Annotated in this window: 118 protein-coding genes and 1 tRNA gene (2 of these 119 cut by a window edge); 68 read left to right on the forward strand and 51 right to left on the reverse strand. The window is 54.4% G+C overall.

All coding sequences use genetic code 11. From position 1 onward, the window contains the following. From ABWQ00_RS02465 to ABWQ00_RS02490, 6 genes are all read left to right on the forward strand, one after another. Window positions 1-1219: the 3' portion of an acetolactate synthase 3 catalytic subunit gene (locus ABWQ00_RS02465; protein WP_353237078.1), read on the forward strand. Its footprint begins 554 nt before the window's first position; only the last 1219 of its 1773 coding nucleotides appear in the window; its start codon lies off the left edge, out of view; the stop codon is at window positions 1217-1219. 84 nt (window positions 1220-1303) lie between these two features. Then, on the forward strand, window positions 1304-1795 hold the full coding sequence (gene ilvN, locus ABWQ00_RS02470) for an acetolactate synthase small subunit (protein WP_353237079.1): 492 nt from the start codon (window positions 1304-1306) through the stop codon (window positions 1793-1795). A 40-nt stretch (window positions 1796-1835) separates the two neighbouring features. Next, the gene (ilvC, locus tag ABWQ00_RS02475; protein ID WP_353237080.1) at window positions 1836-2852 is read left to right on the forward strand and encodes a ketol-acid reductoisomerase; all 1017 of its coding nucleotides are present in this window, start codon (window positions 1836-1838) and stop codon (window positions 2850-2852) included. 117 nt (window positions 2853-2969) lie between these two features. Then, the gene (pssA, locus tag ABWQ00_RS02480) at window positions 2970-3791 is read left to right on the forward strand and encodes a CDP-diacylglycerol--serine O-phosphatidyltransferase (protein WP_353237081.1); all 822 of its coding nucleotides are present in this window, start codon (window positions 2970-2972) and stop codon (window positions 3789-3791) included. A 197-nt stretch (window positions 3792-3988) separates the two neighbouring features. Further along, the gene (locus tag ABWQ00_RS02485; protein WP_353237082.1) at window positions 3989-5527 is read left to right on the forward strand and encodes a 2-isopropylmalate synthase; all 1539 of its coding nucleotides are present in this window, start codon (window positions 3989-3991) and stop codon (window positions 5525-5527) included. Window positions 5528-5683: 156 nt separating this feature from the next. After that, on the forward strand, window positions 5684-6862 hold the full coding sequence (locus ABWQ00_RS02490) for a serine hydrolase (RefSeq protein WP_353237083.1): 1179 nt from the start codon (window positions 5684-5686) through the stop codon (window positions 6860-6862). A gap of 38 nt (window positions 6863-6900) precedes the next feature. On the opposite strand, the gene ABWQ00_RS02495 is transcribed toward ABWQ00_RS02490, so the two are convergent. The 3 genes from ABWQ00_RS02495 to aat form a co-directional block, all read right to left on the reverse strand. Further along, on the reverse strand, window positions 6901-7680 hold the full coding sequence (locus ABWQ00_RS02495) for an IclR family transcriptional regulator (RefSeq protein ID WP_353237084.1): 780 nt from the start codon (window positions 7678-7680) through the stop codon (window positions 6901-6903). Window positions 7681-7750: 70 nt separating this feature from the next. Beyond that, a complete protein-coding gene (locus ABWQ00_RS02500) occupies window positions 7751-8488 on the reverse strand; it encodes an arginyltransferase (protein ID WP_353237085.1) in 738 nt (245 codons plus the stop codon). After that, window positions 8485-9258, reverse strand: a complete 774-nt coding sequence (aat, locus tag ABWQ00_RS02505; protein ID WP_353237086.1) for a leucyl/phenylalanyl-tRNA--protein transferase — start codon at window positions 9256-9258, stop codon at window positions 8485-8487. Before aat ends, ABWQ00_RS02500 begins: the two co-directional genes overlap by 4 nt. Before the next feature lie 57 nt (window positions 9259-9315). On the opposite strand from aat, the gene pgeF reads away from it, so the two are divergent. After that, entirely contained in the window at window positions 9316-10104 is a 789-nt protein-coding gene (gene pgeF, locus ABWQ00_RS02510; protein WP_353237087.1) for a peptidoglycan editing factor PgeF, read from the forward strand. Here the strand turns inward: pgeF and ABWQ00_RS02515 are convergent. Next, window positions 10012-10335, reverse strand: a complete 324-nt coding sequence (locus ABWQ00_RS02515; protein WP_353237088.1) for a hypothetical protein — start codon at window positions 10333-10335, stop codon at window positions 10012-10014. The two genes, pgeF and ABWQ00_RS02515, sit on opposite strands and share 93 nt — an antisense overlap. 90 nt (window positions 10336-10425) lie before the next feature. Here ABWQ00_RS02515 and phaC point away from each other — a divergent pair, with 90 nt between their 5' ends. From phaC to phbB, 3 genes are all read left to right on the forward strand, one after another. Then, on the forward strand, window positions 10426-12141 hold the full coding sequence (gene phaC, locus ABWQ00_RS02520) for a class I poly(R)-hydroxyalkanoic acid synthase (RefSeq protein WP_353237089.1): 1716 nt from the start codon (window positions 10426-10428) through the stop codon (window positions 12139-12141). Between the two features lie 23 nt (window positions 12142-12164). Beyond that, window positions 12165-13346 (forward strand): acetyl-CoA C-acetyltransferase, encoded by a 1182-nt coding sequence (locus ABWQ00_RS02525; protein ID WP_353237090.1) that lies wholly within the window; start codon window positions 12165-12167, stop codon window positions 13344-13346. A gap of 120 nt (window positions 13347-13466) precedes the next feature. Beyond that, a complete protein-coding gene (gene phbB, locus ABWQ00_RS02530; protein WP_353237091.1) occupies window positions 13467-14204 on the forward strand; it encodes an acetoacetyl-CoA reductase in 738 nt (245 codons plus the stop codon). A gap of 104 nt (window positions 14205-14308) precedes the next feature. Here the strand turns inward: phbB and ABWQ00_RS02535 are convergent, their stop codons facing one another. Together ABWQ00_RS02535 and ABWQ00_RS02540 are read right to left on the reverse strand one after the other, a co-directional pair. Next, window positions 14309-15226: an SPFH domain-containing protein gene (locus ABWQ00_RS02535; RefSeq protein ID WP_353237092.1), complete on the reverse strand. Its 918-nt coding sequence runs from the start codon at window positions 15224-15226 to the stop codon at window positions 14309-14311. A gap of 36 nt (window positions 15227-15262) precedes the next feature. Further along, window positions 15263-15682: an NfeD family protein gene (locus tag ABWQ00_RS02540; RefSeq protein WP_353237093.1), complete on the reverse strand. Its 420-nt coding sequence runs from the start codon at window positions 15680-15682 to the stop codon at window positions 15263-15265. 125 nt (window positions 15683-15807) lie between these two features. Between ABWQ00_RS02540 and dusA the strand changes: the two genes are divergently transcribed. After that, window positions 15808-16809, forward strand: a complete 1002-nt coding sequence (gene dusA / locus ABWQ00_RS02545) for a tRNA dihydrouridine(20/20a) synthase DusA (protein WP_353237094.1) — start codon at window positions 15808-15810, stop codon at window positions 16807-16809. Window positions 16810-16861: 52 nt separating this feature from the next. Then, window positions 16862-17485: an FMN-binding negative transcriptional regulator gene (locus ABWQ00_RS02550; protein WP_353237095.1), complete on the forward strand. Its 624-nt coding sequence runs from the start codon at window positions 16862-16864 to the stop codon at window positions 17483-17485. Window positions 17486-17533: 48 nt separating this feature from the next. Here ABWQ00_RS02550 and ABWQ00_RS02555 read toward each other — a convergent pair whose 3' ends face one another. Continuing rightward, on the reverse strand, window positions 17534-18169 hold the full coding sequence (locus tag ABWQ00_RS02555) for a GntR family transcriptional regulator (RefSeq protein WP_353237096.1): 636 nt from the start codon (window positions 18167-18169) through the stop codon (window positions 17534-17536). Between the two features lie 183 nt (window positions 18170-18352). On the opposite strand from ABWQ00_RS02555, the gene scpA reads away from it, so the two are divergent. Genes scpA through ABWQ00_RS02580 form a run of 5 tightly spaced genes read left to right on the forward strand, consistent with a single transcriptional unit; the run spans window position 18353 to window position 25660 of the window. Continuing rightward, window positions 18353-20530 carry a methylmalonyl-CoA mutase gene (gene scpA / locus ABWQ00_RS02560; protein ID WP_353237097.1) on the forward strand — a complete coding sequence of 726 codons (2178 nt, stop codon included), beginning with the start codon at window positions 18353-18355 and terminating at the stop codon, window positions 20528-20530. After that, entirely contained in the window at window positions 20527-21540 is a 1014-nt protein-coding gene (gene meaB / locus ABWQ00_RS02565; RefSeq protein WP_353237098.1) for a methylmalonyl Co-A mutase-associated GTPase MeaB, read from the forward strand. The genes scpA and meaB overlap by 4 nt, the downstream gene beginning before the upstream one ends. A gap of 35 nt (window positions 21541-21575) precedes the next feature. After that, window positions 21576-23108 carry an acyl-CoA carboxylase subunit beta gene (locus ABWQ00_RS02570; protein ID WP_353237099.1) on the forward strand — a complete coding sequence of 511 codons (1533 nt, stop codon included), beginning with the start codon at window positions 21576-21578 and terminating at the stop codon, window positions 23106-23108. A gap of 20 nt (window positions 23109-23128) precedes the next feature. Continuing rightward, a complete protein-coding gene (locus ABWQ00_RS02575; RefSeq protein WP_353237100.1) occupies window positions 23129-25177 on the forward strand; it encodes an acetyl-CoA carboxylase biotin carboxylase subunit in 2049 nt (682 codons plus the stop codon). Then, window positions 25178-25660 carry a VOC family protein gene (locus ABWQ00_RS02580; protein ID WP_353237101.1) on the forward strand — a complete coding sequence of 161 codons (483 nt, stop codon included), beginning with the start codon at window positions 25178-25180 and terminating at the stop codon, window positions 25658-25660. Window positions 25661-25741: 81 nt separating this feature from the next. Here ABWQ00_RS02580 and rsxB read toward each other — a convergent pair whose 3' ends face one another. The 3 genes from rsxB to ABWQ00_RS02595 all read right to left on the reverse strand — a co-directional run bounded on the left by rsxB (window position 25742) and on the right by ABWQ00_RS02595 (window position 29276). After that, on the reverse strand, window positions 25742-26431 hold the full coding sequence (rsxB, locus tag ABWQ00_RS02585) for an electron transport complex subunit RsxB (protein ID WP_353237102.1): 690 nt from the start codon (window positions 26429-26431) through the stop codon (window positions 25742-25744). 5 nt (window positions 26432-26436) lie between these two features. After that, window positions 26437-27909, reverse strand: a complete 1473-nt coding sequence (gene phaZ, locus ABWQ00_RS02590; RefSeq protein WP_353237103.1) for a polyhydroxyalkanoate depolymerase — start codon at window positions 27907-27909, stop codon at window positions 26437-26439. A 170-nt stretch (window positions 27910-28079) separates the two neighbouring features. Then, window positions 28080-29276 (reverse strand): amino acid aminotransferase, encoded by a 1197-nt coding sequence (locus ABWQ00_RS02595; protein ID WP_353237104.1) that lies wholly within the window; start codon window positions 29274-29276, stop codon window positions 28080-28082. Between the two features lie 120 nt (window positions 29277-29396). Between ABWQ00_RS02595 and uvrB the strand changes: the two genes are divergently transcribed. The 10 genes from uvrB (at window position 29397) to ABWQ00_RS02645 (ending at window position 37882) form a co-directional block, all read left to right on the forward strand. Next, window positions 29397-31523, forward strand: coding sequence for an excinuclease ABC subunit UvrB (uvrB, locus tag ABWQ00_RS02600; protein ID WP_353237105.1), 2127 nt, complete (start codon window positions 29397-29399; stop codon window positions 31521-31523). A gap of 140 nt (window positions 31524-31663) precedes the next feature. Then, a complete protein-coding gene (gene iscR / locus ABWQ00_RS02605) occupies window positions 31664-32200 on the forward strand; it encodes a Fe-S cluster assembly transcriptional regulator IscR (protein WP_089953845.1) in 537 nt (178 codons plus the stop codon). A gap of 19 nt (window positions 32201-32219) precedes the next feature. Then, window positions 32220-33437, forward strand: a complete 1218-nt coding sequence (locus ABWQ00_RS02610; protein ID WP_353237106.1) for an IscS subfamily cysteine desulfurase — start codon at window positions 32220-32222, stop codon at window positions 33435-33437. Between the two features lie 32 nt (window positions 33438-33469). Beyond that, window positions 33470-33856 carry a Fe-S cluster assembly scaffold IscU gene (gene iscU, locus ABWQ00_RS02615; protein ID WP_062405706.1) on the forward strand — a complete coding sequence of 129 codons (387 nt, stop codon included), beginning with the start codon at window positions 33470-33472 and terminating at the stop codon, window positions 33854-33856. Between the two features lies 1 nt (window position 33857). Continuing rightward, entirely contained in the window at window positions 33858-34181 is a 324-nt protein-coding gene (iscA, locus tag ABWQ00_RS02620) for an iron-sulfur cluster assembly protein IscA (protein WP_353237107.1), read from the forward strand. A 24-nt stretch (window positions 34182-34205) separates the two neighbouring features. Further along, window positions 34206-34721 (forward strand): Fe-S protein assembly co-chaperone HscB, encoded by a 516-nt coding sequence (hscB, locus tag ABWQ00_RS02625; protein WP_353237217.1) that lies wholly within the window; start codon window positions 34206-34208, stop codon window positions 34719-34721. Between the two features lie 16 nt (window positions 34722-34737). Beyond that, window positions 34738-36615, forward strand: coding sequence for a Fe-S protein assembly chaperone HscA (gene hscA, locus ABWQ00_RS02630; protein ID WP_353237108.1), 1878 nt, complete (start codon window positions 34738-34740; stop codon window positions 36613-36615). Window positions 36616-36644: 29 nt separating this feature from the next. Next, complete coding sequence (gene fdx, locus ABWQ00_RS02635) at window positions 36645-36983, forward strand: ISC system 2Fe-2S type ferredoxin (protein WP_353237109.1); 339 nt, start codon at window positions 36645-36647, stop codon at window positions 36981-36983. An 18-nt stretch (window positions 36984-37001) separates the two neighbouring features. Continuing rightward, window positions 37002-37712, forward strand: a complete 711-nt coding sequence (dnaQ, locus tag ABWQ00_RS02640; protein ID WP_353237110.1) for a DNA polymerase III subunit epsilon — start codon at window positions 37002-37004, stop codon at window positions 37710-37712. Between the two features lie 95 nt (window positions 37713-37807). Next, window positions 37808-37882, forward strand: a tRNA-Val gene (locus ABWQ00_RS02645). Between the two features lie 516 nt (window positions 37883-38398). On the opposite strand, the gene ABWQ00_RS02650 is transcribed toward ABWQ00_RS02645, so the two are convergent. The 3 genes from ABWQ00_RS02650 to ABWQ00_RS02660 are packed head-to-tail and all read right to left on the reverse strand — an operon-like array spanning window position 38399 to window position 41547. After that, window positions 38399-39772 (reverse strand): hypothetical protein, encoded by a 1374-nt coding sequence (locus ABWQ00_RS02650; protein WP_353237111.1) that lies wholly within the window; start codon window positions 39770-39772, stop codon window positions 38399-38401. A gap of 24 nt (window positions 39773-39796) precedes the next feature. Continuing rightward, window positions 39797-40909 (reverse strand): ImmA/IrrE family metallo-endopeptidase, encoded by a 1113-nt coding sequence (locus ABWQ00_RS02655; RefSeq protein ID WP_353237112.1) that lies wholly within the window; start codon window positions 40907-40909, stop codon window positions 39797-39799. After that, a complete protein-coding gene (locus ABWQ00_RS02660) occupies window positions 40906-41547 on the reverse strand; it encodes a hypothetical protein (protein ID WP_353237113.1) in 642 nt (213 codons plus the stop codon). The genes ABWQ00_RS02655 and ABWQ00_RS02660 overlap by 4 nt, the downstream gene beginning before the upstream one ends. Before the next feature lie 176 nt (window positions 41548-41723). Between ABWQ00_RS02660 and ABWQ00_RS02665 the strand changes: the two genes are divergently transcribed. Further along, window positions 41724-41900, forward strand: coding sequence for a macro domain-containing protein (locus ABWQ00_RS02665; RefSeq protein ID WP_353237114.1), 177 nt, complete (start codon window positions 41724-41726; stop codon window positions 41898-41900). 69 nt (window positions 41901-41969) lie between these two features. Here the strand turns inward: ABWQ00_RS02665 and ABWQ00_RS02670 are convergent, their stop codons facing one another. The 3 genes from ABWQ00_RS02670 to ABWQ00_RS02680 form a co-directional block, all read right to left on the reverse strand. Then, a complete protein-coding gene (locus ABWQ00_RS02670) occupies window positions 41970-42578 on the reverse strand; it encodes a helix-turn-helix transcriptional regulator (protein ID WP_353237220.1) in 609 nt (202 codons plus the stop codon). A 56-nt stretch (window positions 42579-42634) separates the two neighbouring features. Then, entirely contained in the window at window positions 42635-42817 is a 183-nt protein-coding gene (locus ABWQ00_RS02675; protein WP_353237115.1) for a hypothetical protein, read from the reverse strand. Between the two features lie 106 nt (window positions 42818-42923). Beyond that, on the reverse strand, window positions 42924-43535 hold the full coding sequence (locus ABWQ00_RS02680) for a tyrosine-type recombinase/integrase (RefSeq protein WP_353237116.1): 612 nt from the start codon (window positions 43533-43535) through the stop codon (window positions 42924-42926). 506 nt (window positions 43536-44041) lie between these two features. Here ABWQ00_RS02680 and ABWQ00_RS02685 point away from each other — a divergent pair. From ABWQ00_RS02685 to ABWQ00_RS02705, 5 genes are all read left to right on the forward strand, one after another. Continuing rightward, window positions 44042-44398 carry a DUF6876 family protein gene (locus ABWQ00_RS02685; protein WP_353237117.1) on the forward strand — a complete coding sequence of 119 codons (357 nt, stop codon included), beginning with the start codon at window positions 44042-44044 and terminating at the stop codon, window positions 44396-44398. A 43-nt stretch (window positions 44399-44441) separates the two neighbouring features. Next, window positions 44442-44720, forward strand: coding sequence for a BrnT family toxin (locus ABWQ00_RS02690; RefSeq protein ID WP_353237118.1), 279 nt, complete (start codon window positions 44442-44444; stop codon window positions 44718-44720). Window positions 44721-44730: 10 nt separating this feature from the next. Then, on the forward strand, window positions 44731-44940 hold the full coding sequence (locus ABWQ00_RS02695) for a BrnA antitoxin family protein (RefSeq protein WP_353237119.1): 210 nt from the start codon (window positions 44731-44733) through the stop codon (window positions 44938-44940). A 473-nt stretch (window positions 44941-45413) separates the two neighbouring features. Next, window positions 45414-45476 (forward strand): DUF4113 domain-containing protein, encoded by a 63-nt coding sequence (locus ABWQ00_RS02700; RefSeq protein WP_353237218.1) that lies wholly within the window; start codon window positions 45414-45416, stop codon window positions 45474-45476. A 254-nt stretch (window positions 45477-45730) separates the two neighbouring features. Then, window positions 45731-46597: a DUF2971 domain-containing protein gene (locus ABWQ00_RS02705; protein WP_353237120.1), complete on the forward strand. Its 867-nt coding sequence runs from the start codon at window positions 45731-45733 to the stop codon at window positions 46595-46597. A gap of 155 nt (window positions 46598-46752) precedes the next feature. On the opposite strand, the gene ABWQ00_RS02710 is transcribed toward ABWQ00_RS02705, so the two are convergent. From ABWQ00_RS02710 to ABWQ00_RS02725, 4 genes are all read right to left on the reverse strand, one after another. Beyond that, window positions 46753-47427, reverse strand: coding sequence for a hypothetical protein (locus tag ABWQ00_RS02710; protein ID WP_353237121.1), 675 nt, complete (start codon window positions 47425-47427; stop codon window positions 46753-46755). A 134-nt stretch (window positions 47428-47561) separates the two neighbouring features. After that, window positions 47562-47909, reverse strand: coding sequence for a DUF3024 domain-containing protein (locus ABWQ00_RS02715; protein ID WP_353237122.1), 348 nt, complete (start codon window positions 47907-47909; stop codon window positions 47562-47564). Window positions 47910-47927: 18 nt separating this feature from the next. Then, window positions 47928-48140: a hypothetical protein gene (locus ABWQ00_RS02720; RefSeq protein ID WP_353237123.1), complete on the reverse strand. Its 213-nt coding sequence runs from the start codon at window positions 48138-48140 to the stop codon at window positions 47928-47930. 46 nt (window positions 48141-48186) lie between these two features. After that, window positions 48187-48477 carry a nucleotidyltransferase family protein gene (locus tag ABWQ00_RS02725; protein WP_353237124.1) on the reverse strand — a complete coding sequence of 97 codons (291 nt, stop codon included), beginning with the start codon at window positions 48475-48477 and terminating at the stop codon, window positions 48187-48189. A 601-nt stretch (window positions 48478-49078) separates the two neighbouring features. Here ABWQ00_RS02725 and ABWQ00_RS02730 point away from each other — a divergent pair. Together ABWQ00_RS02730 and ABWQ00_RS02735 are read left to right on the forward strand one after the other, a co-directional pair. Next, window positions 49079-50551 carry a hypothetical protein gene (locus tag ABWQ00_RS02730; protein ID WP_353237125.1) on the forward strand — a complete coding sequence of 491 codons (1473 nt, stop codon included), beginning with the start codon at window positions 49079-49081 and terminating at the stop codon, window positions 50549-50551. Window positions 50552-50661: 110 nt separating this feature from the next. Continuing rightward, window positions 50662-51156, forward strand: coding sequence for a DUF6641 family protein (locus ABWQ00_RS02735; protein WP_353237126.1), 495 nt, complete (start codon window positions 50662-50664; stop codon window positions 51154-51156). Between the two features lie 70 nt (window positions 51157-51226). On the opposite strand, the gene ABWQ00_RS02740 is transcribed toward ABWQ00_RS02735, so the two are convergent. Continuing rightward, window positions 51227-51457: a hypothetical protein gene (locus ABWQ00_RS02740; RefSeq protein ID WP_353237127.1), complete on the reverse strand. Its 231-nt coding sequence runs from the start codon at window positions 51455-51457 to the stop codon at window positions 51227-51229. 82 nt (window positions 51458-51539) lie between these two features. On the opposite strand from ABWQ00_RS02740, the gene ABWQ00_RS02745 reads away from it, so the two are divergent. Continuing rightward, a complete protein-coding gene (locus ABWQ00_RS02745) occupies window positions 51540-52751 on the forward strand; it encodes a tyrosine-type recombinase/integrase (RefSeq protein WP_353237128.1) in 1212 nt (403 codons plus the stop codon). Here ABWQ00_RS02745 and ABWQ00_RS02750 read toward each other — a convergent pair. From ABWQ00_RS02750 to ABWQ00_RS02780, 7 genes are all read right to left on the reverse strand, one after another. Beyond that, window positions 52748-53701, reverse strand: a complete 954-nt coding sequence (locus ABWQ00_RS02750; RefSeq protein ID WP_353237129.1) for a Fic family protein — start codon at window positions 53699-53701, stop codon at window positions 52748-52750. The two genes, ABWQ00_RS02745 and ABWQ00_RS02750, sit on opposite strands and share 4 nt — an antisense overlap. Further along, the gene (locus tag ABWQ00_RS02755; RefSeq protein ID WP_322991896.1) at window positions 53595-53891 is read right to left on the reverse strand and encodes a hypothetical protein; all 297 of its coding nucleotides are present in this window, start codon (window positions 53889-53891) and stop codon (window positions 53595-53597) included. The genes ABWQ00_RS02750 and ABWQ00_RS02755 overlap by 107 nt, the downstream gene beginning before the upstream one ends. A gap of 1374 nt (window positions 53892-55265) precedes the next feature. Next, complete coding sequence (locus ABWQ00_RS02760; RefSeq protein WP_353237130.1) at window positions 55266-55784, reverse strand: hypothetical protein; 519 nt, start codon at window positions 55782-55784, stop codon at window positions 55266-55268. Continuing rightward, window positions 55781-55987: a hypothetical protein gene (locus ABWQ00_RS02765; RefSeq protein WP_353237131.1), complete on the reverse strand. Its 207-nt coding sequence runs from the start codon at window positions 55985-55987 to the stop codon at window positions 55781-55783. Before ABWQ00_RS02765 ends, ABWQ00_RS02760 begins: the two co-directional genes overlap by 4 nt. Window positions 55988-56001: 14 nt before the next feature. Further along, entirely contained in the window at window positions 56002-57081 is a 1080-nt protein-coding gene (locus ABWQ00_RS02770) for a S1 family peptidase (protein ID WP_353237132.1), read from the reverse strand. A gap of 411 nt (window positions 57082-57492) precedes the next feature. Further along, entirely contained in the window at window positions 57493-57933 is a 441-nt protein-coding gene (locus tag ABWQ00_RS02775) for a GNAT family N-acetyltransferase (protein WP_353237133.1), read from the reverse strand. Between the two features lie 39 nt (window positions 57934-57972). After that, window positions 57973-58368: a phosphopantetheine adenylyltransferase gene (locus ABWQ00_RS02780; RefSeq protein ID WP_353237134.1), complete on the reverse strand. Its 396-nt coding sequence runs from the start codon at window positions 58366-58368 to the stop codon at window positions 57973-57975. Here ABWQ00_RS02780 and ABWQ00_RS02785 point away from each other — a divergent pair. Next, on the forward strand, window positions 58367-59026 hold the full coding sequence (locus tag ABWQ00_RS02785; RefSeq protein WP_353237135.1) for a helix-turn-helix domain-containing protein: 660 nt from the start codon (window positions 58367-58369) through the stop codon (window positions 59024-59026). The two genes, ABWQ00_RS02780 and ABWQ00_RS02785, sit on opposite strands and share 2 nt — an antisense overlap. 298 nt (window positions 59027-59324) lie before the next feature. On the opposite strand, the gene ABWQ00_RS02790 is transcribed toward ABWQ00_RS02785, so the two are convergent. Next, entirely contained in the window at window positions 59325-59546 is a 222-nt protein-coding gene (locus tag ABWQ00_RS02790) for a helix-turn-helix domain-containing protein (protein ID WP_353237136.1), read from the reverse strand. A gap of 1108 nt (window positions 59547-60654) precedes the next feature. On the opposite strand from ABWQ00_RS02790, the gene ABWQ00_RS02795 reads away from it, so the two are divergent. Further along, entirely contained in the window at window positions 60655-61680 is a 1026-nt protein-coding gene (locus tag ABWQ00_RS02795; protein ID WP_353237137.1) for a tyrosine-type recombinase/integrase, read from the forward strand. An 11-nt stretch (window positions 61681-61691) separates the two neighbouring features. Here the strand turns inward: ABWQ00_RS02795 and ABWQ00_RS02800 are convergent, their stop codons facing one another. Next, a complete protein-coding gene (locus ABWQ00_RS02800; protein WP_353237138.1) occupies window positions 61692-64121 on the reverse strand; it encodes a VIT and vWA domain-containing protein in 2430 nt (809 codons plus the stop codon). Beyond that, on the reverse strand, window positions 64108-64506 hold the full coding sequence (locus tag ABWQ00_RS02805) for a helix-turn-helix domain-containing protein (RefSeq protein WP_353237139.1): 399 nt from the start codon (window positions 64504-64506) through the stop codon (window positions 64108-64110). The genes ABWQ00_RS02800 and ABWQ00_RS02805 overlap by 14 nt, the downstream gene beginning before the upstream one ends. A gap of 219 nt (window positions 64507-64725) precedes the next feature. On the opposite strand from ABWQ00_RS02805, the gene ABWQ00_RS02810 reads away from it, so the two are divergent. Both ABWQ00_RS02810 and ABWQ00_RS02815 read left to right on the forward strand, forming a co-directional pair. Next, entirely contained in the window at window positions 64726-65358 is a 633-nt protein-coding gene (locus ABWQ00_RS02810) for a hypothetical protein (RefSeq protein ID WP_353237140.1), read from the forward strand. Window positions 65359-65469: 111 nt separating this feature from the next. Continuing rightward, window positions 65470-65853: a hypothetical protein gene (locus ABWQ00_RS02815; RefSeq protein ID WP_353237141.1), complete on the forward strand. Its 384-nt coding sequence runs from the start codon at window positions 65470-65472 to the stop codon at window positions 65851-65853. Between the two features lie 1073 nt (window positions 65854-66926). Here the strand turns inward: ABWQ00_RS02815 and ABWQ00_RS02820 are convergent. Next, on the reverse strand, window positions 66927-67655 hold the full coding sequence (locus tag ABWQ00_RS02820; RefSeq protein WP_353237142.1) for an LrgB family protein: 729 nt from the start codon (window positions 67653-67655) through the stop codon (window positions 66927-66929). Then, window positions 67652-67999, reverse strand: a complete 348-nt coding sequence (locus ABWQ00_RS02825; protein WP_089957336.1) for a CidA/LrgA family protein — start codon at window positions 67997-67999, stop codon at window positions 67652-67654. The genes ABWQ00_RS02820 and ABWQ00_RS02825 overlap by 4 nt, the downstream gene beginning before the upstream one ends. 285 nt (window positions 68000-68284) lie before the next feature. Between ABWQ00_RS02825 and ABWQ00_RS02830 the strand changes: the two genes are divergently transcribed. From ABWQ00_RS02830 to eno, 16 genes are all read left to right on the forward strand, one after another. Continuing rightward, entirely contained in the window at window positions 68285-69529 is a 1245-nt protein-coding gene (locus ABWQ00_RS02830) for a GTP-binding protein (protein ID WP_353237143.1), read from the forward strand. A 93-nt stretch (window positions 69530-69622) separates the two neighbouring features. After that, window positions 69623-70612 (forward strand): CobW family GTP-binding protein, encoded by a 990-nt coding sequence (locus tag ABWQ00_RS02835; RefSeq protein ID WP_353237144.1) that lies wholly within the window; start codon window positions 69623-69625, stop codon window positions 70610-70612. Then, the gene (locus ABWQ00_RS02840) at window positions 70609-71748 is read left to right on the forward strand and encodes a hypothetical protein (RefSeq protein WP_353237145.1); all 1140 of its coding nucleotides are present in this window, start codon (window positions 70609-70611) and stop codon (window positions 71746-71748) included. Before ABWQ00_RS02835 ends, ABWQ00_RS02840 begins: the two co-directional genes overlap by 4 nt. 182 nt (window positions 71749-71930) lie before the next feature. After that, entirely contained in the window at window positions 71931-72677 is a 747-nt protein-coding gene (locus ABWQ00_RS02845) for a DUF1826 domain-containing protein (protein WP_353237146.1), read from the forward strand. Continuing rightward, complete coding sequence (locus ABWQ00_RS02850) at window positions 72674-73051, forward strand: DUF1636 family protein (protein ID WP_353237147.1); 378 nt, start codon at window positions 72674-72676, stop codon at window positions 73049-73051. Before ABWQ00_RS02845 ends, ABWQ00_RS02850 begins: the two co-directional genes overlap by 4 nt. Window positions 73052-73073: 22 nt before the next feature. Further along, a complete protein-coding gene (folE2, locus tag ABWQ00_RS02855) occupies window positions 73074-74003 on the forward strand; it encodes a GTP cyclohydrolase FolE2 (protein ID WP_353237148.1) in 930 nt (309 codons plus the stop codon). Further along, a complete protein-coding gene (gene hisI, locus ABWQ00_RS02860) occupies window positions 74000-74509 on the forward strand; it encodes a phosphoribosyl-AMP cyclohydrolase (protein WP_353237149.1) in 510 nt (169 codons plus the stop codon). Before folE2 ends, hisI begins: the two co-directional genes overlap by 4 nt. 12 nt (window positions 74510-74521) lie before the next feature. Next, the gene (locus tag ABWQ00_RS02865) at window positions 74522-75484 is read left to right on the forward strand and encodes a M14 family metallopeptidase (RefSeq protein ID WP_353237150.1); all 963 of its coding nucleotides are present in this window, start codon (window positions 74522-74524) and stop codon (window positions 75482-75484) included. Between the two features lie 35 nt (window positions 75485-75519). Further along, complete coding sequence (locus ABWQ00_RS02870) at window positions 75520-76281, forward strand: ZIP family metal transporter (protein ID WP_353237151.1); 762 nt, start codon at window positions 75520-75522, stop codon at window positions 76279-76281. 26 nt (window positions 76282-76307) lie between these two features. After that, window positions 76308-76802 carry a DUF2796 domain-containing protein gene (locus ABWQ00_RS02875; protein ID WP_353237152.1) on the forward strand — a complete coding sequence of 165 codons (495 nt, stop codon included), beginning with the start codon at window positions 76308-76310 and terminating at the stop codon, window positions 76800-76802. 561 nt (window positions 76803-77363) lie between these two features. Then, entirely contained in the window at window positions 77364-77552 is a 189-nt protein-coding gene (locus ABWQ00_RS02880) for a transposase (protein ID WP_353237153.1), read from the forward strand. Window positions 77553-77687: 135 nt separating this feature from the next. Continuing rightward, window positions 77688-80399: a DUF4062 domain-containing protein gene (locus ABWQ00_RS02885; protein ID WP_353237154.1), complete on the forward strand. Its 2712-nt coding sequence runs from the start codon at window positions 77688-77690 to the stop codon at window positions 80397-80399. A gap of 305 nt (window positions 80400-80704) precedes the next feature. Then, window positions 80705-81004, forward strand: coding sequence for a hypothetical protein (locus ABWQ00_RS02890; protein ID WP_353237155.1), 300 nt, complete (start codon window positions 80705-80707; stop codon window positions 81002-81004). Between the two features lie 102 nt (window positions 81005-81106). Continuing rightward, entirely contained in the window at window positions 81107-82063 is a 957-nt protein-coding gene (locus tag ABWQ00_RS02895) for a ketopantoate reductase family protein (RefSeq protein ID WP_353237156.1), read from the forward strand. Beyond that, on the forward strand, window positions 82056-83063 hold the full coding sequence (locus tag ABWQ00_RS02900; RefSeq protein ID WP_353237157.1) for a phosphotransferase: 1008 nt from the start codon (window positions 82056-82058) through the stop codon (window positions 83061-83063). The genes ABWQ00_RS02895 and ABWQ00_RS02900 overlap by 8 nt, the downstream gene beginning before the upstream one ends. Then, window positions 83060-84346, forward strand: a complete 1287-nt coding sequence (gene eno, locus ABWQ00_RS02905) for a phosphopyruvate hydratase (protein ID WP_353237158.1) — start codon at window positions 83060-83062, stop codon at window positions 84344-84346. Before ABWQ00_RS02900 ends, eno begins: the two co-directional genes overlap by 4 nt. Before the next feature lie 36 nt (window positions 84347-84382). Here eno and ABWQ00_RS02910 read toward each other — a convergent pair whose 3' ends face one another. Together ABWQ00_RS02910 and ABWQ00_RS02915 are read right to left on the reverse strand one after the other, a co-directional pair. Beyond that, complete coding sequence (locus tag ABWQ00_RS02910) at window positions 84383-85252, reverse strand: SAM-dependent methyltransferase (RefSeq protein ID WP_353237159.1); 870 nt, start codon at window positions 85250-85252, stop codon at window positions 84383-84385. 106 nt (window positions 85253-85358) lie between these two features. Next, entirely contained in the window at window positions 85359-85601 is a 243-nt protein-coding gene (locus ABWQ00_RS02915; protein WP_353237160.1) for a hypothetical protein, read from the reverse strand. Window positions 85602-85697: 96 nt separating this feature from the next. Here ABWQ00_RS02915 and ABWQ00_RS02920 point away from each other — a divergent pair, with 96 nt between their 5' ends. Then, window positions 85698-86156, forward strand: coding sequence for a hypothetical protein (locus tag ABWQ00_RS02920; RefSeq protein ID WP_353237161.1), 459 nt, complete (start codon window positions 85698-85700; stop codon window positions 86154-86156). A 78-nt stretch (window positions 86157-86234) separates the two neighbouring features. Here ABWQ00_RS02920 and ABWQ00_RS02925 read toward each other — a convergent pair whose 3' ends face one another. Genes ABWQ00_RS02925 through ABWQ00_RS02945 form a run of 5 tightly spaced genes read right to left on the reverse strand, consistent with a single transcriptional unit; the run spans window position 86235 to window position 91378 of the window. After that, window positions 86235-87464 (reverse strand): MFS transporter, encoded by a 1230-nt coding sequence (locus ABWQ00_RS02925; protein ID WP_353237162.1) that lies wholly within the window; start codon window positions 87462-87464, stop codon window positions 86235-86237. Window positions 87465-87507: 43 nt separating this feature from the next. Beyond that, window positions 87508-88509, reverse strand: a complete 1002-nt coding sequence (locus ABWQ00_RS02930; RefSeq protein WP_353237163.1) for a VWA domain-containing protein — start codon at window positions 88507-88509, stop codon at window positions 87508-87510. Continuing rightward, on the reverse strand, window positions 88502-89395 hold the full coding sequence (locus ABWQ00_RS02935; protein ID WP_353237164.1) for a DUF58 domain-containing protein: 894 nt from the start codon (window positions 89393-89395) through the stop codon (window positions 88502-88504). Before ABWQ00_RS02935 ends, ABWQ00_RS02930 begins: the two co-directional genes overlap by 8 nt. Then, window positions 89385-90422 carry an AAA family ATPase gene (locus ABWQ00_RS02940; RefSeq protein WP_502908059.1) on the reverse strand — a complete coding sequence of 346 codons (1038 nt, stop codon included), beginning with the start codon at window positions 90420-90422 and terminating at the stop codon, window positions 89385-89387. Before ABWQ00_RS02940 ends, ABWQ00_RS02935 begins: the two co-directional genes overlap by 11 nt. Window positions 90423-90439: 17 nt before the next feature. Further along, on the reverse strand, window positions 90440-91378 hold the full coding sequence (locus ABWQ00_RS02945; RefSeq protein WP_353237165.1) for a S1C family serine protease: 939 nt from the start codon (window positions 91376-91378) through the stop codon (window positions 90440-90442). Between the two features lie 62 nt (window positions 91379-91440). Here ABWQ00_RS02945 and ABWQ00_RS02950 point away from each other — a divergent pair, with 62 nt between their 5' ends. The 4 genes from ABWQ00_RS02950 (at window position 91441) to ABWQ00_RS02965 (ending at window position 94271) form a co-directional block, all read left to right on the forward strand. After that, window positions 91441-92562 carry a VWA domain-containing protein gene (locus ABWQ00_RS02950; RefSeq protein ID WP_353237166.1) on the forward strand — a complete coding sequence of 374 codons (1122 nt, stop codon included), beginning with the start codon at window positions 91441-91443 and terminating at the stop codon, window positions 92560-92562. Window positions 92563-92813: 251 nt separating this feature from the next. Next, window positions 92814-93110, forward strand: coding sequence for an alpha/beta fold hydrolase (locus ABWQ00_RS02955; RefSeq protein ID WP_353237167.1), 297 nt, complete (start codon window positions 92814-92816; stop codon window positions 93108-93110). Window positions 93111-93134: 24 nt separating this feature from the next. Further along, window positions 93135-93755, forward strand: coding sequence for a histidine phosphatase family protein (locus tag ABWQ00_RS02960; RefSeq protein ID WP_353237168.1), 621 nt, complete (start codon window positions 93135-93137; stop codon window positions 93753-93755). An 81-nt stretch (window positions 93756-93836) separates the two neighbouring features. Next, window positions 93837-94271: a hypothetical protein gene (locus ABWQ00_RS02965; RefSeq protein WP_353237169.1), complete on the forward strand. Its 435-nt coding sequence runs from the start codon at window positions 93837-93839 to the stop codon at window positions 94269-94271. Between the two features lie 73 nt (window positions 94272-94344). Here the strand turns inward: ABWQ00_RS02965 and ABWQ00_RS02970 are convergent, their stop codons facing one another. The 3 genes from ABWQ00_RS02970 to ABWQ00_RS02980 are packed head-to-tail and all read right to left on the reverse strand — an operon-like array spanning window position 94345 to window position 97210. Beyond that, window positions 94345-95190, reverse strand: a complete 846-nt coding sequence (locus tag ABWQ00_RS02970; RefSeq protein WP_353237170.1) for an SDR family NAD(P)-dependent oxidoreductase — start codon at window positions 95188-95190, stop codon at window positions 94345-94347. A gap of 28 nt (window positions 95191-95218) precedes the next feature. After that, window positions 95219-96193 (reverse strand): D-2-hydroxyacid dehydrogenase family protein, encoded by a 975-nt coding sequence (locus ABWQ00_RS02975; RefSeq protein WP_353237171.1) that lies wholly within the window; start codon window positions 96191-96193, stop codon window positions 95219-95221. 12 nt (window positions 96194-96205) lie between these two features. After that, window positions 96206-97210 (reverse strand): Bug family tripartite tricarboxylate transporter substrate binding protein, encoded by a 1005-nt coding sequence (locus ABWQ00_RS02980; RefSeq protein WP_353237172.1) that lies wholly within the window; start codon window positions 97208-97210, stop codon window positions 96206-96208. A 221-nt stretch (window positions 97211-97431) separates the two neighbouring features. On the opposite strand from ABWQ00_RS02980, the gene ABWQ00_RS02985 reads away from it, so the two are divergent. Continuing rightward, window positions 97432-98547, forward strand: a complete 1116-nt coding sequence (locus tag ABWQ00_RS02985; protein WP_353237173.1) for an NAD(P)H-binding protein — start codon at window positions 97432-97434, stop codon at window positions 98545-98547. Here the strand turns inward: ABWQ00_RS02985 and ABWQ00_RS02990 are convergent. Next, window positions 98544-99935, reverse strand: a complete 1392-nt coding sequence (locus ABWQ00_RS02990; protein WP_353237174.1) for an MFS transporter — start codon at window positions 99933-99935, stop codon at window positions 98544-98546. The genes ABWQ00_RS02985 and ABWQ00_RS02990 overlap by 4 nt on opposite strands. 194 nt (window positions 99936-100129) lie before the next feature. Continuing rightward, window positions 100130-100552 carry a hypothetical protein gene (locus tag ABWQ00_RS02995; RefSeq protein WP_353237175.1) on the reverse strand — a complete coding sequence of 141 codons (423 nt, stop codon included), beginning with the start codon at window positions 100550-100552 and terminating at the stop codon, window positions 100130-100132. A gap of 65 nt (window positions 100553-100617) precedes the next feature. Between ABWQ00_RS02995 and ABWQ00_RS03000 the strand changes: the two genes are divergently transcribed. Beyond that, a complete protein-coding gene (locus tag ABWQ00_RS03000; protein WP_353237176.1) occupies window positions 100618-101082 on the forward strand; it encodes a thermonuclease family protein in 465 nt (154 codons plus the stop codon). A 456-nt stretch (window positions 101083-101538) separates the two neighbouring features. Here ABWQ00_RS03000 and ABWQ00_RS03005 read toward each other — a convergent pair whose 3' ends face one another. Further along, window positions 101539-102357: a metallophosphoesterase gene (locus ABWQ00_RS03005; RefSeq protein ID WP_353237177.1), complete on the reverse strand. Its 819-nt coding sequence runs from the start codon at window positions 102355-102357 to the stop codon at window positions 101539-101541. Between the two features lie 167 nt (window positions 102358-102524). On the opposite strand from ABWQ00_RS03005, the gene ABWQ00_RS03010 reads away from it, so the two are divergent. From ABWQ00_RS03010 to ABWQ00_RS03025, 4 genes are all read left to right on the forward strand, one after another. Beyond that, complete coding sequence (locus ABWQ00_RS03010) at window positions 102525-103250, forward strand: aldolase (protein ID WP_353237178.1); 726 nt, start codon at window positions 102525-102527, stop codon at window positions 103248-103250. A gap of 45 nt (window positions 103251-103295) precedes the next feature. After that, entirely contained in the window at window positions 103296-103595 is a 300-nt protein-coding gene (locus tag ABWQ00_RS03015) for a nucleotidyltransferase family protein (RefSeq protein WP_353237179.1), read from the forward strand. Window positions 103596-103769: 174 nt separating this feature from the next. Then, on the forward strand, window positions 103770-104294 hold the full coding sequence (locus tag ABWQ00_RS03020) for a macro domain-containing protein (protein ID WP_353237180.1): 525 nt from the start codon (window positions 103770-103772) through the stop codon (window positions 104292-104294). Between the two features lie 13 nt (window positions 104295-104307). After that, window positions 104308-104550: a hypothetical protein gene (locus ABWQ00_RS03025; protein ID WP_353237181.1), complete on the forward strand. Its 243-nt coding sequence runs from the start codon at window positions 104308-104310 to the stop codon at window positions 104548-104550. Between the two features lies 1 nt (window position 104551). On the opposite strand, the gene ABWQ00_RS03030 is transcribed toward ABWQ00_RS03025, so the two are convergent. Beyond that, complete coding sequence (locus tag ABWQ00_RS03030; RefSeq protein WP_353237182.1) at window positions 104552-105514, reverse strand: helix-turn-helix transcriptional regulator; 963 nt, start codon at window positions 105512-105514, stop codon at window positions 104552-104554. Between the two features lie 237 nt (window positions 105515-105751). On the opposite strand from ABWQ00_RS03030, the gene ABWQ00_RS03035 reads away from it, so the two are divergent. After that, entirely contained in the window at window positions 105752-107434 is a 1683-nt protein-coding gene (locus tag ABWQ00_RS03035; protein WP_353237183.1) for a tetratricopeptide repeat protein, read from the forward strand. A 26-nt stretch (window positions 107435-107460) separates the two neighbouring features. Here ABWQ00_RS03035 and ABWQ00_RS03040 read toward each other — a convergent pair whose 3' ends face one another. The 4 genes in view from ABWQ00_RS03040 to ABWQ00_RS03055 are tightly spaced (each overlapping or abutting the next) and all read right to left on the reverse strand, a layout consistent with a single transcriptional unit that may run on beyond the window. Continuing rightward, on the reverse strand, window positions 107461-108480 hold the full coding sequence (locus ABWQ00_RS03040; RefSeq protein ID WP_353237184.1) for a 2Fe-2S iron-sulfur cluster-binding protein: 1020 nt from the start codon (window positions 108478-108480) through the stop codon (window positions 107461-107463). Continuing rightward, complete coding sequence (locus ABWQ00_RS03045) at window positions 108477-109472, reverse strand: PdxA family dehydrogenase (protein WP_353237185.1); 996 nt, start codon at window positions 109470-109472, stop codon at window positions 108477-108479. Before ABWQ00_RS03045 ends, ABWQ00_RS03040 begins: the two co-directional genes overlap by 4 nt. Then, entirely contained in the window at window positions 109472-109936 is a 465-nt protein-coding gene (locus ABWQ00_RS03050) for an aromatic-ring-hydroxylating dioxygenase subunit beta (protein ID WP_353237186.1), read from the reverse strand. The genes ABWQ00_RS03045 and ABWQ00_RS03050 overlap by 1 nt, the downstream gene beginning before the upstream one ends. Beyond that, window positions 109933-110853, reverse strand: partial view of an aromatic ring-hydroxylating dioxygenase subunit alpha gene (locus tag ABWQ00_RS03055; protein ID WP_353237187.1) — the 3' portion only. 315 nt of this gene lie beyond the right edge of the window; only the last 921 of its 1236 coding nucleotides appear in the window; its start codon lies beyond the right edge, outside the window — the gene reads right to left on this strand; its stop codon occupies window positions 109933-109935. Before ABWQ00_RS03055 ends, ABWQ00_RS03050 begins: the two co-directional genes overlap by 4 nt.

Below are 110853 nucleotides of genomic sequence, written 5' to 3' on the forward strand. Positions count from 1 at the left end.
CAAAGTGATGTTCAACGGCTACCCCGACAAGGTGGAGATGCGCTCCTACAACCCGGTGCGCAAGGGCCACGGTGGCCAGATCCGCAAAGCCATGCAGCTGTTGATGTCGGCCAAGCGCCCTTACATCTACACCGGCGGCGGTGTGTTGCTGAGCAATGCCAGCCCCGAGTTGCGCGCACTGGTGGACATGTTGAACTTCCCGGTCACCAACACCTTGATGGGTTTGGGCGCGTTTCCGGCCAATGACCGTCGGTTCCTGGGCATGCTGGGCATGCACGGCACGCTCGAAGCCAACAACGCCATGCAAAACTGTGACGTTTTGCTGGCCGTGGGTGCTCGTTTTGACGACCGCGTGATTGGCAACCCCAAGCATTTCGCGCAAAACGAACGCAAAATCATCCACATCGATATCGATCCTTCCAGCATTTCCAAGCGGGTCAAGGTGGATGTGCCGATCGTGGGTGATGTGAAAGACGTGTTGATCGAGTTGATGGGCATGATCCGCGAGTCCGGCCTCAAGCCCGACATTCAGGCACTGGCGCAGTGGTGGCAGACAGTCGAGGGGTGGCGCAGCCGTGATTGCATGAAGTACGACAGCAACAACAGCTTGGTCATCAAGCCGCAAAAGGTCATCGAGACCTTGTGGGACATGACCAAGGACGCTGACGCTTACATCACCTCCGATGTGGGCCAACACCAGATGTGGGCTGCCCAGTATTACAAGTTCAACGAGCCTCGCCGCTGGATCAACTCCGGTGGTCTGGGAACCATGGGTGTGGGCATTCCTTACGCTATGGGCATCAAGTTGGCCAAGCCCGACAGCGAGGTGTATTGCGTGACAGGTGAAGGCTCGGTGCAAATGTGCATTCAGGAGCTCTCAACCTGCCTGCAGTACAACACGCCCATCAAAGTCGTGGCCCTGAACAACGGTTACTTGGGCATGGTGCGACAGTGGCAGGAGATTGATTATTCCGGTCGTTACAGCCACAGCTACATGGATGCTTTACCCGACTTCGTGAAGTTGGCCGAGGCCTATGGCCACGTTGGCATCTTGGTGGAAAAGCCTGAGGACGTGGAGCCTGCTTTGCGCGAAGCTCGCAGGCTCAAGGACCGCACGGTTTTCCTGGATATCCGCACGGACCCCACTGAAAACGTGTTCCCCATGGTTCAGGCTGGCAAAGGCATCACCGAGATGCTGATGGGTTCTGAAGATCTTTAAATTTTTCCCACTGGACGAATCTATTGCCCGCCAAGCCTGCGCATTACCGTGCGCAGGGGAGGGCGGCGAGAAGAGGAATCACACATGAAACACATCATCGCTGTATTGATTGAAAACGAAGCGGGCGCCTTGTCCCGCGTGGTGGGGCTGTTTTCGGCACGAGGCTACAACATCGAGTCCTTGACCGTGGCCCCGACCGAAGACCCCAGTTTGTCGCGCATGACCATCCAGACCGCGGGCTCTGACGATGTCATTGAACAAATCACCAAGCACCTGAACCGCCTGATCGAGGTGGTCAAGGTGGTCGACCTGACCGAAGGCGCTTACACCGAGCGCGAGCTGATGCTCGTCAAGGTGCGTGCGGTGGGTAAGGAACGCGAAGAAATGAAACGCATGGCCGACATCTTCCGTGGCCGTGTGATTGATGTCACCGACAAGAGCTACACGATCGAACTCACCGGTGACCAATTGAAGAACGACGCCTTTTTGGAGGCGATCGACCGCAGTGCCATCTTGGAGACCGTGCGCACGGGTGCATGCGGTATCGGGCGCGGCGAGCGCATCCTGCGCGTCTAAACTCAGCTCTTGAACCTGTTTTATTCCTAAGGAGAACCCTGTGAAAGTTTTTTACGACAAAGATTGTGATTTGAGCGTCATCAAGGGCAAGACCGTTGCCATCATTGGTTACGGTTCGCAAGGCCACGCGCACGCTCAGAACCTGAACGACAGCGGCGTCAAAGTGGTGGTCGGTCTGCGCAAAGGCGGCGCATCGTGGGACAAAGTCGGCAAAGCCGGTCTCACGGTGATGGAAGTCAACGATGCGGTCAAGACCGCAGACGTGGTCATGATCTTGTTGCCCGACGAGCAAATCGCCGAGGTTTACACCAACAACGTGGCCCCCAACATCAAGCAAGGCGCTTCGCTGGCGTTTGCCCATGGTTTCAACGTGCACTACAACCAGGTCGTTCCCCGCGAAGACTTGGATGTGTGGATGGTTGCCCCCAAGGCCCCAGGCCACACCGTGCGCAACACCTACACCCAAGGTGGCGGCGTGCCCCACCTGGTGGCGATTCACCAGGACAAGAGCGGCAAGGCCCGCGCGTTGGCCCTGAGCTACGCCATGGCCAATGGTGGCGGCAAGGCCGGCATCATCGAAACCAACTTCAAGGAAGAGACTGAGACCGACCTGTTCGGTGAGCAGGCTGTTCTTTGCGGTGGTGCCGTCGAGCTGATCAAGATGGGTTACGAGACCTTGGTGGAAGCCGGTTACGCCCCTGAAATGGCTTACTTTGAGTGCTTACACGAGTTGAAGCTGATCGTGGATCTGATCTATGAAGGCGGCATTGCCAACATGAACTACTCGATCTCGAACAACGCCGAGTACGGCGAGTACGTGACAGGTCCAGAAGTGATCAACGAGGAGTCGCGTGTCGCCATGCGCAATGCCTTGAAGCGCATCCAGACGGGTGAATACGCCAAGATGTTCATTTTGGAAGGCAAAACCAACTACCCCAGCATGACGGCCCGCCGCCGTTTGACTTCGGAGCACTCCATCGAAGTCGTTGGCGCACAGCTGCGCGCCATGATGCCTTGGATTGCCAAGAACAAGCTGGTTGACAAGACCCGCAACTGATCCTGCCATTGGGCAAAATTGGAAAAGGCCACTGCGGTGGCCTTTTTCTTGGGCGCTCGGTCTGCCTTAAACTTGACTGACAGGGATGGCGCCAACAAACTGAAACAGGAATGGACGATGAGTAAAACCAACGCAAACGAAGTCGCAGAAGACTCTGAGGTTCCGGCGCCTGTGCGCAAACCCTCAAAGGGCATCTACATGCTGCCCAATATGATCACTTTGGCGGCTCTTTTTGCTGGGTTTTATGCCATCGTCATGGCCATCAATGGCCGCTTTGACCTGGCTACTGTGGGCATCTTCAGCGCCATGGTGCTTGATAGCCTGGACGGACGCGTGGCCCGCATGACCAACACCCAAAGCGCGTTTGGCGAGCAAATGGATTCACTGTCTGACATGGTGTCTTTTGGTGCAGCGCCCGCGTTGATTGCTTATGTCTGGACCTTGAAGGAACTCGGGCGTTGGGGCTGGATCGCCGCATTCGTTTATTGCGCCTGTGCCGCATTGCGTCTGGCACGTTTTAATGTCAACACTGCTGTGGTGGACAAGCGCTACTTTCAGGGGTTGCCATCGCCCGCAGCCGCGGCCCTGGTGATGGGATTTGTTTGGATCATGTTTGACAACGCCGTCCCGGCCAAAGCCGTGTCCTGGGGTATGTTTGCTGTGTGCTTGTTCGCAGGCCTGACCATGGTGACCAATGTGCCTTTTTACAGTTTCAAGGACATGCACATGAAAAAGAGCGTGCCTTTTGCCACACTGGTTTTGGTGGCCTTGGGCATCGCAGTGGTCAATATCGACCCGCCCATTGTGCTGTTTGCCTTGTTTGTGGCCTATGGGCTGAGCGGTTATGTGATCTATGTTTGGCGAAAGGCCAAGGGACAACCTACCAGCATGATTAGCACCTCCACCGACGAACCCGATGAGCGCGGCCTGCACCAGTGATGTCCGGTGCACGACAAGGCCCGAATTGAACTGTGCTAAAGTCTTTCCATGAAATTTATTTTGTCTGCACTACTGCTAGCGCCCCACGGGCGGGATGTGTAGCGCACGCAAACATTTTCCCAAAAGGCCCGTATGCCAACCGCATCGGGCCTTTTGCATTTTTGCTTGGACTTGCGGTTTTTTGACCAGGAGTGAACATGACTGACAAACTGATTATTTTCGACACCACCTTGCGCGATGGCGAACAGTCGCCCGGTGCCTCCATGACACGTGACGAGAAGCTGCGCATTGCCCGCCAGCTGGAGCGTCTGCGCGTGGACGTGATCGAAGCCGGTTTTGCCGCAAGCTCCAATGGGGATTTCGAGGCTGTCAAAAGTATCGCCGACGTGATCAAAGATTCCACTATTTGCTCTCTTTCTCGCGCCAATGATCGCGACATCGCGCGTGCGGCCGAGGCGCTGAAAGGTGCCAACAGTGGCCGCATCCACACGTTCATTGCCACGTCGCCACTGCACATGGAAAAAAAGTTGCGCATGACGCCCGACCAAGTGTTTGAGCAGGCCAAGCAGTCGGTGCGCTTTGCCCGCAATTTGGTGGCCGATGTGGAATTCAGCCCGGAAGACGGCTACCGCAGCGACATGGACTTTTTATGCCAAATTCTGGAGGCAGTGATCGCTGAAGGCGCCACCACCATCAACGTGCCCGATACCGTGGGTTATGCCGTGCCAGAGCTGTATGGTGAGTTCATCCGCACCTTGCGTGAGCGCATTCCCAACTCGGACAAGGCGATTTGGTCCGTGCATTGCCACAACGACTTGGGCATGGCGGTGGCCAATTCTCTGGCTGGTGTGAAGATCGGCGGGGCGCGTCAGGTCGAGTGCACCATCAACGGTTTGGGCGAGCGTGCGGGCAATTGCTCGCTCGAAGAAGTGGTCATGGCCGTCAAAACGCGGCGTGACTATTTTGGCCTCGACATTGGCATTGACACCAGCCACATCGTGGCCGCCAGCCGCATGGTCAGCCAGACCACCGGTTTTGTAGTGCAGCCCAACAAGGCCGTGGTCGGCGCCAACGCCTTTGCCCATGCCTCCGGCATACACCAAGATGGCGTGCTCAAGGCGCGAGACACCTACGAGATCATGCGTGCGGAGGACGTGGGCTGGACCACCAACAAGATCGTGCTGGGCAAACTCAGCGGCCGCAACGCGTTCAAACAGCGTTTGCAGGACTTGGGCGTCACGCTCGACAGCGAAACCGAAATCAACAACGCCTTTGCCAAGTTCAAGGAATTGGCCGACCGCAAGAGCGAGATCTTTGACGAAGATATCCTGGCCTTGGTCAGCGATGAGAGTGTGACCGCTGAAAAAGAGCAGTATGGCTTTGTCTCCATGTCGCAGCACAGTGAGACCGGCGAGCGGCCACACGCTTCGGTGGTGTTCACCATTGCGGGCAAAGAGGTGCGCAGCGAATCCGATGGGAATGGGCCCGTCGATGCCTCACTCAAAGCGATTGAGTCGCAGATCAAGAGTGGTGCTGAAATGGTGCTTTATTCGGTCAATGCCATCAGTGGCTCGACGGAAAGCCAAGGGGAAGTGACGGTTCGCCTCCAAAACAGTGGCCGAGTGGTCAATGGCGTAGGCTCCGACCCGGACATTGTGGTGGCCTCTGCCAAAGCCTATTTGAGCGCCTTGAATAAACTGCAAAGCAAGGCGGATCGGGTCGCAGCACAAGGGTAAATGGGTACTTTTAAAGTGCCATCTGGCTTGAATAAAGTCACGCAAGTTATTGTTCTTGCGTGACTTTTTTATTTGTATACACTACAGGGCTTGATCAGCACAACGACCACACAGGATGCGCCATTGAACCCCGCTCTCCTTTCAAATTTTCCAAGAATGCGTCACAAGCCTCAGCTGGGCGCTTTCTTGTTGATGCTGGCCTTGTCGCTGGGTTTGACAAGCCTTCCGGCGCATGCCCAATCGGGCCAAACAGCCTCTAAAACCGCGGACAAATCGGCCAAGAAAAAAGACAAGCCGACTTCGGTGAACAAGGGTCAACCCGTCAAGGCCAAGGCGAAGGACAACCCCCAACAAAAAGTCAAGGCCAAGAACAAAGCCGCGGCGAACAACTCGGTGCAAAGAGCCAAAGCGCCAGCAGCCAACAAGTCGGCCAAGAACGCGCCATCCGCTGTCAAACAAGTGCGCATGCAAAGCAACGCCCACAGCGCACAACAGGCGCGCCCAGTTCGTGCCTCTTTCGGCCAAATGGCGGGTTTGCACGCCACATCGGACGCACTGGACCTGCATTCGAGCGTTGCATTGGTGGTGGACCAAGATACCCACGAAGTTTTGTACCGCAAAAATGACCATGCTGTTTTGCCCATTGCTTCTTTGACCAAGCTGATGACGGGTTTGGTCATTGCTGAGTCCAAACTCTCCATGGACGAGCCGATCAGGATCACACAAGACGATGTGGACACCGAAAAAGGCAGCTCATCTCGCTTGGCTGTGGGCACGGTCCTGTCGCGTGGCGATCTGATGCACCTGTCATTGATGTCCAGTGAAAATCGGGCGGCAAACGCCTTGGGGCGGACCTTCCCGGGTGGCATGGACAACTTTGTTGACAAAATGAATTCTCGTGCCAAGCAACTGGGGATGAAAGACACGCGTTATGTCGAGCCCACCGGCTTGTCCAGTCGCAACCAATCGAGTGCCGGCGATTTGGCGGTGTTGGTGGCGGTAGCCTACAAAGAGCCCATGTTGCGGGAGTTATCCACCTCCCACGGCCGTGAGGTTGAAGTTGGTCGTCGCACTTTGCAATACAACAACACCAACCGCTTGGTCAAAAATCCGGCCTGGGACATCGGCTTGCAAAAGACGGGTTACATCTCTGAGGCCGGACGGTGTTTGGTGATGCAAACCCAAGTGTCAGGCCGCAAATTGATCATGGTTTTTTTGGACTCCGCCGGCAAACTCAGCCGCTTGGGTGACGCCGAGCGTGTTCGCCAATGGTTGGAAAGCAAACCACCTCTGCATTCTGGGCAATCGTTGCCACGCACCTACTTGCCGGGCTGAAGTCTGAGGTGCCTGCCAATCATGGGCGCTAGGCCATGTCAGTCGCTGCCAGGGTGGCCCAATGTGTTGGAAATCGTTTTCGCCGTTTCCTGTAATTTGAGCAGCCAACTCTCGTCTAGCCTGTCGGCAGGAGCAGAGATCGACAATCCGGCCAAGAGCTTGCCTTGGTCGTCGTAAATGCCCGCTGCGATACACCGCACACCCAACTCCAGTTCTTCGTTGTCAAGAGCAAATCCCGATTGCTTGACGCGAGTCAACTCCCGCTCTAAGACTTGCAACTGCGTAATGCTGTTGCGAGTTTGGCCAGAAAGGCCAGTGCGGGTCGCATAGGATCGCACGCGCAGGGGGTCATCGGCGGCCAAGAAAAGCTTGCCCACAGAGGTCAGGTGCAAGGGTGCTCTTCCCCCAATGGCGCGGACCACTTGCATGCCAGAGCGTTCACTGTAGGCGCGTTCGATGTACACGATCTCGTCGCCTTGCCGCATGCTCAAGTTAACGGGCTGTTGGATCAATTTGTGCAACTCACGCATGGGCGTGAGCGCCGCATCTCTGACATTCAGACGGCCTTTGACCAAATTGCCCAATTCCAGCAACCGGATGCCCAAGCGGTAGCTGCCAGCCTCGGGGCGGTCAACAAAACGGCCAGAAGCCAAGTCGTTCAAAATGCGGTGCGCTGTTGACGGGTGAAGACCCGTCTTTTGGCTGATCTCTTTGAGTGAGATGGCCTCTTCTCTGGACGCTAGGACGTCAATCAGGGTGAACATCCGTTCAATCACCTGAATGGTGGGCGTGGGCGTGAGCGCAGGGTCTTTTTTCATCGTGGACTTCAGATGCATGATTATTTTACACTGTGAAATAACGTGCAAGCGCCGCTGAGACTGAATGGCTTCAAGCCATGGGTGACCAGACGCCTTTCACCAGAAGTTCGCAGGGTCTGAAACGGGATTTGTAATTCATCTTTGGACTGTCCTCAATCCAATAACCCAGGTAAACATAGTCCAAACCCAATTGGGCTGCTTGTTGGATCTGCCACAGCACCCCGAAAGTGCCATAGCTGGCTTTGTCATCAGGCTCGTAAAAGGTGTAGACCGCAGACAAGCCGTTGTTCAGCACATCCACAATGCTGACCATTTTGAGCGCACCCAAGTGGTCATCCTCCCCAGCCTCCCGAAATTCAACGATACGGGAGTTCACGCGGCTTTGCAGCAAAAATTGGCTGTATTGGTCAATGCTGTCTTGGTCCATGCCCCCGCCTGGATGACGCGAGTTCTGGTAGCGCAAGTACAGGGCGTAATGCTGTTCGTTGAAATGCAAGTCCAAAACCCGAACGCGCAAGTCTTGGTGTGCCGTTTGCGCCCGACGTTGACTGCGGTCAGGGACAAACTTTGCCACCGCGACGCGCAGGGGTTGGCAGGCTTGGCATCCATCGCAATAGGGTCGGTAAGTGAACAGCCCACTGCGGCGAAAACCCTGAGAGACCAAATCGGAGTAAACCTCGTTGTGGATCAGGTGGCTGGGGGTGGCCACTTGAGAGCGTGCGGAACGGTCTGGCAGGTAACTGCAGGCATAGGGTGCTGTGGCGTAAAACTGAAGCGCCTGCAGAGGTAGGTCTTTGAGATGGGTCATTGAAAACCCTCCAACGATTGCAGCGCAGGCCAATTCAAAGTCTGCGAGCCCCAGTGGATAGCCTGACCATTCAGCGCTTGTTGAACCCCTGAAAGAAAGCGGGAACGAGGGACTTCCCGAGCACCCAGCGATGCCAAATGACGGGTGTTTTGTTGACAGTCAATGGCATCGACACCTTCTTGCAAACACACGCTCACCAAATTGGCCAAGGCCATTTTGGAGCCGTCGGTGATGGTGGTGAACATGGACTCACCAAACACAGCAAGTCCTAAATTGACAAAATAAAGCCCGGCCACCAGTTGCCCCTGGTGCCAGACTTCACTGCTGTGCGCCAACCCACATCGGTGTAGTTCTTCATACGCCTCGACCATCTTGGGGACGATCCAAGTCCCTTTTTGGCCCACACGCGCAGAGGTGGCGCACTTTTTGATCACTTGCGAAAAATCCCGGTCAAAGCACAGTTCAAATCCTGGGGTCAGCGTCCAGCGATGCAAAGATTTGCGCAAGGATCGGTGCACCCTAAATTCACGGGTGATCAACACCATGCGGGGGTCCGGGCTCCACCAAAGCACGGGTTGACCTTCACTGAACCAAGGAAAAATGCCTTGGCTGTAAGCCTCGATCAGCCGAGCCGCACACAAGTCACCGCTGGCAGCCAGCAGGCCCGGCGCCGGTGCAGTAGGGCCCCATGCCGTGTCTGCGCAAGGAAAGGCATCCCCCTCGACAATCCAGGGCAGCTCCGGCGCATCGGTTTGGGCAATTTCGCTCATACATCAATTACACAATAAATACAGATTATTCGGGGGTGCTGGCATTATGATTTTCGGATGAACCACTTTCCTGCCGGTTGGCTGAGACCGAATTGGCCTGCCCCTCAACGTGTCAACGCGGTCATGACCAACCGTGAGTCTGGGGTATCCGTTGCGCCATGGGACAGCATGAACTTGGGTGACCATGTGGGTGACGCGCCAGCGGATGTTCAGGCCAACCGGGATCACTTGGCACGTTTATTGGATCGGCGACCTGTTTTTTTGAAGCAAGTGCACGGTGTGACCTCGGTCAATCTGTCTCGTGCTTGCCCTGATGGATGGGTTGCCGATGCTTGTTGGACCCAAGATGCCCAGGTGGCCTGCACCATCATGGTGGCCGATTGTCTGCCAGTGCTTTTGAGTGATGCCTCTGGTCAGTGGGTGGCCGCAGCCCATGCGGGATGGCGAGGCTTGGCGGGGACCAAGGGGCATGGTGTTCTGGAGGCTTTGATCTCCGACGTGAGGCAAGCCGGTTGCGATGCATCGAATGTCTTGGCTTGGTTAGGGCCTTGTATCGGACCTGATGCTTTCGAAGTCGGCACCGATGTCCTACACGCTTTTGATGACGGTTCGGCGGCGATTCGATCGCTGTTTGAAGTGCAGTCCAACGGCAAATTCAAGGCCAATTTGGCGGGTTTGGCACGCTTGCGTTTGCAAGCCTTGGGGCTGAACAGCATCCACGGCAATGACGGTGCACCCGTTTGGTGCACGGCATCACAGCCGCAATTCTTCTTTTCGCACCGCAGGGACAGCCGTACTCTCGGGCAAAGCGGGCGGATGGCCGCTTGCATCTGGCTGGGTGCTTGAGTCAGTTTGCAATTTGGCCGCCACGAACTCTTCGCGGGCCAATTGCTCTGATTTTCGAATGGCTTTTCGCCGCAATGGGGTTCCCATCAGGTACACCACCAAGGCCATGGGCAGCAGGCCGTAAAGCACGAAAGTGATGATGGCGCCCAGAACACTGCCCTGTGAACTGAAAGCTTCGGCCAAGGCCATCAGCAAAGTGACGTATAGCCAAGCAATGACGATCAAGTACATCTTTTTTCCAGTTGTAATTTAGGTGACATCAAATTGAAAGATACTCTGTCCCATAGATTTCATAAATAGGTGGATTCAGGAGACCCCGACATGAGCGCTGCTACCCCGGAATTTTGGTCCCAAATGGGTGAAGGTTTTCAAAACCAGCTCACGAAAAGCTGGGGTGAAGCCATGCGGCATTTTCAGACCATCGACTTAGGGGGCTTGAAATCAGGTCATGAGGCTGCGCCCATGCTCAAGTTCTCACCTCAAAAGCTGCAAGACCTGCAAGCTCAGTACTTCAAAGACGCCTCTGACTTATGGAACCAGAGCCTGCACAACAGCCTACAAGTCAAGGATCGGCGATTTTCGGGTGAGGCTTGGGCCTCCAACCCCGTGGCGGCATTTAACGCAGCCACTTACTTGCTCAATGCCCGCACCCTGATGGGCTTGGCCGATGCGGTCGATGCCGATGAAAAAACCCGCTCCCGCATCCGCTTTGCAGTTGAGCAATGGGTGGCTGCCGCTGCGCCAAGCAATTTCCTGGCCTTCAATGCTGAAGCGCAAAAGAAAGCCATCGAAACCCAGGGCGAGAGCATCGCCAAAGGCGTGCAAAACCTGATGCACGACATGCAGCAGGGCCATGTGTCCATGACTGACGAGAGCCTGTTTGAAGTGGGCAAGAACGTGGCCACCACTGAAGGCGCGGTGGTGTTCGAGAATGAATTTTTCCAGCTCATCGAATACAAGCCCCTCACGGCCAAGGTCTATGAAAAGCCGTTTTTGCTGGTTCCCCCGTGCATCAACAAGTTCTACATCCTGGACCTGCAACCTGAAAACTCGCTGATCCGTTATGCCGTGAGTCAGGGCCACCGCACCTTTGTGGTGAGCTGGCGTAACCCCGACGAGTCCATGGCGCAAAAGACCTGGGACGACTACATCGAGCATGCGGCCATCAAGGCCATCCACACGGTGCAGGCCATCACCGGCGCACCCAAGATCAATGCTTTAGGTTTTTGCGTGGGCGGCACCATTTTGTCGACCGCCTTGGCGGTGTTGGCGGCGCGTGGTGACAAGCCGGTGGCCAGTGCCACCTTCCTCACCACGCTGATCAATTTCACCGACACGGGCATTTTGGACGTGTTCATCGACGAGAACTTCGTCAAGTTCCGTGAACAGCAAATGGGCCAAGGCGGCTTGCTCAAGGGGCAGGACTTGGCCTCCACCTTCAGCTTTTTGCGCCCCAACGACTTGGTCTGGAACTATGTGGTGGGCAACTACCTCAAGGGTGAGACACCGCCGCCCTTTGACTTGCTCTACTGGAACAGCGACTCGACCAACTTGCCCGGTCCCTTCTACGCTTGGTACTTGCGCAACACCTATTTGGAAAACAATTTGGTCAAACCCCGCAAGCTCAAGGTCTGCGGCGAGGCCATTGATCTGGGCAAGGTTGACATGCCGGTCTACATCTACGGCTCTCGCGAAGACCACATCGTGCCGATTGGCGGAGCTTATGCCAGCACGCAAGTGCTGCCGGGCAAAAAGCGTTTTGTGATGGGGGCCTCGGGCCACATCGCGGGCGTGATCAACCCGCCCGCGGCCAAAAAGCGCAGCCATTGGCTGAACGAAGGCACGAAGTTCCCGGCCAATGTGAACGACTGGATCGCCAGCGCCAAAGAGGTCCACGGCAGCTGGTGGACCGATTGGTCGGATTGGCTCAAAGGCCATGCGGGCAAGCAAATTGCAGCTCCCAAGGCCTACGGCAAAACAAGTCAATTCAAAGCCATCGAAGCGGCCCCAGGTCGCTACGTCAAAGCCAAGGCCTGATCAGATTTTTATTGGAGACAAAAATGGAAGACATCGTCATCGTTGCAGCCGCACGCACCGCCGTGGGCAAATTTGGCGGCACACTCGCCAAAACCCCCGCCACCGAGCTGGGCAGCATCGTCATCAAGGGTTTGCTCGAGCGCAGCGGCTTGCCCGTAGACGCCATTGGCGAAGTCATCATGGGCCAGGTGCTGGCCGCAGGTGTGGGCCAAAACCCCGCTCGTCAAGCCATGATGAAAGCCGGTGTGGCCAAGGAAACGCCCGCCCTGACCATCAACGCCGTGTGCGGCTCGGGCCTCAAAGCCGTGATGCTGGCCGCCCAAGCGGTGGCTTGGGGCGACAGCGAAATTGTGATCGCCGGTGGCCAGGAAAACATGAGCGCCAGCCCGCATGTTTTGAATGCCAGCCGCGACGGCCAGCGCATGGGTGACTGGAAAATGACGGACACCATGATCGTGGACGGCCTGTGGGACGTGTACAACCAGTACCACATGGGCATCACAGCCGAAAACGTGGCCAAAGCATACGGCATCACCCGTGACATGCAAGACGCCCTGGCCGCTGGTAGCCAGCGCAAAGCAGCCGCTGCGCAAGAGGCGGGCAAGTTCAAGGATGAAATCGTCGACGTGCTGATTCCCCAGCGCAAAGGCGACGCACTGGTGTTCAACACCGACGAATTCATTAACAAGAAAACCAGCGTGGAAGTGCTCGCTGGCCTTCGTCCCGCCTTTGACAAGGCCGGTAGCGTGACCGCAGGCAACGCCTCGGGCATCAACGACGGCGCTGCTGCCGTGATGGTCATGAGCGCCAAGAAGGCTGCTGCCTTGGGCCTCAAGCCCCTGGCCCGCATTGCCGCTTTTGGCACCAGCGGTCTGGACCCGGCCACCATGGGCATGGGCCCCGTGCCGGCTTCGCAAAAAGCACTGGCCCGCGCCGGCTGGAAAGCCCAAGACGTGGACCTGTTTGAGCTGAACGAAGCCTTCGCTGCGCAAGCTTGTGCGGTGAACCAGGCCCTGGACATCGATCCGGCCAAGGTCAACGTTAATGGCGGCGCGATCGCGATTGGTCACCCGATTGGCGCGTCCGGTTGCCGAATCTTGGTGACTTTGTTGCACGAAATGCAGCGCACTCAAGCCAATAAAGGCTTGGCCGCGCTGTGCATTGGCGGCGGCATGGGCGTGTCGCTGGCCATCGAGCGCGTTTAAACAACACCAGCCGCTCAGGCTGTGTGAATCGGCGCACTGTCCAGTTGTATAAGGGCAGCCGATCATGCGGGTTTGGGTGGTTTTCCACCATCTCACCACACTCATCACCAGGAGATAAACATGAGTCAAAAAGTAGCGTACGTCACAGGCGGCATGGGCGGCATCGGGACCGCGATTTGCCAGCGCCTTCACCAAGAGGGCTTCAAGGTCATCGCCGGTTGCGGCCCGACCCGTGACTTCACCAAATGGCTGGACGAGCAAAAAGCCCTGGGCTATACCTTTTACGCTTCGGTGGGCAACGTGGGTGATTGGGATTCCACGGTGCAAGCCTTCACCAAGGCCAAAGCCGAGCACGGCTCCATCGACGTTTTGGTCAACAACGCAGGTATCACCAAGGACCGCATGTTCCTGAAGATGACCCGCGAAGACTGGCAAGCCGTCATGAACACCAACCTGGACTCCATGTTCAACGTGACCAAACAGGTGGTGGCCGACATGGTTGAAAAAGGCTGGGGCCGCATCATCAACATCAGTTCGGTGAACGGCGAAAAAGGCCAAGCCGGTCAAACCAACTACTCGGCTGCCAAAGCGGGTATGCACGGTTTCTCAATGGCCTTGGCACAAGAGCTGGCCACCAAGGGAGTGACCGTGAACACCGTGAGCCCTGGCTACATCGGCACCGACATGGTCAACGCCATCCGTCCCGACGTTTTGGAAAAGATCGTGGCCACCGTGCCCGTCAAGCGCTTGGGCAAGCCCAGCGAAATCGCCTCCATCATTGCCTGGATGGCCAGCGAAGACGGTAGTTACACCACCGGCGCTGACTTCGCTGTCAACGGCGGTTTGCACATGGGTTGATGTCTGTTTTTTGCCCAGTTTGGCAAGGCCAGGCTGGGCAATTCAAGTCCGCAGTTCCCACAAAAAACCCGCCACGGCGGGTTTTTTGCGTCTGCAGGGCTGCTTCAACCAGTTTGTTTGCCAGTGCTCACCATCTGCATGGCCGAAGCGATCAGGCCTGAGACTTCGCTCATGTTGCCCGGCACGATCAAGGTCGTCTTGGCATCTTGCGCCACCTTGGCGTAGGCCTGCACCGCTTGCTCGGCCACCTTGAGCTGAACGGCTTGTTCGCCCCCGGGCTGGAGGATGGCAGTGGCAATCCGCTCAATCGCTTGCGCGGTGGCATTGGCCATTTCGGTGATGGCGGCGGCGTCACCTTGGGCTTTGTTGATGGCGGCTTGCTTTTCACCCTCTGATCGGGCAATGAAAGCCTCGCGCTCGCCCGTGGCGATGTTGATCTGCTCTTGACGGCGGCCTTCGGAGGCGGCGATCAGCGCACGCTTTTCGCGCTCAGCCGTAATTTGTGATTGCATGGCCAGCAAAATTTCTTTGGGCGGTGTCAGGTCCTTGATCTCGTAACGCAGCACCTTCACGCCCCAATTGAGCGCCGCTTCGTCAATGGCGGCCACCACCTGAGCGTTGATGATGTCGCGCTCCTCAAAGGTCTTGTCCAGCTCCAATTTCCCGATCACGCTGCGCAGGCTGGTTTGAGCCAGCTGGGTCACGGCCACGATGTAGTTGGACGAGCCATAGCTGGCCAGTTTCGGATCGGTGACTTGAAAAAACAAAATACCGTCCACCTGCAGCTGCGTGTTGTCACGCGTGATGCAAATCTGGCTGGGCACATCGAGCGGGATTTCTTTCAGGCTGTGCTTTTGGATCACGTTGTCCACAAAGGGTACCACAAAGTTCAGGCCCGGGGACAGGCTGGCGTGAAATTTGCCCAGCCTTTCGACTACCCAGGCTTCTTGTTGTGGCACCACTTTGACGGTCTTGACGATGAACAGGACCGCGATGATCACGAGGACTGCTGCGATTTCCATGGTTTCTCTCCCTTTTCGGTATTGCGAGCGGTGTGCTCAGATTTTCTCGAGGACCAAGCGGTTGCCCGCCATGGCCTGAATGCGGTAAACGCCCGGTGCGGCGGTCTGGCCTGGGGCCAGCACCGCGGTCCAGGCAGCGCCCCGGTGTTTGACTTGCGCGGTGTTTTGGGCATCCCAGGCATCGACTTGTACCGTGGCGCCCAAGTCCAGATGCTGGTCATGCGCTTCTTGGCGCGTGGTGGTTTGGTGCTTGCGCCATTGGCCCAGCAGCACAGCCCCCAAGCCGCCCACAATGGCCGCAGCCACCAGTTGGGTGCTCAGGCCATGGCCCGCCATGGCCACCAAGGCTGCAGCCACGGCCCCCAGGCTCAGCATCAAGAGATAAAAAGTGCCGGTCAACAACTCCAGTGCCACCAAGACACCGGCCAAAACCCACCACATCGTTGCATCACCCATCTCGATTTCTCCTAGCTTAAGCGGTCATTGTCGGGCTCAAGACCGGCTTTCATTAAACGCCCTGTTGAAATGGGTCGTTAGGGTTTGTTTTCAAGGCCGCAGACAGGCAAGGATAATCAACCCCCATGCATTTTCCCGAACCCCAACGCTGGCGCTTGTCAGTTGCCCCCATGATGGACTGGACTGACCGGCATTGCCGATTTTTCCACCGCCTGCTGACCCGCCACACCTTGCTCTACACCGAGATGGTGACCACCGGTGCCTTGCGCCACGGCAGTGTGCAACGGCACCTGCGCTTCAACGCCGAAGAGCACCCCGTGGCCCTGCAACTCGGCGGCAGCGACGCCGCCGATTTGTCCCACGCCGCCAAGCTGGGCCAAGAGTGGGGTTATGACGAAATCAACCTCAACTGCGGCTGCCCTTCAGACCGTGTGCAGCGCGGCGCGTTTGGCGCTTGCCTGATGAACGAGCCGCGCACCGTGGCCGATGGCGTGAAAGCCATGCTCGATGTGGTGGATGTGCCGGTCACAGTGAAGCACCGCATTGGCATTGACCGCATCGAAAGCTACGACTTTGTGAGCGACTTTGTCGGCACGGTGAGCGAAGCGGGGTGTAAGGTTTTCATCGTCCACGCCCGCAATGCTTGGCTCGACGGCCTGAGCCCCAAAGAAAATCGCGAAATCCCGCCGCTGCGCTACGAGCTGGCCTACCAGCTCAAAAAAGACTTTCCGGGGCTGCTGATCGCCGTGAACGGCGGCATCAAGACCAACGAAGAGATCGCGCAGCATCTGCAGCACGCCGACGGTGTGATGGTCGGACGCGAGGCCTACTACAACCCTTGGCTGTTGGGCACTTGGGACGCCGCGTTTTTCGGTGATACCCATGACGTGCTCAGCCGCGAAGCGGTGGAAGAGGTCATGGTGACCTACATGGAGCGCGCCTTTGCCGAAGACGGCTGCCCTTGGTATGCGATCGCGCGGCACATGCTGGGCCTGTACCACGGGCAGCGCGGCGGGCGTTTGTGGCGCCAGGTCTGGAGCGATCACAAACTCAAGCCCTTGCCGCCGCGTGAGGTCTGGCAGCTGGCGCGTGCCGCTTTGGCCCGGGGTGCGGTGGTGACTGACTGAGATTCGATGGCAAGATGGTGCCCTCTGCTGATTCCCCATTTGAGCCGATCCGATGTACATCCCCGCCCATTTCCTCATCCAAAATCCGCCAGAACTCCACACGATCATCCGGGAGCATCCGCTGGGTGCCCTTGTCACGTCAGGGCCCGATGGCTTGGATGCGAACCACATTCCCTTTGAGTTTGACGCCAGTCAGGGGGCGCATGGGTTGTTGACCGCGCATGTTGCGCGGGCCAACCCGGTGTGGCAACAATGTCAGGACGGTGCTGATGTGCTGGTGATTTTTCGCGGCAACGAGAGCTACATCTCGCCCAATTGGTACCCGAGCAAGCACGAAACCCACCGGCAGGTGCCTACCTGGAACTACGAAGTTGTGCATGTCCATGGCCGACTGACGGTGATGGACGAGGAAAGGTTTGTCCGTGGCGTCGTGGCGCGGCTGACCCGTGAACATGAGGCTTCCGAGCCCCGCCCCTGGAAGATGGGCGATTCGCCGCCCGATTACATTGCCCAAATGCTCAAGGCGGTGGTCGGCATTCAGGTGGAGATTCAGCGCATCGAGGGCAAGGCCAAGCTCAGCCAGAACCGTGAGGCGCGGGATCGCTTGAACGCCGCCGACACCCTGCTGGCCAAGGGGGCGGAAGCTTTGGGCAAAGCGATGCGAGAGGCGGATTGATCTTCTGCCCTGGCCACAGGCTGTTGAGGCGTGGTGGAAGTTGATCGCTTATTGTGCGGCCTGTAAGCCGTTCATGAAGTGGGCCGACATGCACTCTGCCGCTTGTTCCGGCTGCCGTTCGGTCAGGGCCTGCACGATGGTCCGGTGCTCGGCCAAGGACTGCTCAATGCGCCCCTCTTTGAACAATGAGCTGTGTCGGTTGAGCTTCATCACCTTGCGCAGGTCGGCGACCATTTGGTCGCGCCAGCGGTTGTCTGCCAATTCGAGCAGCAGCATGTGAAAAGCTTCGTTGATCTCGAAAAAACGCTCGCGATGGCCCACGGCCTGTTCCAGATCCGCGTGCAACGCGCTGATCTGTGCCATCTGCTCGGCGCTGGCGTTTTGTGCCACCACCCGGGCCGCATCGGATTCGAGCAGGGCCAGCAGGTGGTAAACATCGCGCAGGTCTTTTTCGTTGACCTCGGTCACATAGGCGCCCCGACGCACCTTCATGGTCACCAAGCCTTCGGCGGCCAGTACCTTCAGTGCTTCGCGCAACGGTGTACGGCTGATGCCCAGCGCCTCGGCAATGCGCAACTCGTCGATCCAGCTGCCCGGCTCCAGCTCGCGCGCAAAGATGCGCTGTCGCAACAATTCGGCCACTTCTTCGTACAAGGCGCGGGGGGCAAGAGACAGGGCGGACATGGTGCTTGTGTTTCCGGAAAAACCGGTTTTTGGGGTGTCGAAAGAAAATTTTCAGTGGTGGGATTGTAAGCCGGTTAAAATATTCTGCATCAATAATTATGAATCACGGTACTTGTAAGCCGGTAGGCAGTCCCAGGCTGCCAAAATCCGTCTCAGCCATTTTTGTCCCGAAAGCACAGCGCCATGACGTCCAAATCCTTTGAATTCAAAGCTTCTAACTTGGAGGCTTGGCAAAAAGCCGCGGTCAAATCTGCTCCCGGTGGCGATGTGAACGCGTTGAACTGGAAGACGCCCGACGGCATCGTCGTCAAGCCTCTCTACACCGCCGAGGACACGGCCAAGCTGCCTTATGCCAACACGTTGCCAGGTTTTGAGCCGTTTTTGCGCGGCCCACAGGCCACCATGTACGCCGTGCGCCCTTGGACGATCCGCCAGTACGCCGGTTTCTCGACCGCCGAGGAATCCAACGCGTTTTACCGCAAGGCCTTGGCTGCTGGCGGGCAGGGCGTGTCGGTGGCTTTTGACTTGGCCACGCACCGTGGTTACGACTCCGACCATCCGCGTGTGACGGGCGATGTGGGCAAGGCCGGTGTGGCGATCGATTCTGTCGAGGACATGAAAATTTTGTTTGACCAGATCCCGCTGGACAAGGTCAGCGTGTCCATGACCATGAACGGTGCGGTGCTGCCGGTGCTGGCGGGCTATGTGGTGGCCGCAGAAGAGCAGGGCGTGTCGCAGGAGCAACTCTCCGGAACGATTCAGAACGACATTCTGAAAGAGTTCATGGTGCGCAACACCTACATTTACCCGCCCGAGCCCTCGATGAAGATCATCGGCGACATCATCGAGTACACGGCCAAGAACATGCCCAAGTTCAACTCGATCTCGATCTCGGGCTACCACATGCAGGAAGCCGGGGCCAACCAGGCGCTCGAGATGGCCTTCACCCTGGCCGACGGTAAAGAGTATGTGAAGACCGCTATCGCCAAAGGCATGGACGTGGACGAGTTCGCGGGTCGCCTGTCCTTCTTCTGGGCAGTGGGCATGAACTTCTATCTGGAGATCGCCAAGATGCGTGCCGCGCGCCTGTTGTGGTGCCGCATCATGAAGGGCTTCAACGCCCAAAACCCCAAGAGCCTCATGCTGCGCACGCACAGCCAAACTTCGGGTTGGTCACTCACCGAGCAAGACCCCTACAACAACGTGGTGCGCACCACCATTGAGGCCATGGCGGCCGTGTTTGGTGGCACCCAGTCGCTGCACACCAACTCGTTTGACGAAGCGATTGCCTTGCCCACCGAATTCAGTGCGCGCATTGCCCGAAACACGCAGCTCATCATCCAGGAAGAAACCCACATCACCAACGTGATCGACCCTTGGGCCGGTTCTTACATGATGGAGAGCCTGACGCAAGAGATGGCCGACAAGGCCTGGGCCATCATCCAAGAAGTCGAGGCCATGGGTGGCATGACCAAAGCCGTTGGCAGTGGTTGGGCCAAGCTCAAGATCGAAGCGGCCGCAGCCGAAAAGCAAGCCCGCATCGACTCTGGCAAAGACGTCATCGTGGGCGTGAACAAATACAAGTTGGCCAAAGAAGACACGATCGAGACGCTGTCGATTGACAACGTCAAGGTGCGCGACGGCCAGATCGAGCGCTTGGCCAAGATCCGCGCCAGCCGCGACAGCGCCAAGGTGCAAGCCGCTCTGGATGCCTTGACCGCTTCGGCCGAATCCGGACAGGGCAACCTGCTCGACCTGTCGATCCAGGCTGTGCGCTTGCGCGCCACGGTGGGTGAGATTTCCGATTCGCTGGAAAAAGCCTTTGGCCGCCACCGCGCCGACACCCAAAAGGTGACGGGCGTGTACGCCGCCGCCTATGACGACGGCGAAAACGTGGGAGACACCATGGAATACTGGAACCAGATCAAGGCCGACATCGCCGCCTTTGCCGAAGCGCAAGGCCGACGCCCCCGCGTGATGATCTCCAAGCTAGGTCAAGACGGCCATGACCGGGGCGCCAAAGTGGTCGCCACCGCGTTTGCCGACCTGGGCTTTGACGTGGACATGGGTCCGTTGTTCCAAACCCCCGAAGAGTGCGCCCGCCAAGCCATTGAAAACGATGTCCATGCCGTGGGCGTGAGTACCCTCGCTGCAGGCCACAAAACCCTTGTGCCCGCCATCATTGCCGAGCTCAAGAAGCAGGGCGCCGACGACATCATCGTGTTCGTGGGCGGCGTGATCCCGCGTCAGGACTACGACATGCTCTACGAAGCAGGCGTCAAAGGCATCTATGGCCCCGGCACTCCGATTCCGGTCAGCGCCAAGGATGTGCTGGAGCAGATCAAAAAGGCGATCGGGTGAATCCTGTGCAATTGCTGGACGGTTTGTTGCACGGCAACGCAGCCGTGCAGCGACGCGCCATGGCCAAAGCCATCACGCTGCTGGAGTCTACGCGTGCAGACCACCGTGTGCTGGCCGACGAGTTGCTCACGGCCATGCTGCCCCACACCGGGAAATCTTTCCGCTTGGGCATCAGCGGCGTGCCGGGCGTGGGCAAGTCCACTTTCATTGAAGCGCTGGGTTTGTATTTGATGGGCCAAGGCCACCGCGTGGCGGTGTTGGCGGTGGACCCGTCGTCCAACGTGTCGGGCGGCTCCATCTTGGGTGACAAGACCCGCATGGAGTTGCTCAGCGTGCACGAGCGGGCCTACATACGCCCCAGCCCCAGCAGCGGCACTTTGGGCGGCGTGGCCGAAAAAACCCGGGAATCGATGCTGGTTTGTGAAACGGCGGGTTACGACGTGGTGATCGTCGAGACGGTGGGTGTGGGCCAGTCAGAAACCGCTGTGGCCAACATGACTGACATGTTTGTGCTCATGCAGTTGCCGAATGCGGGCGATGATTTGCAGGCCATCAAAAAAGGCGTGATGGAAATCGCCGATCTGGTGGTCATCAACAAGGCCGACATCGACGCCATTGCAGCCACCCGCGCCGAGCTTCAAATCACCAGCGCCTTGCAACTTTTGGGCATGCACGGCGGCTCGGGCCATGCGCATGCCGACACCACCCAGTGGCATCCCAAGGTGGTCCAGCTGAGCGCTTTGCTGGGCCAGGGCGTGGACAGTTTTTGGGCTGCGGTGAGTGAATTCCGCGGCTTGCAAACAACCAACGGCCGCTTGGTGCTGCGCCGCCAACAACAAGCCTTGTCGTGGATGTGGGAGCGCATCGACGCTGGGCTCAAACACAATTTCAGGGCGCAGCCGCGTGTGCAAACACTGCTGCCCCAACTCAGCCAACAAGTTGCAGCGGGTCAGCTTGCCGCGTCAACGGCTGCCCGTCAACTGCTCAGCGCCTACCAAGCGCAGGGTTAAATCTGCCATCTTCCTGAAGAAAAGAGAGAGCCACCATGCAAGACATCATTGAACAACTGGAAAAAAAGCGCGCTGCGGCCCGCTTGGGCGGCGGGCAAAAGCGCATTGACGCGCAGCATGCCAAAGGCAAACTTACCGCGCGTGAGCGTATCGAAGTGCTGCTCGACGAGGGTACTTTTGAAGAGTGGGACATGTTTGTCGAGCACCGCTGCACCGACTTTGGCATGCAGGACAACAAGATCCCCGGCGACGGCGTGGTGACAGGCTACGGCATGATCAATGGCCGTTTGGTCTTTGTTTACAGCCAAGACTTCACCGTCTACGGTGGCGCTTTGTCTGAAACGCACGCCGAGAAAATTTGCAAGCTCATGGACCAGGCCATGAAGGTCGGCGCTCCGGTGATCGGCCTGAACGACTCGGGCGGTGCCCGTATTCAAGAGGGCGTGGCCTCGCTGGGTGGTTATGCTGATGTGTTTCAGCGCAACGTGATGGCCAGCGGCGTGGTGCCTCAGATCAGCATGATCATGGGTCCATCAGCCGGTGGAGCGGTGTACTCGCCCGCACTCACCGATTTCATCTTCATGGTCAAGGACACGTCTTACATGTTTGTGACCGGACCCGAAGTGGTCAAGACCGTCACGCACGAAGAAGTGACGGCCGAAGAATTGGGCGGCGCTTTGACGCACACCACCAAGAGCGGCGTGGCCGACATGGCCTTTGAGAACGATGTGGAAGCGCTGCTCATGCTGCGCCGCCTTTACAACTACCTGCCGCTGAACAACCGCGAAAAAGCACCGGTGCGCGCCAGTGGTGACCCCTCAGGTCGAATGGACATGAGTCTCGATACCTTGGTCCCTGAGAACCCCAACAAGGCCTATGACATGAAAGAGCTCATCGTCAAAACCGTGGACGATGGTGACTTCTTTGAGTTGCAACCCGATTACGCCAAGAACATCCTGATCGGCTTTGCCCGCATGGAAGGTCAAACCGTGGGCATCGTGGCCAACCAGCCTTTGGTTCTGGCCGGTTGCCTCGACATCAAGAGCTCCATCAAAGCGGCCCGCTTTGTGCGCTTTTGCGACGCGTTCAACATTCCCGTGGTCACCTTTGTGGACGTGCCTGGTTTCATGCCTGGCACTTCACAAGAGTACGGCGGCATCATCAAACACGGCGCGAAGCTGCTCTATGCGTACGCCGAGTGCACCGTGCCCAAAATCACCGTCATCACCCGCAAGGCTTATGGCGGCGCTTATGACGTGATGGCTTCCAAGCACCTGCGCGGTGACGTGAACTTTGCCTGGCCCAATGCCGAAATCGCCGTCATGGGTGCCAAAGGCGCGGTGGAAATCATCTTCCGTGAAGACAAGGGTAACCCTGAAAAGCTGGCTGCCAAGGAAGCCGAATACAAAGCCCGCTTTGCCAACCCTTTCGTTGCCGGTGCACGTGGGTTTATCGACGATGTGATTCAGCCGCACGAAACCCGTAAACGCATCTGCCGCTCTTTGGTCATGCTCAAAGACAAAAAGCTCGAGAACCCCTGGCGCAAGCACGGGAACATTCCGCTGTAAGCCCGAAGGAGAAGAAGAACATGTTTACCAAAATCTTGATTGCCAACCGTGGTGAAATTGCTTGCCGCGTCATCACCACTGCCCAGAAAATGGGCATCCAAACCGTGGCCGTTTATTCTGAAGCCGACAAAGAAGCGCGCCACGTACTGCTGGCCGACGAGGCTGTGTCGATTGGCCCCGCGCCATCGCGTGAGTCGTACTTGGTGGCCGACAAAATCATCGCGGCCGCCAAAGCCACTGGTGCCCAGGCCATCCATCCCGGTTACGGTTTCCTGAGCGAGAACGCCGAGTTCTCCAAGCGCTGCGAAGAAGAGGGCATTGCCTTCATTGGCCCACGCCATTTTTCGATTGCCGCCATGGGCGACAAGATCGAATCCAAAAAGCTGGCGGGTGCTGCGGGTGTGAACTGCATTCCCGGTGTGAACGATGCGATCGAAACGGCCGACAAAGCGGTCGAGATTGCCAAAGGGATCGGCTACCCCGTCATGATCAAAGCCTCAGCCGGTGGTGGTGGCAAGGGTTTGCGCGTCGCGTTCAACGACAAGGAAGCCTTTGAAGGCTTCACGTCGTGCCGCAACGAGGCGCGCAACAGCTTTGGCGATGACCGCGTGTTCATCGAGAAGTTTGTTGAAGAGCCCCGCCACATCGAAATCCAGATTTTGGGTGACAGCCATGGCAACGTGGTGTACCTGAACGAGCGCGAGTGTTCCATTCAGCGCCGCCACCAAAAAGTGATCGAAGAAGCGCCGTCACCTTTCATTTCTGAAGCTACGCGCAAAGCCATGGGCGAGCAGGCTGTGCAACTGGCCAAGGCGGTGAAATACCAATCGGCCGGTACGGTGGAGTTTGTGGTCGGCAAAGACCAGAGCTTTTATTTCCTGGAGATGAACACCCGCCTGCAGGTGGAGCACCCCGTGACCGAAGCCATCACCGGCCTCGATTTGGTGGAGCAGATGATCCGCGTCGCTGCAGGTGAAAAATTGGCTTTTGGCCAAGCCGACGTGAAACGCAACGGCTGGTCTATCGAGTGCCGCATCAACGCCGAAGACCCGTTCCGCAACTTCTTGCCCTCTACAGGACGTTTGGTGCGTTTCCAGACGCCCAAGCAAACCATGTTCCAGGGCAATACACAAGACCTCTATGGCGTGCGCGTGGACACGGGCGTGCAGGACGGTGGCGAGATCCCGATGTTCTACGACTCGATGATCGCCAAGCTGATCGTGCACGGCAAAGACCGCCATGAGGCGATTGCCAAAATGCGTGAGGCCTTGAACGGTTTTGTCATCCGCGGCATCAGCTCCAACATCCCGTTCCAAGCGGCCCTGTTGGCGCACCCCCGTTTTGTCTCGGGTGACTTCAACACCGGTTTCATCGCCGAGCAGTACAGCCAGGGTTTCCGTGCAGAGGACGTGCCGCACGACGACCACGACTTTTTGGCCGCATTGGCTGCCTTTGTACGCCGCAAGTCGCGTGAGCGTGCAGCGGGTTTGAGTGGACAATTGCCAGGCTATGACGTGCAGGTGGGCCAAGACTATGCCGTGGTGGAATTGGGCAAAGAGGGCAAGAACCGCTATGTCCAAGTGCATGTTGCTGAGTCTTCGGGCAAGCACGGCGAGGCGCAAATCACTGTGAATGGCAAAACCTATGCGATTGCCAGCAATTCCCGCTTGAACGACATCCGCATTGTGGGCACTTGCAATGGCAAGCCGTTCACCGCTCAGGTCGAACGTGGCACTTTGAAAAATCCCCTGGCTTTGCAAGTGCAGCACAACGGCACACGCATCGAAGCGTTGGTGATGTCGCCTCGCATGGCCGAGCTGCACAAACTCATGCCTTACAAGGCGCCGCCGGATTTGAGCAAATTTGTGTTGTCCCCCATGCCCGGTTTGTTGGTCGAGGTGTCTGTGACGCCGGGTCAAAAAGTGCAAGCGGGCGAGCGCCTGGCCGTGATCGAAGCCATGAAGATGGAAAACGTCTTGTTTGCCGCCGCCGATGGCGTGGTGAAAAAAGTGGTGGCCGCCAAAGGCGAGTCGCTCACGGTGGACCAGATGATTGTGGAGTTCGAATAAATGAACCGCCCCTTCAAAGTGCTGGGCGTCCAGCAAATCGCCATTGGCGGACCCGATAAGAGCCGCCTGCAAAAGCTCTGGGTCGATATGTTCGGTCTCGAGGTAACGGGCACCTTCAAGAGTGAACGCGAGAACGTGGACGAAGACATCTGCGCCATGGGTTCTGGCCCGTTCAAGGTCGAAGTCGATTTGATGCAACCGCTGGACCCCGACAAAAAGCCCGCTGTGCACACCACACCCCTTAACCACATCGGCTTGTGGATCGACGACCTACCGGTCGCGGTGGAGTGGCTCACAGCTCAGGGCGTGCGCTTTGCACCGGGTGGCATCCGCAAGGGTGCCGCCGGTTTTGACATCACGTTTTTGCACCCCAAGGCGAACGAGGAGTTCCCGATTGGCGGCGAGGGCGTGTTGATCGAGTTGGTGCAGGCACCGCCCGAGGTGGTCGGTGCATTTGCTGCTTTGGCGGCCAACGCGCATTGAGTGGTGTCGGACCTGAAGGTCCGACCTGCAGCGCTTTGTAGGTCGGTGGCTTCAGCCCCAACAAGCCTCTTCAAAAGCCCGTCAGGCTCCGGTCTGGCGGGCTTTTGCTTTGGCCAGTGCGGCTTCGATGATGGCGCGTTTGCGGTCCACTTCGAGGGGCTTGTCTGCGCCCTTGGTATGGGCGGTCAAGTCGGCCAAGGTGTGCTCGGCCTCGGAGATCAGCCGGGCTTGATGGGCAGCCTCTTCGTGTACCAAGCGTTTTTGGCGTGACGTGTAACGTGTGAGGGCCGTCTGAGCTTCTTGCGCGGACCATGCTGCCCAGCCGGTGCGCGTGTCCGTCACGTTTTCCAGAGCAATGCAGTCTACCGGGCACACCGGTATGCACAGCTCGCAGCCCGTGCACCAAGGCTCGATCACCGTGTGCATCAGTTTGTTGGCGCCCAAAATCGCATCGGTCGGGCAAGCTTTGATGCACAGCGTGCAGCCAATGCACCAAGCCTCGTCGATGATGGCCACGTGGCGCGGGCCTTCCGTGCCGTGTTCAGGGTTGAGCGCCAGCACCGGCTGACCGGTGATCGCAGCCAGACGTTCAATGCCGGCTTGACCGCCTGGCGGACATTGGTTGATGGCCGCCTGCCCCTCGGCCATGGCGCGGGCATAGGCAGCGCAATCTGGAAAGCCACAGCGTGTGCACTGCGTTTGGGGCAGCGCATCGTTCAGCAATATAAAAAGCGCCTGGGTCTCAGGCGCTGTTCTGGGCAAAGCGGGCATGGGCCTCAAGCTTTTTTGCCGGGTTGGACCCATGTGGTTTTGACCGTCGCTTTGGATTTCGCGGCGGCTTTGACCGGGGCTTGAACCGGCGTTTGGGTTTCAGTCTTGTTGGCGGCCTTCGCCACCGGCTTTGTCACGGTTTTCGGCGCGGCTTTTGCTGCAGTCTTAGGCTGAACGATCGCAGGCGCTTTGTTGGGCGCTTTGCTGGCCGTTTTGGGCGGATGGTTCAAGATGAACTTGACCAGTTGTGGGTAAACCATGTCGCGCCAGCGGCGGCCACTGAAGATGCCATAGTGACCCGCACCCTCCACCTCCAAGTGCTTGCGCTCACTGGCGGGCACACCGCTGCACAAGTCTTGTGCAGCACGGGTTTGGCCAGAGCCAGAGATATCGTCCAGCTCGCCTTCCACGGTCATCAGGGCCGTACCCTTGATGTCTTGAGGGCGCACGCGCTCGACTTTGCCGTCGACGCCTTTGACGTCCCAAGTGCCGTTGACCAGTTTGAAGTCTTGGAACACCGTCTGGATGGTCTCCAGGTAGTAATCGGCGTCCATGTCCAAAACGGCGTTGTACTCGTCGTAGAACTTGCGGTGGGCTTCGGCGCTGGCGTCGTCACCCTTGATCAGGTCTTTGAAGTAATCGTAGTGGCTGTTGGCGTGGCGGTCGGGGTTCATGGCCACGAAGCCGGTGTATTGCAAAAAGCCGGGATAAACACGTCGACCAGCACCTGGGAAGTTCGGCGGTACGCGGTAAATCACGTTGTTCTCAAACCACTCAAAACTCTTGTTGGTGGCCAGGTTGTTGACCGAGGTGGGCGACTTGCGCGCATCGATGGGGCCGCCCATCATGGTCATGGTCAGCGGGGTCTTCTCGCCACGGCTGGCCATCAGGGACACGGCGGCCAAGACCGGCACCGTGGGCTGACAAACACTGACCACATGGCAATGGCCATAGGTGGCTTGCAGGTGGCGAATGAACTCTTGCACGTAATTGATGTAGTCGTCCAGGTGGAACTCACCGTCCGACAAAGGCACCAGGCGGGCATTTTTCCAATCGGTGATGTAGACCTTGTGGTCTTGCAGCATGGTTTTGACGGTGTCGCGCAGCAAGGTGGCGTAGTGGCCCGACAAAGGCGCCACGATCAGCACCACGGGTTGCGACTTGAGCAGAGTCAATGTGGCCGCGTCGTCCGAGAAACGCTTGAAACGGCGCAGCTCGCAAAAAGGCTTGTCGATCTCGATGCGCTCATGAATGGCCACATCGACCCGATTGACCTTGACGGTCTTGATGCCAAATTCGGGCTTTTCGTAGTCTTTGCCCAAGCGGTGCATCAGGGCGTAACCCGCCGACACGCGTTGGGCCAAAGGCGTTTGCGCCATGGGGTTCAAGGGGTTGCTGTACAGCTTGGCCGCTGCTTGCGCCAGATCGGAAAAAGGTTCCATGATCGAGCGTTGCGTTTCGAAGATCTGGTAAAGCATGTGACAGTTTTCCTTGCAACAAAATGATGCGGTGCAGCAATACTACAGGAGACCCTTGGGTATTTTTTGAGTCCGTACCCTAATCAGCAGTCACATCCCGGACCGACCAAAAAGAAACCGCCCCGTCAGGGGCGGTCGCAAGCTGAAGGTCAGCCTTGATGGACATCAAATCAGACGACTTTGGCGATGGCAGCGCACACGTAGTCGATGTTTTTGCTGTTGAGCGCCGCCACGCACATGCGGCCTGTATCGGTGCCGTAAACACCAAACTCGCTGCGCAGGCGCACCATTTGGTCTTTGGTCAGGCCCGAGTAGCTGAACATGCCGATTTGGGTGGTGATGAAAGACATGTCTTGTTGCACGCCAGCGGCTTTGAGGCTGTCCACCAGTTTTTGGCGCATGGCCTTGATGCGCACGCGCATTTCGCCCAACTCTTTTTCCCACAAGGCACGCAGCTCGGGGTTGTTCAGCACGGCCGCCACCACCGCACCGCCGTGGATGGGTGGGTTGGAGTAATTGGTACGGATCGCGATTTTGAGTTGGCTCAGCACGCGGGAAGCCTCTTCCTTGTCGTTGGCCACCACCGACAAGGCGCCCACGCGCTCGCCGTACAGGCTGAAACTCTTGGAGAAAGAGGTGGACACAAAGATGTTCAGACCCGCCGCCACAAACTTGGCGATGACCGCGCCGTCTTCGGCAATGCCGTGGCCAAAGCCCTGGTAAGCCATGTCGAGGAAAGCGGTCAAGCCCTTGGCTTTCACTACGGCAATAACTTGGGCCCACTGTGCATCGGTGATGTCGTAGCCGGTCGGGTTGTGGCAGCAAGCGTGCAGCACCACGATGGTGCCAGGGGCGGCAGCGTTCAGGCTGGCCAGCATGCCTTCAAAGTTGACGCCGCGTTTTTCGGCGTCGTAATAAGCGTAAGTGCCGACTTCAAAACCGGCATTCACGAAGATGGCGCGGTGGTTTTCCCAGCTGGGGTCAGAGATCAGCACTTTGGCGTTGGGGCTGACTTTTTTCAGGAAGTCGGCGCCGATTTTCAGGCCACCCGTGCCGCCAATGGCCTGCACGGTGGACACGCGGCCCGACTTCACCACGTCCGATTCGGCACCAAACACCAGCGCTTTGACAGCGTTGTCATAGGCCACGATGCCGTCAATCGGCAGGTAGCCACGTGCAGAAGGCGTGGCCATCATGGTTTTTTCGGCCGCTTGCACGCATTGCAGCAGTGGCAGTTTGCCGTTGTCGTCGAAATACACGCCCACGCCCAGGTTGACCTTGTTGGGGTTGGTGTCGGCATTGAATTGCTCGTTCAGACCCAAAATAGGGTCGCGGGGGGCCATTTCGACGGCGGAAAACAGAGACATGGAAAGTCCTTGGATTGTGTTCATGGGTGGCAGAAAACCCGATCCTCGGTTAGGCTTTCGGGTTTCCCCTGATTTTAACGGGCCTTTGTCGCTGATTTCATCAGCGGCTGATTTGAAAAGATGTCCAACTTGTCTCCCATTTCTATCGCAGATGCGAACCCGGATGCGGATCCCTACGCTACAGGAAGTTTTGTCAGCTACCCCGGTTCGCCGTTTGAGCTTTACCAGCCTTATCCGCCCGCAGGCGACCAGCCTGTAGCGATTGAGCAGTTGGTCGAGGGTGTCAGTGACGGCGAGGTGTTTCAGACCCTGTTGGGCGTGACCGGCTCGGGCAAGACCTTCACCATGGCCAATGTGATCGCCCAGCTGGGGCGGCCCGCGATTGTGTTTGCGCCCAACAAGACGCTGGCCGCGCAGCTGTACAGCGAGTTCCGCGAGTTCTTCCCCAAGAACGCGGTCGAGTATTTCGTCAGCTACTACGACTACTACCAGCCCGAGGCCTATGTGCCCCAGCGAGATTTGTTCATTGAAAAAGACTCGGCGATCAACGAACACATCGAGCAGATGCGGCTGTCATGCACCAAAAGCATCATGGAGCGGCGCGATGTGGTGATCGTGGCCACCGTGTCGGCCATTTACGGCATCGGCGAGCCCGAGAGCTACCACCGCATGATCATGACGCTGCGCACCGGCGACAAGCTGGGCCAGCGCGATGTGATCTCCCAGCTGATCCGCATGCAGTACCAGCGCAACGACATGGAGTTTTCACGGGGTAAGTTCCGGGTTCGGGGCGACACCATCGATGTGTTCCCGGCCGAGCATTCTGAACTGGCCATCCGCATTGAGCTGTTTGACGACGAGATCGAGAGCCTGCAGCTTTTTGACCCACTCACCGGGCGCATCCGCCAGAAAATTCCGCGCTTCACGGTCTACCCATCCAGCCATTACGTCACGCCACGTGACAAGGTTTTGGCGGCGGTAGAGACCATCAAGGTGGAGCTGGCCCAGCGCTTGAAAGAACTCGTAGGCATGGGCAAGTTGGTGGAGGCGCAACGTTTGGAGCAGCGCACCCGCTTTGACCTTGAGATGCTGTCCGAAGTGGGCCATTGCAAAGGCATTGAAAACTACACCCGACATTTGTCGGGCGCAGCCCCGGGTGATGCACCCAGCACGCTGACCGACTACATGCCGCCCGACGCGATCATGTTTCTGGACGAGAGCCATCAGATGATCGGCCAGCTCAACGCCATGTACAACGGCGACAAGGCCCGCAAAACCACGCTGGTGGAATACGGCTTTCGCCTGCCCAGCGCCTTGGACAACCGGCCGCTCAAATTTGAAGAGTTTGAAAAGCGCATGCGCCAGTGCATCTTCGTCTCGGCCACGCCCGCCGATTACGAAAAAACGCATGCTGGCAAAGTTGTCGAACAGGTGGTGCGCCCCACTGGTCTGGTGGATCCGCAGGTCGAGGTGAGGCCTGCCACCCACCAAGTGGACGACGTGCTGCAAGAAATCCGCATCCGGGTGGACAAGCAAGAGCGCGTGCTGATCACCACGCTGACCAAACGAATGGCCGAGCAGCTGACCGATTATCTGAGCGACAACGGTGTGAAAGTGCGCTATTTGCACAGCGATGTGGACACGGTGGAGCGGGTGGAAATTTTGCGTGACCTGCGCCTGGGTGCATTCGACGTGCTGGTGGGCATCAACCTGTTGCGAGAGGGCTTGGACATTCCCGAGGTGTCGCTCGTGGCGATTCTGGACGCTGACAAGGAGGGCTTCTTGCGCGCTGAGCGCAGCCTGATCCAGACCATTGGCCGCGCGGCGCGCAACCTGAACGGGCGCGCCATTTTGTACGCCGACCGCATCACCGAGTCCATGAAAAAAGCCATGGGCGAGACCGAGCGCCGACGCATCAAGCAGCTCGCCCACAACGAGGCCCTGGGCATCACGCCCAAGAGCATCGTCAAAAAGGTCAAGGACCTGATTGACGGCGTGTACAGCGAAAAGTCGGGTAAAGAGGCTGAACGCTTGGAGCAGGCCGCGTTAAAGCGGGCCAAGGTGGAAGACATGAGCGAGAAAGACGTCGCCAAGGCCATCAAGCAGCTGGAAAAGCAAATGATGGAACACGCCCGCAACTTGGAGTTCGAAAAAGCCGCCCAAGTGCGTGATCAGCTGACCATCCTGAAAGAGCAGGCCTTTGGCGCCACGGGCGGAGACAACATCCTGCCTTTGATCCGTGCTTGAGTTGGGGTTCCATAGGCGCTGGCTCCATAACCCTATAACCCGAGTGATTTGATCGGGTATGTCGTATACTTGACTCGTTTAGTCGGGAACCCGCTCAGCCGATTCTCAGACCGAGCTTCCACACACTTCAGGAGTCTGCCATGCGTTTAACCACCAAAGGCCGTTTCGCCGTCACCGCCATGATCGATTTGGCTTTGCGCCAAGACGCCGGTCCTGTGACTTTGGCCGCCATCAGCCAGCGCCAACAGATTTCACTGTCTTATTTAGAGCAGTTGTTCGGCAAGCTGCGCCGCCACAACCTGGTCGAGTCCACCCGTGGCCCTGGCGGCGGTTACACCCTGGGCCGAAAATCCACTGAAATCACCGTGGCCGACATCATCTTGTCGGTGGATGAGCCCATTGACGCCACCCACTGCGGCGGCAAAGAAAACTGCAACGGTGGCGATGGTCGCTGCATGACGCACGACCTGTGGGCTTCACTCAACTCCAAAATGGTCGAGTTTCTCGATTCGGTGTCCCTGCAAAAGCTGGTGGATGACCAATTGGCCAAGGGCCTGGTGGTCGAGAACAAACCCAGCCTCAAGCGTGCGATTGCCCCCATGCCGATCAGCCAGCCGATCCGCGTGAACGTGCCCAATTCGGTGTTTGACCTCGGCAACATGTTTGCCAAATCCTGATTTTCTAGAAGACCAGACCATGACCACACCCCATTTCCCTATTTACCTTGACTACGGTGCCACCAACCCTTGCGACCCACGTGTGGTGGACGCCATCGTCCCTTGGTTGCGTGAGCACTTTGGCAACCCCGCTTCGCGCACCCACGCTTGGGGCTGGGAAGCCGAAGCCGCCGTCGAAAAAGCCCGCGAGCAAGTGGCTGACCTGATCGGCGCCGACTCCCGCGAAATCGTCTGGACCAGCGGGGCTACTGAATCGAACAACCTGGCCATCAAGGGCGCTGCGCACTTTTACAAGTCACGCGGCAAGCACCTGATCACCGTCAAGACCGAGCACAAAGCCGTGCTCGACACCATGCGCGAGCTGGAGCGCCAGGGTTTTGAGGTGACTTATTTGGATGTACAGGCCGATGGTCTATTGAACATGGACGCCTTGAAAGCCGCCATTCGACCCGACACCATCCTCATCAGCGTCATGTTCGTGAACAACGAAATCGGCGTCATTCAGGATGTGACCGCGATTGGCAATCTGTGCCGCGAAAAAGGCATCATCTTCCACGTCGATGCGGCCCAGGCCACCGGCAAGGTCGAGATCGACATGGCCCAGCTGCCCATCGACCTGATGAGCCTGGCCTCGCACAAGACCTACGGTCCCAAGGGGATTGGCGCTTTGTATGTGCGCCGCAAGCCCCGCGTGCGCCTGGAAGCGCAAATGCACGGTGGTGGTCATGAGCGCGGCATGCGCTCGGGCACTTTGCCCACCCACCAGTGCGTGGGCATGGGCGAGGCCTTCCGCATCGCCAAGTTGGAAATGGCCCAGGACAACGCCAAGGCCCGTGCTTTGCACGACCGCCTGATCAATGGTCTGAGCGACATGGAACAGGTGTTTTTGAACGGCCACGCCACCCAGCGCGTGCCGCACAACATCAACATGAGCTTCAACTTCGTCGAAGGCGAATCCCTCATCATGGGCATCAAGGGCCTGGCGGTTTCGTCTGGCTCGGCCTGCACCTCGGCCAGCCTGGAGCCCAGCTATGTGCTGCGCGCCCTGGGCCGCAGCGACGAGCTGGCCCACAGCAGCCTGCGCATGACGATTGGCCGCTGGTCCACAGAAGAGGACATCGACTACGCGATCAAAACCATCCGCGAAAACGTGGCCAAGCTGCGCGACTTGAGCCCCCTGTGGGAAATGCACAAAGATGGCATCGATCTGAGCACCATCCAGTGGGCTGCCCACTGAGCTGACATTGAACTGAATACGGAGAAAACACCATGGCATATTCTGAAAAAGTGGTTGACCACTACGAAAATCCCCGCAACGTCGGTTCCTTCGACAAGGGCGACGACAGCGTGGGCACCGGTATGGTCGGCGCACCTGCTTGCGGCGACGTGATGAAGCTGCAAATCAAGGTCAACCCGACTACCGGTGTGATCGAAGACGCACGCTTCAAGACCTACGGCTGCGGCTCGGCCATCGCATCCAGCTCACTCGTCACCGAGTGGGTCAAGGGCAAAACGCTGGACGAAGCAGCGGCCTTGAAAAACAGCCAGATTGCCGAAGAGCTGGCGCTGCCCCCCGTCAAGATCCACTGCTCCATCCTGGCCGAAGACGCCATCAAGGCAGCCGTGGACGACTACAAAAAGAAACACCTGAACTGACATGGCCATCTCACTGTCAGCCGCTGCTGCGCGGCATGTGAACCGGTACCTGGCCAAACGTGGCTCGGGTGTCGGTGTGCGCCTGGGGGTCAAGACCACGGGTTGCTCAGGCTTGGCTTACAAGCTCGAGTACGTGGACGAGATCGCCCCGGAAGACGTGGTCTTTGAAGGCCACGGTGTCAAGGTGTTGGTGGACCCGAAAAGCCTGGCCTACATCGATGGCACCGAGCTCGACTTTGTTCGCGAAGGCCTGAACGAGGGCTTTCGCTTCAACAACCCCAACGAGCGCGACCGCTGCGGTTGCGGTGAATCTTTCCGCGTGTGAGCCGAGTGTGAGTTTTCGCGTGTGATCTCACTGCAAGCCAACGACTTTGAGTTGTTTGATGTGCCCGTGCAATACGCACAGGACCGCGCTCAACTGGATGCCCGCTGGAAGACCCTGCAACGCGAAGCCCACCCTGACCGCTTTGCCGCCGAAGGTGCCGCTGCTCAGCGCGTGGCCATGCAGTGGTCGGTGCGCATCAACGAGGCCTATCAGCGGCTCAAAGACCCGCTCAAACGCGCTGCTTATTTGTGCGAGCTGCAAGGTGCACCCGTGCAGGCCGAGAACAACACCGCCATGCCCTCAGCATTCCTGATGCAGCAAATGGAATGGCGCGAAAGCCTGGAAGACACCGAGTCAGTCGACGGCCTGGAGGCCCTGGCCGACGAAGTGGCTGCAGAGCAGCGCCGTGTGCAGCAAACGCTGGGCGATTTACTGGATGTGGCCAAAGACCCCGCGCAAGCTGTGGGGCAGGTGAGGGCGCTCATGTTCATTGAGCGCTTCACACAAGAAGTGAACGCTAAACTTGACCGATTGACCTGACCTCCCCTGATTGACCATGGCGTTACTGCAGATTTCTGAACCGGGCCAGTCGCCCGACCCGCACCAACGCCGCATCGCGGTGGGCATTGATTTGGGCACCACGCATTCGCTGGTGGCCTCGGTGCGCAACGGCGTGTCCGAATGTTTGCCCGACGACGATGGCCGAGTGATCCTGCCCTCGGTCGTGCGCTTCATGCCGGGGCAGGGTCGCCAGATCGGTTTTGACGCGGTGCAGTCTGCCGCATCTGACCCAGTCAACACCATCGCCTCGGTCAAGCGCTTCATGGGGCGTGGCCTGCAAGACATCGCCGACCGCAGCAAACTGCCTTATGAGTTCGTCGCCAGCGAAGGCACAGCGAAGGGTGGCATGCTCAGCATCCAGACGGTGCAAGGCCCCAAATCGCCTGTGGAAGTGAGCGCCGAAATTCTAGCCACCCTGCGTTACCGCGCCGAAGACACTTTCAACGACGACCTGTATGGCGCCGTCATCACCGTGCCTGCTTACTTTGACGATGCCCAGCGCCAAGCCACCAAAGACGCCGCGCAATTGGCCGGCCTGAATGTCCTGCGCCTGATCAACGAACCCACCGCAGCGGCCATTGCTTATGGTTTGGACAACGCGAGCGAAGGCGTTTACGCCGTGTTCGATTTGGGTGGTGGCACTTTCGATATTTCCATCTTGCGCCTGACGCAAGGTGTGTTTGAGGTGCTGTCCACGGGTGGCGATTCGGCCTTGGGCGGCGACGATTACGACCAAGCCTTGGCCGACTTCGCCATGGCCCAGCAGCCCGGCTTGCAGGCGGCCACGGCCGAAGACAAAACCGTGCTCAAGGCAGCGGCACGTGCCGCCAAAGAAGCGCTCAGCAGCGCCGATGCAGTCACGCTCAATGCCGCCTTGTCCACCGGCAGTTTGTCGGCTCAGCTCAGCCGCGCAGATTTCGAACAAGCCACCCAGGCCCTGACAGCCCGCTGCATCACCGCCGTGCGCAAAGCGCTGCGCGATGCGCAACTGGCCAAAGACGATGTACAAGGCGTGGTCATGGTGGGCGGCTCCACCCGCATGCCGCAAATTCAGCAGGCCGTAGCCGATTTCTTTGGTCAGGCACCGCTCAACAACCTCAACCCCGACGAAGTCGTGGCTTTGGGCGCGGCCATTCAGGCCAACCAGCTGGCAGGCAACAACGCCGCAGGCGAGTTGCTGCTGCTCGACGTGATCCCGCTGTCTCTGGGCATCGAGACCATGGGGGGCTTGGTTGAGCGCATCATCCCGCGCAACCAGACCATCCCCACTGCCATGGCGCAGGACTTCACCACCTACCAAGACGGCCAAACCGCGCTGGCGCTGCATGTGGTGCAGGGCGAGCGCGACCTGGTGCAAGACTGCCGCAGCCTGGCCCGCTTTGAGTTGCGTGGCATCCCGCCCATGGCCGCTGGCGCGGCCCGCATCCGCGTGACCTTCACGGTCGATGCCGACGGCTTGCTGAACGTTGGGGCCAAAGAACAAATCAGTGGCGTCGAGGCGCGCATCGACGTCAAGCCTTCGTATGGCCTGAGCGACGACCAGATCGCCACCATGCTGCAAGAAAGCTTCACCACCGCCCAAGCCGACATGAAAGCCCGTGCTTTGGTGGAAGCGCGGGTCGACGCCGACCGCATGCTGCTGGCCACGCGCAGCGCCTTGGCGGCTGATGGTCAATTGCTGAGCGCCGCTGAGCGTGCCAGCATCGACGCCCTGATGGCCACCTTGCAAGCCGCTGTTCAAACCGAGCAAGACGCCAAAGCATTGGAAGACTGCACCCAGGCATTGGCCAAGGGCACCGAAGCCTTTGCCGCTGAGCGCATGAACCACAGCATCCAGAAAGCCCTGGCCGGTCAAAACATCCAGGCCTTGTAAAAGCCGATTGGCCCCGAAAGAAGACACCTATGCCCGTCATCAAAATACTGCCCCACCCCGAATATTGCCCCCAAGGCGCTGAGATCACTGCGCCTGCAGGCACCAGCCTTTGCGAAGCATTGCTCGACAACCACATCAACATCGAACATGCCTGCGACATGAGCGCCGCATGCACCACCTGCCATGTAGTGGTGCGCGAGGGTTTCAAGAGCCTCAATGAGATGGAAGAAACCGAGGAAGACCTGCTTGATCGAGCCTGGGGCATTGAGCCCAACTCGCGCCTGAGTTGCCAGGCTTTTGTGGCCAAGAGCGATCTGGTCATCGAGATCCCGCGCTACACCATCAACCACGCCAAAGAAAACCACTGAACAGGCAGAGCGGAAAAAATGCGCCAAATCGTTCTGGACACCGAAACCACAGGCCTGTCGGCCGAGGGCGGTGATCGCATCATCGAGCTCGGTTGTGTGGAGCTGTATGCCCGCAAGCTCACGGGCAAAAACCTGCATTTCTATTTCAACCCCGAGCGAGACAGCCACGAAGACGCGCTCAAGGTGCACGGCATCAGCAACGAATTTTTGCGCGACAAACCCAAGTTTGCGCAACTGGCCGACGAAATCCTCGAGTACCTCGCCGATGCGGAGTTGATCATCCACAACGCGGCTTTTGACGTGGGTTTTCTTAACAAAGAGCTGGAGCGTGCGGGCAAAAAGCCGCTCAAGGCCTACGTCAGCAACGTCATCGACACTCTGGCCATGGCCAAGGAAATGTTCCCCGGCAAGCGCAACAGCCTCGACTCGCTGTGTGACCGCCTTGAAGTCGACAACTCTGGCCGCACCTTGCACGGCGCTTTGCTCGATGCCGAGTTGTTGGCCGACGTTTACATCAACATGACGCGGGGCCAAGAAGCCTTGTTGATCGACGCGGGCGATGCCCCCAGCAACGCCAAGACCGTGGCCATGCCCTTGGATTTGAGTCAGTTCGCCTTGCCCGTTTTGTCAGCGAATGCACAAGAGTTGACTGCGCATGAGGAGGTTTTGCTGCAACTTGACAAATCGAGCGGCGGCAAAACCGTATGGCGTCAATTGCAATTGGCTTGAGCCATCAGCACGCACATGCCCCAGCTTTTTCGCATCTTTGGGGCCAAATCAGGCGTTTTTTCATGTCATAATCGCGGTCTTCGCTACACAGCGCAGGGCGATTAGCTCAGGGGTAGAGCACTGCATTCACACTGCAGGGGTCGCAAGTTCGAAACTTGCATCGCCCACCAAAAAATTCCCAATGAAATCAAGCACTTAGAGGAAACTCTAGGTGCTTTTTCTTTAGTTCAAAGTAGTATGGTCCGGGTTTACTACTTCTCATAGATTTTTCGAAGTCTTTTCATAGATTTCGGAGCAGTCAAACACCCCCAATTCAATCTGCTTTCAATGTCACTCGTATCGTGTCAATGCGGCATTGCTTTTTGTCTCTGCGCATACGCAGCTAGCGCTGTGGTCAGCTTGAAAAAAACGCTACGTTTGTTTTGATTAAGGTCTAGCTACTCAGCTCAGCGAGTCCAGAAAAAACGCGTTGTAGGGCTTTTTAGAGTGCCGCGCGGGTGCCAGCTGCAACAGAGCACTGCCTTACGCAGACTTTGCACGCAAACATTCGATAAAGGCTGGTTGCATCCAGTCGGCGCCGCAGTCCCCAATGACTGTATGTAGCCGTAGCGGCCGAGACATTAGGATTTTTGTGTGTGGCGCGTGGGTGAACTGGCGGTTTGCCAAGAACACGCAACGGGAATTCCCTAATCCGGCGGCGTCTTACCGTCCCAATGGACTCCGTCTCGAACTTCAACGTCTGAGGCCAGCACAAGCATTTCATCGCGAAGCGGCCGAAAGTGCCCTGGTCGTCGCCCAGCCCAATGGCAAGTCTCATCAAAGGCTTCGCTCCTGGTTGGAGAACTTTCCGGAGCGAACCAGTGGACATAAACGTACGCAAGCTCCTTGCCCTGAGAGTCAAAATTAGTGATGGTTCTGACCACCTTGTCGTATCTGAGTCGCTCGACATCATCACCATCTACTGCCTCGAGACCGATGTGAATTACACCAGGCCGGTCGGCTGGTAACTGGCGCACGCCATCAGCGAGACGCTTCAGAATGTCTCGGGCTTTTGCGTCAATTGCAGCGGGACTATGACTTTCCCAGTTGAGTACTATTGCTTGGTCGCACTCAGAGACATACAGCGGGTTTTCCGCCATCCTGGCGAGCAGAACCTGAATGACCTTCGCGTTCCGTTTGTACTCACCAGTCAGCAATTCCATCATCCGGGAACTGTGCAACGCGACGTCATCGGTCTTGAGCAGTGCCTTCAGCCGACTCATGTCCAGCTTCCCGATGGAACCGGATCCGTGCTTGTCCTCCCAACGATGAGGCCCAAAAGAGGCGGCAGACATCCATTGAGTCGTGTGGCGAGCAAGATACTCTGGAGAGATGTCATTTAGTTCAGACGCGAACTGAACGTTAGCCAGCACGTTTAGCCCTCGACGTTTCACCTCGTGCGCAGTAGGAAGCCAGAGCTCGCGCGCACGAGATCGTTCATTCTCGGTGTACTCGCCAAGCTCCATGCGCTTGCACTCGACGGCCCACTCCTGCCCTCGAATGAGAATGTCCATATCGTGCATCTTACTGACGCCAGGTTGCTCTGGCAGAAATCGTACTTCGGCGCCTTCGCGGCGATACGCAGCCGCTACAAGAAGCTCGAAGAGCCCGCCGTTTGGCTGCCCGCGCTCCGCGCCGACCATTCGCTGAACACGGTTACCGATGCCTTCGACCCCTTTCAACAAGTCGAGGCTGCGACCAATCGACCTGAGGATAGGCAACACACGGCTACCAAACATGAAGTCGTAGACGGTCGGATGATCAAGGTTCGCCTGCCCAAGAAATAGGTACCAGGCGAACTGGTCATCCGCAGAGAAGAAGCGGCCTACACCAGCGGTATCCTCGGCAAGACTGCATGTTGCTGCGTTGAGGAAACGCTCAAGCGCAGAGAAGCGCCGGGAGCGCCACTCATCAGCGGACATAAACGAAGTGAACCAGTCGACCGCACGACGCAGATCTGGGTCATCTGGCCAGCCGGGCGGCCGAAGGTCGACCTCGAAGAAGTTAGGCGAAATTTGCATCGACACGTGCCGAATGATGCATGACTAGTCGCGCCCGCCCTCGATCACTTCCAGCACTGGCCGTCTCGGGCGGCTCGGCGCATTTGCATCACCTGCCAGCGCGGTCAGTGCCAAGCCGAAGACCAATTCGTCGAGTTCATTGACGTGTACCGCGAGTTGATCGGCGATACTGGCGCGCGTCAGGCCATCCTCTCGCAGGGCGGCGAAAACCTTATGGAATATCTGTGAGGTCTCCCGGGGGGCGCCATTTGGCTCTGACTTCTGATAGCCACGTTGCGCCATCTCGATGCACAGCGTTCTGTAGTGCCAATCGTTGACAAGCTTAAGGTCTTTCAGCCTATAGGCAAGCGCTCCGACAGAGACTGTCCAGAACACCTTGTGCGAGATTAGTTGGTCGACCGTAGCCATGACTGGCGCGTTTGCCAAAACGCTTCCTTCCGGCATGAGAAACGCCGAAGCGAATTCGTTAGCCTGGCGCTCTGCGTCTTTGACCTTCGGGCCAGCGTGACGATGAAGTACCAAGTGGCCGAGTTCATGGGCTGCATCGAAGCGGCTGCGCTCGCAAGACTTCATCGTGTTGAGGAACACGAACGGCGTTGACGCATGCCACATGGAATAGGCGTCTACATGGGCCGTGTCTAGCGACAGCGAGAACACCCGCACGCCACGCGCTTCCAGTAGGTGGATCATATTCTTGATCGGCAGTTCGCCGAGACCCCAAATGCGGCGCAGTGCAGCTGCCGCCGCAGTAGGGCTGGACTCGTGGCTCAGGTCGGGCAGCTGTGCCACCGGCAACTCGAAACGCTGCTCGATCCACTCGTTCAGCATGAGGGCGACCGCTCCAGCGCCCAGCGCTGCGTCCCGTTGACCGGCGGTCATCTTTGACATCGATCGAAAACTGACTACGTCGGGAGTCAGCTCATGTACGCCCGTGCCAACAAAAAACTGCACTGGGAATTGCAGTTGCTCAGCTAACGCGAGGAGCCGTTCTCTTTCAGGCTTGTACTCCCCGCTCTCGTACGCCGTTACCGCCCGCACGTCTGCGCCAATTAGCTCTGCCAACTTCCTTTTGGTGAGACCTCGACGTCGTCGAGCAAGGCCTAGGCGCTGCGGGTTGAACTCTGCACCGTAGCTCATGCCTTACGCCGAACAGTAACATCGATGTCTGGCTGAACGGGGGGCGTGATCACCACCTGCTCTCCGTCGAGCGGCTGAGCGCGCAAGATGATCCGTTCCTTCCACACGGAAACGCGACCGTCGCTACCGACGTCCAATGGCAATGACAACTCCGCACGCAACTCGTTCTTGGCGTGGTGTGCCAGCAAGATCCAAGTCGTCACCTTCTCGTCTTCGTCTTGAAGCGGCACCGGCAGCTCCATGCCTGGCAGGTATAACTGCATGCTGCGGTTTATCTCGATTGCACCCGCGGTGTTCGGCCCCTTCGAAGATGTCGTAGCAGGTTCCTCATGGGGAATACCAGTTGCCTCATTACCTGTGGAGACGATGATCGAAATCAAGCCGTCTGGGCTCACGGTCTTTGGCGAGTTCTGATCATTAAAGCGCGTCCAGCCTTCGGGCTTGAGCACGTCACGTAGCGTACGGACAGCTTCGCTCCACGCCGCAATCGGCGGAAACAGCGGGGGGTGGTTCTCGGTGCAGTTCGTCTTGGCGATGTAGCCAGCCATAACCGCGCGCAGCAAGGCTGAATCGGTCAAGCCGAGCTGTCGCAGGCGTGAGTGGACTGAAGTGGGTTCAGTGTGGAGCATCGCAATCATTGGAAATCCCAGGAAGTTCAACTACCTGAAACTATAGCACATTTGAGTTTAAAAAACAGGAAGTTAAACTTCGGATTTTATGGATTGGTGCTGCGGGCCGAGTGATCGCTACGTGCTGCACTGCCATACAGCTTCCAGTGGCGAGCGGCCACTCCCACCGGCGAGGGAATGCCAATTTGCGTTTGGGCTCGGGCGTGGCCGGGGCTATCCACAAGGCTGCCGGTCCCAAGCTGGAAGAGTATTGCAAGCCCTTTGCGCCCATGGCTTTAGGGGCTGGATTGATCACTCCGGGATTCAAACTGCCCAACCCCTGGATCATCCATGTGCGATCGGCGCACTACATCAACCCCTGATGGCCACCCAAATTCCCCCACTTATGGCCACCTCAAACTCCCCCACCTGAATTGATCGGGGACAGGGTCTCAACGTCGACACCGTCGGCACCTGTGGGCAGGACGCATGTTCTGGCCTTCCTCGAAGGAAGGCCAAGGAGTGAATGTCTTGAAACCCAACCAACGCGCCACCGTCATCACGCTGCTGGAGCGCAACACGCCCCAGCGCGAGATTGCCCGCATCACCGGCATCGACCGCAAAACCACAGTCTCGAAACTTGTCAGGGTCAGGCGACGTTTACCTGCATGCACAGCCCGCACACGCTGGGTCAAAGTAGCTGTATCCAGCCCTTGGCTGGCCAGCATGTCGTCGAGCCGTTTTTGAAAGGGCTTGAGCTTGGGACCCAGCAGGCCGGGCTCGAGTTGCTCGATCATGCTCTGGATGGTCATGAGGGCCAGCATTTCGTCCTGGCTGAACCAAAGACCCGGCAGTTCAGTGCTGTCGGATTGCTCCAGAAGATAGCCACCCAGATCGCGGTCAAAAACGATGGGGGTGTGCAACTGGTCCCGCAACTTCGCTAGGTCACGTTTGAAGGTGGCCAGCGAGATCTCGAGTATTTGCATGATGTCTTCACGCGACATGGCCCTGCGGCCGCTAAGCAGGGTTTTGTATTGGTAGAGGCGATCGATTTCTGACATGTCTCTGGTCGTTTCTAATTTTTACCAGTTTAAACGGGTAGCCCAACTCGGCTTATTCAATGGCCTACTGTTGCCTTATAAAGTTCGGCACGACTGCGCTTGTGCAGCTTGAATGGCTGCCCGTACTCAAAGAGCATCATCTTTTGCTTTTCTAACGCCACGTACTTTTGCACCGGAGTAAACATTGCAGGGGATAGGGTGTTTGGAGCTAATAAAACCAGGTAAAAAGCCAGGACCATGATTGCTGCATCGGTTGTGTTGTAGACACACTGATACTCTTGCGGTGGAGGCTCACCCTGTGAGCTTGGTTGAGCCCCAAAGAGAAAAAATTCGAGTCCGTGAGCTTTAAGCCAATTCGACCGCAGCCTTCAACTGGCTTGGACTGCTGTACAAATATGCGGCAGTGGTTTGGATGCTGCGATGGCCAGCCAGAGTTTTAAGGATGTGAATCGCAGTCCCCTTGTTGGCCAGTGAGGTCAAAAACGTCCTTCGCCCGCTGTGACTGCTGGCACCTTGCAGTCCTGCACCCGAGTACAGCAGCGCAAAGGTCTGAGCAAGGCTGTTTGCACTGAAGCCGGTGAGGATACTTTTTTGGCTGGCAAAGAACGGATAGCTTCTGTCCACACACTTGGCCTGTGCGGCATAGGCCTGTAGTTCCTCACGCAATTTGATGTTGACGAAGACTGTGCGAGCGTGTCTGCCCTTGGTCATGTCGGGCAGCAAGCGAATTTCTTCTTTCACTGTGCCATCGATATTGATGACGTCACTCCAGCGCAAGCAAGCCACCTCACCAATGCGCAAACCTGCCAAGTGCGTTAGCAACATCATTGCCCTGTTGCGCTGCGAAAAGCGGCGCGTGTCTATGTAGTCCAGTACGCGTGCCAGTTCGTCTTTAGTCAGTGTTTTTGCCTGTGCCATTTCTGTTCTCCTGTAATCATGTGTTTGCGTTAACTGCATTGTGTTTTCACATATTTATCTGGACAACCGGAGTCCTGCCAAAGTGGCGGGTTTCAGGCTAGATCTGGCTCAGGATGAACTTCCTGTGGATAACTTTTTCATTGAAATTTTCTTCAATGATTTCAACGCTCAACCAGCGAAATCTTGTAAAAGCACACTTTTCATAGATTTCCGCCCCGTGCACGCACTCTTTCAGTGCCCAGCAGGGCAGGGCATCTAGCAAGCCCTACAAGCGCTTTTTTAGCAGTCCAGCACCCTGAGTACTCGGACGCGGGCGTTTCTGTGCTGTAGGGCGTTTTACGCGGGCGAATTTTGTGTGCGCAGCATTGCGCGTTTACGTATGTGCATCTGTTTGTGAGGTCTGAACCGCGATCTGTATCGCATCTCAATCTCCAGTGCTAAGAGTGAAATTCGCTCGGTATCCGTCCAATTTGTCGGGTCTCTGGAAATCGGTTGTCCATCTGCGTATCTGACACAAAACTGTAGTCGTACAACGAGGACTACAGATGAAAAAATTCGATGCAAGCCAGCTGTCAAACTTCACCGGGACAGAGCGCTATTACCGAATAAGCCGAAGGCACTTGCTGACCGATGGGACCAAATACTTGGCAGAAGAAGCCGAGTGCTTTTGGATGATGGACGCCGTGGCCAGTCACCTCAGCGAAATTGGTACAGCGGATTGGTTTGTGCTGATTCGCGTCGCAGTGAAAGGCACCAGAGCCACCATGGTCTACGAGGACGGCAACGGTCATGAACATGCCCGTCAAGAGATCCCGTTCACTGACTTCCCCTTGCCCGAGCAAACGCTCTATGCATGCTGGGATGGTGAACATTGGGTGATCATGCTGCCCAGTGAGTACTGATGATTGACTTGCATAACAGGTCGAAAAAAATTACAATGTAATTATGACCTTGCGATTTGAATGGGATCCTAAGAAAGCTTCCTCGAACGAGAAGAAGCACGGCGTTTCGTTTGAAGAAGCCCGAACGGTCTTTTTTGATGAGAATGCCAAACTGATCGATGATCCAGACCATTCCGAGGATGAAGACAGGTTTGTGCTTCTTGGTCTCAGCAGCACTCTTCGAGTGATCTTGGTCTGCCATTGCTACAGGGACGAGGGAGGTGTGATCCGGATCATTTCTGCCCGAAAAGCATCTTCACATGAATCCAAGCAATACCGCTAAGGAGATCCATATGCGAAAAGAATACGATTTCTCGAAGGCGCGCAAAAATCCCTATGCTGCGCAACTCAAAAAGCAAATCACCATTCGGCTAGACGAAGACTCTATCGGTTACTTCAAAGGTATTTCAGAACAGGTCGGAATTCCTTACCAGAGTCTGATCAATCTTTATCTGCGTGACTGTGCCGCGCACAACAGAAAACTTGATCTGCGGTGGAAGTGATGGGTTAGGCCAGTCGGCATCCTCATTTTTGAATTCAGTGCGTGTGCGCCAATTTCACGCCAACCAAAAGGGCGTAATGGGTTAAAGAAAACCTGGGTGTCGATATGCCCTCGGGCTACCCCGATGAAGCCTAGTGTTGCAGCACCTTTGGTCGTGAAGAGTCACCAGATAGGCCGTGTGGCATGCGGTCTGGTCAAATTCGGCCTCTTTCCCTCATGGGCCAAAGACGACAAGATCAGTCGCCACACCTACAACCCAAGAAGTTAAACAGCGGCAGAGAAGCCCAGCTATCAGCACAAAAAGTCGGAGATTAAGCTCAGTGAACTCAGTCTTGTGACAAGGCAGCAGGGCGATTTAATGGAGACTACGCCAGCAGGCAATCAAGTCTGATGCATGCTCTGGACACGCTGAACAAGCGGTAATGGCGGGGAGCAGTGAAGATTTCCACGCAAGTCGCGTACGAATGCTGGCAGATGCGGCAAGAACGAAAGTCACCGAATTATTCAGCTCGATGGGAAGACGTGCCTGTCGTCTGAGGGCTTTCGAGACAGGCTGTCGGCTTAAGGCTGGTAGGGGACATCCAGCTTAGCCTGATGACTGGCAGCGACGACCCAAAGCTGACCATCTGTGTCCTCCCCCAGAAGCGATCATGGAGCCACGTCCGCTTTGAAATCTATCCGTCAGAATGGGTGAAAGCGCAGCTGGAAGCAGCAAAAGCGGCAACAGCCCATAGTGGACAATCCTGAGAGAAATTTGCCTAAGCTTTATTCACGATTGAAATCGTTATTCCATGAGAAAAGACCACCCTCGGAAGTTATACAAATATTTTCCACCTGAACGCACTGCTTTCTTCAACGATCTCTTGGTTCGTTACAGTCAGCTTGGATCGTTCAATGATCCTTTTGAAGGGCGCCCTGAAATTTCGACTATTGTTCCAGATGGTGATTTTCTGCAAAAATATAAAAAAATTGGAAATGAAGAGTTTGAGAAAGTATTTGAAGCCCTTCCTGCACATGTGAAGCACACGATAACAATTAACCAGGTCTATTCGCTGGCTGATCACATGATGCGAAATCAAATTGATAGCGTTCATGAAGCGATTTCTTCCGTTACTCCACTCGTAGCAAATTTCTTTACAGGAAAGATCGACAATCTACTTGGTGTGTTTTGTCTTTCTGAGGTTCCTGATAGCCTGCTCATGTGGGCTCATTATGGTGCTAGCCACGAAGGTTTTGTCGTAGAGTTCGATGCCTGTCATCCATACTTTGACGAAGCAATTTCAGAGGAAGATGATCTTCGGCATATTCGAAGAGTTCAATATCGTGAGACTCGGCCCAGTGCGCAGCTATCCGAGATGAGTGCATCCGAGCTTTTTCTCGTAAAGAGTCAGCATTGGGCTTACGAAAATGAGTGGCGGATTGTTCGCCCATTAGATAGTGCAGATAAAATTCTACCTGGAGACCCTTATCCGACTAGCTTGTTTCGGATTCCAAAGGATGCTGTAACTGGAGTAATCTTTGGCGCTCGAATTAAGCAGGAAAAAATTTTCGCTATTAGGCAAGATATTGCAGAAAATTTTAAACAGAAAAATGTCTCACTAAGGCAGGCGATGCCTGATGCCTCGCATTTCCTTTTGCAGCTTAAAGAACTTGAGTAATTTGGTTGAGAAGTTAAATCCCTCTTGTGACTCATGGCACCTCCTGTTAGGCCTCAGGTTTGAGGCTCAGAGGTGTCTAGTGGATCTTGGTTGATTTAATGTTAAGCATCAGCGCTCTGTCCAAGAACGGCTGCGGATGGTGCTGGATGGCATCACTACTCGTGCTCATGTTTCAATGGATATTCAGCCCCCGTAATGTCCGTGAATATCTTGGCAACTGTTTTGTAGGCCTCCGTACGATCTGGAATCTCGTAATCAGCTGCGGGTTCGATATGGGCGATCTTGTCAAAGGCTGCAGTGATGTAGCTGAGCAAACCCATAACCGAGCGCCGAAACTTCGAGCCACCAGTTGCTTCGTCCTTCACACCATGGAATGCAAGCCTATCGCATAACGGTCGGACATTCTCATCTTCGTAACTCAAAGGCGCGGCATGGTGCGCGAACTGATTTCGGATGGCCCGAATGATATGCAAATCGCTTCGCGCATTCTTCGGAATAACCCCGAGGAGGTACGCGAAGTCAATTCGTGATGAGAATGTTCCCAAAGGGCCATTAAAGTCGAATGCTCGTCTACTGATTTTCTTATCTTGTACAAGCCTCTCCTTCAAGAGTTCTTTCAGCTGGTCATCTAGGTAGGCCGCAGACATTAGTACGGCTCCGCGGTCAGATTCACTAGTGATCGATGTCCGGAAAGCCATCACTTCCTTCATCCGAGCGCCGGACTTACCAGGCATTTGAGCCGCTAGCCCATCCACCATTGTCTGCATCTCGGCTCGCAACTTATCGTACATCTCTCGGCTGATTTCTGGCTCGGAGTCAGGGGTAGTCATCTGTGTCTTTGCTGTTCAAAATACTGAACATGGTAAGCGTACTTCCGCTTTTGGCCGTCAGCAGGCAATCTTGTTTGTGAGCTGATGTCCGCTCCCGCTGCAATTCTGACGCCGCAGTGAAAATCAGCATGCTGCTAACCAAAGAAACAGCCGTAGGTGTCAGTGTCAATGATCGTCAGTGCTTCTTCTAGGCTGCAGGCCGCTGAAGCGGGTTCGTATGAATCCCACTTTCCTGTTTGGCGCATCCAGTAGATGTGCCAAAGCTCACTGGATTTGACATACCTAAACTTGGCGAATCCACGGCGCGTAACTTCGCCTGGATGACCTCGCCATGCTGGTCGAACTTCAAATATGGTCACAGACTGGCCATCGACTTCATAGTCGTGGTCGATTTGTTTCTTGAGTTCGGGAGGAACCTTTTCAAGACACCACTGTCCAACGATGTGGTCAATGTCGCCGAGATCGTCAATGCTGAATGCCATAGACAGAGTTGCCTGCAGTTATGTAGATTTACCCGCTGGGATAGTCTCTTGCTCACGCATTTTTAGCAAGTCCTGGGCAGAAAGACGTACGTCTTTGCCATCGATAGAGACAATGATGCTGGTGTTAGTACTGATGGCCAGGTCTTCTGCTGCGCGAGAGGCGCGAAGCATTGCAGCATAAGAACCAGCCAAGTCCGGATCACTTGATGTCCGAATGTCTGCGGGATTCATTTGTCAATGTTCTAAAGATAGTCGGACAACCGAAGCGGATCACGGCTCATACGGGGCGAGCCTCAGAAATGACAATTTGGCGGAACTTGTCGGGCAGGGCACCGGGTGTCAAAACATCTACCTGAACGCCCAAGAGGTTGCGCAGCTTGTAGCGGATGGCACCCAAATCGAACAGCGTGGTGTCCGGAGTTGTGTCAACGAGGATGTCCAGATCACTTTCGTCTGTGTCAGACCCATGCACAACAGAACCAAATACGCGAGCATTGGCCGCCCTGTGTGCCAGGACTATTTCGCGAATTTCTTTGCGATGGGCTGCGAGTGCTTCTGAAGGTTTCATTTTGGGCTCGGGCCGTTGCTAACAATTTTACGTGGATGCCAGCTGATTGCCAACCGCAACGAGCAGCCCACGCCAAGGGCAGTTTCAAGCTGCTGTGGGCCCGCTTTGGATGCTCTGAAAACCGTAAACAGCCCACAACAGCCAACGAGCATCCTGGACGCTGGGTGCTCGAATTTCGGTCTTGACGACCTGGCTGCGCCCATTGACCTGAAACCTGACTGATGCCTTGTAGGTGTGCATCATGTATTTATTGGTCAAAAGACTCGTTCGGATGCAGCACGAGACCAGCCCACAAGGAAGGACCTGCTTCGCCTTCGGCATGTGGTCACACATGCCTACTGGTTTCCCATATGTCCCATTTATTTCATGAAATGGATCATCTAAATTACTATATGCGTGTGACTTTTTTCGAAAACTTCGAAACCTGTAGAAACCTGCTAAATACTCTGAAATTCATAGGTTTCAGAGAGCAGGAGATGGACGGACGATGATCAAAATCACGGTAGACCAGTCAGTCGAGGATGCCTTAGAGCGAGCATTCCCAACGCCCTATGGCGCTGCCTACCGTGCGCTCAATAAATACATCAGCGTGGTCGAGTCCATGATCAATGCAGCCTTGCTGCGTGGTCTGACCCCTGAAGAGAAGAAGCTGGGCTTCTACAGCATCTCAACCAGTGACCTTGCCAACAAGGGCGGGCAAATTGGTCCTAAAAAGGTTCGCCTCCACAAATGGCTGCGCGAACACAATCTGGAGATCGTTCAAACGGTAGTGACAGGCTCGAAATTCACAGGCAAATACTCGCAGGTCAAACTGTCCAGTCTCGCAACCTTGCAAGATGACATCAAAACAGTCTCTGGTGGACTGGTATACGCAACCACCGACGAAGAAATCGATGCCTACTTGAGCGGAGATGACTTCAGCAACACAGCCTTGTTCGACTATCTGTATCCAGAGTTCAAGCTGGAATGGCGTCCCGAAAAACTCGAGCAACTGTTTGACTGGATTCCTGTTGATCTGCCCTCGGTCAAATCGTATGTCATTTGGCTTGAAAACGAATCGAAGCACATCACCGGTGCCAAAAAAGACGCAGCGCTTAGGCAAGCGCTCACGATCATCGGCATTGCAACGCACACCAATGGGTACTTTGTACAGCGCAGGAAGCCCAGTCCGTTTGGCCGCATGTATTACGAAGGCACCAGCGTACAGAACGTCAACAAAGAGCTGCGCAGGGCGATGCTGGGTAACTGCTGGGAATACGACATCCGCAGCAGCGTCATCGCTTGGAAAATGGGTTTCGCCCGAAGCTATCTCCAGCAAAACGGTCTGGAACTGAATCTCAAGGCGCACTTCAAATGGTCACTTCTGTACCTGGAGCACAAGGCCGATTTCATGGCGACCATTCGCCACTATGTTTTCACGCCCAGTAGCCCAGTCCCCAAAGACTTCCAGCCAGCACTGCTCAAACAGGCATTCACGGCCATCAGCTTTGGCGCACACCAAGCAGGGACAGGCTGGCTTGATGCATCGGGCAATTGGAACAATCCAGCCCTGGTCGACATCATCAAAAACGCAGATGACCGAGAGCGTTTCCTGAAAGACCAATCAGTCCAAGGCTTCATCAAGGAGCAGAACACGCTGGATGACTATCTGTTTGCAGCATTCAAAAAACACCACCCATTGCTCTGCAAAGAGTCATTCCTACATACGGACAGCGGAAGACTGAGCAAGTCCAAAGTCATGGCTTACATGTACCAGCATGATGAAACTGCCGTGATGAATATCGTGAGGTTTGCTGCTCAGTCCAAAGGGCGCACACCCATTGCCAACGTGCACGACGCCATTTTCTTCAAGGCCCGCTTGGGCGTAGATTTGAAAGACAGCATCGAATGGCAGATGCGCGAGCAAACGGGCAACCCGTATTGGCATCTCACGCCTGAGCAACTTCAGCGCTACGAGCCTAAGTCCGTGAACGCTGCGCGAGAGGAAGAGGAGCACAAGAGAAGGATTGAAGCTGAAGAGGCACTTGCGAAAGGCTATGTACCTATTTGGCCGACCATCACAGGTTCTGCTTGAGTTGCCATTCCAGAGTCCGTCCAAAAGGTCGGGTAATTCATTCAAAAGGTTGCTCTGAACATAGGTCTGACAATAAATTTGTTATTCCTGCAACACACAAGGAGTAGCAAATGTCAGGTCTCAATGCATTGAAATTCATCGCCAGCAAGCGTCAGCAGGGTACAAGCCCCGCGCATGCAAGACGGCAAAAGCTCAGCGCCAAGCTGCACGAGCAAATTCAAATGGCCAAAGCCGTTCAGTCAGGTACCGAGTTTGTACCGGTGAAGATTCGAACAGTCCGGGACGAAGCTACCGGCGAAATGCGACGAGTAGAAATTCCCAAGCGGTTGAAACCATGGTGGTGGTCTGGAGATAACGGCAAGATGTGCATCACCGTCCGCTACGGCGCACGCACTCTGGATGTGGTCGAAGGTAAGAACGCCATAGAGACTGACACCATCGCAGGCGTTATCACCACGCTTGAAGTTTTGCGTGCTGCTGTGGATGCCGGAGAGCTGGATGCACGCATCGAAGCAGTCAGTGGTTTGGTCAAAGCTGCATTTGGCAAAGAGGAGGGCGTAGTGAAAAAAGGGAAGTTGAAGCTGCCGGTTAAGCCCGCCACTTAAAGCCGCCACGCAAGCGATCACTGCTTAAAGCAATGGCCGACACTGGATTCCAGTGTCGGTTTTCTTTTGACTAGATTGATTTGATTGGCGCGATTGGTTTGATGGTGCCAATGGGCTTGGTTGTTTTGGCTGTTGGGGCTTTAGGCTTGGTCAACAACTGCAGGGCTTTTTGAGCACGCTGTGTTCTCTGTCGTTCCCGTTCTTGTTGAACGGCAGTGGTGGCGCGTTCCCTCGTGGCGCGAAGTTGGTCCAGCTTCAATTGCTCTGGAGACTTAGGTTTGACGAGTTCGTTGATCCGCATATTTTTATTTATGAGCAGATCGAAATTGAGGGGACGAGATGTCGTCTTTTTGCTAAATAAATATAGAGAAAGGAGAGCAACTATGCGATTTAACGAAATAGCCAGTGCGGACGATCAACTTGCTCTTTGGCGATTGATATCAGACAACGTTTGGTCTGCCGTGATAGCTCAGGCCAAGGAGCAGGCCAGGCTCAAGGCGCAAATTGCTGCCACCCCCAAGCCTAAAAGGATCAAGCCTAAAAAGATCGTTCCGAAAAAACCACCAGCCCCCAAGCCAAAACCACCGGCCCCGAAACCACCCCCACCCAAAAGTCCAGTACCTCAGCAGGCAAGGGTAAGGGGTGTTGACTTTGATGAGTCGTTCGTTGCAGAGCTGATTGGCAACTATTTCATCCGCAAAGAAATGCATGTCGAACCCAAAATTTCGGATGCCATGGCGATTTACCTCCATGAAAGTGATGCAGGTGACGGCCGTAAATTCAAGGGCGATGTCTTGCATGTTTTCAGGCGCTTTTCGTCCTTGGTGGGTGATTTGAACCTATGTGATCTACGTTATGTGCATGCATGCATTTTTCGTGACCATTTGCTGAGTTTGGGTTTGAAACCTGTGACAGTCCGCAAGCAAACGGCGATCTTGAACGCCATGCTCAATGTGGCATTCAGATGCCTAGACATCGACAGATTGAGCCCATTTCGAGCACTGAAAATTTCCGGCGAGGACGAGCGCAGGCCAATGCCTGTCATTACCCATGACTTGTTGCTGGCAGTCAAAAAAAAGTTGATGACGCGGTTCAAGCCCTACAAATTGATTGGACTGATCCAGTTGAATACGGGCTTGCGACTGTCTGAACCTGTGTACGCCCGCGTTGAGGATTGTGTTTTTGATCACCCGATTCCGCACATTTGGATCCGTAAAAATGCACTTTCCAATCGAAAGAACAAGAGCAGCATCCGGGCGGTACCGTTGGTAGGGGTGTCGCTGTTTGCAGCCAAGCGACTGGTGGAGATGGCAAAGTGCGAAGGTAGTGAATGGCTGGTGCCGCAGTATGCCCACTACCATGGCAGCAACAGTTGCTCGGCCATCATGAGCAAATACCTGGCCGACCTAGACTTCAGAAGTCACATGTTCCGTCATGCCCTGATCGACAGGATGAAGGCCTGTAACGATATTCCCACGCGATTGGCCGAGAGCATCACAGGTCACTCCAGTGGTGGCTCTGATTTCAATAATTACGGCACTGTGGGCTATACGCTTGAACAAAAGCTAGAAGTCTTAAATCGTATTTCAATTTAAAGCAATGAATCCACTTGCGGATTGTTTTGTTGAATGGTGATGGCATCTGGATGACAGCTAACTAAAAATTCCATCATTTCAGTTGCGTCTTTAGTCAAGTAGAAACGGACCATTTTTTCGTTAAAGTCTTGCGCCTTTGCCGCTGGAATGCTGATGGCATCCATACCGGAGGACATTAAAATTCCATTCATCATGAAGCGTGATGTGCGTTTGTTGCCGTCAAAAAAGAACTGCTGCAAGGCTCCGAACAGAAAAAATGCAGCAGCTCTTTCAAATGGACTTTCGACTGTATTGGTTAACGCTTGCAGGCCTGCGGAAAAAACACGGTTGAGCTCCGGGGCTCCGGGCACAGTGGGTAGTGGTGTGTAGCGACCTTCAGGACCTAGGCCAACATCTGGTGTGTAGTTAGTCTCTAGACCTTCTCCTCGAAAATGTCCCCATTCCAGCGCTTCATTTTTTGCTACCAGTCCATGTAGCTGGGTGAATGTGATTTTGTCCAGCTCGAACTTTCCAGCTTTGACCAGTGACAGTAGGTATTTGGAGCTTTCGGCCAAGTTCAGTACTTGCTCTTGATCGGAAATTTTCCGGCCACCGACCGTCACGCCTTCTAGCAAAGTTTTGACTTCAGGAAACGTAAAGGGATTGCCTTCAAGCACAGATGCGTCCCAAACATACGTAGTGAGCATTCGATGGAAATGAAAAGTTACTCGATCAATCGAGTGGGTAGGAATCTGCTGAGGAATCTTTTCGCGGTTCCAGCGAAAGCCTAAAGCGGCGAACAGGTCAATCATTTTTATCTTGCTCCATGGACAAATGTCATTTTTGTAAAAACCTTGGATGCCCTCAGGCCTGAGATTTTTTTCGTGACGTTTGATCGGGTGATGGTGTCTTGCCGGTACGGCCTTTTTTGAGTCCAGTTTGAGCCTTTTCTTCTTCAGGCCAAGGCTCATGATCGGGGGTTATGGTGGCAGTCCGAATGATCCATACACCTTTAGCTGGCGACTCAATCAGGACTTGTCTTCCCGCGAACTCTTTGCCTAAAGAGATTTGTCCACTTGCGCCGATGGATTTGACCATCTTGCTGTCAGTTGCTGTGTTGGACATTGCGGTTTCCTTAAGGTTCATGCGTTCATGCTGCATGATATGTTCTGAAAAACTCGTCGTCAACCTGGATGTAGGGCTGCATGTGGGCCAGTGGTGCAGTTTAGAAGTTCGATACTCTCCGGGTTCGATGAACAAAACTTTATATACATTGGGCCTTTTCAAGGCCAAACTTAGCGTATGAAAGGCACACCTGCATCGCACGTGACTTCATGAAAAGTAGTGATCACGCGGGCAGTCGATCAAACGCTTGGTTTAAGCTGACATGGTTGTTGGGCGAGGCGTGTAGTTCTGACTTTTAGAGTAGGGCGGTGGTGGTCTGCAAAACTCCATATACATTGGCGGTCTGCGGCGCGAAACTTTATATACATTGAGCCTGCCCGAGCAAAAACTCTATATACATTGAGCCATTTCTGAGCCACAATGACACCGTGATAGGTGCTTAAAAAAACAGCACCGTAAAAAGAAATGACACTGGTTTACAGCTGGCGTCACAGAATTAATATTTATATATCACTTTATAATTACATGGGTATGCTACAAGTATACTACTTTGACCTAGTTGAAAACAGCTAAGTTGTTGTTTTTAAAGGGAAAAAAAGTGAAATGTAGGGGTTTTCACACTGCAGGGGTCAGAAGTTCGAAACTTCTATCGCCCACCAAAAATTCCCAATGAAATCAAGCACTTAGAGGAGACTCTAAGTGCTTTTTCTTATGTTTAAAGTAGTATGGTCCGGGTTTACTACTTCTCATAGATTTTTCAACGTCTTTTCATAGATTTTGGAACAGTCAAACATCCGCATTTCAATCTGTTGTCAGTGACGCCCACATGGTGTCAATGCGGCCTTGCTTTTTGCCTCTTCGCTGACACTATTAGCGCTGTGCTCAGCTTGAAAAAAACGCTACGTTTGTTTTGAAACGGGTTCTGCTACTCGGCCCAGCGAACCCAAGAAAAAACTCGCTGTAGGGCTTTTTTGATGCCCGCACGGGTGCCTTATTCAAAGGAGCACTGCATTACGCAGGCTTTGCGCGCAAACAGTCGCTAAAGGCTGATAAAAGTCATTCGCGGGTGACTTGGAATGACCGAAGCCCTCGACCCGGACTTTCAGCAGGCTGGGGTGCGGATGCATGTTGCTGCTCGGAGTCCGGATAGTTAGAACTGATAGAAGTAAGTGGTGCCGTAGATTATGCGATTGCCCATCTCAGTCCATACGCTTCGATGCCAACAGGCGGCACCCGTGTTTGAGTCCTTCTTGACTTCATCGTTGATCACGTCGTGAACTTCCTTTGTGATCCAAATTGGGTATCCATGCTTTCCAGCGAGCTTTGCTGCATGATTTGCCGCGCGGCCAATCCAAACGAGATCGTTGTCACCACGAACGCCGATACTTGCAGCTTGAATTGGACTTACGTCTAAATGTTGGGTGAATAGGGCAACTTGTCAGCCGCAGCCAGATCATTCTTTTTAGCCCAAGTGTGTGCCGTCACTAGGCATATGGCCAAAACACTGCCGGCAAGCCACATTGCAAACAAGCGCAGATTCAGCCCAACCCGGCTTGCCAAGTGAATGTGAATCAATGCGGTCAGCGTTATTAGTACAGCATTTGGAATGTTGTGTATGTCAGTGGGCCATGGCCAGCCCAAGTTAAAGAACATCCACGGCAAGGCGTAGTTGAGAACCGCTGCATCTATGAAGGACGCACCAGCTGCAATGATGGTGTGTTCAGCAAGCATTGTTCGACCTTGTTCTTGCCAAGTTACCCAAGACCAGGCACTGATCCAACAAGCCAAGATGGCGATTTCCTCTACCATCAGCTTAGTGATGAATGCTGTATCGGCGGCGCTGCTGTAGATTGGCAAATAGACCCATAGTTGAGCTGCCAGCCAAGCCAGGATGAAAGCGGGTGCGGCTATGAGAGGTCTTGACATCATGGTTTAGCCTTCGGGGTAAAGCTCAGGCTGTCCATACTTTTCAGCAAGATGGCGCGTGCGCTTTGATCATCAAAGCCAGACATGCCGATGGCCACCAGCAATGCATCTTGGCCTGAAACCAAGGGCGTATATCGAAATCGATAGTCAAACAAGCCCGGGAGTTTTTCGACTGCACGTCTGCATGCATGCAGTTGAATTGGCAAATCAAAACGCCCCCTTAGGCGTTGCTCCGTGCAATTCCAAGAGGCAGTAGGACCATCGTATCTTTGACGTTGCGCAGGCGGGTTAATTGATCTTCAACCAATCGTGCCAGGCCGTGTGAGCTCATTTTTTCGCTGTTGAACCAAAAACTGCCCATAACGATGTGGCCCGCGTTCTGTTGGTCCGAGATGTATAAACTTGATGAGGAGTCGCACCGCTGATCAACTCTTTTGTAGTGGTCATTCGGTGTGTCTTTACGAGCGGCAGAGCAGGGTTGATCTCTAGAAATATCGCCTCTCACCTGAAAAGGACCAAGTCGCCGAACGCTGTGTGTCGGAAGATCAAACCGCATCACGATTTGTTGATTGAATGCGCTGACTTGGCGTGCAATGTCCTTGCGTAGGTCATCTAAACTGGGTGACTTTTGAGGAGTGTTTCTGCGGATCAGTTGACCCACAGCCTCTGCAGGGACTGCCAGTCCCACTAACTGGTATTTAGTACTGGTGGCCACATTCACACCAATGACCCGACCATCTGCGTCTAAGGTCGGCCCACCACTCATACCGCCATTGATAGCACCGCTGAAAATGATCAATGGCGTTGAGGTTTTGTCTGTGACGCCGTTAAACGTACCCGTCACGATGCTGTGTTGATAACCGCCTGGCTTGCCCATGGAATAGCCCGATTCACCACGGTCGGGCAAAGTCTCACGCAATTCCAACAAGGGGACCCGCAGGGCTTGTTCAACCTTCAAAATGGCCAAATCATTTTGAATGTCGACAGCCAGGATTTCGGCCTTGAGATCGCCTTGATCCATCGACACAATTTGCAGTGTGTGATCGTCCGGCTCAAAAATGGAATCTGAGATGGCGTGGTAGTTGGTGATGACCCAATCTTTTCGGTGGGTCACAAACCCACTGGCCACGGAAGAAACGCCCAAGTTGGTCCGATTTTTCGTTACCACTTCAACGACAGACGGACGGATGCGCTCGTAGAGTTGGCGAGAATTGGGTGGCGCTGCGAATGCAGTGATCGAAATTGTGCACAGAAGCAATATGGCCAAAAAGGGAGAAACAAGCCTGTTCGGCAAATGCATGGCCAAAACTCACAAAATTATCAATACTGGGATGGTAGTGGATGTGTGGGCTCACGGGATGAGCCAGGAGCGATTTTTCCCTTGTCTGAGCAATCGCTTTACGCCTGCTGGGACGGGGAGCATTGGGTGATCATGCGCCGAGTCAATATTGAAGAATGGCATTTCCCCAAATTCCTAGACACTTTTCACAGCGCAGTGTGACTCTCCCCCTCGAACTCATGAGATCAGATTTAGGGGATGACTGCAATGCACCGAAAGCAGCAGCTCGCTTCTTGTTGGAAAGTCTGGCGGTGCCAAATAACGGTCTTTGCCCATTAAGCCTTCGTGATCGTGCGGGATCTGAAACAACTTTTGCTTTCGTTGATTCTCAAGTCCGGTCCCAAGACCACTAATCAAGATGCCTACGGTGGTTCAAGTCATCAATTTTCTGTATTGAATAAAGCCACTCTTGTCGGCAATCTTGTCGTACAAGTGCATGGCATCGCTGTTGGTCTCGTGCGTGAGCCACCACACACGGCTGCCGCCTTGCGCTTTTGCTACCGCATACACATGTTCGATCAATGCGCGTCCCACGCCTTTTCCGCGCATTTCCGGCGCTGCGAACAGGTCTTGCAGGTAAACGTAGTCCCCTTCAGTCCAGCAGCTGCGGTGAAAGATGTAATGCACCATTCCAATCAAATTGCCGTCAACCTCTGCGACTGCGCAATACATGGGTTCTGCAGGATCCAAAAAGCGTGACCAGGTTGTGTCCGTCGTTGCTTCCGCGATGTTGGTCTTATAGAAAACTTGGTAACCCTTCCAAAGGGTTACCCATTGCGCGAAATCATCTTCGTGAGCCATTCGGATTTTCATATGTTCTCCTTGGGATTATTAAATTTTTAAACAATTAAATTATCTCGTGCCATAAGCAAAATGCCACTCAGTCAATAAACCTGCCGCCAGTAATGCAGACGCAACTGCGTCAGCCCTTATGACCCTGGATATTGCAGGGTTGTAGTCTCCAACCCACATCGCCACAACGATGAAACTGGCTGCGCTGAGCAAACCGGTAACCAGCACAGTGATGCGAATAGATGGCAAAGCAATGGCCAGTAGCATCAATAGACCCAAGATGCCAAACAACAGGGCTCGATGCTGCAACAATATGGCGACATTCGAGTCAACCACCTCGATGCCATAAAGTTGGGTCAGCGCAGCCGAGCCTGAAACACCATAAACCGGTATCAGGTGGATGATCCCAGATACAAGGAGGGCAATGGTGGAACCGTATTCAAGCAGCTTAGTCATGACAAAAATGAAGTGCAATTTGGATGCAGACATCCTGCCTGCTTCCCCAGCCAAGTGCTTTCAAGAATCGCCTGTCTTGCCTCGGATTTGTATCGCGCCAGCTCGTGCAATGTACGTGGGGCCGGGTCTGCAACTTGAGCCGCACAGCAACGCAGCGGCCACGATCGCGATCGCGCTAAAAGAGTCTTTTTCGCTTCGAACGTTCAAGCCGCCAAGCGGCTGGTCTGAATGGCGCTCCTGCATGTCTGCGCTCATTCCCTCCGAGACACTTCATCACATCAAGAGCGACGGACCCTTGGCTTTCCTTTACTTGGATCCAGTCACCGATCGCCAACATCCGCTCACTCAAGAGGCTTTGGATCGAGGTCGAGCCCAGTTGCTTCAAATGGACCCAAAATTCGGTATCCACGACGCCTTTGGGGCGTTTGATATACAGCCCCAGCGGGCACGCGATGCGCGTATCGAAAGGGTCGTCCTGGAAATAGAAAAACGACCTGCCGCTTTTGGGCGACTGGCCGAAGCAGCCGAACTGGCCTGCTTGTCTCCATCACGCTTCAGGGCGCGGTTTCAAGTAGCAGTAGGTTTCCCACCAATAAATCGAGCGATTGCTGGGTCAGCCCATATGGCTGCCAGTGCAGGAAAGTCATCGAGACGATGAGCACGCAAAATCAGTCGGTCGGTTTCAATAACGGGTGCGCCCATGCTATTTAGTTCCAGTTGCTACATTTCAGATGGGAAATCTACTACTGCTTAGATAGAACGTTGATCGACCGCTTATCTCTTTGACTGAAAGCCGCTTCTGGCCGCCAGTGGGAAATCTTCAGTGATCCGATGTCTGCAACCGCTGCATCATCGCCACCCAAGGCAGCGCCCCGACCGTTCGCTTTGGGTCGAAAAGTCACTCTTGTGCAACCTGGCAGGAGCAGAGGTAGCTTCAAACCACGCACCACGCTGGTCTATTTTTTCTGCACTTTGATTGAACCTAAGGCCTCTACCCGGTCTTCGGAAATATCCAGAGCCACGCCCATGGCTATAACCTCGCTGGCAGATAAACCAAACATGCTTTTGAAAGCACTGCTCAGATGAGCAGAACTTGAGAACCCGGATTCAATCGCTGCGGTGGTCAAACTTTGGCCTTGGGCGACAGCGCGCATGACGATCGCCATGCGTCGCCACATGCGATAACGACGAAACGGCAAGCCTTCGTCGCGGGAGGAGTGCTGGGCGAGGCTTCTTCGCTATATCGGGCACTGGGAGTTACTTGGCTTTGGCTTCTGGGCTGTGCAATGGAAGGACGGTACTCAGCTCATTGGCGAGGTAGGCTTTGCGAACTGGGAGAAAGACATAAGTCCTTCCCTGGATGGCCTGCCGGAAGGAGGTTGGGTGGTCCAGCTTCAATTGCTCTGGAGACTTAGGTTTGACGAGTTCGTTGATCCGCATATTTTTATTTATGAGCAGATCGAAATTGAGGGGACGAGATGTCGTCTTTTTGCTAAATAAATATAGAGAAAGGAGAGCAACTATGCGATTTAACGAAATAGTCAGTGCGGACGATCAACTTGCTCTTTGGCGATTGATTTCAGACAACGTTTGGTCAGCTGTGCTGGCCCAGGCCAAGGAGCAGGAAAGGCTCAAGGCGCAAGCTGCAGCCACCCCCAAGCCTAAGAGGATCAAGCCTAAAAAGATTGTTCCGAAAAAGCCACCAGCCCCCAAGCCAAAACCACCAGCCCCGAAACCACCCCCACCCAAAAGTCCAGGACCCCAGCAGGCGAGAGTAGTGACCCCCAACAGACCCCCACCACTGCCCAGCTCACAGCCAGTACTCAGGCCCACACATTCAAAGCAGCTTCAGCCAGGCCGATGCCTATGGATTGCAGCAACAAGCGATGGGGTCAAGCCAGGCCAACTTGCCACGATAAACCGTCGAAAGACCCGAAAACGCGGGGTTTTGGCCCCGAATATGGCCGTTTTTAAAATCTTTGGTCATGGGGATGACAGGCATAGCAAAAATGGTTTCTGCATACCCACGGGCAAAGTCTGTTGGCTCTATTGGGTATTCATTAAATCGGGCATCTTGCAACGCGTAAAACAAGCGCTACACGGCTGATTTGGATTCCGGTATCGACACGGTTCCAAGGCCTATATGAGTGGTGTTTTAGGGCTTATTTGGTGCAGGAAACTTATTGGATTTTCTGTCCAGATCGACCTGAAAATTCGTCTAAATCCGGTTGTCCATCTGCGTCTTTGACAGTAAATTTGTTGGGTGCAAATTGACTATTTTTGAGCATGAGTGACGGCAACTTTGAGATTGTTAAATCAACTTCTGAAGCCGTCTTGCGGCGGTTGGTTCGGGTAAGGGGTGTTGACTTTGATGAGTCGTTCGTTGCAGAGCTCATTGGCAACTATTTCATCCGCAAAGAAATGCATGCCGAACCCAAAATTTCGGATGCCGTGGCGATTTACCTCCATGAAAGTGATGCAGGTGACGGCCGTAAATTCAAGGGCGATGTCTTGCATGTTTTCAGGCGCTTTTCGTCCTTGGTGGGTGATTTGAACCTATGTGATCTACGTTATGTGCATGCATGCATTTTTCGTGACCATTTGCTGAGTTTGGGTTTGAAACCTGTGACAGTCCGCAAGCAAACGGCGATCTTGAACGCCATGCTCAATGTGGCATTCAGATGCCTAGACATCGACAGATTGAGCCCATTTCGAGCACTGAAAATTTCCGGCGAGGACGAGCGCAGGCCAATGCCTGTCATTACCCATGACTTGTTGCTGGCAGTCAAAAAAAAGTTGATGACGCGGTTCAAGCCCTACAAATTGATTGGACTGATCCAGTTGAATACGGGCTTGCGACTGTCTGAACCTGTGTACGCCCGCGTTGAGGATTGTGTTTTTGATCACCCGATTCCGCACATTTGGATCCGTAAAAATGCACTTTCCAATCGAAAGAACAAGAGCAGCATCCGGGCGGTACCGTTGGTAGGGGTGTCGCTGTTTGCAGCCAAGCGACTGGTGGAGATGGCAAAGTGCGAAGGTAGTGAATGGCTGGTGCCGCAGTATGCCCACTACCATGGCAGCAACAGTTGCTCGGCCATCATGAGCAAATACCTGGCCGACCTAGACTTCAGAAGTCACATGTTCCGTCATGCCCTGATCGACAGGATGAAAGCCTGTAATGACATTCCCACGCGTTTGGCCGAGAGCATCACAGGCCACTCAAGTGGTGGATCTGAGTTCAATAACTACGGCACGGTGGGCTACACGCTTGAGCAGAAGCTTGATGTTTTAAACCGGATTGCGGTCTAGTTTCATGCGAATCAGACCGCAGCTTCTTGTTTTAATTCGGACAGCTCTGCATAGATCGCCTGTTGTAGATCGCTGTCAATCGGCGACAGGAAGTCTCTCAATATCCTTTCTGCATGCCGATCGAGTTCGACGGATAGGTTTTCCGCTGCCCAGCTGATGAAAATCGCCCAAATTGGGGCTCCAGAGCCAGCAGCCTTCATGTGCTTTGTGATCAACCACTCCATGTAGTTGGCTTGGTTCGTTCGAAGGCATGCGGCAAGTGCAGATCTGAATCTCGTGTGCGTCAGGGCTACTTGATTGAAGCTGCTCAGCAATTCATGAACTGGGTTGTTTGTTATGGTCTTACTGGCCAGGATGGCCTTCAGCTCATCTGATGTGCCCTGTGGTTTTTTGACCGTGTGAGTACTTTGTGGCTGTTTATTAGGCGTACTGACGATGTCCTTGAATTTCTGTACGAATGTTTTGACGGGCTTTGAATCGGAGGACGACTCTTGTTTTCTCAGAAAAGCCGGTATCTCAATGTCATCCATGCCTGCGTTAGCCATCCCATCAACTCGGGCGGCAGAATGTGACCGATTTGATCGCCACATGGCCGGAACTGACATGCTCATATCGATTCGAGATTCAGCTATGAAGGGTACGTTGTCACAACCAGTGCGCATGACTTGAAGCGAAGGGGCTTTTCTTGAATACGCAATGGCTCCGTTACCACTCCATCCGGCAGCCAACATAGGTCTTACCTGGTGTAACTCCGGCAAGTCGTCTGCTTTCTCGTTTTCAGCTCTTTCGTGAACAAGAATTAAATTGGTTTCGCTGGTGACCAATTGATATTCGACAGCGAGTCGCTCTCGCTCTTTGGCTTTTGTTAAATCATTCAAGCGCAATGCAGCTGCAATGCGAGAGAGGTCAAGGCTTTCATCCCAAATCACGGGGCAGGGGGTAGGTTCACCGTTGGGATATACGGTCTGGACCACTTTCAGTTCATCCAGCGGGCTGCCTTGAGTATTGATTTGCGTCCATGACATCAAGGAGCTGCCTGCTGCTGCATGGCCCTTTGATTTGGATTGCCAGACGATAGGCGCTTTGCAAGTGACTTCTTGTTCGATGGCCTGCGTTTGCCGAATCTGGATCAACAGGCGCTCGACGGCTTTTTGCATGCTTTCACGGGGTGTCACCATTTCGCTTGCGCCACCCGTGACGTCTGCCATGTCCTTGAGCAGACTTTCTGATGGCGCTGAGCCCACGCCCACGGCATAAATGCGTTGCCCAGAGGCGCGCACTGTGGCGATGATTTCTTCAATGTTCCAGACCTCGCCGTCAGTGATCAATAAGATCACCGCATTTTTGGATTCTTCGGGTGAGCCACTTTGAATGGCGATGACCTCTTTCAACGCGTCATCAATTTCGGTACCGCCCAAATCCGCATTCAAGCGACGCGATGACGCTTTCAAAAGTTGACGGTAAATGAGTGTGCAAGGCTTAAGTTCGGAATGGTCGTGGTGGACACTGCTGCCAAACCGCGTAAACGAGACTTGGTCCGTATTGTTAAGCTGTCCAAACAGCCAATTGAGGCAGTCTTTGGCTTGTTCAATGCTGTCGCCCTGCATGGATCCAGAGCAGTCGACCAGTACCTTGATAGAGATAGGGTGCTGCTTTTCATAGCCGGTTGGACGGTACACACCGCCAGTCAATACCTTAGCCTCTCCTGGGCGAGCCGAGTCATGAGCTGCGACTGCGAAGTTCATGTCGCCAAGACGGTCAATAACCAAGACGAAGTCACGATCCAACCATGCAGCACCCTCTAACTTCAAGCTGCATTGATTGCCCTGAGGGCTCAGTTGGATTTCATGGCTGGGGCTGTAAACCGTGCCTTGGCTCAGGTTCTCAGACAGTTCAAGATTCAGAAACAGCCGATGTTCGGCCTGTGGATTGGCTTCAGCTTGTTGGTGCAGCTTCAAGCCCGCAGCCGATGCATCCCCGTATCGCGGTGCAATGGTTGTTGGCAGACTGAAACGGATCGCACCATCTTCGGCTTTTAGGATTTGAGCGTAGTCAAGTTCAATGACCACCTCATCCCCTGTCTGTATGTTGCCGATATTGGCCGTGTACAGGTCTTTACCTGACCGCTCCAGCATGACTGGCAAGTCACCGCTGCTGATGGCCTCTTCATATTGCGCTTCAGCCACTTTCTTGGGCTTGACGGTTCCGGTCATGCTTTTGCCGTTCAGTTCCACTCGCATGCCCAAAAGGACGCTTTGCCATCCCAGAGGGAAGGTGTAGACGCATTCGACGTTGTCATCCGACCAGTTCTTGTAAACCTGGCGAACCTTGATCTGGGCCACCAAGCCATTGAGGCGTCCAGTCACATGGGCCGACACCAACCCAATGTTGGCTTCCATGTCCTGGGCGTGCAGTCCAATTTGTTTTTTATTCGCTTGCATTGATTTCTTCCCAGGTGGTGAGGACGGAACGGACAAATAGACGGAGTTTTTCAGGCGACAGACCAGCGATTTGAGGCTCTAAATGCAGTTCAACGCCGGGGGCCATGAATACCTTACTGATGACAGAGATGTCTCCAGCAGTTTTTGGCGGGGCCGGAGGCGTAGCGATGCCATGCATCAGTTGCTTGATGCGTTCCAGCGGCGTGCCCTGATCAGCCATAGCCCGAACCTTCAGCACCTGATCCAAGTGCTTTTGGGTGTAGCGAGCGTGTTTGCGGTCGCCCTCATGACGGTCAACCAGCCCGAGCTGTATGTAGTAACGGATCGTGCGCAGCGGCAAATCGGTCAGTGCGCTGAGTTGGTCCAGGGTGAAAGTGGTGTCCATGCACCTATGATACAGTTAAACTGTCAGTTGAGTGCTGGCAGATGAAAACATGATGTTTGTCAAAAGATGAGCCACAATCAAGATTCATTGAATCAGACTGAACAAATCATGCATGAAGAGTCATACTGCTTTGTGCCGCTTGCTAGCCGCCGTCATAAAGCTTAATTTATTTACCTAAATTATTTTCTGTAACATTCAAAACTTTTGAAATTCAAGTTCATGAAAAAAAATTCATTTCAGAAATCATCTTTTGGTTCAATGTATTATATATTGAACAACGGAGTTTGTTATTTTTCTGTCAGAAGACGAGGTTTGGAGGAGACATTAACGAAAGTTAAGAAATATAACGATTCCAAAAATGGAAAAATTAATTCTGAATTGGATCATTACCTATTTGTGGAGCATGAAATTGAAAAAAATGAAGAGTTATTAAATTATTTTTTAAAAGTTTACTCATCATCTCAAGACTTTATTCGTGACAAATACTTCGCATTTCAACTTAATCCTAAATTGCAAGGTGATCTTGAAATACTTGCTGATGTACTTGTTTGTATTGACCATAATAAAGGAGATACAACTAGCTCAGTGAATTACAATGGAAATGATGTTCAAACATCATTGTTAATTTGGAATAAGAAAAAAGGAATTTCTAAGTTTTTCAGTAGTTCTAATCAAGGCAGTTTGGTATCATCATTGCCTCTTGCTACTGTAATTTCTTTTGTTGCTGAAAATAAATCCATAACCTTTAAAACAAAAAACGGTGAGTTTTTTCAGTACGGAAATCAGTCGTCCATAACTGAAGATAACTACGATCGGCTTTACGATCAAAACCAAGTTGACTTTTATGGATAATTTTGGTGCTAAAGCCAAATCAAACTAGTGTCCGACTCTTGACTGAATCAATATCGGCTGCTAACATTTCTTGCAGAAGAACGGGTTTAAAGTCTTAGGGACGGGCTCCGAATGAAGGGTAAGCTGGGTAAATTTGGTGCTGGTGCTAACCCCTTTATAATCAAATTAGAGAAGTTGCTTAATTTTGTGAATTTTATGAAAAATCCATTTAGTACGATTGAACAGCTCGCTCAAGAGGCAATCAATAGACACTATAATCTATTGGTGATAGAAAGTTGCGTAAAAGATTTAATTGGTCAAAACATCCGCTTTGGAAAGTCTATTAAAACCTGTGCGTACAGAAGGCATTTGTCGCATTCATTTTCAGTTCTAACTGTTAGTCAGAAAACGGCAGCAAACTATATAACAGCCATTGTGGCAGCTGTTAATGATGGAGTTCCTTTTTCGCTATCTTCAAGTAAACGTTCTATCAGAAGAAATTTTTCTGTTTTATAGTAAACAAGCGTTGCATTAATAGATTTCATTTGATATTTAAAAATATAATTTTTCTTTTTTATTTTAGTTGTGTGGTTGCAATTTTTACTTCAAAAATTTATTAATGCATTTGCCATTTAATGAGGTAAGAGACATATCTTGCCTTGAATAAAAATTTTAATATTTTCCATTGAAAAATAGAAATACTATAGATTTCGGTAAGAGCTGTAACGCCATTGATCAAGGTGCATAAAATATCGTATAGATTTCTTGTATCTTTTTTTAATAAAAATATTTAATTGACTGCTAGCTTTTCAACAATTACTCAACCATAGCAGTCGCAAAAGATGGTTGCATAAAAGCTTTATAAGCTTAGTTTAAAAGCGATCAATGGCAGGGGCATACGCCTTTACGGTCTTTAGCCAAGATGCAATAAGGTAGACAATTTTTATTGGTAAAACTGTATATACATTGACCGGCTCGAACCAAAACTCTATATACATTGAACCGTTTCTGAGCCACAATGACATCGTGAGAGGTGCTTAAAAAAGCAGCACCGTAAAAAGAAATGACACTGGTTTACAGCTGGATTCACAGAAGTCGTATTTTAATACCACTTTATAATTACATGGGTATACTACTAGTATACTACTTTGACCCTGTTGAAAACAGCTAAGTTGTTGTTTTTAAACGGGAAAATGGTGAAATGTTGGCGTTTTCACACTGCAGGGGTCGCAAGTTCGAAACTTGCATCGCCCACCACAAAATTCCCAATGAAATCAAGCACTTAGAGGAAACTCTAGGTGCTTTTTCTTTGGTTCAAAGTAGTATGGTCCGGGTTTACTACTTTTCATAGATTTTTCGATGTCTTTTCATAGATTTCGGAACAGCCAAACAAGCCTAATTCAATGTCTAAACAATGATGCCTGCGTGGTGTCAATGTCGCATTGTTTTTTGCCACTGCGCATACACAGCTAGCGCTGTGCTCAGCTTGGAAAAAACGCTACGTTTGTTTTGAAACGAGTCCAGCTACTCAGTCCAGCGAGCCTTGGTATCCCTCCGACCCGGTTGCTGTGCCAAGCTCAAAACAAATCTTAAAACCACCATGCCACCGCATACGGGATCAACATGGCCCCTGCAATGCCATGCAGCCCCATGCCCAAGCTGGCATAGGCACCAGCCTCGGCGTTCACGCTGAAAGCGCGTGAGGTACCAATGCCGTGCGCGGCCACGCCCAGGGCAAAGCCGCGTTGCCACCAGGCCGTCACGCGCAGGGCGTCGAGCACATAGCGGCCAAGCACCGCGCCCAAGATGCCTGTACCCACCGCAAAGATGGCGGTCAGGGTGGGTGAGGCTTGCACCCGCTCGGCAACGCCCATGGCAATCGGTGCGGTGACCGACTTGGCCACCAGACCGCGCACCAGCGCTTCGTCCACACCCAGCCAACGCGCCATGCCCACCGCCGTCAGTACCGAAGTCACGCCGCCCGCCATGAGCGACAGCAGCAACACACCCATGCGCCCCTTGAGCGAGGCAAAGCCCTTGTAAATCGGAATGGCCAGCGACACCGTGGCCGTGCCCAGCAAGAAGTGCACAAACTGCGCGCCTTCAAAGTATTGCGCATAGGGCATGTCGATCACGCTGATGCCGATGCACACCAGCACCACCGCAATCAGCACCGGGTTGGCCAGTGGGTTGCGCTGGCTGCGCTCGTACAAGGTCAGGCCCAGCAGGTAAGCGCTGAGCGTGAGCACCAAAGCCAGCAGCGGGCTGCCCGAGAGATAGACCCAAATGTCCGAGATGGGCGGCAGGGTGTTGTTCATGGCGCGCTGTCCTTTTTGGCGAACAGTTTGAGCACCAAGGCGGTCACCGCCACCGTGGCCACCACGCTCAGCACCAGCGCCGCTGTGATGGCCCATGCGTTGGCCTGCAACACCGGCAAATACAGCACCACACCCACCGATGCAGGAATGAACAACAGCCCCAGGTGCTGCAAAATGCCGCTGCCCACCAGGTCCATGGACGCAGGCACATGACCGCGCAGGGCCAAAAACGCCAACAGCAAAACCAGACCCAGCACGGGCCCTGGGATGAAGGGCAGGGCGAACTTGGACAGCAGCTCGCCGAGGGCTTGGAAGAGGAAGAGTTGAACGAGGCCTTGGATCATGGCCTCAGTGTAGGTCAGGGGGCGAGAGGCTGCGACCGTGGAAACAGTGCGAACACTTTTGCGCCCACCACAGCCAATGCGCGCCAAGGCCCGATGGCCGCCGCCCCTGGGCAATTACCTCGAAGATCGCTTGGTATTGCCGAGTTTTTCTTTCCATTTTGGTATCAGTTTGCTTTATAGGTACGCTGATCATGGCAGCGAAAAGGCATTGTGCCAATTTCTTATTGCGAATAAAATATCATTAGCATTAAATCGCATGAAATATCTAACCCAAGCCCCAAGTCCATGACTACCCCCAAACCAACACGCTTGCCCGTGACCGTACTTTCAGGTTTCCTGGGCGCAGGTAAGACCACATTGCTCAACCATGTATTGGCCAATCGTGAGGGGCTGCGTGTGGCGGTCATCGTCAATGACATGAGCGAGGTGAACATTGATGCGGCCCTGGTAGACCAAGCCGCAAACAATGCGGGTGCCGCTTTGTCTAGAACAGATGAAAAACTGGTCGAAATGAGCAACGGTTGTATTTGCTGCACGTTGCGCGAGGACTTGTTACTTGAGGTCAGAAAATTGGCAGCTGAAGGCCGGTTTGACTACTTGCTGATTGAATCCACTGGCATTGGCGAGCCGCTACCCGTGGCTGCAACATTTGACTTCACTGATAAGGATGGCAACTCATTGAGCGAAGTTGCCAGTATTGACACCATGGTGACCGTGGTGGACGCATTCAACTTGCTGACCGACTACAGCAGCACCGATTTGCTGGAGCAGCGTGGTGAAACGGCTGGGCCAGAAGACACCCGAACCTTGGCTGCCCTATTGGCTGAACAGATTGAGTTTGCCGATGTCGTGGTGGTCAACAAGATCGATAAAGTAGACGCAACGCGACGTGATGAAGTGGTATCCGTAGTCAAAGCCTTGAATCCGGTCGCGAAAATCATCTTTTCAGACCATGGTCGCATTGAGCTCAAAGAGGTACTTGGAACAGGGCTCTTTGACATGGAGCGCGCCAGTCAGATGCCAGGATGGGTGCACGAATTGGAAGGTCGGCATACGCCAGAGACCGAAGCCTATGGCATCGAGAGTTTTGTCCTCAGAAGCCGGGAGCCACTGCACCCGTGGCGATTCTCTACCTTCATGGAGTTGCCATTGCCGGGACTTCTCAGGGCCAAGGGCTATGTCTGGTTGGCCAGTCGCCCCGATTGGGTTGTGAGCTATTCGCGAACAGGCAACACGGCCACGCATGAGCCCGTGGGCCGCTGGTGGGCGGCTGCGCCCAGAAGCAGTTTGCCTGCTGTGGGCAGCGCAGAGCGCCGCGACATTGATGCGCGCTGGAAGCAGCCACATGGGGATCGGCTCAATGAAGTGGTTTTTATTGGTCGCCAGATGGACCGTGCAGCCATCGAGCAGGCTTGGAAGGCCATGCATCTGAACTTCACCGAGACACGCAAGGGCCAAAAGGGCTACGCAGGTTGGACCGACCTGCCTGACCCATTTCCAGAGTGGCAAAGAACTGAGGCGCTTGCATGAAGAAGCAGTTGTTGCCTCAGAGCTGCGAAAAGCGATCGGTCTTGCCCAGATTGTTGCCACGAGTCAAGAAGCAAGATTGAAAAGGAAATCACCATGTCGCTGATCCCCGTCACCATCCTCACCGGCTTCCTGGGAAGCGGTAAAACCACCTTACTCAACCGCATCCTCAAAGAGCAACACGGTCACCGCATCGCTGTGATCGAAAACGAGTTTGGCGAAGCCGGTATCGACAACGACTTGCTGGTGCAAGACGGCGATGAGCAGATCGTCGAGATGAACAACGGTTGCATTTGCTGCACAGTGCGCGGCGACTTGGTGCGCATTCTGGGCGAATTGCATGCAAAGAAGTCATCAGGCACACTGCATTTTGACCGCGTGATCATCGAAACCACCGGGCTTGCAGACCCCGCACCCGTAGCCCAGACATTCTTCGTTGACGAAGACATTGTTCAGCACTATTTGTTGGATGCCATCGTGACCATGGTAGATGCCAAACACGCCCCGCAGCAACTCGACGAACACCACGAAGCGCAAGAACAAGTAGGCTTTGCTGACCGCATCCTGATCACCAAAACCGATGTCGTCACGCCCAGTGAAGTTGCACGGTTGCGCCAACGGCTTGTGAAAATGAACCCCCGCGCAAAAATCGCCGAAGCCCAGCATGGAGTGGCTGCCATCAACGACTTGCTTGACATCCGTGGCTTTAACCTCGGCGCCATTCTGGAGATCGAACCCGACTTCCTGACCGATGTCGATCATGAGCACGACGACGATGTGAGTTCATTTGTTTTTCGAGAATCACGCCCGCTTGACATGGTTCGGATCGAAGATTTCCTTGGCAGCATTGTGCAGGTCTATGGAACTCAACTGATGCGCTACAAAGGTGTGCTGAACATCTTGGGCATCAATAAACGGGTGGTGCTTCAAGGGGTGCACATGCTCATGGGCAGCGACTACGGCAACGCCTGGAAACCTGGTGAAACGCGGGAGAGCAAATTGGTCTTCATTGGTCGAGACATGCCCAAGGAAGTCTTGCTCAAGGGTTTGGCGCAGTGTGTGGCAGGCGAGGTTCAGTCAGTATGAGCGAACAAACGTCTGCCCCTCAGGTTGATGCGTTTTCGGCTCAAGCGCAGTTTTTTCATCACTCGGTGTCTCGATGGCTTGAACGCAAAGACGTCACCATCGCATGCGGACGTTGGTCAGACGGTGCAATTTCAGAGATTATTCCGGACGGTCAAGCCAAACTGTTACCAGCCATCTACGACGGTTGTTTCAACGGTGTTCGGGAAGTGCGTTTGGAGGGGCAGTCGCATCACTTGCACGTTGATTTTGGCCGAATACACAAACTGGCCTATACAGTTGCTCCCAGCGTTTGCCTGAACTTCAAGCCCTCGTTCGAAATGCGCTTGCTCACCCTGGGTGCGGGTGGTGCACCGACAGATCGCTGGCTTGTATCCTTGATGCTGGAAACACCCTATTCAGAGGACCAGTTAAACGAAGATATTGCCTTGCAGTTCCTCGTTCAAGCAGTGCAAGAGGCAAGGGAGCGCCCCGATCTGGTGGAGGTGCGCATTGATCCAGAGGTGCAGGTTGGTCCTATTGGCCCTCAGTTGTTAAACCTCTTGGGCAAAGCTGTTGGGCATGGTGAAGGCGTTGATTGGGACACAGCCCTTGCCGCCATTTCAAGCCCAGCCCTTCCTGAACTTGCACCCTTTGACCCACCACTACTGCCCTTGCTGCGTAAGGCGCTGGCTTTGCGTGATGCCTCATTGGTCATCTTCCGCGACAGAACCTTGATTGAGTTCAAGACAGAGCGGCTTGATGGCATCCACCGCTATGAGGAGGCGGGTCATATTTCCTGGCAAATTGGCGACCAACACGATCACCATTGCCACCTGTCGCTCAGTGTTATCACCAAGGTGTTGTTCTCCGCAGAACCAGTCAGTTGCCAAGGAGGTGGATTGAACTACACGGTTTGGTTTTTGACCTCGGGGCCATGCGGTAATCCCTATCGTCGAGACGGCTACTTTTCCATTGTTTTGAACCGACCCTATAGCGGTCGGCAACCGCGAACAGAAGTTATCGAACCTGTGCTGGAACTGTTTCGTCTTTTTCAGCACGAAAGCTGGGTCGAAGCTGATGAGACCTTCATTCGAGTTGTGCACGAAGGCCCGCCAGAGCGCCCAACGCGCACTGAATTAAACGATGCCCCGACTTAGCCGAGATGACGCATGGCGCGTGGTTTCTGCTTTGCGCCAATTGACGGTTCTGGACCCAGTGACAGCAGCCGATCTGGACGTCGCACGCGTGATCAATCGCTTGTCACATCGCGCCTGTCAGTCAAGCGGTGGATCCATGCCCGTGACAGCCCGCTTGCATCACCCTGATGTGGAGGTACAACATGACAAACCACCAACAAACCATTGTCGAAAAAGTCGATGAATCGGCTGAAATTCACTTGAACGTCAGTATCCATGCTGGATGCCTTGAAGATCTGCACGTTCAAACAGCGTCGCAGGAGGTTCGGCTCGGTGTCGAGCCTGCAGTATTGCAATCCATCGCTGAAACGGGCGTTGCAATCTCTGTCTGGCAGCGTGGGGTTCGCAATGATTGGCAAGCGTGGTTAACGCAGTTGCCAAGCCAAACACTGCCGTGTTGCCGCCTTCAAGTTTCCTTGGATGAAGCAATCCCTGCGCTGCAAGCTGCCTGTGATGCCAGTGGCACGCCGCATGGCCAGTCAAGAAACGATTTCGTAGAAGACATTGCAAAACTGATCCAAATTTTTTTAACGCAGGCAGCTTGCGACAAGGTGCAACTGCGTCTGGACGTCATCACGGACAATGCGTGCAAAAAATGGCACCGTGATTGCACACCGCTGCGCATGGTATGTACTTATCGTGGCCCAGGCACCATGTGGGTGCCCTCAGACTTTAGCAGGCAGACTTTAGAAAAGTCAGAGGATGAAGTGCCATGGGCATCGACCATGAAGACCGGTGATGTGGCGTTCTTTAAAGGGTGCGGCTGGCCGGGGCAGGCGCATGAAGGCGGTGTTGTGCATCGCTCGCCAAGCATCACCGGCCAAGGGATTGCCCGTCTGGTGCTCGTTCTTGATGCTGCCAGGGAATCGATGACCAGGAGCACATCATGAGTACAGAAATACTGATCTGCGTTCTGTGTCGCCCAGCTGACTTGCCACGGGAACATCCTCGGCCTGGACGCGCACTGCTGGAGGCGGTAGAAAACATGGCTTTACGTGATGGGCTGAGTTTTCCGATACGTGCTGTGGAATGTATGAGTGGTTGCAACAGGCACTGTACGGTTTCCCTACAGGCGCATGAAAAATTCACCTACATGTTTGGGGGTCTTGCCGCTGATGAAACAAGCGCTGAACAGATTTTGGTGTGTGCTCAGTTGCACCAAAACAGCGCTGATGGCTTGCTCAGCCGCAACCTTCGACCCGAGCGTCTTCGACAAGGAATTCATGCCCGTATTCCATCGATTTCATTGAAACCAATCGGGTGACATCACCCTTGAAACCTTACCCATGAACCAATCGACTAAGCCCAGCTTCCTTCCTGACATTTCATTATCAGAAAGCGCACCCCGCCACAGTGCACTCACCTGGGTTGGCATGCAGGGTATTGACTTGCCTCTGACCGTTGATGAGCCTGGGTGTAGCCGCGAGTTGCATGCTTGTGCCGATGTGCAGGTCAACCTTCCAGCGCCGCACATCAAAGGCATTCACATGTCACGGCTGTTTAGATTGCTCGACGCGATGGGGAACGGACAGGGTTTGACTGCAGCTGGAATTCACCAAGTTTTGAAAGCCATGATGGAGAGTCACGCGGATTGTCAAAGCGAAAATGCCAGGCTCCAACTGAATTTCAACTTGCTACTGCGTCGCCCAGCATTGGTCACTGAAGGCCTCGCGGGATGGAAGTCTTATCCGATCACCATCCGGGCCTCACTGATGAGTGGTCAATTTCATTGCCGCATGCAAGTCAAAGTGGGTTACTCGTCGACATGTCCTTGTTCTGCAGCATTAGCCAGGCAATTGATAGAACAAGCATTCCTGGCTGAATTTGCAAAGCAACCTTCGCTGAACCAGCATCAGGTGGCTGAGTGGATTCGACACAATGCCAGTGCAGCAACGCCACACAGTCAACGCAGTCAAGCGCATGTCACGGTCGATGTCAACGAAGCTTCAAGCAGTTTAGGAATGCTGGCACTGATCGAGTGCATTGAGCAAGCGCTGGGAACCCCAGTACAGACCGCAGTCAAGCGAGCGGATGAGCAGGCATTCGCAGCCTTGAACGGACAGAACCTGATGTTTGTTGAAGATGCTGCACGCCGTATCAAAGCCTCTCTTCAAGGATATGAGCACCCCGAGATTTTTGTGCGCCATTTGGAGAGTTTGCATCCCCATGATGCCGTGGCATGGTCAATTCCTGAAATTGGATTGGGTTCCATATGAGTAACTCCATAACAGCCGAAACATCCGGATCAGCAGGCCTGCTCTTTGCGTCCAGAATCTCGGTCGAGCAGGTCGAAGAAGGATTCGAACTGGCACCCAAATTCGATCGCGATGGACTGATTGCCTGCGTGACCACAGATGCCATGACAAGGGGGGTTCTGATGCTGGGCTATATGAACCGTGAAGCACTGGAACTCACCCTGCTGACAGGCGAAGCGCACTACTGGAGCCGCAGCCGCCAGGTGCTGTGGCGCAAAGGCAGTTCCAGCGGGCTGGTGCAGCGCGTGGTCGAAATGCGCATTGACGACGATCAGGATGCGGTGTGGCTATGTGTGTCACTCTCAAGCGGAATACGCAGCGAACCTGCCAGTTGCCACGTTGGCTACCGCAGTTGTTTTTACCGTACCGTTGAATTAAAGACGGGCAAGCTCTCTTTCGCAGAAAACACAAAAACGTTTGATCCCAAATCGGTTTATGGGGATGCTCCCAATCCCACGCTACTTTGAAGCGAGCAGGCAATGAACGACAACACAACACCAAGCAGTTTGACCGTTTACCAATTTGCGGGCTTGCAAACAGGTCCCAAGTTGATCGTTCTTGGGGCCGTGCATGGCAACGAGACTTGTGGCGCAGTTGCTATTCAGAAAATCCGCCAAGACATAGAAGCAGGAATGCTTCCCATTGAAAGGGGAACACTGACATTGATTCCCATTACCAATCCGCTTGCCTATCAAAATGGACGGCGTGAGGGTCAGCGCAATTTGAATCGGAATATGCAAGTCACTGCAACGCCACAGGACTTTGAAGACCACGTCTGCAATGTGCTTTGTCCGATGCTCGCAGCTCACGATGTGCTTTTGGATCTTCACTCATTTCACACGCCGGGCATCCCCTTTGCCATGATTGGACCGCCCAATAACGATGGTGAGCTGGAGGCGTTTGCCCGTGCGGATGAAGAAGAAGATTTCGCGCGAAGCTTGGGTGTTCATCGATTTGTCGAAGGCTGGCTGGATACCTACGCCAGGGGCGTGTATGAACGCCAAGATCGTGGCGTGGATGCCAACATCAATTACGGCATGGGTACAACTGAAACCATGAGGCGTATGGGCGGCATTGGCATCACATTGGAATGTGGTCAGCACGAAGACACTGCAGCGCCAGAGCTTGCCTATGCTGCCATCTGCAAAGCCTTAGTGCATCTGGGCATGTCATCCAGTGGAGCACCTTCTGAACCAGGAAGTCCTCACCAAGTGATCAATATGTATCGCGTTGTGGACCGTTTGCATCCCGACGATCAATTTTGTCGTGAATGGCGAAGTTTTGAAGTCGTCAAGCAGGGCGACTTGATTGCTCATCGCAAGGATGGCACAGGGCTATTTGCCGATCAAGACGGATGGATTGTGTTCCCAAACCCTAGCGCACAGGTTGATCAGGAATGGTTCTATCTTGCAAAAGCGTCCAGCCGTCTGAGTATTGATTGATAACCTGGTCCTCACTGATTGATTGTGAAATTTAAATGCCGTTGATCCTGCAAATTTTGATGGCTTGTCTGCTCGGGGGGGTGCTGAGTTTATTGGCTGCTTTCCTGGTGATGTCTGGCCTTCCAAAAAAATGGTTGTCCTATGCGGTCAGCTTTTCTACGGGGGTACTTCTCGCGACTTCCATGCTGCATTTGTTGCCTGAGGCCTTGAGTTCTGGATTGACACCTCAAGAGGTTTTCCCCGTTTTACTGGCCAGCGTTTTAGGCTTCTTTGCTTTAGAAAAACTGACCATCTGGCGTCACTCGCATCATCATGCTGACGAAGGTCATCTGCAAAAAAGCTTCAAGGTGCACAGCTCAGGGCATCAACACGGCGATGCAGGCGTCTTGGGAATTTTGATCGGTGATGGATTTCACAACTTCACGGATGGCGTGCTCATCGCCGCTGCTTTTCTCACAGACCCGGCATTAGGATGGGCAACTACACTGGCCGTTATTGCTCATGAGATTCCCCAAGAAGCTGGCGATTTTGCAATATTGCTTGCCGCTGGATGGGCGCGTAAAAAAGCGTTGTTTTGGAATGGTGTCTCCAGCGTGGCATCGGTGGCTGGCGGCATCGTCGCTTTTTTATCACTGGAGCACACTGAAGCGTGGATTCCCTATATCGTGATCGTTGCCGCAGCCAGTTTCATCTACATTGCCATTGCTGATTTGTTGCCCAGGCTCAAGTTTGAATTTCAGGGGCTCGGGTGGCATTCACTTTGCATTTTGATGGGTATTGCCATCACCTTGCTTTGAAACAATTTGATGGTTGGAGAAACCTTGTGAAAAAAACTTTTTTGACTTATTTGGTGTTGATCGTTTTGAGTACAGTCGCTCATGCCCATGGAAAAAAACATGTTCATGGTGAAGGCCGTTTGGATGTGGCTGTTGATAAAGGAAATTTAAGCTTGAATTTAGAACTTCCGCTTGACGTAGCTATTGGCTTTGAGAGAAAGCCAAAGAATGACAAAGAAAAAGCCACACTTGAAGCAGCAGGAAAAATACTACAAGATGCGGGTTTGTTATGGGTAGTCAATCCAAGTGCAGGATGCCAACTTATATCAGCTCAAGTAGGCCTGCCTAAGTTTGATGGAGGACACGCAGACATTGATGCAAGTTATGCCTACCGATGCGCCAATCCATCAGACCTAAAGATAATTGAGACAAGCCTCTTCAAGTCATTCAAAAGGCTGTATCGACTCGAAGTAAAGCATGTCGGGCCCAAAGGTCAAGGTGCTGTTCGCTTAACACCTAAGAATCCTGAGTTACGTTGGTAATGGATATGACTGCACTATGAATCGCCCCGGGGCGATTCACATTGCCCAGTGCCAACCAAAACTCCATATACATTGAGTGTGTTTGAGCGAAAACTTTATATATATTGGCCAGTGTGAACCAAAACTCTATGCACATTGCCGGTCCGGGGCTTGAAACTTTATATACATTGAGCCGTTTCTGAGCCACAATGGACGTTCTGCAAGTGCTTAAAAAACTAGCACCGTAAAAAGAAATGACACTGGTTTACAGCTGGCGTCACAGAAGTGAAATTTTAATATCACTTTGTAATTACATAGGTATACTACAAGTATACTACTTTGACCCAGTCGAAAACAGCTAAGTTGTTGTTTTTAAAGGGGAAAAAGGTGAAATGTTGGCGTTTTCACACTGCAGGGGTCGCAAGTTCGAAACTTGCATCGCCCACCAATAATTCCCAATTAAATCAAGCACTCGGCGCAATCCTGGTGCTTTTTTTATGCCTTCAGAGTATTACGAAAACGTCGTACTGGCATTCCCCCAAATCAGTAGACAAATGATGATGTCAAAACTGAAGAGGAGCCATGCAAATGGATCGAACGAAATATGCTGCCGAGTTCAAGTCCGAGACGGTCAAGCAAGTCATCGATAAAGGTCATGCCGTCGCCGATGTTGCCAAGCGGCTTGGAATTCCCGAGGGGGTTCTGTACGGTTGGGTCAATAAGTTCAAAAAGTCAGAACAACCTCAGTCAAGTGACCTTAAGATGCTGTAAGCCGAGATGGTCAAGCTCAAGAATTAGTGTCCGCCATCACTGAAATGCGAATAATCGTTTTGGTAAATTTTGAGCGACTACAAAATGCAAGCGTAATTGTAAAGACATGAAAACATATAGGACCTTCAGCGGAGCATGACAGCATTAAGTTGGCGCAACCAGCCCGTATTCATTTCCTCTACGTTCAGAGACATGCACCTGGAGAGGGATTATCTCTGGCGTTTTGTGTTTCCTTGGATGGGCGAGTTCTTAGCGCAACGACGGATGCATTTAGAGCCCATCGATTTGCGCTGGGGTGTCAATAGCGAGGGCCTCGAGCATGCTGAGCTTAAAGAAAAGCATATTTTGCGGGCCTGCCTCAATGAGATCACCCGAAGCCAGCCATTCATCATTGTTTTGGTAGGCAAGAGATACGGGTGGGTACCTCCACAGCCGCTGGCCAAGGCGGTATTTCGTGAAATGGGTTTCCCAGATCATGACGTTGAGGGAAAGTCTGTTACTCATCTTGAGATCGATTACGGGATATTCAATAGCGATAAGGTCATTCCTTACTTTTATATTGAGCAGCACTTAGATGGCGAGGACGATCCTCACAATGACGCCGATGACCTGGTGCAATCTGAGAGGACGCGCCAACTCAAGGATCTAATCATGGAAAGGTTTGCGGACCGCGTGCGTCATTACAGTCGCGCCGACCTCCCAGCCTTTGGCGAGTTGGTCAAAGAGGATCTCAGGAGAGAGTTCACGGTTGCGTTCCCGCTCGAAGATACCGACCCTTCCAACGAACGAGAGCAAGCAGATAGCTATGAAATAGAGCGTTTCGTGGAGCGTCGCTCTCGGCGCGCCGTCATGGGAAGGGCTATGAGCGAAAAGCTGGCCAGTAGGTCCCACTGGTGTTCAATGGTCCTTGGAGCCCCCGGCAGCGGCCGAAGCACGGTTTTCGCACTCACTCATCAGCTTGTTACTCAGCACCCTGATCGGGTACTTCTAGCACATACATTCGGGGTCACAGCCGCGGGTGGAAGCACGGAGGCGATGCTCACTCGTTGGGTATCGATTCTCGAGCGCAGGCTTCAAGGCGAATCGCTTACAAAAACCAAAACCAGTCACCTTCCACTGGTAGAAAAATTCTGGCAATTGCTGCAAGAGACCGCTGGCCAAGAGTCGGTCATGATTCTTGTCGATGGCATCGAACAAGCGGTCGAGTCAGCATTGGGGAAATACTTAAGCTGGATCCCGCCCACCCCAATCGGGGGTGTCACCGTGGTGTTGTTCGACCTGGTCAATGGTGAGCGCCAAGCACGATTGCAACGCCGCTTCGATGTCCAGTGCTACATGCTCGAGAGTCTGAAAGTGCATCAGGCCCAAGATCTCATCGACAAGTTATGTCAGAAATACCACCGCGTCTTGCCCCGCGAGATCATTGAAATGTTGCTCTCTAAGAGAGGACTCGAAGGCAAGCGCGGCTCATCTAATCCGTTATGGCTCACACTGGCCACCGATGCGCTGAACTTGATCGAAGCCAGCGAGTATCTACAGACCGATCAGCGCTACCCGCACCTTTCCCCTGAGGAGAGGGTGTCTGCCATGTTGAGGGACACGGTTATGGGTTTGGCAGATGATGTCCAAGGGCTGTACGAGCAAAAATTCAAAAAGCTCGAAGAAGTCCTTGGCCAGGCACTGGTGCGTACCGCGATTGGCGGCGTCGCATTAAGTGATGTGGGGCTGGCACAGACGGACATTCTATCTGTCGTGCAGACCAACATCGACTCGGGTATCTCGTCCTTGGACATTGTCAACATTAGGTTGCTATTGAATGGGGACCTCACGCAAGGACGTTTTGGTCACTGGCGATTCGAGCACGCGCTTGCTCGTGATGCCTTCCTCGCGCGGCTACCGTTTGAAGTTCAACATGATGAAACCATAAAGCCGTCAGACTCCCGCTTAGGTATCGCACGCGCGTATTGGAAGCACTTTAGGAATGAGGGCGATGTTCTGTCTGAGACTCGTTTCGCCTGTATCGAGGACCCTAGCGCCGTGATGATGTACAACTCATTCGCAGAACTGGACGACCTTCAAACTTCATATTTAGAAGTGGTGGCATCCTACGGCTGCTTGCCAGCATGGTACGCGCGCGCCTTAGCCGAATGTTTCTTGGACCTGTGGGACGATGAATGGTGGACGCAACTCTATAGCAGGGTCGAGGACTGGAAGGTCATTGATGAAATTGCAAGCCTTCTGTGGGATCTCTCCCAACTCGCCCGCGGCGAACTTAAGTGGTTTCGAAAGCAATTTCTCGAATGTATCGAGATGTATGAGAAGACGACCCAAGTCATGATGCAAGACTTTGACGATAAGGGCTTGTGGAAGACCATATTTACAAACAGACTCCGCGTATGTTCCTTGGTCGAGAGCGGCCAATGGGGTCAAGCCTATCGAACTTCCATGAACTTTCTTGGGCACCTAAATCGTTACGGTAGCATTGATGATGAGGAGCTGTTCTTGGTGTGCTTGCTCGCTGCGGTCGTCACACCTGAGGCCGACAAGGCACTAGGCACCATCAATGGAAAACTTGAAGACCGCAACCTCGTAGCGGCTCGCAGCATCCTTCTAGCGATTCGTGAGCTTCGGGGTCAGGACTGCCAAGTGGCGCTACTCGAGCTCGGACAGAAGTACCCTGCCTCCATCGCACTCAACATCTACAACACGCTGTACATGGATCATTACTCGCCTGAGACCGATGCGCACGCCATAGGGTTCTTGTTGTGGCAGGCACGGGCGCAAAAAGTCAGTTTTCGGGATTGCCAGCCATTGACTTGGTTGGAGGTACAAACCCAGGAGAGCTGAAACTGGTTATTCGTCCCAGGACCTGAGTCAGTTAGAAAAGCTCCACAGCTCTGGTTTGCTCAACATTGATCATGGTGGGCGCTACGAATTGCGTCAGCTGCTGAAATTAATCAAGCCACCCGAGAACATGCGGCCTGCCAACAGGTGCCGACGGTGTCGGCGTTGAGACCCTGTCCCGGATAAATTCAGGTGGGGAAGTTTGGGTGGCCATAAAGCTCCTTGAAATGCGGGGCGATTCAGTGGTGACCAAAACTTGGGTCATAATTTTTATGTAGTCGGATTTCCTAAACGCCATGGAGTCTCAAATGGAAGATTTAAATGCCAAGTTCGAAGTAACATATGACCATTATCAGGAGCTAATAAACAGTGGCGATTTCGATGGTGATATGTATGACAAAGTAGATGGAGTCATGAATGTGATTTGGTCTTCAGAGGATGCAGTTGGAGCATATTTTGATCAACTAGAGTCTGATGGAGATAAGCGGCAATATATCGAAGATTTTATAAATGCATGTGAATGGCTGATTTCGTGGAATCATGAATTTTCCGATGATGATTACAGCATCATTGCCAAGAGGGTTATTGATGAACGTATTAAGCGCTAGGTGTGGTCTGAATAACTCACCGTAAGCTATGTCAAATGGCAGCTGTTCCGCGCATCTCAACCGTGCATACCTACTTGAACTGCGCTACGATTTTTTGACGCCATGAGCATCTCCACTTTTAAGCACATTGCCGTTGTTGGTGCAGGCGCCGTAGGGAGCTTTTACGGTGCCATGCTGGCCCGTGCGGGGCACAAGGTGACGCTCATCGGACGCCCCGCACATGTGCAGGCGACTAAGCGCGACGGTCTGAAATTGGATTTGGCTTCAGCATCTGCAACAGAGATCGTCTACATCGATGCAAGCAGTGATTTATCGAGCTTGCAAAGTGCAGACTTGGTTTTGTTCTGTGTCAAATCCACAGACAGCGCTTCGGTCGCACGTCAAATGGCGCCCCACCTCGCACCGCATGCTTTGATCATGAGTTTGCAGAACGGCGTGGAGAATTCAGCCCTGATTGCACAACAGGTTCCCCATGCAGTGATTCCCTGTGTCGTCTATGTGGCCACAGAAATGCCTGCCCCGGGTTGTGTGAAGCACCATGGCCGCGGCGATCTTGTGATGGGAACGATGCAGACTTCACGGCTGCAGGATTCGCAACAAACGCTTCAAGAAATCGTGAAGTTATTTGGTTCAGCCCAGGTTCCGGTTCAGATTTCAAAAAATGTGATGGCCGAGTTGTGGTCCAAATTGCTGATCAACTGTGCATTCAATGCGATTTCAGGCTTGGCGCAAATTCAATACGAAAAACTTGCGGCCTTGGAGTCGGTTCGCAGTACCCAGACAGCTTTGGTGAAGGAAGTCATCGCCGTGGCGCTGGCCGATGGCATCCATTTATCGGAGTCTGTCGCTCTGGAAGCCGTCGCAAAAATAGCCCTCACGATGGGAAGTCAAAAATCATCCACTGCACAAGATATGGCGCGCTCTAAACCCAGTGAAATCGACCATTTGAATGGTTTCATTGTGAGACGTGGGCAAGCGCTAGGCGTTGCAACCCCTGTTAACCAAGCCTTATTTTCATTGGTCAAGCTGGTTGAATCGACTTACACCCATCATGGCTAAATCCGAAGTCCCTTCAGAGTTCGTTCGGACATTGAACGAACTAGGGCTTTCAAACGCATCTTTCTTGTGGGGTGCCCCTTTAACGGGTGGTGTGTCCTCTGATATTTGGCGCATCGACACTGAAAAGGGTTCTGTTTGCGCCAAGCGTGCGTTGTCCAAATTGCGGGTGAATGCCGATTGGTACGCGCCTGTAGAGCGCAACCTTTATGAAGCCAGATGGTTGCAAATTGCCCATCAAGTTTCTGCAGATTGCGCGCCAGAATTTTTAGGCCAACTTCCTGAACTGGGGGTTTTGGTCATGCAATACCTGGACCCAGATCACTACCGTGTCTGGAAGCATGAGTTGCGTGCAGGGAATGCTGATTCGCAGACTGCTAACGCGATGGGACAAGTCCTTTCTAAAATTCACAGTTACGCCGCAAAAAACAGCCATTTGGCCAGCGAATTTCCAACTGACAATATTTTTTTTGAAATCAGACTGGCACCCTATTTACTCGCCACAGCAGAGCGCCACCCCCAACTGGCGCACGCACTGGAAGAGTTGGTATTGCAAACTCAACGCAATGCCAAAACACTGGTGCATGGGGATGTCAGTCCCAAAAATATCCTGTTAGGACCACAAGGCCCCTTGTTGTTGGATGCAGAGTGCGCCACTTGGAGTGACCCTGCATTTGACTTGGCTTTTTGCCTCAACCATTTATTGCTCAAGTGTCTGTGGACACCTGCCTCATCGTCTGATTTTTTACATTGTTTTGAAGTTCTGACGACCAGCTACTTGGCATCGGTCGATTGGGAACTGCCCAGCGATCTTGAAGCACGCGCTGCACGACTGTTACCTGGACTTTTGCTGGCCAGAGTGGATGGCAAGTCTCCAGTCGAATATGTGACGCAAGAACATCAGCGCGAACATGTCAGACGCGTGGCAAGCGCCTTCCTCATCAAGCCAGCCCACCATTTGCAAGAAATTGCCCAAGCATGGGCCAAGGAAATTAAGACATGACACCGTTTGCCATCCAATCGATCTTTGCAAGACGCGTCTGGGACAGTCGTGGTCGACCCACCGTAGAAGCCGAGGTCACACTCAACGATGGCGCAATGGGCAGAGCCATTGCGCCAGCTGGCGCCTCCAAAGGCACGCGTGAAGCACTGGAATTAAGGGATGGGGGTGATCGGTTTGGTGGGCTGGATGTGATGCAGGCGGTCGGCCATGTCAACGGTGAAATTTCTAAGGCACTTGTGGGAACCAAGGCCGACAACCAATCTGCGCTTGACCAGGCGCTCATTGACCTGGATGGAACGGTCAACAAGTCACGATTGGGCGCCAATGCCACATTGGCCGTTTCAATGGCCGCGGCGCATGCCATGGCTGCTGCCTCTGATATGCCCCTGTACCGCTACCTGGGTCAAGGGAAAGTGGGTCGCTTGCCCATGCCTCAAATACAAATTTTTGGCGGAGGCGCACACGCCGGCAGGCGTGTGGATGTTCAAGACTTCATGGTGGTATGTCCTGGCGCAAGCAGTTTCGCCCAGGCTTTGGAGTGGACGGCTGAAGTCTACCGCCATGCAGGCTTGCTGATGGCGCAACGCGGCTCATTGTTGGGCGTTGCGGACGAAGGGGGGTGGTGGCCTGACTTTTCAAGCAACGAGCAAGCCCTGGAAATGCTTGTCCTTGCCATCGAACGCGCAGGCTTTATTCCTGGCGATCAAGTCGCCATTGCTTTGGACATTGCAGCATCCGAATTTGGACAACAAGGTCAATACCGCCTTGGACTTGAATCTCGTTTACTGGACTCTGATGGCCTGATTGAAATGCTGCTGGGATGGGTTGAGAAGTACCCCATCGTCTCCATAGAAGACCCATTGGCTGAAGACGATCTTGTGGGGTTCGCTCGCTTTACCCAAGCCATTGGCCATCGCCTGCAAATTGTGGGCGATGATTTTTTGGTCTCCAATGCAAATCTCATCCGAGAGGCCGCCAATATAGGCGCTGCCAATACGGTACTCCTTAAACCCAACCAGCAGGGAACGCTGACCGAAACTTTGAAGGCTTGGAATGTGGCCAAAGAGATGGGCTATTCAGCCATCGTGTCTGCCCGCTCAGGTGAAACCGAAGACACCACCATTGTCGACCTGGCCATTGGCTGGAATGTCGGACAACTTAAAGTCGGATCGTTCGCCAGAAGCGAGCGCATGATCAAGTGGAATCATGCGCTGCGCATAGAAGAACAGTTGGGCAAACAAGCCAGCTTTGCTGGCGGCAGCGTATTCAGAAGAACGCACTGATCAAAGGGGCATCGGCATCAACACCCCCAATGCATTTCAAGGACGGGTGAGTTCGACAGGTGTGTGCATGTATTCAGAGACCACAGTGCCCGTGATGCGGCGACCTTCTACGCGACCAGAGAAAGCGTGCACCTTGCGGTCCTGAGTGATGAATTGGAATTTGACTTCATCGCCACGCAATCTGGCACCCAACATGGCGTGGTTTTGGCTGCCACGGGTGAGCATCCCGCCAATGTTTTGAAAGGATTGACTCATGCTCACGCGCATGGGTCCGCCATCCATCCCGGTCATCACCCAATTGCCCTCAATTTGTGCTGGGACCACCCAAAAGTAGCCTTGTGAGTGTTGATAAGACATGGTTTCGTCGGGCTCCCAGTCGCCCATGGTGAAGGCATGCGAAACCACCCGAGTGCCTGGCTTCATCTTGAGCAAGAGAGGGCGAAGCTTCAAGTTCAGATGAGGCATCAGGTAGAGGGTGACCACGGTGGCAGAGCTGAAGTCTTCTTTGAAGATGTCCCCTGTGATGATCTTCACTTTGTCGGTCACGCCAGCTTCGGCAACTTTGCGTCGAGCAAATTGGGCCATGTCGGGGTTGTACTCAATACCCACTGCTTGGGTGCCGTATTGGCGTGCTGCGGTGATGGCGATGATGCCGTCGCCTGCTCCCAAATCAAACAATCGATCTTGATCGGTGACCTTGGCTGTAGAGAGCATTTTGTCGATCAGACCTGGCGGGGTGGGGATCCAGATCACATCTTTGCCGGCTTGACCGCGCACGGGCTCGTAGGCCGTTGTGGCAGGTTTGGGGCTGGTGGTGTTGGTGGCAGGGGTTGCGGTGGTGGATGCGCAGGCCACATTCAGCCAGCTGGTCAGCAGGATGGGCAGCAAAACACGGGATAACTTCATGATCAATTCCTTAAGATATGCGTTGGGTGTTGCCATGCAGTCTGAGCAGGGCCAGCTCTTTATTTAAACCCTCAGATTATTCTTTGTTTGCGTAATTTTTGATGAATCATGGTTTTATGCCGCATTGGTATTTACCCTTTACTCGAAGCCCATGTTGGGCTGATGAATACATTAGGGCTTGAAGAAATGCGCTCAGGTCTACCAGGCTTAGAGGGCTGTGATGCTCAAAACCTGCGTCATAATCTTTCTCTGTTGTTGGTTTTTTCTTCGCGCGTTTTCTATTTTCTTTTTTTATAAACGGAGCGATGTCTTGACTGTATGCAAGATAGGCCAGTAACTCCGGGCTCACTCGTTGGCCTCCATCGCAGCAAATTACCGATTTAAGTGACGTCGTGCGTCGCAAGGTCGATTGGAACAATCGCAGAGTAAGAACCGTGATGCAGCCATGAATCCAATGAAAAATTTCCTCTCTCTTATGTTGTCAATGGGATGCACGGCATCCATATGTTCGGCACAGCCCTTTGTTTTGGTGACGGAAGCTGAGGCCGCGGCCTCGATTGCTGCAGGTGGAGTCATTACCCCGCGCAGTGTTGGCCAGCCTGGTTCGCTGCAAATTGAATTGATTGCGCCGGATATTTCGAAAGCCATATCAGCGCCCACCAACATTGAAGTTCGCTTTGTGGGCAACCCACCATCGGAACCCAAGCCAGACACTTTTCGCATCCTTTATGGCGCTTTTCGCATTGATATCACACAGCGATTGCTGGGGGTGGCAAAGGTGACAAAAGAAGGCATCAAAATTCAGGAAGCTGTATTGCCCAAAGGGCGTCACCAACTCTCTATGTCCATTTCAGATTCAATGGGCAGGCAAAGCCAGCAGACTGTTGCATTTACGGTTGAATAATCGGAATTTTTCGACCAAGCGGTCGCAGCTTTGGCAGAAGCCTGGACGGAGGTCGAAGACATCTTTGCGACAGTGTTCTCAACGCGTGGTGTGTCGATCGAGGCTGGGATTGTGGCCGAATTGAAGCTTTGCTCGCGCCGTCGCCGGCAAGCTCAAAGCCATCAGTGCTCCTAGCAGGTTCACGCCAGCGGCAATGCGCATGGCTTGGTCATAGCCCTGAGTCTGGTCGTACAGCCAGCCCGCCAGCACCGGCAGACTGATGGCCGCAATGCACCAGGCAATGTACAACTGACTGGCCACTCGGCCAAAAGCGTTTGGATGCCAGTAGCGCGCAATGGCCCCAGCCGTGAGACCCGAAATGAAGCCATAGCCGCAACCGATCAAGGTCATGGACAGGACCGCCATGCCCGGCCCCGGCCAGGTCAACAACAGGCCCGAGCCACTGAGGGCGATCAGGTGGGCTGCGCAGGCCACGCGAGGCACCGCGAAACGGTCAATGAGCCCGCCCCCACCAATCCGTGCGGCAGCAATCGCACCGGTGATGAACGTGGTGCCACCCAGCGCAAACAGGCTTTTGGCACCATAGGCCTGCAAAATGCCAGCGGCCTGGCTCATCACCATCAGACCCGCCGAGGCAGCGAGAAAGAAAACAGCAAACAGCCGGGCAAACAAGCCCCAGTGGCGGGCTTCGCTGTCGGCCGCACTCGCGCCAGGATCTTGCATGCGAACCTGGGCCCGGTGCCAAAGCATTGCAGCGATGGCGCAGCAAGTCAGCACCGTGAGCGCAAGACCCGCCAGGGTGGCCCGCAGGCTGAAAGCCTCGATGGCCCAGCCAAAGACCGGTGCGCCCAGCATGGCACCCATGGGATACAGGCTCACCACATAGCCGTTGGCCAGCCCGCTCATCGGGCTGATGGTCTGATTGAGACCTTGTTGCATCATGATGAAAGCCACCCCGCCGCCCAGTCCGAACAGAACGCCGTAGCCCAGCAACAAATGCCCGATGCCCTGTGCAGCGGCGCAGATCAGCAGGCCAGAGGCGCTCAGGGTGCCGCAAACCAGCAGCAGGGGCACAGGTGCGAAGCGGCGGTAAAGGGCGGGGCCGATGAGCATACCGATCGTGAGAAAGATCGATGCCATGGAAAACACAATCGCCATCTCGGCCCGACCTATACCGAGCAGCGCCTCCATCGGCTTGAGGAAGACCGAAAACGCATAAACGGTGCCAAACGGCAGATTGACCACGGTGGCCGCCGCCAGGACGAGCGCCCCTCGGCTGAGGCCCCTTAATGTGAGGGAGTCGCTCATCGCAGCCCCGCCATACTGACCCGATCACGATCAACCAACGGACTCATATGATTTTTCCCATCCTGACAAAGCTGCGCCCCACGCTTGCCAACACAAGGAGTAGACCCAAAATCGACAGATGCGCCGTGATCTCACTCATGGCGCGTTTTTCAAACCGAAGTCGATGGCCTAACTTGTTGTAAATGCTCTTCAAGGCTTGGGCACTGTCGGCTTTGAAATACTCGCCTTGTGTGATGGCTGAAACTTTTTTGAGTGCCTCATCTTCTAACTTGACACGCATGCTGCGGCCTTGCATTTGCACCACATCGCCTTCGGTGGTACCGATGCCCACGGTGTAGATTTTGACTTGGTGTGTGGCGGCCAAATCCGCCATTTGCTGCAGCTCTGGCCCCATGTTACTTTGGCCATCGCTCATCAAAACGATGGCCATCTGTCGACCCTGACCTGTCGATGGGCTTGCCGCATGGGCGGCTGCTTTTTTATCGTCTAAGGACTGGCCTGATTGGGTTTGGTTTTTCGCGCCACCGGTCTCCGCAGATTCGTTGATGATCTTTTGCGCATCAATGCCGGCACCAGGCAGCAGTGCTTCTAGCGAGACCAAGATGCCGGTCCCCAAGGCCGAGCCATATTGCAGCGGCAAGTAATCGATCGCTTTCAACAAAGCATCGCGGTCTTCGGTCGGCGCTTGTGCCAGAGCCGCAGTACCCGCCACGGTCACCAAGCCCACGCGCAATCTGCGCGGCTTGTCTTCAATGAATTGCTGAGCAGCTTTCTGTGCCACTTCGATGCGTGATGGTTGAAGATCCTTGGCGCGCATGCTGCCAGATGTGTCCATGACCAGCATCACTGTCGCATCACGCACTGGGGTCATCAGCACCGTTTGTGGCCTTGCCAATGAAATGCACAGCAGCAACAAACCCAAGCCCAGAACGAGGGGAGGCCCCTTGCGCGTTTTCAGCGAGTAAACAAGCGCAAGCGCAGGGACCAGTGCGCTTGACCACAGCATCAAGGGCCACAAAAAATAAATCGAGCTGAAATCAGGCACGCCAAACTCTCCGTTTTCTCAATTCAGAGAAGCGAATCAACGCACTTGCCAAATCCTCGTCGGTTGACAATTCCAATGCATCGACACCTGCGTGTGCAAACGAGTCCGCCAGTTGCTGCTCCCTCTTTCCAACCGTTTGGGCATAATGGGTTCTGAAGCTTTTGTTGGTGGTATCCAGCAGCAATTGTTCTGAAGTTTCTGAGTCTTTCAGCAGCACCAAGCCTGCGTTGGGCAGATTGATTTCTGCGGGGTCGAACAAACGCACGGCCACCGTTTCGTGCCGTTGGCCCAGTGCGCTCAGCTCGTTCGACCAGTTGAAATCCCCCATGAAGTCAGAGACAACAAACACGCTAGACCTGCGTTTCAATAAGCCATTGGCTTTTCGCAGCCAATCCGTCAATCGGGTTTGATGGGATTGTTGGGTGACGGGTGATGTCTCCAAGACATGCAACAAATGCAACAAGTGCCGTCTGTGCATGCGTGCAGGAATGTACTTGTAGCCTTCAGGTTCCGCAGGGTTCAATACCAAGGCACCGATTCGATTGCCGCGTTTCATGAGCAGTTTGGCCATCACGCCCACGAAGCGCAGCATCACATCACGCTTGCTGACATCGGTGCTGCCAAAGTCCATGGAGCCGCTCAAGTCCAACAAGAACCATGCATGGATTTCTCGATCCTCTTGATGCTCTCGCACAAAGGGTGTTTGCATGCGAGCCGTCACATTCCAGTCGATGTGCCTCACATCGTCATGGGCTTGGTACTCGCGCAGGTCCGCTAATTCCAAACCTGATCCTCTGAACAATGTTCTGTGATCGCCTTGGAGCAAGCCGTCCAGCCGCCGGATGACCGTCCACTCCAAATGTTGGAGTAAGGCCTCAGCGGACATGCGCTTCCAGAGGCTGGTCGGGCATCGGCACGGCGCGCATCACATCCTGAATCAAAGTGTCCGCAGTCTTGCCTTCGGCCAATGCGGTATAGGATAAAACCAGGCGATGCCTCAGAACATCGGGGACCAAATCGGCCACGTCTTGGGGCAAGGCGTAATCACGACCGCGAAGCAGTGCCAATGCGCGTGCACCTTCGATCAGTCCGATGCTGGCCCGGGGACTGGCACCAAAGCTGATCAATCCCTTGATCGATCCGAGGCCGTATTGTTCGGGCAAGCGCGTTGCCGACACGAGTTTGACCGCATAGTGAACCAGGCTGGGGTCCACATAGCAGTGACGGCACTGTGTTTGCAGCGATTGGAGCTCTTCAAGGCTCACGACGCCCGACGCTTTAGCGCCACCGGCAATGACCCTTTGAACGATGACAAATTCTTCGTCCTCGTTCGGATAGTCAATCAGCACCTTCATCATGAAGCGGTCAACTTGGGCTTCTGGCAGTGGATAGGTCCCTTCAGTTTCGATCGGATTTTGGGTCGCCATGACCAAAAATGGCGATGGAACACGGTGCGTTTGTCCTGCGATCGTGACTTGCCGCTCCTGCATCACTTCGAGCAAGGCGCTTTGAACTTTGGCGGGCGCTCGGTTGATTTCATCGGCCAACAACAGATTAGCAAAGACGGGACCCAGCACGGTGCTGAATTCGCTGGTCTGTTGGTTGAAGATGCGTGTGCCGATCAAATCAGCAGGCAGCAAATCCGGGGTAAATTGGATCCGACTGAAACTGCCATTGAGTGATTTGGCCAATGTGTTGACGGTCAGTGTTTTGGCGAGACCTGGAACACCTTCAATGAGCAGATGCCCTTGAGCCAACAAAGCAATCAGGACGCGCTCCAAAAAAACGTCTTGTCCGACCACCACCCTTTTGACCTCGTACAACAAGCGCTGCATCAGGGCCGCAGCTTTCTCAGGGTCTGTGTTGTGCGTGGACCGATGGGCACCGCGCCAAGCCTCAGTTGCATTTGCCATATGAGTTCCTTTGAGTTTCAAAAAGGTGGCAGGCCCACAGCGCTGCCGGCACTTTCAATGGTGGTGGCAAAGCCAATCCCAATGAATGTGCGCGCCGATGTAGGGTTCAAGATGGCCGTGACAATGCCAATCACCTCGCCAGACGTGTTGACCAAGGGTCCGCCTGAGTTGCCTGGATTGGCTGCTGCGTCAAATTGAATCAATCCTTTGAGCATGTGTTGACCATCGGGTGATTTGAAGTGCCGATTCAAGCCAGACACCACACCCGATGACACCGAGGGACCGATCCCATAGGGAAAGCCGACTGCAACCACGAGATCACCGGGCACCAGTTGTTGACTGGAGCCCAAAATGGCCGCCTCTAAATCGTCTGGAATTCTTTGCGGCTTCAATACGGCCAAATCTTTGTCCGCCTGGACACCGACCACCATCGCCTCGGTTTCAGTGCCATCGAAAAAAGTGACACGCAGTTTTTTGGCGCCGGCAACCACATGAAAGTTGGTCAGTATCGTGCCATCGTCTTTGATGACGACCCCAGTGCCTACGCCGCTCTCAATCTCGGCATTTTTGTTTTTGGGATCTGGGGCAAAAGCCAGAACACGGACCACGGCGCCTTGAACGGCAGCGGCTGCTTTGCTGCTTTGAGAAGGTAATTCTTTGGATTGAAGCGTGTGCAAAACTGCCGCATCAATGTCTTTTTGCGTCAGGACCTGTCGGCTTTCAAAGGCGTTCGAAAAAAGCCCCACACACAACAAGCTGACCAGAACACCCAACAAAAAGACAGCCAAATAATTGGATCGATTTTTGATTTTTTGGGTATCAAGGTATTGTTTTTGGGGTGATTTCGATGCGGATGGGGATTCCAATGGGTCAGGTGTTGGATGATTCAACTCGGACGCAAGCGATCCAGTTCCCCGTGGACGGAGACTTTTGCTGAAAACGGCATCTCGTTTCATAAATAACCCACAGCATAAGCGTCAATGGTAAATTGGCGAAACTGGCTTAAACCCTGATAGAGATGCAATTCTTACAGCCCTTCATGCTTTGGTCTTTTTTGCTGATGCCACTGATGGCAGGCGTGTATGTTTGGCTTTTGAGGCGAAAACGGCAACAGGCGGTTTCTTTTTCAGCTGTCTCATGGATTTTGCAAAACATCGAAACACCATCCGCATGGCGACGCCATGTTCCGCCAGCGTTGTTGTTTGTGGCCATGGGGCTGCTGTTGTTCGCATCTGCCAGACCCGTGGCGCGGGTCACCTTGCCAGCCGATTACATGACCCTCATCATGGCCATGGACGTCTCTCGCAGCATGCTCGCAGAAGATGTGGACCCCAGTCGCATCAAAGCGGCGCAAAAGGCGGCCAAAGATTTTTTACAAGATTTACCCCCCCATATTCGCGTCGGCATCGTGTCTTTTGCTGCCAACGCGCAAGTTGTGCAGCACGTGACCCCTCAACGGGAGGAGTTGGTCGAAGCCATTGACCGTTTTCAATTGCAAAGAGGCACCGCAACGGGCAGTGGTTTGCTGATGGCTTTGGCCACACTTCGGCCGGAGGCCAAGTTGGATTTGGAAAAAATTCTCTTTCCCTCAAGCCCCACTGGTTTCGGTGGTGATGCCGGGGGCGGCCAGAACAACAGTGCCCGTAGTTTGGATGCCAAGCCACCTGAAAAAGAGCGAGCGCCTGAGCCCCCTGGCTCCTTCAAAGGTGGGGCGATTGTCTTGTTGTCGGATGGCCGCAGAACCGCGGGCCCCGACCCCTTGTGGGCGGCCCAAAAAGCAGCGGACTTGGGTGTTCGTGTTTACACCGTTGGATTTGGAACCCCCAACGGTTTCATCCCAGGCTTTGAGGGCTCGTCGTTTTTTACCCAAGTCGATGAAGAATCACTCAAAGCCGTCGCCAAGATCACAGAGGCCGAGTACTTCAAAGCGGGATCTGCGGATGACTTGAAAAAAGTTTATCAGCACTTGTCGAATCAATTCACTTTGGAAAAAAGAGACACAGAAATCACGGCACTGCTTTCAGGCGCTGCCTTGCTCATGGTGGTGCTGGCCCTTGTTTTGTCGGCCATTTGGTTTCGCATGGGTGATCCGGGTCCGATGAAAATATTTCGCCATGCCCAGTCTCCAAACAAGGCGTGATCCGTTCAGGCTGCTTATCCCGAATTGTTCAAGCGAGCTGTTCTGATGGCTGTTCCTCACCCCGAAAAGGTCGGGCTCAGTATTCTGGAAGCCAAGCACATCCATCGCTCATTCCATTGGTGGTTTTTTCAGCTGAAAGATTTGCCTGAAAAAGCCCTCTTGCAAAATGACATGGCCTTGATGGATTACCTGTGGGCATACTGGATGGTTGAGGGATTCCAAGACGAAGCGCACATCCGAAGCATCAAAACATGTTGTCTCAACCCGGTGTTCTCACCGCCACCTTAGGCTACTACCGCGCGATGTTTGACCCTGAAAAAACCAATCCAGAGCATGCTGATTTGAGGATCAAAATGGCGCGTCCCATTGGCGTGCCCACACTCGCTTTGTGCGGTGCCCAGGATCTGCGTGCAGAGTTGATGCTGGATCAATCTCAGTATTTCACGGGAGAATATGACTTTCAACTGATCGATCAAGCGGGTCATTTTTTGCATCGAGAGCAACCGCAGGCGGTCACGAAGACAATTTTGGCTTGGCTTCAAAAATAAAATCCATCATTCATTTTTTGAGACATGCATTTTTTTCATAGAAAAATTTGGGGCTTGCTGGGATGGATCCTGTTGCTTTCGACGAGTTTTTCGCACGCGCAAGATCAACTCTTGATTGAGAAATTGCAGCAAGGCGGTTTGAACATTTTTTTCAGGCATGCCATCACGCCTGGCAAGGACCCCGTCAAGTTCAATCCGCCCACGGAAAGGCCCCATGACTGTTCTTCGGGTTCGCGACAGCTCAACGATGAGGGCCGGGAGCAAAGCAGGCGCATAGGCCAGCGGATCAAAGAACTCAACATTCCCATTGGAGAGGTTTACGCCAGTAGTTTTTGTCGGTGTGAAGAAACAGCCAAATTGGCTTTTGACAAATTCTCGTCGACGGATTGGTTGGTGGTTCGGCCCGGCGTGTTCAAGCCAGACTTAGACAGAGCATTGCGATCGATCCCGACAAAGGGCTTTTTCAACAAAGTCCCATCCGGCAAAAACAATGTGTACGTCGGGCATGGTGTCACGTTCACCCAAGGTGTGCTCAGCAGTGACTTGGGTCTTTCTGAAGCAAGAATTTTCCTGGAGGAAGGTGAGGCCGCAGTCTTCCAACCCGGAGACAAGCCGAGGGTGCTCGGGAAAATTAAATTTTATTGAGCCTTATTGCTCAAGCCCCAGACTGGATGCAACAGGCATCCACAAGGGATGATTCACATCTTTTTTTGATCGGAAATTCTGATGAACCTTCTCTCCATCCAATGCCAAGCCAAGCCGTTTCTTTGGACTGCCGCACTGGCATGTCTTTTGTCAAATGGTGTTCAGGCATCGACCTGCATCACGGCCGGGCGCATGGACGCTGCAGGCTGGGCACCACAATTTCAAACCGTTCGCCTTTTGGATGGCGCGGGACGCATCTTGCCGGTCAGGAATAAATCTGACTTGACTCAGGTTCGGGCGGTGGAGTTGACTGAAGCGGCTCTTTTGTCCGTGTGCGACGGCAACAAAGCCTTAACACGTGGCGATGGCGTTGCGTCCAAAGGCCCTGTCCCTGCAGCCAAGCCCGGACGCTTCAATGTGGCAGGCTTGGGCTTTCCAAAGCTCCAGACCGGTGGTGAATTGGTTGAATTGGAAATCAGCGTTCCTGCAGATCAGATCGTGATGATCACCCGCTGAAGTGGGCTGGCGTTAAGTGGGTGATTTTCTGGCGGCCGCACGTCAAAGCACCCCTTCAAATCGACGCCACTGATCAAATTGACTTTGGCTTTTGCTTCGACTTTGGCTTCGACTTCGGCATCAACGGGGATGCGCTTTGCCGACTTTTGCGCAAAGTGGGCAAGCCAACACCTGCGGCATCAAACCCACCGTCTACCGCGATGGTTTGACCATTGATGTAGCTGGCCTCAGGGCTGCACAAAAAGGCCACTGCGTTGGCGATTTCTTCTGTGCTGCCATATCGGTTCATAGGGATGGTGTCGTGGTAGTCCTTGATGATGGCCTTGCTGTGGACCAACTTGGCCATTTCAGTGGCCACGGGCCCTGGCGCGACACAGTTCACGCGAATGCCAGCATCCCCCAATTCTGCGGCTTGTTGTTTGGTCAGGTGGATGATGGCCGCTTTGCTGGTGCCGTAGGCCACCCGCAGGGTGCTGGCCCTCAGGCCCGAGATCGAAGCGATGTTGACGACACTGCCGCCCCCGTTTTTGAGCATGAGCTTGGCACAAGCCTGCGTACACCAAAAGGCACCGTCCAAATTGGTGACCATGATGTACCGCCAATCTTGCCAAGTCACTTCCAAGATGGGTTTGAAAATGGCGACGCCCGCGTTGTTGACGAGTGAATCGATGCGGCCGAACTTTTTCTCAATTCGCGCGACAGCGCGTGACACTTGGGCGGGCTTGGACACATCGCAGTGAATGGCCAGGAAGTCGGGGTTGTTGAAATGCGCTTGTGCCTTGGTCAGCGTTTCCTTGTCTTTGTCCAGGGCCGCCACTCGGTAACCGCGTTGGAGGAAGCTGTTGCAAATCTCTAGGCCAATACCGCGAGCGCCTCCGGTCACGACAACAACTGGGCTGGAATTTGGGGGTGTTTTCATGGCTGATGAATGGGTTGGAGGGTGGTGGTCATCTCAGAACCTCAGGATTGACCAAATTCTGGGCTTGACCTGACGCAAAGGCATTCAGGTTATCAAAGGCAGTGCCGAAATAAAGCTCGTAGTTGTCGCGTTCCACATAGCCGATATGCGGCGTGCAAAGCGCTCTGGGGTGCCGCACCAGTGGGTGCTGTGCAGTCAATATTGGCTCGGCCTCATACACATCCACTGCAGCAAAGCCCGGATGGCCTTGTTCTAAAGCAGCCAACAGCGCGCCTTCGGCCACCAACTCGGCGCGGCTGGTGTTGACGAACAAGGCATCGGAGCGCATGCGTGCGAGATCGGCCGCGGTCACAAGTCCGCGAGTTTGCGCGTTCAGACGGATATGAAGACTGAGCACATGGCTGTCGGCAAAAAAGGCCTCCCGCGATGGTGCGACTTCAAATCCATCGGCGCGGGCGTCGACCAGCGAAGCCTCTCGGCTCCAGATCCAGACTTGCATGCCAAAGGCCCGACCATATTTAGCGATCTGTCTGCCAATGCGGCCGTAGCCCCAGACGCCCAGGCGTTGGCCGCTGAGTTGTTGGCCCAAATGGCCTTGCCATTGGCCCAGCTGCAAACGACGGACTTCGTCCACCAAGTAACGGCGACTGGCCAACACCAAGGCCCAAGTCAGCTCCGCCGTGGCCGCACCCGAGCCGCGCCCGTCCATTACGGCCACGCCGCGTTGAGTGCAAGCTGCGATGTCAATGTGCTCGGCCACCTTGCCGGTCTGGCTGATGACGCGCAGCTGCGGCAAGCGCTCCAGCAAGGCTGCGCTGATGGCGGTGCGCTCACGCGTTAACACCAGCGCATCAAAGTTTTGCAGGCGTTCTGCCAGCGCGTCAAGGTGATGGACCGTGTCGTTGAAAACCGTCACCTGATGCGCGGCCAGCTTGGAGAAGCAAGCCAAGCTGCGAACGCAGTTTTGATAGTCGTCGGGAATGGCAATGCGTAATGGGCGCATGGTGCTGCCGTCTTATTCGAGCTTGATGCCCAGTTGCTCGATCGTGCGCTTCCACTGTACCAAGTCGGTCCTGATCAGTTGCTGGAACTCGGCTGAGGGCATGCCTCCTGGTTCGATGCCTTGTGCCTTGAACAGTTCGCGCACCTCGCGACTGTCCAGCGCGGTTTTGACCTCTGCATTCAAGCGCTCAATCGTGGCTGTCGGGGTGCCACTGCGTACCAACAAACCGTACCAAGCGCGAATATCAAAACCCGGATAGCCCTGCTCAGCCAAAGTCGGGACGTCGGGCAAGCCCTGGAATCGGCGTGCCGGTGCAACGGCCAGCGCACGCAACTTGCCAGACTGGATCAAACTCAATGCCGAACTCATGTCGAGAAACATGTATTGAATCTGACCGCCGAGCAAATCTTGCAGCGCGGGAGCAGCCCCGCGGTAGGGCACATGCGTCACGCGTATATCCGCCCGCGAGGCAAACATGGCCCCCGCCAAGTGTGCGGACGTGCCATTGCCCGAAGAGCCGTAAGCCATGTCATTGGGTTTGGCTTTGGCCATGGCGACCAGCTCCGCCAAATTCTTGGCCGGAAAATTCGGCCGTACCACCAGCGCATGAGGAATAAAACCCACCACGGTGACTGCGCTGAAATCGCGTGCGATGTCGAAGGGGTAGTTCGGCATCAACGCCGGGTTGGTCACTGCCAAGATTGACGGAAACATCAGCGTGTGACCATCGGCCGGCTGGCGTGCAACTTCGCTGAAGCCGATGACACCACCACCACCGGGTTTGTTGTCAATGATGACCGGCTGGCCCAAGGTTGAGGCCATGCTTTTGCTGATGGCGCGCGCCATCAAATCGGTCGGACCACCCGGCGCAAAAGGCACGACGATGCGCACGGGTTTGTTGGGGAAATCAGCAGAGGTTTGGGCTTGTGCCAGTGCGCCTGAGCCGCCGATCGTGCCCACCGCCATGATCAGGGTCCAGTGACGCCAAGCAGGGCTTTTTTTGAAAAAGGACATCATGTGTTTGTCTCCGTCGAAGTGAGGGCCTGTGGGTTTTTTACGCACGCTGACAGGTGCTGCTTTGTCTGCCTATCCAGTCCAAGTCTATGGCACACATTTCCTTGCGTCATCCCCCTCATTTCCACTTGATGGAATAACTGAAGCGGCCGATTTTCAGGGCACTTCCTTGCGCACATGGGGCGACTCGATATCGCGCCTCAGAGCGGCCAAGGAGGGTGAAAGTGAATCACAGTAACATTGAATTTTTGAATATTTTGGGAATTCCCGGCGTGACCACCAATATGCTTTCCAGCCCTTTGTCTTGCCCAGACAGCACCACACCTCCAGAGACGGATTGGGAATCAAGGGATGGCAAGCGTGTGCTGTTGCTCGGGGCGACGGGCACCATCGGTATGGCCACTGCACGTGCGTTGCTGCGGCGTGGCCACGAGGTGGTTTGTCTGGTCAGGCCCCGCCAAGGCGTGGGTTCAACGCAAGCCGATACAGGGCTGTCAGAACGTCTGGCTGGGGCCACGATCATGTGGGGCAATGCGACCGAAGAGGATTTTTGGAAGCAAGCGGATTTGGCGCACGCCCGTTTTGATGCGGTGGTCTCTTGCATGGCCTCGCGCATGGGCTCACCCCAAGACGCTTGGCGGGTCGATCACCAAGCCCATGTGTGGGCGCTGCAAGCAGCACAAGCTACGGGGGTGAAACATTTTGTTCAACTGTCGGCCATCTGCGTGCAAAAGCCCTTGTTGGCGTTTCAGCATGCCAAGCTGGCCTTTGAAAAAACCTTGATCGAATCGGGCCTGACTTATTCCATCGTGCGCCCCACGGCTTTTTTCAAATCGCTGTCGGGCCAGCTCGACCGTGTCAAAAAAGGCAAACCGTTTTTGATGTTTGGGGACGGGCAGTTGACCGCCTGCAAACCCATCAGCGACGACGATTTGGCGGATTTTTTGGTGGGGTGCCTTCATGATGTGTCGCGGCACAACCAGATCTTGCCCATCGGTGGGCCGGGGCCTGCCATCACGCCACTGGCGCAGGGCGAGCAATTGTTTGCATTGTTGGGAAAGCCGCCTCGTTTCAAGCGCGTTCCGGTGGGCCTGTTGGATGTCATCGTGGGCGTTTTGAGCGTGATAGGAAAGCTCATTCCAGCAGCTGCCGAAAAGGCCGAGCTGGCCCGCATTGGGCTGTATTACGCCACCGAATCCATGTTGGTGTGGGACACTCAGGCGCAGCGCTACGATGCCCAAGCCACACCCTCCCACGGTTCACAAACGCTGTTCGATGCCTATGCCCGTTGGGTCAAAGGGGAGGGCGCGCCCGATCGAGGCGAACACGCCGTTTTTTAAGCCGGCTCGGCTGACTTCTTTTTCAGCCCAAACGCCACCCACAGCATCAAAAGCATGCTCAAGGCCAGGGCCAGGTAAGCGTGGCTAAAGCCGGTCAGCTCGCCACCTTCAAAGTCGGCCATGGCGCTGATGCAGGTCACCGCCAACAGCGTGCCTACGGCATTCAAAATCGTGATCAGGCCCTGTGCGGTGCCGCGCTGGGTAGGCGGTGCTTCATCCATCGCAATGGAGCGCAGCGCACCACTGACCACCACACCCACGCCAATCCCGATCAATACAGATGCGATCAAAAACGCGGTCAACCCGGTCTGCGGCACTGCGCTTTGCAGGTAGCCCAGCGTCAGCAGCGTGAAGCCAAAGATCACCAGGCTTCGAGCGCCCAGCCGGTTCAGCAAGCGCCCGGCCGCCATAGAACCCACCATGGAGCACAGCACCAAAGGCAGCAGTGCCAGCCCTGCGGATTCAACGCTGACCCCATAGGCCAGCGTGGCGATGGAGGTCAAAAAGACAATGCCGCCCATGGAAAACCCCACCCCCAGCGTCAGCACATAAGCACAAGCCAGTTGCCGGTTTGCCAACAGGTCAATGGGAATCAGGGGGTGCGCCTGTCGTTTTTCAATGACGACCAATGCACCCAGCAGTGCCCCACTGGCAGCTAAAAAACCAGGCCACAGCAGCAGCCCGGTGGCCGAATCCGCCAGGCGCGAAATGCCCAGCACCAAGCACAGCAAAAACAACAAGGTACAGACGATGCCTGCCAAGTCAATGTGCCCAGGGGCCGAGCTGTTGCGCTGATTGGGCAAGCTGCGGGCGCCCCACCACAACACGAGCAGAGCGACGGGTATGTTCACCAAGAACAGCCAGCGCCAGCCCAGCGTTGAAGTGAGCAGGGTCGCCAGTGGTGGCCCAAGCACAAAAGCCATGCCGTGAGTAGCACCAATCAAGCCCAAAATACGGCCCCTTCGCTCCGCGGTGAACACATCACCAATCACGGCACTGGCCACTGGCGCTATGCCGCCTGCGCCGATGCCCTGGATGGCACGGCCCACCAGCAGCATGTCAAAGTCGGGTGCAGCGGCGATGCACACAGAGCCGATGGCGAAAAGCGCCACACTGATCAGATACACCGGTCGACGGCCATGGCGGTCGCTGAAGTAAGCCATCAGCGCCGTGCTGCACAAAGAACTCAGCGAAAAAACAGTCGTGAGCAGTCCGGCTGTGCGGTTGTCGATGCCAAAGGCTTCACGCAACGCAGGCAGAACCGGCCCCACGATGGCCGAATCGAGCGCCGCCATGAAGACGCCTACAAACAGCACCTGAATCAAGCGGCGTTGTGCTGTATCGGCAGCAGGCTGAGGAACAGGGGCTGAGGTCTGCGGCTGGCTCATCAAAGTGTTTGAAATGGGCGGGTCATTAAAAACCAGTTAATGGTTTTGGGGGTCCGCCATCGCAGAAGCGGTTGTTGCGAGGATCAAAGAGTTGCAAAGTATGCCGGAATTCAACCATCAGCCACGGGCCTGAAAGTGTCCGTTGCCTGGTGTAGATCTGATTCCTCGCATCAGCCCGTGTGCATCCGAGAAAATCAGCCGCCAGTCGCATCCTTGATGCATTTTTTGGTGAAACTGTTTTTGGCTGCACCTGCCAGCTTTTTCTCAGCGGCCTGTGCTTCACACGTGGTGGTGGCGGTGGCCAAGGCCGCTGCAGCGTCTTTTTCGCACTTTTGCACAAAACTGTTTTTAGCAGCGCCTGCCAGTTTTTTCTCTGCAGCCTGTGCTTCACACGTGGCAGCAAAAGAGGGGGCGCTCAAAGTCATGAGGGCAACAGACAGCAAAGCAGTGAATTTTTTCATGGAAGTTCCGAGGGTGAAAGCCAGATCAAAAATTAACAAAATTAACAATATTTGGCAAGGGGGATGACTTTGATACTTTTTAAAATGCTGCATAGGTTTTGAGCCACCGAGCCTTTGGGATGGTTGCAGCGCTACATAAGCGGGTCTCGGTTGCATCTACTTTCTATTGAGTAGAAAAATGACAAAATCGATATGTGATTCTATTTCTGTCAATTTTCTCAATGCTCGCTGCCCTTGCTCTTGGCAACTTGGCGGCTGCCAACGTCATCCAAGGACGGGTGGTGGGCGTGTCCGACGGCGACTCGGTCACCGTCTTGGACGCCAAAAAAACACAACACAAAATCAGACTGGCCGGAATTGATGCCCCTGAAAGAGCGCAAGCCTATGGTCAAAAGGCCAAAGAGTCCTTGTCTGATCTTGTCTTTGGTAAATCGGTCGAAGTGAAGTGGTCCAAGCAAGACCGCTATGGCCGCATCGTGGGCGTGGTCACCCTGGCTGGCGTGGACATCAATTTAGAGCAAGTCAAACGCGGCATGGCCTGGCATTACAAGCAATATCAAAATGAGCAATCGCCAGAAGACCGTGAGGCCTACGCACAATCGGAGTCGCAGGCGCGAGACAAAAGAATGGGACTTTGGCGAGACCCCGCGCCCATGGAGCCTTCCGTGTTCAGGCGGAAAAAATAGCAGCCAATCCGCCTAACGCCGCGAATTTTCACAAGCGATAGCGCACCGGAGCCGTTTCCCTGTCTTTCACCAAATCGGCCAGCAGCGTGCTGACTTTGCTTCGGTCGATGTCTTCGTATTCGTCCAAGGCTTTCGCAGCTTCGCATGGGGCAAGTCGTCGGCATGCACAGGGCTTGGGTGGTCCAACTCCGTCTCGTCCACCTCCTCCAAATCCACCATCTCTCTGCGCAGATAAAAAGCGCCGCAAAGGCACTTGCGTAAACCGTACCCATTCGGCATGAGCCCCCCTCGGTGTGGCCATCCGTCCAATACTCCCAAGCGGAGAAGTTTATAGACCGGTAACGAAGGGTCCGGTAAGTTTTGCCGCAGCAGGGCGCTGCGCTGATGTTGTAGCCGGCAATGCTGGTCATGGGTTGGATGGATGTTGAAGGTTGAATAAATATGTGCACGCCATCTTCACCGCAATTCCAGAAACACCATCTCGGGCCGTGCACCGATGCGCAGGGGCATCATCGAGGTGCCGATGCCGCGTGAAACGTACAAATCACCCCAAGCTGTTGGGTAGCTGCCTGCCACATACCGCCCACTGCCTCTGGGCGTGAAAAGCGCATGTTTACCCACGGCCACTTGGCCTCCATGCGTGTGGCCTGCCAGGCTATAGGCAATCTGGCCCAACTCTGGAGAAGGTGCTTCGTCAAACATGCCAGGTGAGTGCTGCGCCATGATGATCGGTGCGCCCTGGGTGCATTGCTGGAGTGTGCGCACCAGATCGGGCTGACCTGCCGTGTAATCGTCCAACCCCGCCAAACTCAGGTGCACGCCATTGACCACCAGCGGCATGCATTCATTGACCAAAAGCCTCACTTGGTGGCGCTTGTACAGCGCAGACAACTGCTGCAAGTCAACGCCAGACCAGTGCTCCCAATTGCCCAAGATGGCCACTTTGATGGCGTCTGGCAGGCTTTTTAAAAAGTCTTCGAGTGCCGGCAAGGCGTGTCGGTCACCGATCACATCACCCGTGAGCAATATCAAATCGGGTTGCAATGCCTTGAGGTGACGCAAGGCGGCTTCTTCCGTCGCCCCCATGCCCGAGAGGTGCAGGTCTGACAGCTGAGCAATTTTGAAGGTCGCGCCCTTCAAACCTACTTGCTTTTGCAATAGGGTCACCACCACCCAGCGTGGCTCGATGATGACCCCATAGCCCAGCAAGCTGGTGATCGCCAGGGCAATCGCCAGCTTCCAAAATCCGCTTTTGGGTTTTGTTTTGTGGGGCATGGGTCAAAGTCTATGTCACTGCCGGGTGCGGACTGAAAACGCTTTCAAAACCGCTCCCAGAGCTTGGCGTACTCAAGCCTTCAGGGCCATGAAGTAGCGATGGACTGCCCACTTTGACTAGACTTGCACAAATCGATTAACCCGTCATTGAAATCTGGAGATACACCTTGCAAACCCATGAAACCTTTGAAGCCCTGTTGCCGCTGCGCGAAGATCTGGCGCTGGCATTGCGTGCGGCCGCCCATCAAGGCCTGAGCGAGGGCGTGTGCAATCACTTCAGCGTGGCGGTGCCCGGCCGGGACGACTGGTTTTTGCTGAATCCACGTGGTTTGCATTGGAGTGAGGTTCAAGCGGCCGACATCGTGATGTGCAACGCAGCCGGCGCGCAGCTGGCGGGCCGTCACCCGGTGGAGCCCACGGCCATGTTCATCCATGCGGCGGTGCACCGCATTGCGCGCAAATCGGTCGTGCTGCACACCCACATGCCGCATGCCACGGCGCTCACCTTGACGGCGGCGCGAGCCTTGGACACCACCTTGTCGCAGACCGCGATGCGTTTTCATGGTCGCCTGGCGGTGGATGCGCACTACAACGGCTTGGCCCTGGACATGACCGAGGGCGAGCGCATCGCCCATGCCATGCAGGGGGCTGATGTGTTGTTCCTGGGTAACCACGGCGTCATCGTCTGCGGTGAACGCGTTGACTATGCCTATGACGACCTTTATTACCTGGAGCGCGCTTGCCAAGCGCAGGTGCTGGCGGCTTCGACCGGTGTAGCGCTGAAACCCGTGGACGCCGCACTGGCAGCACGTGTGGCGGAGCAGACCAACGGCGAGCGGCTTCAGTCGGAGCTTTTCTTCGCCAGCTTGCGAAGGATGATGAGCCAACTCTGATATTGCCTTAAGCTGGACGCAGCTTTGAGGACAAAGAGGGCTGAAATGCACTTATCACTGGGGCTTGACGAAACCACTTTGGCAACATTTTGCCAAGCCCATCACATTTGCAAACTGTCGTTGTTCGGCTCTCAGCTGAAGGGCGCGGCACGCGTGGACAGTGATGTGGATTTGCTGGTCGAATTCGAGCCCAATCACATCCCCAATCTTTTTGAGCGGACCCGGATGGAAGCGGAAATTTCCGATCTGATCGGCAAGAAAGTGAATTTGCGCACCCCGGGTGATTTGTCGCGCTACTTCCGAAGCCAAGTGATCGCAAGGGCAGTGCCGCAATATGCTGCCTGAAGACCGCATTCGCATCACGCACATGCGCGATGCGTGTGAATCGGTCAGCCGCTTTATTGAAGGCCAGAGCGCCTGCAAAAGTTGTTGACGAAATAAAGCTGGGCGCCCTGCCCAGATGGCTCACGCCTTGAGCCTCTGTACGTTCAGGATTCGAACGTTCACAGGAGATAACCCATGAAGATCGAAATCGTTGTCGGCAACATCGTCAAACAAGCTGACATAGAGGCCGTGGTCAACAGCGCTAATGCTAACTTGCGAATGGGCTCTGGTGTGGCCGGGGCTATCCATATGGCTGCTGGCCCCAAGCTGGAGGAGTACTGCAAGCCTTTCGCACCTTTGGCCTTGGGAGATGGGTTGATAACACCGGGCTTCAAACTGCCCAACCCTTGGATCATCCATGTGCGATCGGCACACTACATCAACAATGATGAGCCCGAGAAATACATGCAGATGGCTTTGGAGTCGATGCTCCGATTGGCCAATGACAATGACATCCGTAGTTTGGCCATGCCGGCTATCGGCACGGGAATGTTCAAGTTCCCACCCATACTCGCTGCCCGACTCATTTGTCAGGCGCTCCATCGCTCAGACGAGTTGGCACCTTTTTTGCAAACCGTGCGCATTTGCCTGACCGATACGGACATGGTTCAGCTGTTCGAATCCGCGAATGCCGAAGTTCAGACCAGCACAGTTCAATGATGTGGAGTCAGCTATGAAATTCTGGAATATTTTCAGCTCGCTTGCCAGCACCGAAACGGGTGAGGTCATCAACAAGATTGATGATTCAACGTTTCTTCGAAATGATGGGACGGTCTACCGACAAGAGGGGCACCTGATCACCGGATCGGATGGTTCGGTGATGTCAGTAGTGGATACGGGCGCTAATGCAGGCAGTGGTCATCCGGGTATGGCTGTCACCACTTACGGCGGTTTTCGTAAGGATGACGAATGGTGAATCAGGCCTTGTATTGATTGAGCGCTTTGGTCAATTCGTTGCTGAGCTTTTGCTGCAGCGATGGCGGCGCAAGCACTTTGACCTCTGCGCCAAAACGCAAAATGTCACCCAGCAGCTCGCGTTCATCGGAATAAGGCACTTTGAGTGTGTAACTGCCATCCGGGTGCAAAGTGCCTTCTTGCTGCGGATGCCAGGATTCATGGCGCACCCACTGCGCTCTGCCAGGTGAAAACTCCAGCACGGCCCAGTCTTTGGGTATGCCACCAAAGATGCCGTAGCCGCCGTCGAGTTGCTGCCGCATGGAAATCAAATCAATGTCTTTGGCTGGTTTGTTGAGCAAGTTGGCACTGCTGATGGCGTCAATCGAAAAGCTTCTGAGCCCACTGCGCAAATGGCACCAAGCATCGACATACCAGTTGTCTCGGTAATGAACCAGTTGCTGCGGCGAGATCTCGCGTATCAAGAGCTCTCCGTTTTGTCGATTCAGGTGTTCGATCTGGACTTGTTTGCGCTCTAGGGTGGCTTTGGCCACTGTCTCAAAACTGGTCAGGGTCAGGTGGCGTTTGCCCGCATGAACGGCTCTGACACGTTGGGTCAAGGTGGCAGCATCCAGCCCTTGGCTGGCCAGCATGTCATCCAGACGCTTTTGGAAGGGTTTGAGCTTGGGACCTAACAGACCGGGTTCTAGCTGAACAATCATGCTCTGAATGGTCAGTAAGGCGAGCATTTCGTCTTGGCTGAACCACATGCCTGGCAATTCGGTGCTATCGGTTTGTTCGAGCCGGTAGCCGCCGAGGTCACGGTCAAACACGATCGGTGTGTGCAGCTGATCGCGCAATTTTGCGATGTCGCGCTTGAAAGTGGCCAGCGAAATTTCCAGTTTGTGCAGGATGTCTTCGCGGCTCATGACACGGCGTGAGCTGAGCAGGGTTTTGTATTGGTAGAGGCGGTCAATCTCGGACATAAAAGCCTACTGTTCTCATTGTGATCAGTGTAATCTGAAGGCCTGACAGCCTAAGCTCAACTGCCAACCGCAGCGTTATGCATATAAAACACCCGCCTGAATCGGTGGTGTCAAATGCAGCAAAGCCAGGGACAGAAACATGAGGCACCCCGTTGAGTTGTAGGACCTGATGATCATTGGCTGCTGGCTCACCGGATGAGCCTGTTGAAATTTACGATTTCCTCTTTGGAGCTCATCATGAACAAAGTCTCTTCTGATCAGGAACTTGATCTGATCGTCTGGTCCCTTATCCAGGGCAGTTCAAATGCACTGGACTTCCTGGACTATCTGCGGCACACCCTCAACAGGCCCGGTCAACAAGAGGAAGCCTTTCAGGCCGCATCTAAATTTTGGGCGAACAAGAATGAGCCGAGGCACTTTTACAAGGCGGTGGCGGCTTTGGAGGAAATGGCGGAGGAGGGCAATGACATTGCGATGTTCCACCTTGGACGTTGGTATCGCCTCGGCTATGGGGTGGCGGTTGACGCCGACAAGGGACTGGCTTGGTACCGAAAAGGGGCAGAAGCGGGTTCATCACGATGCCTGATCAATGTGGCCAGGTGCGCAGCCAAGGACGATGTACCGGCCGCCATTGCTTTGTTTAGAAAAGCTGCGGTCGAAATGGGCGACTTGTCGGCGCACTGCTTTTGGGCAGATTTTGACAAGGAAAACTACGATCAGCACATGCAACTAGCGGCCTCGTCAGGAGACCCATTCTCCATGTACAGCCTGGCCCATGAGCGGCTGAAAAAACTGAATGACGCAGATGCTGCTGAGCCTTGGCTGGATATGCTCAAAAGTGCTGCTCAAAAGGGGGAGAGCTATGCATGTACCCAGTTGGGGCAGATTTATCGTGATGGACATCACGGGGTTGCCAAAGACCATGAAGTCAGCCTGTACTGGCTCAATAAAGCCATGGCCCTAGGAAATGAAGCTGCATATGTGATTTTGGGCCGAGACTTGCTTGCAAAAGATGAAGAGCTAGGCATCAACTATCTGAAAAGGGCTGCGATGCTCAACGATGCATTCGCCCAATCTATTCTTGGACAACACCAAGCCTGGTATGGCAAATGTCGCGAAGACCAGTTGGACGGTGTGTTGTGGTTGCGCGCGTCTGCGCAACAAGGTCACAAATACGCCATCAACAAATTGGCAGAAGCGCTGCAGAACGGACGAGGCCCAGAAGTTGAGAAAAATGAAGTTCTCATCTGGCTACAAAAAGGGGCATCCCTCGGAATGGCCGATTGCCAGTCTTCGCTCGGTATCGCCTACATCAAGGGCGAAATAATGGATCGGGATGAGGAAAAGGCGCACAACCTTTTTCATCTGTCCAGCCTGCAGGGAGACGCCTGGGGCACCTATCTGCTGGCATTGACCTACGAGAACGGTCACGGAACCGCCAAGGATCTGGTGCAGGCTTTCAAGTGCTTCAAGATGTCAGCTGAAAAGGGGGAGTTGAAAGCGGCACACAAATTGGGCCTGGCGTACCTCTGGGCCGAGGGAGTGGAGGAGGACATACCGGCCGCTGCCAAATGGCTCAAGACGGCCGCCAGCGCAGGGCACGCGGATTCACAAGCTTACTTGGGGATGCTGTTTTCCTACGGTCACGGTGTTGAAGAAAATGCTGAGATTGCGCTTTATTGGCTACAGCTATCGGCGAAACAGGAAAGTGCCATCGGCTTGAGGGAGTTGGCGAGACTCTACGAAGCCGGTGAGGGCGTGGATACCGACATGGCGGAGGCCACCAAATTGATGGCCAAGGCAGCGTCCCTTGGGGATGAGAAGGCAAAGGCTTGGATTGATAAGAAGTATCCAAACAAACCTGATTGGCTCAAGGGACTTGGCAGCCTTTCAGATAAAAAATTCTCAGACGATGAATAAAGGCTGAGTTTTTTCTTTGCTCGTACTCACGACAGGTGAGTAGCGCCTGCAGATTGATTCGTGACAAAAACATCTGCATGAAAATTTTCTGATTGAAGCCCTAAAGCATTCAAGCAAACCTTTTTCACAGCCGAAACCATGTTGGGACTGCCGCAGCAATAGACCTCTTGTACGTTTGAATCTGACCCCATAGCGAGAATGGCACCATCTACCCGACCATGAAATGCACCCAGGCTTAGCGCATCACTTTCAGTTTCAACAACCGCTTGAAATTTGAAGTGAGACAAGCTTTTTTGCCATTTCGCAATGTGTTCAAGCAAATAAAGTCCTGCTGCGTCTTTTGAGCCCCAAAGGAGGGTGATCTGTCGCTGTGACTTTTGTTTGGCCAGGTCATCCAGCAAGGACTTGACGGGCGCAAAACCAGTTCCACCACAGACACAAAGCAAGTGGCTTTGATCGTCCTGAGAAAGTTGCACTTGCCCGTAAGCCAACTCCACATCCAGGACATCTCCCGGAATCAATTGGCGTGCAATTTGGCTGAAAAGACCCCCTTCAACATGCCTCACATGCAGTTGAATGGAATCACTTTCGTGGGGTGGGTTGGCCATGGAGTAACTGCGGAGTTGCCCATCTGGCAAGACGATGTTCAGGTACTGCCCCGCACGAAACTTGATCCGCTGACCAGCAGGAAGTCTCAAGTGCAATAAGTTCACATCGGGGGCCGCTGCCACATTCCTGTAAACCTTGACTTGAACCTTTTTGGTCTCTGCGGGGGGCGATTGGTGCCATTGCGGCGGTTTGATCACCAAGTCGGTTTGTGGACGACATTGGCACAGGAGTTCTTGCCCCGTCAATTGGGCTTCAGGCCAAATGAGTAGCCGCTGGAAGTCGCCCTTTTCGATGTGCGCGGCGCAGTTGCCACACACGCCTTTTTTGCAGGAGTAGGGAATTTGCACACCCGCTTTCAAGGCCGCATCCAAAATAGATTGGTCAGACCCGCAAGGAAAACTCACCTCAGAGGCGGCGATTTGAATGATGTGGCTCATGACACAGAGGCCTGACTGTGCAGCAATGGGGCGAGCCCCAACAGCATGCGCAAGCTGCGCAGCAAAGCATCGGGTTTGGCTTGGCCTGTGCCAGCGATGTCCATGGCACTGCCGTGCCCGGTACTCGCCAGCAAGACGTCCGCACCGATGGAAAAAGCACTGGCGCTTTGCGGTGCGAGCAATTTGATGGGGATGTGACCTTGATCGTGAAACATCGCCACATACAAATCATGGGGATCTGTCGCGTGGTTGGCCAGCAAGACATCGGCGCCCATGGGGCCGCTGACGCTAAGCCCTGATTGATTCAGCGCGTGTGCGGCAGGAACTGTGCATTCCGCATCATGCTGACCAAAGAGAGTTCCTTCGGAAGCATGCGGGTTGATGCCAAAAAGCGCTACCCGTGGGGCACTGACCCCCAGGCGTTGACAGGCCAACACACCGGCTTGGGTGGCAGCCATCACCAGTTCCGTGCGCATTCTTCCCAAGGCGATTTCAACACTTTCATGCAAGGTGACGTGCACGATGCGCAAGCCGCCGCCAACCAGCATCAAAAAGACGCTGTCGCTGGTCAGCCCGCACACGCTGGCCACTAGGCTGGGGTATCCGCTGAAAGCAATTCCTGCTTGCGCGATGGCGGTTTCATGGTGAGGGCCCGCAACGACACCGTCAAATTCACCACGGCGACAAGCTTGGATGGCAGCCGTTGCACTCTCGATGGCACTGCGCCCAGCGGCTGGATCCACTTGGCCTGGAACGTGAAAATCTGTCGACATCTCACCCGCTGAAACGAGGGTGATGGACGACAACACATCTTGCAAATGCAAAGAGGTTGCTGTTTTTTGTAAGACCGCTACAGGTCCAAACAGGGTCACCCTGTTGCGCTGCTCAGGTGGCAAAACGGCCAGAGCCTTGAGCGCTATTTCTGGGCCAACCCCATTCGGGTCGCCTGCAGTCAAAGCGACACGTGAGTCGCAACGGTCAAGCCCAGCCATCACAGGGGCAGAGCCATCAAGGTGTCGGTCACCGTGCTGTCGCAGACGGCCACCCTTTCCGCCAGAAGCAAGCGGTCTTCGACTTTGACGAATCGGTCACGAAATACGCCCGTGGCAAACAGTTGGGTCTCGCCAGTGGCCATGATGCGTGCAACCATAAAGGGTGTCGTGGCTTGCGCTGCTTCAGCGTTGGCCGACAGCAGCAGCGGAATACCCATCAGGTGGCGGTATCGCTGGCGTTCATAGATGTTCGCTTCACGCAGCGCAGCCACACGGTCCTCCAGCATGGCGCGGGAGTCTGCCCACACAATACCTGCGGGCAGGCCCTCTTGCTCGTTTTCGATGTGCGTGACACGGTACAAAGTGTCTGGCGTAAAAAAGTCCGGCCACAATTCCAACTGGTCGCTGTCAATGGTGTTCGCATAGGCCGCATGAAAGGCCATGATGCTCAGTAAATCGATCATTCGGTCACACCCATATGCTGCCGGTAGGCTTTCCAAAAACCGCGAACAGAGGTCTCGGTTGCGCGTCCTTCACCAGTGGCGACCACCTCGCCACCCATTTCCACAATCGCTTGCATGTCTTGTGCGCCAGCAATGCCTCTTTGTACAAAACCGCCAACAGCACCATCTTCCATGGAAATAAATCCGGCGGGCCCCACCAAGTTGCTTTGTTTCAGGCGCACTTTGAGTTGTTCGGGCGTATCGTCGACAAAGCCCAGATAGACCCAGTTGAGCTCACTGCGGTCATGCCCTTTGGGCAGCAACTGCCGCACAGCAAGGCAATTTTGAATTTGTTGCAAAACAAACCCCGGGAACACCGACAAAATTTGCAGGCTGATCCCATCGGGCCACTCGTCGAAGCCAGCCAACAAGCTGGTGTCTTTGAGCCGATACCGATCATGGTCCGAGCGCAGGCCTTGCTCTTTGTAAGAGGCATCCTTGGCAGCCGGGTCAATCATGGAGAAACTCACATGGTTGCCGCCCGACTCATCCACGATGACACCGCCTTTTTGAGACAAGCGATTGATCTCGAAGGTAGTGAAGAACATGTGCAACAAGCTGGCGTGATAGCTGTCTCTCACGTTTTCACAATAAAGCTTCCAGTCGTTGGGCAGCGCTTGAGTGAAACGACCGATGACTTTCACCGGTTTGTGCAAAACACGCTCGATCCTTTCGCAAATTTCAGGACCAAGATACTCTTCAATTGGCGGCACATCATCACTGAAACTGCCAAAAACCAAGCCACAAAAGACGGCCACTCGCAATTTGCGTGGGCCGTGATCGGACTTGCAGAAATGCTCAGGCATGCCGCCTTGGCCGCGAACACCTTTTTCAAAGGCAATGCCTGTCAAGTCACCTTGCCGGTTGTAAGTCCAGGC

The organism is Limnohabitans sp., assembly GCF_040400975.1.
Lineage (GTDB): Bacteria > Pseudomonadota > Gammaproteobacteria > Burkholderiales > Burkholderiaceae_C > Limnohabitans_A.

Excerpts from the sequence above, each read along its gene's own strand:
- ABWQ00_RS02945 (WP_353237165.1), bottom strand. The coding sequence starts at position 91,378 with ATGAAACGAGATGCCGTTTTCAGCAAAAGTCTCCGTCCACGGGGAACT.
- ABWQ00_RS02535 (WP_353237092.1), bottom strand. The coding sequence starts at position 15,226 with ATGGAAATCGCAGCAGTCCTCGTGATCATCGCGGTCCTGTTCATCGTC.
- ABWQ00_RS02970 (WP_353237170.1), bottom strand. The coding sequence starts at position 95,190 with ATGAAAACACCCCCAAATTCCAGCCCAGTTGTTGTCGTGACCGGAGGC.
- aat (WP_353237086.1), bottom strand. The coding sequence starts at position 9,258 with ATGAGCGAAATTGCCCAAACCGATGCGCCGGAGCTGCCCTGGATTGTC.
- hisI (WP_353237149.1), top strand. The coding sequence starts at position 74,000 with ATGAGTAACTCCATAACAGCCGAAACATCCGGATCAGCAGGCCTGCTC.
- ABWQ00_RS02660 (WP_353237113.1), bottom strand. The coding sequence starts at position 41,547 with ATGATTGCGATGCTCCACACTGAACCCACTTCAGTCCACTCACGCCTG.
- ABWQ00_RS02525 (WP_353237090.1), top strand. The coding sequence starts at position 12,165 with ATGGAAGACATCGTCATCGTTGCAGCCGCACGCACCGCCGTGGGCAAA.
- ABWQ00_RS02895 (WP_353237156.1), top strand. The coding sequence starts at position 81,107 with ATGAGCATCTCCACTTTTAAGCACATTGCCGTTGTTGGTGCAGGCGCC.
- ABWQ00_RS02550 (WP_353237095.1), top strand. The coding sequence starts at position 16,862 with ATGTACATCCCCGCCCATTTCCTCATCCAAAATCCGCCAGAACTCCAC.
- ABWQ00_RS02690 (WP_353237118.1), top strand. The coding sequence starts at position 44,442 with ATGACCTTGCGATTTGAATGGGATCCTAAGAAAGCTTCCTCGAACGAG.
- ABWQ00_RS02675 (WP_353237115.1), bottom strand. The coding sequence starts at position 42,817 with ATGGTCCTGGCTTTTTACCTGGTTTTATTAGCTCCAAACACCCTATCC.
- ABWQ00_RS02580 (WP_353237101.1), top strand. The coding sequence starts at position 25,178 with ATGAACCGCCCCTTCAAAGTGCTGGGCGTCCAGCAAATCGCCATTGGC.
- ABWQ00_RS02725 (WP_353237124.1), bottom strand. The coding sequence starts at position 48,477 with ATGAAACCTTCAGAAGCACTCGCAGCCCATCGCAAAGAAATTCGCGAA.
- ABWQ00_RS02880 (WP_353237153.1), top strand. The coding sequence starts at position 77,364 with ATGCAAATGGATCGAACGAAATATGCTGCCGAGTTCAAGTCCGAGACG.
- pgeF (WP_353237087.1), top strand. The coding sequence starts at position 9,316 with ATGAACCACTTTCCTGCCGGTTGGCTGAGACCGAATTGGCCTGCCCCT.
- ABWQ00_RS02750 (WP_353237129.1), bottom strand. The coding sequence starts at position 53,701 with ATGAGCCTTGGCCTGAAGAAGAAAAGGCTCAAACTGGACTCAAAAAAG.
- folE2 (WP_353237148.1), top strand. The coding sequence starts at position 73,074 with ATGAACCAATCGACTAAGCCCAGCTTCCTTCCTGACATTTCATTATCA.
- ABWQ00_RS02815 (WP_353237141.1), top strand. The coding sequence starts at position 65,470 with ATGAAGGGTAAGCTGGGTAAATTTGGTGCTGGTGCTAACCCCTTTATA.
- ABWQ00_RS02810 (WP_353237140.1), top strand. The coding sequence starts at position 64,726 with ATGAAAAAAAATTCATTTCAGAAATCATCTTTTGGTTCAATGTATTAT.
- ABWQ00_RS02845 (WP_353237146.1), top strand. The coding sequence starts at position 71,931 with ATGACAAACCACCAACAAACCATTGTCGAAAAAGTCGATGAATCGGCT.
- ABWQ00_RS02925 (WP_353237162.1), bottom strand. The coding sequence starts at position 87,464 with ATGAGCGACTCCCTCACATTAAGGGGCCTCAGCCGAGGGGCGCTCGTC.
- ABWQ00_RS02955 (WP_353237167.1), top strand. The coding sequence starts at position 92,814 with ATGTTGTCTCAACCCGGTGTTCTCACCGCCACCTTAGGCTACTACCGC.
- phbB (WP_353237091.1), top strand. The coding sequence starts at position 13,467 with ATGAGTCAAAAAGTAGCGTACGTCACAGGCGGCATGGGCGGCATCGGG.
- ABWQ00_RS02975 (WP_353237171.1), bottom strand. The coding sequence starts at position 96,193 with ATGCGCCCATTACGCATTGCCATTCCCGACGACTATCAAAACTGCGTT.
- ABWQ00_RS02485 (WP_353237082.1), top strand. The coding sequence starts at position 3,989 with ATGACTGACAAACTGATTATTTTCGACACCACCTTGCGCGATGGCGAA.
- ABWQ00_RS03000 (WP_353237176.1), top strand. The coding sequence starts at position 100,618 with ATGCTCGCTGCCCTTGCTCTTGGCAACTTGGCGGCTGCCAACGTCATC.
- phaZ (WP_353237103.1), bottom strand. The coding sequence starts at position 27,909 with ATGCTTTACCAGATCTTCGAAACGCAACGCTCGATCATGGAACCTTTT.
- ABWQ00_RS02610 (WP_353237106.1), top strand. The coding sequence starts at position 32,220 with ATGACCACACCCCATTTCCCTATTTACCTTGACTACGGTGCCACCAAC.
- ABWQ00_RS02715 (WP_353237122.1), bottom strand. The coding sequence starts at position 47,909 with ATGGCATTCAGCATTGACGATCTCGGCGACATTGACCACATCGTTGGA.
- iscU (WP_062405706.1), top strand. The coding sequence starts at position 33,470 with ATGGCATATTCTGAAAAAGTGGTTGACCACTACGAAAATCCCCGCAAC.
- ABWQ00_RS02820 (WP_353237142.1), bottom strand. The coding sequence starts at position 67,655 with ATGAACAACACCCTGCCGCCCATCTCGGACATTTGGGTCTATCTCTCG.
- ABWQ00_RS02935 (WP_353237164.1), bottom strand. The coding sequence starts at position 89,395 with ATGTCCGCTGAGGCCTTACTCCAACATTTGGAGTGGACGGTCATCCGG.
- ABWQ00_RS03015 (WP_353237179.1), top strand. The coding sequence starts at position 103,296 with ATGCACTTATCACTGGGGCTTGACGAAACCACTTTGGCAACATTTTGC.
- ABWQ00_RS02825 (WP_089957336.1), bottom strand. The coding sequence starts at position 67,999 with ATGATCCAAGGCCTCGTTCAACTCTTCCTCTTCCAAGCCCTCGGCGAG.
- ABWQ00_RS02495 (WP_353237084.1), bottom strand. The coding sequence starts at position 7,680 with ATGAAAAAAGACCCTGCGCTCACGCCCACGCCCACCATTCAGGTGATT.
- ABWQ00_RS02720 (WP_353237123.1), bottom strand. The coding sequence starts at position 48,140 with ATGAATCCCGCAGACATTCGGACATCAAGTGATCCGGACTTGGCTGGT.
- ABWQ00_RS02780 (WP_353237134.1), bottom strand. The coding sequence starts at position 58,368 with ATGACTAAGCTGCTTGAATACGGTTCCACCATTGCCCTCCTTGTATCT.
- ABWQ00_RS02950 (WP_353237166.1), top strand. The coding sequence starts at position 91,441 with ATGCAATTCTTACAGCCCTTCATGCTTTGGTCTTTTTTGCTGATGCCA.
- ABWQ00_RS02760 (WP_353237130.1), bottom strand. The coding sequence starts at position 55,784 with ATGATGTCAAGACCTCTCATAGCCGCACCCGCTTTCATCCTGGCTTGG.
- ABWQ00_RS02705 (WP_353237120.1), top strand. The coding sequence starts at position 45,731 with ATGAGAAAAGACCACCCTCGGAAGTTATACAAATATTTTCCACCTGAA.
- ABWQ00_RS02980 (WP_353237172.1), bottom strand. The coding sequence starts at position 97,210 with ATGATGTCCTTTTTCAAAAAAAGCCCTGCTTGGCGTCACTGGACCCTG.
- ABWQ00_RS02800 (WP_353237138.1), bottom strand. The coding sequence starts at position 64,121 with ATGCAAGCGAATAAAAAACAAATTGGACTGCACGCCCAGGACATGGAA.
- fdx (WP_353237109.1), top strand. The coding sequence starts at position 36,645 with ATGCCCGTCATCAAAATACTGCCCCACCCCGAATATTGCCCCCAAGGC.
- ABWQ00_RS02555 (WP_353237096.1), bottom strand. The coding sequence starts at position 18,169 with ATGTCCGCCCTGTCTCTTGCCCCCCGCGCCTTGTACGAAGAAGTGGCC.
- ABWQ00_RS02885 (WP_353237154.1), top strand. The coding sequence starts at position 77,688 with ATGACAGCATTAAGTTGGCGCAACCAGCCCGTATTCATTTCCTCTACG.
- rsxB (WP_353237102.1), bottom strand. The coding sequence starts at position 26,431 with ATGCCCGCTTTGCCCAGAACAGCGCCTGAGACCCAGGCGCTTTTTATA.
- ABWQ00_RS02710 (WP_353237121.1), bottom strand. The coding sequence starts at position 47,427 with ATGACTACCCCTGACTCCGAGCCAGAAATCAGCCGAGAGATGTACGAT.
- ABWQ00_RS02655 (WP_353237112.1), bottom strand. The coding sequence starts at position 40,909 with ATGAGCTACGGTGCAGAGTTCAACCCGCAGCGCCTAGGCCTTGCTCGA.
- ABWQ00_RS02960 (WP_353237168.1), top strand. The coding sequence starts at position 93,135 with ATGCATTTTTTTCATAGAAAAATTTGGGGCTTGCTGGGATGGATCCTG.
- ABWQ00_RS02865 (WP_353237150.1), top strand. The coding sequence starts at position 74,522 with ATGAACGACAACACAACACCAAGCAGTTTGACCGTTTACCAATTTGCG.
- ABWQ00_RS02490 (WP_353237083.1), top strand. The coding sequence starts at position 5,684 with ATGCGTCACAAGCCTCAGCTGGGCGCTTTCTTGTTGATGCTGGCCTTG.
- ilvN (WP_353237079.1), top strand. The coding sequence starts at position 1,304 with ATGAAACACATCATCGCTGTATTGATTGAAAACGAAGCGGGCGCCTTG.
- ABWQ00_RS02965 (WP_353237169.1), top strand. The coding sequence starts at position 93,837 with ATGAACCTTCTCTCCATCCAATGCCAAGCCAAGCCGTTTCTTTGGACT.
- ABWQ00_RS02500 (WP_353237085.1), bottom strand. The coding sequence starts at position 8,488 with ATGACCCATCTCAAAGACCTACCTCTGCAGGCGCTTCAGTTTTACGCC.
- dusA (WP_353237094.1), top strand. The coding sequence starts at position 15,808 with ATGCATTTTCCCGAACCCCAACGCTGGCGCTTGTCAGTTGCCCCCATG.
- ABWQ00_RS02650 (WP_353237111.1), bottom strand. The coding sequence starts at position 39,772 with ATGCAAATTTCGCCTAACTTCTTCGAGGTCGACCTTCGGCCGCCCGGC.
- dnaQ (WP_353237110.1), top strand. The coding sequence starts at position 37,002 with ATGCGCCAAATCGTTCTGGACACCGAAACCACAGGCCTGTCGGCCGAG.
- ABWQ00_RS02900 (WP_353237157.1), top strand. The coding sequence starts at position 82,056 with ATGGCTAAATCCGAAGTCCCTTCAGAGTTCGTTCGGACATTGAACGAA.
- iscA (WP_353237107.1), top strand. The coding sequence starts at position 33,858 with ATGGCCATCTCACTGTCAGCCGCTGCTGCGCGGCATGTGAACCGGTAC.
- ABWQ00_RS02515 (WP_353237088.1), bottom strand. The coding sequence starts at position 10,335 with ATGTACTTGATCGTCATTGCTTGGCTATACGTCACTTTGCTGATGGCC.
- ABWQ00_RS03050 (WP_353237186.1), bottom strand. The coding sequence starts at position 109,936 with ATGATCGATTTACTGAGCATCATGGCCTTTCATGCGGCCTATGCGAAC.
- ABWQ00_RS02755 (WP_322991896.1), bottom strand. The coding sequence starts at position 53,891 with ATGCAGCATGAACGCATGAACCTTAAGGAAACCGCAATGTCCAACACA.
- ABWQ00_RS02940 (WP_502908059.1), bottom strand. The coding sequence starts at position 90,422 with ATGGCAAATGCAACTGAGGCTTGGCGCGGTGCCCATCGGTCCACGCAC.
- hscA (WP_353237108.1), top strand. The coding sequence starts at position 34,738 with ATGGCGTTACTGCAGATTTCTGAACCGGGCCAGTCGCCCGACCCGCAC.
- ABWQ00_RS02775 (WP_353237133.1), bottom strand. The coding sequence starts at position 57,933 with ATGAAAATCCGAATGGCTCACGAAGATGATTTCGCGCAATGGGTAACC.
- ABWQ00_RS02805 (WP_353237139.1), bottom strand. The coding sequence starts at position 64,506 with ATGGACACCACTTTCACCCTGGACCAACTCAGCGCACTGACCGATTTG.
- ABWQ00_RS02745 (WP_353237128.1), top strand. The coding sequence starts at position 51,540 with ATGCGATTTAACGAAATAGCCAGTGCGGACGATCAACTTGCTCTTTGG.
- ABWQ00_RS02995 (WP_353237175.1), bottom strand. The coding sequence starts at position 100,552 with ATGCAACCGAGACCCGCTTATGTAGCGCTGCAACCATCCCAAAGGCTC.
- ABWQ00_RS02840 (WP_353237145.1), top strand. The coding sequence starts at position 70,609 with ATGAGCGAACAAACGTCTGCCCCTCAGGTTGATGCGTTTTCGGCTCAA.
- ABWQ00_RS02990 (WP_353237174.1), bottom strand. The coding sequence starts at position 99,935 with ATGAGCCAGCCGCAGACCTCAGCCCCTGTTCCTCAGCCTGCTGCCGAT.
- ABWQ00_RS02910 (WP_353237159.1), bottom strand. The coding sequence starts at position 85,252 with ATGAAGTTATCCCGTGTTTTGCTGCCCATCCTGCTGACCAGCTGGCTG.
- ABWQ00_RS03045 (WP_353237185.1), bottom strand. The coding sequence starts at position 109,472 with ATGGCTGGGCTTGACCGTTGCGACTCACGTGTCGCTTTGACTGCAGGC.
- pssA (WP_353237081.1), top strand. The coding sequence starts at position 2,970 with ATGAGTAAAACCAACGCAAACGAAGTCGCAGAAGACTCTGAGGTTCCG.
- ABWQ00_RS02835 (WP_353237144.1), top strand. The coding sequence starts at position 69,623 with ATGTCGCTGATCCCCGTCACCATCCTCACCGGCTTCCTGGGAAGCGGT.
- ABWQ00_RS02870 (WP_353237151.1), top strand. The coding sequence starts at position 75,520 with ATGCCGTTGATCCTGCAAATTTTGATGGCTTGTCTGCTCGGGGGGGTG.
- ABWQ00_RS02785 (WP_353237135.1), top strand. The coding sequence starts at position 58,367 with ATGACAAAAATGAAGTGCAATTTGGATGCAGACATCCTGCCTGCTTCC.
- ABWQ00_RS02790 (WP_353237136.1), bottom strand. The coding sequence starts at position 59,546 with ATGTGGCGACGCATGGCGATCGTCATGCGCGCTGTCGCCCAAGGCCAA.
- phaC (WP_353237089.1), top strand. The coding sequence starts at position 10,426 with ATGAGCGCTGCTACCCCGGAATTTTGGTCCCAAATGGGTGAAGGTTTT.
- ABWQ00_RS02730 (WP_353237125.1), top strand. The coding sequence starts at position 49,079 with ATGATCAATGCAGCCTTGCTGCGTGGTCTGACCCCTGAAGAGAAGAAG.
- ABWQ00_RS02740 (WP_353237127.1), bottom strand. The coding sequence starts at position 51,457 with ATGCGGATCAACGAACTCGTCAAACCTAAGTCTCCAGAGCAATTGAAG.
- ABWQ00_RS02795 (WP_353237137.1), top strand. The coding sequence starts at position 60,655 with ATGAGTGACGGCAACTTTGAGATTGTTAAATCAACTTCTGAAGCCGTC.
- ABWQ00_RS02540 (WP_353237093.1), bottom strand. The coding sequence starts at position 15,682 with ATGGGTGATGCAACGATGTGGTGGGTTTTGGCCGGTGTCTTGGTGGCA.
- ABWQ00_RS03035 (WP_353237183.1), top strand. The coding sequence starts at position 105,752 with ATGAACAAAGTCTCTTCTGATCAGGAACTTGATCTGATCGTCTGGTCC.
- ABWQ00_RS03030 (WP_353237182.1), bottom strand. The coding sequence starts at position 105,514 with ATGTCCGAGATTGACCGCCTCTACCAATACAAAACCCTGCTCAGCTCA.
- ABWQ00_RS02920 (WP_353237161.1), top strand. The coding sequence starts at position 85,698 with ATGAATCCAATGAAAAATTTCCTCTCTCTTATGTTGTCAATGGGATGC.
- ABWQ00_RS02890 (WP_353237155.1), top strand. The coding sequence starts at position 80,705 with ATGGAAGATTTAAATGCCAAGTTCGAAGTAACATATGACCATTATCAG.
- ABWQ00_RS02595 (WP_353237104.1), bottom strand. The coding sequence starts at position 29,276 with ATGTCTCTGTTTTCCGCCGTCGAAATGGCCCCCCGCGACCCTATTTTG.
- ABWQ00_RS03005 (WP_353237177.1), bottom strand. The coding sequence starts at position 102,357 with ATGCCCCACAAAACAAAACCCAAAAGCGGATTTTGGAAGCTGGCGATT.
- ABWQ00_RS02850 (WP_353237147.1), top strand. The coding sequence starts at position 72,674 with ATGAGTACAGAAATACTGATCTGCGTTCTGTGTCGCCCAGCTGACTTG.
- ABWQ00_RS03025 (WP_353237181.1), top strand. The coding sequence starts at position 104,308 with ATGAAATTCTGGAATATTTTCAGCTCGCTTGCCAGCACCGAAACGGGT.
- ABWQ00_RS03020 (WP_353237180.1), top strand. The coding sequence starts at position 103,770 with ATGAAGATCGAAATCGTTGTCGGCAACATCGTCAAACAAGCTGACATA.
- ABWQ00_RS02575 (WP_353237100.1), top strand. The coding sequence starts at position 23,129 with ATGTTTACCAAAATCTTGATTGCCAACCGTGGTGAAATTGCTTGCCGC.
- ABWQ00_RS02685 (WP_353237117.1), top strand. The coding sequence starts at position 44,042 with ATGAAAAAATTCGATGCAAGCCAGCTGTCAAACTTCACCGGGACAGAG.
- ABWQ00_RS02695 (WP_353237119.1), top strand. The coding sequence starts at position 44,731 with ATGCGAAAAGAATACGATTTCTCGAAGGCGCGCAAAAATCCCTATGCT.
- ABWQ00_RS02770 (WP_353237132.1), bottom strand. The coding sequence starts at position 57,081 with ATGCATTTGCCGAACAGGCTTGTTTCTCCCTTTTTGGCCATATTGCTT.
- ABWQ00_RS02680 (WP_353237116.1), bottom strand. The coding sequence starts at position 43,535 with ATGCAGTTAACGCAAACACATGATTACAGGAGAACAGAAATGGCACAG.
- scpA (WP_353237097.1), top strand. The coding sequence starts at position 18,353 with ATGACGTCCAAATCCTTTGAATTCAAAGCTTCTAACTTGGAGGCTTGG.
- ABWQ00_RS02570 (WP_353237099.1), top strand. The coding sequence starts at position 21,576 with ATGCAAGACATCATTGAACAACTGGAAAAAAAGCGCGCTGCGGCCCGC.
- ABWQ00_RS02830 (WP_353237143.1), top strand. The coding sequence starts at position 68,285 with ATGACTACCCCCAAACCAACACGCTTGCCCGTGACCGTACTTTCAGGT.
- iscR (WP_089953845.1), top strand. The coding sequence starts at position 31,664 with ATGCGTTTAACCACCAAAGGCCGTTTCGCCGTCACCGCCATGATCGAT.
- ABWQ00_RS02735 (WP_353237126.1), top strand. The coding sequence starts at position 50,662 with ATGTCAGGTCTCAATGCATTGAAATTCATCGCCAGCAAGCGTCAGCAG.
- ABWQ00_RS02670 (WP_353237220.1), bottom strand. The coding sequence starts at position 42,578 with ATGTCAGAAATCGATCGCCTCTACCAATACAAAACCCTGCTTAGCGGC.
- uvrB (WP_353237105.1), top strand. The coding sequence starts at position 29,397 with ATGTCCAACTTGTCTCCCATTTCTATCGCAGATGCGAACCCGGATGCG.
- ABWQ00_RS03040 (WP_353237184.1), bottom strand. The coding sequence starts at position 108,480 with ATGAGCCACATCATTCAAATCGCCGCCTCTGAGGTGAGTTTTCCTTGC.
- eno (WP_353237158.1), top strand. The coding sequence starts at position 83,060 with ATGACACCGTTTGCCATCCAATCGATCTTTGCAAGACGCGTCTGGGAC.